Source organism: Citricoccus parietis (assembly GCF_042433045.1).
In the GTDB taxonomy this organism is placed as follows: Bacteria; Actinomycetota; Actinomycetes; order Actinomycetales; family Micrococcaceae; genus Citricoccus; species Citricoccus parietis.
In genome coordinates this window covers 1-115,343 of record NZ_JBHLWH010000013.1, presented here as the reverse complement: position 1 = coordinate 115,343, position 115,343 = coordinate 1, and the positions used below count along the sequence as shown (strand labels likewise).

Annotated in this window: 86 protein-coding genes, 5 tRNA genes and 1 pseudogene; 42 read left to right on the top strand and 50 right to left on the bottom strand. The window is 68.0% G+C overall.

What is annotated here, in order from left to right:
* Nucleotides 1-54: 54 nt before the first annotated feature.
* Both ACFFIO_RS04525 and ACFFIO_RS04520 read left to right on the top strand, forming a co-directional pair.
* Nucleotides 55-1,206, top strand: coding sequence for an FUSC family protein (locus tag ACFFIO_RS04525; protein ID WP_378040390.1), 1,152 nt, complete (start codon nt 55-57; stop codon nt 1,204-1,206).
* Nucleotides 1,207-1,309: 103 nt separating this feature from the next.
* On the top strand, nt 1,310-1,756 hold the full coding sequence (locus ACFFIO_RS04520) for a LapA family protein (RefSeq protein ID WP_378040389.1): 447 nt from the start codon (nt 1,310-1,312) through the stop codon (nt 1,754-1,756).
* Nucleotides 1,757-1,783: 27 nt separating this feature from the next.
* Here the strand turns inward: ACFFIO_RS04520 and ACFFIO_RS04515 are convergent, their stop codons facing one another.
* A complete protein-coding gene (locus ACFFIO_RS04515; RefSeq protein WP_378040388.1) occupies nt 1,784-2,698 on the bottom strand; it encodes a DUF6707 family protein in 915 nt (304 codons plus the stop codon).
* Between the two features lie 3 nt (nt 2,699-2,701).
* Nucleotides 2,702-3,241 carry an NUDIX hydrolase family protein gene (locus tag ACFFIO_RS04510; protein ID WP_188805465.1) on the bottom strand — a complete coding sequence of 180 codons (540 nt, stop codon included), beginning with the start codon at nt 3,239-3,241 and terminating at the stop codon, nt 2,702-2,704.
* Between the two features lie 103 nt (nt 3,242-3,344).
* On the opposite strand from ACFFIO_RS04510, the gene ACFFIO_RS04505 reads away from it, so the two are divergent.
* From ACFFIO_RS04505 to ACFFIO_RS04485, 5 genes are read left to right on the top strand one after another with little or no spacing between them, the layout of a single operon-like run.
* A complete protein-coding gene (locus ACFFIO_RS04505) occupies nt 3,345-3,806 on the top strand; it encodes a DUF6507 family protein (RefSeq protein WP_378040387.1) in 462 nt (153 codons plus the stop codon).
* Nucleotides 3,806-4,933, top strand: coding sequence for a glycine zipper domain-containing protein (locus ACFFIO_RS04500; RefSeq protein WP_378040386.1), 1,128 nt, complete (start codon nt 3,806-3,808; stop codon nt 4,931-4,933). Before ACFFIO_RS04505 ends, ACFFIO_RS04500 begins: the two co-directional genes overlap by 1 nt.
* A gap of 56 nt (nt 4,934-4,989) precedes the next feature.
* Nucleotides 4,990-5,421, top strand: coding sequence for a hypothetical protein (locus ACFFIO_RS04495; protein WP_378040385.1), 432 nt, complete (start codon nt 4,990-4,992; stop codon nt 5,419-5,421).
* On the top strand, nt 5,405-6,826 hold the full coding sequence (locus ACFFIO_RS04490; RefSeq protein WP_378040384.1) for a DcrB/PsbP domain-containing protein: 1,422 nt from the start codon (nt 5,405-5,407) through the stop codon (nt 6,824-6,826). Before ACFFIO_RS04495 ends, ACFFIO_RS04490 begins: the two co-directional genes overlap by 17 nt.
* Nucleotides 6,827-6,850: 24 nt before the next feature.
* Complete coding sequence (locus tag ACFFIO_RS04485) at nt 6,851-7,282, top strand: hypothetical protein (RefSeq protein WP_378040383.1); 432 nt, start codon at nt 6,851-6,853, stop codon at nt 7,280-7,282.
* 4 nt (nt 7,283-7,286) lie between these two features.
* Here ACFFIO_RS04485 and ACFFIO_RS04480 read toward each other — a convergent pair whose 3' ends face one another.
* Together ACFFIO_RS04480 and ACFFIO_RS04475 are read right to left on the bottom strand one after the other, a co-directional pair.
* On the bottom strand, nt 7,287-8,057 hold the full coding sequence (locus ACFFIO_RS04480; RefSeq protein WP_378040382.1) for a glutamine amidotransferase: 771 nt from the start codon (nt 8,055-8,057) through the stop codon (nt 7,287-7,289).
* A 9-nt stretch (nt 8,058-8,066) separates the two neighbouring features.
* Nucleotides 8,067-9,269: an NADH:flavin oxidoreductase/NADH oxidase gene (locus ACFFIO_RS04475; protein ID WP_378040380.1), complete on the bottom strand. Its 1,203-nt coding sequence runs from the start codon at nt 9,267-9,269 to the stop codon at nt 8,067-8,069.
* Nucleotides 9,270-9,317: 48 nt separating this feature from the next.
* Between ACFFIO_RS04475 and ACFFIO_RS04470 the strand changes: the two genes are divergently transcribed.
* Nucleotides 9,318-9,626: a hypothetical protein gene (locus ACFFIO_RS04470; RefSeq protein WP_378040379.1), complete on the top strand. Its 309-nt coding sequence runs from the start codon at nt 9,318-9,320 to the stop codon at nt 9,624-9,626.
* Here ACFFIO_RS04470 and ACFFIO_RS04465 read toward each other — a convergent pair.
* Genes ACFFIO_RS04465 through ACFFIO_RS04430 form a run of 8 tightly spaced genes read right to left on the bottom strand, consistent with a single transcriptional unit; the run spans nt 9,623 to nt 21,748 of the window.
* Nucleotides 9,623-11,431, bottom strand: a complete 1,809-nt coding sequence (locus ACFFIO_RS04465; protein WP_378040378.1) for a TspO-related membrane protein — start codon at nt 11,429-11,431, stop codon at nt 9,623-9,625. The genes ACFFIO_RS04470 and ACFFIO_RS04465 overlap by 4 nt on opposite strands.
* Nucleotides 11,428-12,039, bottom strand: coding sequence for a DedA family protein (locus ACFFIO_RS04460; protein WP_378040503.1), 612 nt, complete (start codon nt 12,037-12,039; stop codon nt 11,428-11,430). The genes ACFFIO_RS04465 and ACFFIO_RS04460 overlap by 4 nt, the downstream gene beginning before the upstream one ends.
* Nucleotides 12,040-12,044: 5 nt before the next feature.
* The gene (locus ACFFIO_RS04455; protein WP_378040377.1) at nt 12,045-13,064 is read right to left on the bottom strand and encodes a pseudouridine synthase; all 1,020 of its coding nucleotides are present in this window, start codon (nt 13,062-13,064) and stop codon (nt 12,045-12,047) included.
* A 55-nt stretch (nt 13,065-13,119) separates the two neighbouring features.
* On the bottom strand, nt 13,120-14,310 hold the full coding sequence (locus ACFFIO_RS04450; RefSeq protein ID WP_378040376.1) for a glucose-1-phosphate adenylyltransferase family protein: 1,191 nt from the start codon (nt 14,308-14,310) through the stop codon (nt 13,120-13,122).
* Nucleotides 14,311-14,352: 42 nt separating this feature from the next.
* Nucleotides 14,353-15,267 (bottom strand): DNA-formamidopyrimidine glycosylase family protein, encoded by a 915-nt coding sequence (locus ACFFIO_RS04445; RefSeq protein WP_378040375.1) that lies wholly within the window; start codon nt 15,265-15,267, stop codon nt 14,353-14,355.
* A gap of 3 nt (nt 15,268-15,270) precedes the next feature.
* Nucleotides 15,271-20,265 carry an ATP-dependent helicase gene (locus ACFFIO_RS04440; RefSeq protein ID WP_378040374.1) on the bottom strand — a complete coding sequence of 1,665 codons (4,995 nt, stop codon included), beginning with the start codon at nt 20,263-20,265 and terminating at the stop codon, nt 15,271-15,273.
* Nucleotides 20,266-20,318: 53 nt separating this feature from the next.
* Complete coding sequence (locus ACFFIO_RS04435) at nt 20,319-20,777, bottom strand: 23S rRNA (pseudouridine(1915)-N(3))-methyltransferase RlmH (RefSeq protein ID WP_378040373.1); 459 nt, start codon at nt 20,775-20,777, stop codon at nt 20,319-20,321.
* A complete protein-coding gene (locus tag ACFFIO_RS04430; RefSeq protein ID WP_378040372.1) occupies nt 20,774-21,748 on the bottom strand; it encodes a LysR family transcriptional regulator in 975 nt (324 codons plus the stop codon). The genes ACFFIO_RS04435 and ACFFIO_RS04430 overlap by 4 nt, the downstream gene beginning before the upstream one ends.
* A gap of 122 nt (nt 21,749-21,870) precedes the next feature.
* Between ACFFIO_RS04430 and ACFFIO_RS04425 the strand changes: the two genes are divergently transcribed.
* Nucleotides 21,871-23,232 (top strand): aminomethyl transferase family protein, encoded by a 1,362-nt coding sequence (locus ACFFIO_RS04425; RefSeq protein ID WP_378040371.1) that lies wholly within the window; start codon nt 21,871-21,873, stop codon nt 23,230-23,232.
* Here the strand turns inward: ACFFIO_RS04425 and sufU are convergent.
* From sufU to tadA, 5 genes are all read right to left on the bottom strand, one after another.
* Nucleotides 23,229-23,687, bottom strand: coding sequence for a Fe-S cluster assembly sulfur transfer protein SufU (gene sufU / locus ACFFIO_RS04420; RefSeq protein ID WP_378040370.1), 459 nt, complete (start codon nt 23,685-23,687; stop codon nt 23,229-23,231). The genes ACFFIO_RS04425 and sufU overlap by 4 nt on opposite strands.
* Nucleotides 23,684-24,985 carry an aminotransferase class V-fold PLP-dependent enzyme gene (locus ACFFIO_RS04415; protein ID WP_378040369.1) on the bottom strand — a complete coding sequence of 434 codons (1,302 nt, stop codon included), beginning with the start codon at nt 24,983-24,985 and terminating at the stop codon, nt 23,684-23,686. The genes sufU and ACFFIO_RS04415 overlap by 4 nt, the downstream gene beginning before the upstream one ends.
* A gap of 149 nt (nt 24,986-25,134) precedes the next feature.
* Nucleotides 25,135-25,224 (bottom strand) — tRNA-Ser (locus ACFFIO_RS04410).
* A gap of 65 nt (nt 25,225-25,289) precedes the next feature.
* Nucleotides 25,290-26,711: an FAD-binding oxidoreductase gene (locus ACFFIO_RS04405; RefSeq protein WP_378040368.1), complete on the bottom strand. Its 1,422-nt coding sequence runs from the start codon at nt 26,709-26,711 to the stop codon at nt 25,290-25,292.
* Nucleotides 26,712-26,784: 73 nt separating this feature from the next.
* Nucleotides 26,785-27,264 carry a tRNA adenosine(34) deaminase TadA gene (gene tadA / locus ACFFIO_RS04400; protein WP_378040367.1) on the bottom strand — a complete coding sequence of 160 codons (480 nt, stop codon included), beginning with the start codon at nt 27,262-27,264 and terminating at the stop codon, nt 26,785-26,787.
* Between the two features lie 92 nt (nt 27,265-27,356).
* Between tadA and upp the strand changes: the two genes are divergently transcribed.
* The 3 genes from upp (at nt 27,357) to ACFFIO_RS04385 (ending at nt 29,785) form a co-directional block, all read left to right on the top strand.
* On the top strand, nt 27,357-27,992 hold the full coding sequence (upp, locus tag ACFFIO_RS04395) for a uracil phosphoribosyltransferase (protein WP_378040366.1): 636 nt from the start codon (nt 27,357-27,359) through the stop codon (nt 27,990-27,992).
* Nucleotides 27,993-28,366: 374 nt separating this feature from the next.
* Entirely contained in the window at nt 28,367-29,203 is an 837-nt protein-coding gene (locus ACFFIO_RS04390) for a winged helix-turn-helix domain-containing protein (protein WP_378040365.1), read from the top strand.
* Nucleotides 29,204-29,230: 27 nt separating this feature from the next.
* On the top strand, nt 29,231-29,785 hold the full coding sequence (locus tag ACFFIO_RS04385) for a SixA phosphatase family protein (protein WP_378040364.1): 555 nt from the start codon (nt 29,231-29,233) through the stop codon (nt 29,783-29,785).
* A gap of 79 nt (nt 29,786-29,864) precedes the next feature.
* On the opposite strand, the gene ACFFIO_RS04380 is transcribed toward ACFFIO_RS04385, so the two are convergent.
* Nucleotides 29,865-29,941, bottom strand: a tRNA-Arg gene (locus ACFFIO_RS04380).
* Nucleotides 29,942-30,216: 275 nt separating this feature from the next.
* Here ACFFIO_RS04380 and ACFFIO_RS04375 point away from each other — a divergent pair.
* The 3 genes from ACFFIO_RS04375 to ACFFIO_RS04365 all read left to right on the top strand — a co-directional run bounded on the left by ACFFIO_RS04375 (nt 30,217) and on the right by ACFFIO_RS04365 (nt 35,784).
* Nucleotides 30,217-32,058 (top strand): phosphoenolpyruvate carboxykinase (GTP), encoded by a 1,842-nt coding sequence (locus ACFFIO_RS04375; RefSeq protein WP_378040363.1) that lies wholly within the window; start codon nt 30,217-30,219, stop codon nt 32,056-32,058.
* A 177-nt stretch (nt 32,059-32,235) separates the two neighbouring features.
* Nucleotides 32,236-34,443: a RecQ family ATP-dependent DNA helicase gene (locus tag ACFFIO_RS04370; RefSeq protein ID WP_378040362.1), complete on the top strand. Its 2,208-nt coding sequence runs from the start codon at nt 32,236-32,238 to the stop codon at nt 34,441-34,443.
* Nucleotides 34,444-34,473: 30 nt separating this feature from the next.
* Entirely contained in the window at nt 34,474-35,784 is a 1,311-nt protein-coding gene (locus tag ACFFIO_RS04365; RefSeq protein ID WP_378040361.1) for a hemolysin family protein, read from the top strand.
* Between the two features lie 33 nt (nt 35,785-35,817).
* Here the strand turns inward: ACFFIO_RS04365 and ACFFIO_RS04360 are convergent, their stop codons facing one another.
* Nucleotides 35,818-37,332: a phosphohexomutase domain-containing protein gene (locus tag ACFFIO_RS04360; protein WP_378040360.1), complete on the bottom strand. Its 1,515-nt coding sequence runs from the start codon at nt 37,330-37,332 to the stop codon at nt 35,818-35,820.
* 73 nt (nt 37,333-37,405) lie between these two features.
* On the opposite strand from ACFFIO_RS04360, the gene ACFFIO_RS04355 reads away from it, so the two are divergent.
* The 4 genes from ACFFIO_RS04355 (at nt 37,406) to ACFFIO_RS04340 (ending at nt 42,464) form a co-directional block, all read left to right on the top strand.
* Complete coding sequence (locus ACFFIO_RS04355; RefSeq protein ID WP_378040359.1) at nt 37,406-38,605, top strand: MFS transporter; 1,200 nt, start codon at nt 37,406-37,408, stop codon at nt 38,603-38,605.
* A 108-nt stretch (nt 38,606-38,713) separates the two neighbouring features.
* Nucleotides 38,714-39,880 (top strand): P-loop NTPase family protein, encoded by a 1,167-nt coding sequence (locus ACFFIO_RS04350; RefSeq protein WP_378040358.1) that lies wholly within the window; start codon nt 38,714-38,716, stop codon nt 39,878-39,880.
* A gap of 158 nt (nt 39,881-40,038) precedes the next feature.
* Nucleotides 40,039-41,733, top strand: coding sequence for an ABC transporter transmembrane domain-containing protein (locus ACFFIO_RS04345; RefSeq protein ID WP_378040357.1), 1,695 nt, complete (start codon nt 40,039-40,041; stop codon nt 41,731-41,733).
* A gap of 23 nt (nt 41,734-41,756) precedes the next feature.
* Nucleotides 41,757-42,464 carry a hypothetical protein gene (locus ACFFIO_RS04340; RefSeq protein WP_378040356.1) on the top strand — a complete coding sequence of 236 codons (708 nt, stop codon included), beginning with the start codon at nt 41,757-41,759 and terminating at the stop codon, nt 42,462-42,464.
* A 101-nt stretch (nt 42,465-42,565) separates the two neighbouring features.
* Here ACFFIO_RS04340 and ACFFIO_RS04335 read toward each other — a convergent pair whose 3' ends face one another.
* The 3 genes from ACFFIO_RS04335 to ACFFIO_RS04325 form a co-directional block, all read right to left on the bottom strand.
* Nucleotides 42,566-43,432, bottom strand: coding sequence for a DUF2382 domain-containing protein (locus ACFFIO_RS04335; protein ID WP_378040355.1), 867 nt, complete (start codon nt 43,430-43,432; stop codon nt 42,566-42,568).
* Nucleotides 43,433-43,636: 204 nt separating this feature from the next.
* Nucleotides 43,637-43,725: transfer RNA gene (locus ACFFIO_RS04330), tRNA-Ser, on the bottom strand.
* Between the two features lie 58 nt (nt 43,726-43,783).
* Entirely contained in the window at nt 43,784-46,090 is a 2,307-nt protein-coding gene (locus tag ACFFIO_RS04325) for a prolyl oligopeptidase family serine peptidase (RefSeq protein ID WP_378040354.1), read from the bottom strand.
* A gap of 79 nt (nt 46,091-46,169) precedes the next feature.
* On the opposite strand from ACFFIO_RS04325, the gene ACFFIO_RS04320 reads away from it, so the two are divergent.
* The gene (locus ACFFIO_RS04320; RefSeq protein ID WP_378040353.1) at nt 46,170-48,161 is read left to right on the top strand and encodes an FAD/NAD(P)-binding protein; all 1,992 of its coding nucleotides are present in this window, start codon (nt 46,170-46,172) and stop codon (nt 48,159-48,161) included.
* Nucleotides 48,162-48,229: 68 nt separating this feature from the next.
* On the opposite strand, the gene ACFFIO_RS04315 is transcribed toward ACFFIO_RS04320, so the two are convergent.
* From ACFFIO_RS04315 to ACFFIO_RS04260, 12 genes are all read right to left on the bottom strand, one after another.
* A complete protein-coding gene (locus tag ACFFIO_RS04315) occupies nt 48,230-50,896 on the bottom strand; it encodes an ExeM/NucH family extracellular endonuclease (protein ID WP_378040352.1) in 2,667 nt (888 codons plus the stop codon).
* A gap of 122 nt (nt 50,897-51,018) precedes the next feature.
* Nucleotides 51,019-53,427 carry a 5'-nucleotidase C-terminal domain-containing protein gene (locus ACFFIO_RS04310; protein ID WP_378040351.1) on the bottom strand — a complete coding sequence of 803 codons (2,409 nt, stop codon included), beginning with the start codon at nt 53,425-53,427 and terminating at the stop codon, nt 51,019-51,021.
* Nucleotides 53,428-54,251: 824 nt separating this feature from the next.
* Nucleotides 54,252-55,274, bottom strand: coding sequence for a ParA family protein (locus ACFFIO_RS04305; RefSeq protein ID WP_378040350.1), 1,023 nt, complete (start codon nt 55,272-55,274; stop codon nt 54,252-54,254).
* A 208-nt stretch (nt 55,275-55,482) separates the two neighbouring features.
* The gene (locus tag ACFFIO_RS04300; protein ID WP_378040349.1) at nt 55,483-57,258 is read right to left on the bottom strand and encodes a DUF262 domain-containing protein; all 1,776 of its coding nucleotides are present in this window, start codon (nt 57,256-57,258) and stop codon (nt 55,483-55,485) included.
* A 205-nt stretch (nt 57,259-57,463) separates the two neighbouring features.
* The gene (brxL, locus tag ACFFIO_RS04295) at nt 57,464-59,578 is read right to left on the bottom strand and encodes a BREX system Lon protease-like protein BrxL (protein WP_378040348.1); all 2,115 of its coding nucleotides are present in this window, start codon (nt 59,576-59,578) and stop codon (nt 57,464-57,466) included.
* A gap of 14 nt (nt 59,579-59,592) precedes the next feature.
* Entirely contained in the window at nt 59,593-62,088 is a 2,496-nt protein-coding gene (gene pglZ / locus ACFFIO_RS04290; RefSeq protein WP_378040347.1) for a BREX-1 system phosphatase PglZ type A, read from the bottom strand.
* Between the two features lie 84 nt (nt 62,089-62,172).
* Nucleotides 62,173-65,703 (bottom strand): BREX-1 system adenine-specific DNA-methyltransferase PglX, encoded by a 3,531-nt coding sequence (gene pglX, locus ACFFIO_RS04285; RefSeq protein ID WP_378040346.1) that lies wholly within the window; start codon nt 65,701-65,703, stop codon nt 62,173-62,175.
* Nucleotides 65,704-65,715: 12 nt separating this feature from the next.
* Entirely contained in the window at nt 65,716-69,231 is a 3,516-nt protein-coding gene (gene brxC / locus ACFFIO_RS04280) for a BREX system P-loop protein BrxC (protein WP_378040502.1), read from the bottom strand.
* Between the two features lie 5 nt (nt 69,232-69,236).
* Nucleotides 69,237-69,836 (bottom strand): DUF1788 domain-containing protein, encoded by a 600-nt coding sequence (locus ACFFIO_RS04275; protein WP_378040345.1) that lies wholly within the window; start codon nt 69,834-69,836, stop codon nt 69,237-69,239.
* Nucleotides 69,833-70,453, bottom strand: a complete 621-nt coding sequence (locus ACFFIO_RS04270) for a DUF1819 family protein (protein WP_378040344.1) — start codon at nt 70,451-70,453, stop codon at nt 69,833-69,835. Before ACFFIO_RS04270 ends, ACFFIO_RS04275 begins: the two co-directional genes overlap by 4 nt.
* Nucleotides 70,454-70,542: 89 nt before the next feature.
* On the bottom strand, nt 70,543-70,743 hold the full coding sequence (locus tag ACFFIO_RS04265; protein WP_378040343.1) for a helix-turn-helix domain-containing protein: 201 nt from the start codon (nt 70,741-70,743) through the stop codon (nt 70,543-70,545).
* A gap of 811 nt (nt 70,744-71,554) precedes the next feature.
* Nucleotides 71,555-72,574: a hypothetical protein gene (locus ACFFIO_RS04260; RefSeq protein ID WP_378040342.1), complete on the bottom strand. Its 1,020-nt coding sequence runs from the start codon at nt 72,572-72,574 to the stop codon at nt 71,555-71,557.
* A gap of 1,127 nt (nt 72,575-73,701) precedes the next feature.
* Between ACFFIO_RS04260 and ACFFIO_RS04255 the strand changes: the two genes are divergently transcribed.
* Nucleotides 73,702-76,155 carry an NACHT domain-containing protein gene (locus ACFFIO_RS04255; protein ID WP_378040341.1) on the top strand — a complete coding sequence of 818 codons (2,454 nt, stop codon included), beginning with the start codon at nt 73,702-73,704 and terminating at the stop codon, nt 76,153-76,155.
* Nucleotides 76,156-76,340: 185 nt separating this feature from the next.
* Here ACFFIO_RS04255 and ACFFIO_RS04250 read toward each other — a convergent pair whose 3' ends face one another.
* The 7 genes from ACFFIO_RS04250 to ACFFIO_RS04220 form a co-directional block, all read right to left on the bottom strand.
* Nucleotides 76,341-76,847: a hypothetical protein gene (locus ACFFIO_RS04250; RefSeq protein WP_378040340.1), complete on the bottom strand. Its 507-nt coding sequence runs from the start codon at nt 76,845-76,847 to the stop codon at nt 76,341-76,343.
* A 283-nt stretch (nt 76,848-77,130) separates the two neighbouring features.
* Nucleotides 77,131-77,271 carry a hypothetical protein gene (locus tag ACFFIO_RS04245; protein WP_378040339.1) on the bottom strand — a complete coding sequence of 47 codons (141 nt, stop codon included), beginning with the start codon at nt 77,269-77,271 and terminating at the stop codon, nt 77,131-77,133.
* Nucleotides 77,272-77,351: 80 nt separating this feature from the next.
* Complete coding sequence (locus tag ACFFIO_RS04240; protein WP_378040338.1) at nt 77,352-78,176, bottom strand: sigma factor; 825 nt, start codon at nt 78,174-78,176, stop codon at nt 77,352-77,354.
* Nucleotides 78,173-78,484: a hypothetical protein gene (locus tag ACFFIO_RS04235; protein ID WP_378040337.1), complete on the bottom strand. Its 312-nt coding sequence runs from the start codon at nt 78,482-78,484 to the stop codon at nt 78,173-78,175. The genes ACFFIO_RS04240 and ACFFIO_RS04235 overlap by 4 nt, the downstream gene beginning before the upstream one ends.
* Complete coding sequence (locus ACFFIO_RS04230) at nt 78,481-79,251, bottom strand: hypothetical protein (protein WP_378040336.1); 771 nt, start codon at nt 79,249-79,251, stop codon at nt 78,481-78,483. The genes ACFFIO_RS04235 and ACFFIO_RS04230 overlap by 4 nt, the downstream gene beginning before the upstream one ends.
* A gap of 43 nt (nt 79,252-79,294) precedes the next feature.
* Nucleotides 79,295-79,546: a ParB N-terminal domain-containing protein gene (locus tag ACFFIO_RS04225; protein ID WP_378040335.1), complete on the bottom strand. Its 252-nt coding sequence runs from the start codon at nt 79,544-79,546 to the stop codon at nt 79,295-79,297.
* Nucleotides 79,547-79,674: 128 nt separating this feature from the next.
* Nucleotides 79,675-79,881: a helix-turn-helix transcriptional regulator gene (locus ACFFIO_RS04220; protein WP_378040334.1), complete on the bottom strand. Its 207-nt coding sequence runs from the start codon at nt 79,879-79,881 to the stop codon at nt 79,675-79,677.
* Between the two features lie 128 nt (nt 79,882-80,009).
* Here ACFFIO_RS04220 and ACFFIO_RS04215 point away from each other — a divergent pair, with 128 nt between their 5' ends.
* The 3 genes and pseudogenes from ACFFIO_RS04215 (at nt 80,010) to ACFFIO_RS04205 (ending at nt 81,973) form a co-directional block, all read left to right on the top strand.
* Nucleotides 80,010-80,666, top strand: a complete 657-nt coding sequence (locus ACFFIO_RS04215) for a helix-turn-helix domain-containing protein (RefSeq protein WP_378040333.1) — start codon at nt 80,010-80,012, stop codon at nt 80,664-80,666.
* Nucleotides 80,663-80,857 (top strand): annotated as a pseudogene (locus ACFFIO_RS04210) (Arm DNA-binding domain-containing protein); the annotation flags it as partial. The gene ACFFIO_RS04215 and the pseudogene ACFFIO_RS04210, both read left to right, overlap by 4 nt.
* Before the next feature lie 15 nt (nt 80,858-80,872).
* On the top strand, nt 80,873-81,973 hold the full coding sequence (locus tag ACFFIO_RS04205; protein WP_378040501.1) for a tyrosine-type recombinase/integrase: 1,101 nt from the start codon (nt 80,873-80,875) through the stop codon (nt 81,971-81,973).
* A gap of 59 nt (nt 81,974-82,032) precedes the next feature.
* On the opposite strand, the gene ACFFIO_RS04200 is transcribed toward ACFFIO_RS04205, so the two are convergent.
* Nucleotides 82,033-82,120 (bottom strand) — tRNA-Ser (locus tag ACFFIO_RS04200).
* Nucleotides 82,121-82,302: 182 nt separating this feature from the next.
* Here ACFFIO_RS04200 and ACFFIO_RS04195 point away from each other — a divergent pair.
* From ACFFIO_RS04195 to ACFFIO_RS04185, 3 genes are read left to right on the top strand one after another with little or no spacing between them, the layout of a single operon-like run.
* A complete protein-coding gene (locus tag ACFFIO_RS04195; protein WP_378040332.1) occupies nt 82,303-84,123 on the top strand; it encodes an HNH endonuclease in 1,821 nt (606 codons plus the stop codon).
* Complete coding sequence (locus tag ACFFIO_RS04190; RefSeq protein WP_378040500.1) at nt 84,111-85,100, top strand: NAD(P)H-quinone oxidoreductase; 990 nt, start codon at nt 84,111-84,113, stop codon at nt 85,098-85,100. Before ACFFIO_RS04195 ends, ACFFIO_RS04190 begins: the two co-directional genes overlap by 13 nt.
* Nucleotides 85,100-85,558, top strand: a complete 459-nt coding sequence (locus ACFFIO_RS04185; protein ID WP_378040331.1) for a hypothetical protein — start codon at nt 85,100-85,102, stop codon at nt 85,556-85,558. The genes ACFFIO_RS04190 and ACFFIO_RS04185 overlap by 1 nt, the downstream gene beginning before the upstream one ends.
* Nucleotides 85,559-85,642: 84 nt before the next feature.
* Here ACFFIO_RS04185 and ACFFIO_RS04180 read toward each other — a convergent pair.
* Nucleotides 85,643-85,716: transfer RNA gene (locus tag ACFFIO_RS04180), tRNA-Thr, on the bottom strand.
* Between the two features lie 210 nt (nt 85,717-85,926).
* Here ACFFIO_RS04180 and ACFFIO_RS04175 point away from each other — a divergent pair.
* The gene (locus ACFFIO_RS04175) at nt 85,927-86,655 is read left to right on the top strand and encodes an HAD family hydrolase (RefSeq protein ID WP_378040330.1); all 729 of its coding nucleotides are present in this window, start codon (nt 85,927-85,929) and stop codon (nt 86,653-86,655) included.
* Nucleotides 86,656-86,679: 24 nt separating this feature from the next.
* Here ACFFIO_RS04175 and ACFFIO_RS04170 read toward each other — a convergent pair whose 3' ends face one another.
* Genes ACFFIO_RS04170 through tmk form a run of 3 tightly spaced genes read right to left on the bottom strand, consistent with a single transcriptional unit; the run spans nt 86,680 to nt 90,185 of the window.
* On the bottom strand, nt 86,680-88,245 hold the full coding sequence (locus ACFFIO_RS04170; RefSeq protein ID WP_378040329.1) for an alpha/beta hydrolase: 1,566 nt from the start codon (nt 88,243-88,245) through the stop codon (nt 86,680-86,682).
* Between the two features lie 42 nt (nt 88,246-88,287).
* Nucleotides 88,288-89,484: a DNA polymerase III subunit delta' gene (locus ACFFIO_RS04165; RefSeq protein ID WP_378040328.1), complete on the bottom strand. Its 1,197-nt coding sequence runs from the start codon at nt 89,482-89,484 to the stop codon at nt 88,288-88,290.
* Nucleotides 89,481-90,185, bottom strand: coding sequence for a dTMP kinase (gene tmk, locus ACFFIO_RS04160; RefSeq protein WP_378040327.1), 705 nt, complete (start codon nt 90,183-90,185; stop codon nt 89,481-89,483). Before tmk ends, ACFFIO_RS04165 begins: the two co-directional genes overlap by 4 nt.
* Before the next feature lie 80 nt (nt 90,186-90,265).
* Here tmk and ACFFIO_RS04155 point away from each other — a divergent pair, with 80 nt between their 5' ends.
* Genes ACFFIO_RS04155 through ACFFIO_RS04145 form a run of 3 tightly spaced genes read left to right on the top strand, consistent with a single transcriptional unit; the run spans nt 90,266 to nt 92,614 of the window.
* Nucleotides 90,266-91,444 (top strand): trans-sulfuration enzyme family protein, encoded by a 1,179-nt coding sequence (locus ACFFIO_RS04155; RefSeq protein ID WP_378040326.1) that lies wholly within the window; start codon nt 90,266-90,268, stop codon nt 91,442-91,444.
* A gap of 4 nt (nt 91,445-91,448) precedes the next feature.
* A complete protein-coding gene (locus ACFFIO_RS04150) occupies nt 91,449-91,790 on the top strand; it encodes a DUF2516 family protein (RefSeq protein WP_159548956.1) in 342 nt (113 codons plus the stop codon).
* A 53-nt stretch (nt 91,791-91,843) separates the two neighbouring features.
* On the top strand, nt 91,844-92,614 hold the full coding sequence (locus ACFFIO_RS04145; protein WP_378040325.1) for a phosphoglyceromutase: 771 nt from the start codon (nt 91,844-91,846) through the stop codon (nt 92,612-92,614).
* 97 nt (nt 92,615-92,711) lie between these two features.
* Here the strand turns inward: ACFFIO_RS04145 and phoU are convergent, their stop codons facing one another.
* Entirely contained in the window at nt 92,712-93,371 is a 660-nt protein-coding gene (gene phoU, locus ACFFIO_RS04140; RefSeq protein WP_378040324.1) for a phosphate signaling complex protein PhoU, read from the bottom strand.
* A gap of 350 nt (nt 93,372-93,721) precedes the next feature.
* Between phoU and ACFFIO_RS04135 the strand changes: the two genes are divergently transcribed.
* Nucleotides 93,722-94,858, top strand: coding sequence for a sensor histidine kinase (locus tag ACFFIO_RS04135; RefSeq protein ID WP_378040499.1), 1,137 nt, complete (start codon nt 93,722-93,724; stop codon nt 94,856-94,858).
* Nucleotides 94,855-95,535 (top strand): winged helix-turn-helix domain-containing protein, encoded by a 681-nt coding sequence (locus tag ACFFIO_RS04130; RefSeq protein ID WP_378040323.1) that lies wholly within the window; start codon nt 94,855-94,857, stop codon nt 95,533-95,535. Before ACFFIO_RS04135 ends, ACFFIO_RS04130 begins: the two co-directional genes overlap by 4 nt.
* 83 nt (nt 95,536-95,618) lie before the next feature.
* On the opposite strand, the gene ACFFIO_RS04125 is transcribed toward ACFFIO_RS04130, so the two are convergent.
* Nucleotides 95,619-96,161 (bottom strand): hypothetical protein, encoded by a 543-nt coding sequence (locus tag ACFFIO_RS04125; protein ID WP_378040322.1) that lies wholly within the window; start codon nt 96,159-96,161, stop codon nt 95,619-95,621.
* 250 nt (nt 96,162-96,411) lie between these two features.
* Between ACFFIO_RS04125 and ACFFIO_RS04120 the strand changes: the two genes are divergently transcribed.
* From ACFFIO_RS04120 to glgX, 6 genes are all read left to right on the top strand, one after another.
* Nucleotides 96,412-96,894 carry a CarD family transcriptional regulator gene (locus ACFFIO_RS04120; RefSeq protein ID WP_378040321.1) on the top strand — a complete coding sequence of 161 codons (483 nt, stop codon included), beginning with the start codon at nt 96,412-96,414 and terminating at the stop codon, nt 96,892-96,894.
* Nucleotides 96,894-97,712: an IspD/TarI family cytidylyltransferase gene (locus tag ACFFIO_RS04115; protein WP_378040320.1), complete on the top strand. Its 819-nt coding sequence runs from the start codon at nt 96,894-96,896 to the stop codon at nt 97,710-97,712. The genes ACFFIO_RS04120 and ACFFIO_RS04115 overlap by 1 nt, the downstream gene beginning before the upstream one ends.
* Nucleotides 97,712-98,215, top strand: coding sequence for a 2-C-methyl-D-erythritol 2,4-cyclodiphosphate synthase (gene ispF, locus ACFFIO_RS04110; RefSeq protein ID WP_378040319.1), 504 nt, complete (start codon nt 97,712-97,714; stop codon nt 98,213-98,215). Before ACFFIO_RS04115 ends, ispF begins: the two co-directional genes overlap by 1 nt.
* 11 nt (nt 98,216-98,226) lie before the next feature.
* Entirely contained in the window at nt 98,227-99,741 is a 1,515-nt protein-coding gene (gene cysS, locus ACFFIO_RS04105) for a cysteine--tRNA ligase (protein ID WP_378040318.1), read from the top strand.
* 77 nt (nt 99,742-99,818) lie between these two features.
* Nucleotides 99,819-100,847 (top strand): 23S rRNA (guanosine(2251)-2'-O)-methyltransferase RlmB, encoded by a 1,029-nt coding sequence (gene rlmB / locus ACFFIO_RS04100; protein WP_378040317.1) that lies wholly within the window; start codon nt 99,819-99,821, stop codon nt 100,845-100,847.
* Entirely contained in the window at nt 100,847-102,988 is a 2,142-nt protein-coding gene (gene glgX, locus ACFFIO_RS04095; protein WP_378040316.1) for a glycogen debranching protein GlgX, read from the top strand. The genes rlmB and glgX overlap by 1 nt, the downstream gene beginning before the upstream one ends.
* Before the next feature lie 1,245 nt (nt 102,989-104,233).
* Here glgX and glgP read toward each other — a convergent pair.
* Entirely contained in the window at nt 104,234-106,888 is a 2,655-nt protein-coding gene (gene glgP, locus ACFFIO_RS04090; protein WP_378040315.1) for an alpha-glucan family phosphorylase, read from the bottom strand.
* Nucleotides 106,889-107,116: 228 nt separating this feature from the next.
* Here glgP and ACFFIO_RS04085 point away from each other — a divergent pair, with 228 nt between their 5' ends.
* The 3 genes from ACFFIO_RS04085 to glgB are packed head-to-tail and all read left to right on the top strand — an operon-like array spanning nt 107,117 to nt 114,785.
* A complete protein-coding gene (locus ACFFIO_RS04085) occupies nt 107,117-109,219 on the top strand; it encodes an alpha-1,4-glucan--maltose-1-phosphate maltosyltransferase (RefSeq protein ID WP_378040498.1) in 2,103 nt (700 codons plus the stop codon).
* Nucleotides 109,219-111,039, top strand: a complete 1,821-nt coding sequence (gene treS / locus ACFFIO_RS04080; protein WP_378040314.1) for a maltose alpha-D-glucosyltransferase — start codon at nt 109,219-109,221, stop codon at nt 111,037-111,039. The genes ACFFIO_RS04085 and treS overlap by 1 nt, the downstream gene beginning before the upstream one ends.
* Nucleotides 111,036-114,785 carry a 1,4-alpha-glucan branching protein GlgB gene (gene glgB / locus ACFFIO_RS04075; protein WP_378040313.1) on the top strand — a complete coding sequence of 1,250 codons (3,750 nt, stop codon included), beginning with the start codon at nt 111,036-111,038 and terminating at the stop codon, nt 114,783-114,785. Before treS ends, glgB begins: the two co-directional genes overlap by 4 nt.
* A gap of 278 nt (nt 114,786-115,063) precedes the next feature.
* On the opposite strand, the gene ACFFIO_RS04070 is transcribed toward glgB, so the two are convergent.
* Nucleotides 115,064-115,343 (bottom strand): hypothetical protein (locus tag ACFFIO_RS04070; RefSeq protein WP_378040312.1); only part of this gene is annotated, 280 nt, incomplete at its 5' end.

Here is a 115,343-nt window from a genome sequence, read left to right as displayed (position 1 = left end):
CAATGGTATGTATCAGGGGGAGCGAAGCAGGACCACAGGAGAATGAGGCGGACGGTGGCGGACAGCACGGAGGAGGCCGGGGACCGGACGAGGTCTCGGCTCGCGGACATCAACCCGATCCCCTCGTTGTTCACCATGGCACCGGCCGACCGGGACCACGAGGTGGCGGTCCGCTGCGGGGTCACGGTGCTGGTCCCGCTGCTGACACTGCTGCTGATCGACCGGATCGATCTGGCTGTCTTCGCCTCCTTCGGCGCCTTCACCGGGATCTACGGGCGGAACCTGGCGCACGGCGCCCGGTTGCAGATGCAGGCCCGGGCCGGCGCCCTCATGGCCGTGGTGCTGCTGCTGGCCACCCTGGCCGGGCGCAACGGCCTGTCCGGGTCCGAGCAGCCCTGGGCTCTGGTGGGGCTGACCACCCTCGTCGCCGGAGCCTGTGCCGTGACGGCCGCCTACTGGAACCTGCGCCCATCCGGGTCCCTGTTCCACATCTTCGCCTTCGCGGCGGTGTCCTCCGTGCCGTTCCAGCCGCCCCTGGGCGAGGCGATGCTGACGGCGGTGCTGACCATCTCGTTCGCGCTGCTGGTCGGGATCTCCTCCCGGGTACTGCCCCGGAACCGGCACCGCATCGAACGGCCCGCCGGGCAGCCGATCACCGGTCGGCACCGGCTGGTCTGGTCCGAGGCGGCCTGGTACGTGGTGGCCGCCGGGGTGGCCGGTTCGCTGGCGACGGCGCTGGGGCCGGTGCTGGGCATCGATCACAACTACTGGGCCATGGTCGCCGCCGTGGTCCCGCTCGTCGGCCACTCCACGCGCTACCGCGTGAACCGCGGCCTGCAGCGCATCCTCGGCACGTTCCTGGGTCTGGTGGTCCTCGCCGGGGTGCTGTGGATCCACCCGCCGCTGTGGGCCATCGTGTTGATCATCGCCCTGCTGCAGTGCACCGCCGAGCTCTACATCGCCCGCCAGTACGTCCTGGCGCAGATCGCCGTCACCCCACTGGCCCTGCTCTCCACCGTCCTGGCCATGAGCGCCTCCACCGCCGCCGTGGACACCACCGGGCTGATCTACGACCGCTTCGTCGAGACCGTGATCGGCGCCCTCGTGGGCATGGCCTGCGTCGCCACTCCGTGGGCCTGGCGTAAATGGGTGCTGCGCCTGGAGAACCCCTCGAGGGTCACTCCCGCCAGCGGCGGCGCGGGTTGAGCGAACGGGACAACGGCAGTAGCTTGACCTGTACCAACCGGTAACGAGAGCGAGACCTGACATGGAACGCAGAAACGACAACCCTCAGGACGGGCAGCCTCCCGTGACCGGACCCGGCGCCGTGGAACCGGCGCACCGGGGAGAGACCGGGCTGGAGTACGAGGTCGAGGCCGATCCCGTCGGGTCACCGGGGACGAACCGTGAGCTGGGCACCATCCCAGAGGGCACCTCCCGTTCCCATGTGGAGACGGACCCCTCCCTGGACCAGCCGGCCCGCACGGGCCTCAGCGGCGGGACGTGGATAGCGCTGATTCTCGGTGCCGTGGTGCTCGTGATGCTGTTGATCTTCATCCTGCAGAACAACGTGGAGGCGCAGTTCGCCTACTTCGGCTGGAGCTTCAGCCTGCCGCTGGGAATCGCCATGCTGTTCGCGGCCATCGCCGGCGTCCTCGTGATGGGACTCTTCGGCTCCGTGCGGCTCATCAAGCTCGGCCACCGGGTGCGCAAGCTGGAGAAGGAGCGCAAGGCCATCAAGAACCAGCTCGGCTAGGGCTGTCCCGCGTGTTCCTCCGGCGGCTCAATCCTCGGAGGCCACCGTCTCCGCCAGGGCGCGCAACGCCGCGACCTCACGGCGCACCCGCCGGTCCAGCTCCTCTTGCGTGAAGGTCTCCGAGCCACCGCGGGCCCGCAGGTACATCAGCGTGGCCAAGCGGGACTCGCGCCACCCGCGTTCGCCGATCGGATCACCGTTGGCCTCGGCGCGCAGCACCTCCCGGTCGTACAGGTTCGGCTCGTTCATCTGCCGCTGGCGGATCTCGGCGGCCCGCTGGGCACGGATCGGATCCTCTTCGTCCTGGTCCGGCTCGGCCAGGCGTGCACCGGCCGCCCGGCCCTCCGCCTCCTCACCGCGGTGGAAGTGGATGTTGGCGGCCAGGGCCAGGGAGGACTCGATGGACTTCCACCGCCCCATCGCCCCGTCATAGGGCAACTGGGTCAGGAGGGTCGTCAGCCGCAGGGCGCCGTCGGAGTCGTCCAGGTCGATGAACAGGTGCCGCGCCAGCGTGTCGATGTCCTCGAGCTGAGCGCCCGAGCGCAGGTTGATGCCCCGGGACAGCTTCGAGGCCACGGCCAGCACGTGCTGGTTGTCCGGGTGCAGCTGGGCGACCTCCACGACCGTGGCCTCCGGGCTGCCCTCCTCCACGGGGGAGAGGTCCGTGCTGACGTCGAGGGCCGGTGCAGGCCGGTGCGTGCGCACGCGGATCGTGGAGCCGTAGGCGATCCGCACCTCGCGGCCGTCGGACAGCGTGGCGACCACGAGAGCCGGGGTGCCGAAATCGTCACGGGTCGTGCGGATCTGGGCCACGGGGGTCGACGGCTCACCCTGCCGGGTCAGGAACCGGTCGCCCGGCCCGACCTGCTGGGCCTTGACGGAGCGCAGGTAGTCTCCTGCGGCGTCGTGCGTTCCGGTGTTCTGGGGGTTCGGGGCGGTCATGGCTCAGCGCCCCCAGCCCACGTGGGCGAGCGCCTGGCGCACCAGGTTCCCGCGGCCACCGATGAACTCGGACTGGACCGCCTCGCTGACCGCTTCCTCCGGCGTCAGCCAGGACAGCTCGAGAGCGTCGCCGCGGGGCTGGCACTCACCCGTCACGGGGACCAGGTAGGCCAGGGCCACCGCGTGCTGGCGGTCGTCCGTCAGCCCGGTCTCCGAGGGGCTCGGGAAGTATTCGGCCACCGTGAACGGGGTGATGGACGGCGGCAGCTGCGGCAGGGCGAGCGGGCCAAGGTCCTTCTCCAGGTGGCGCATGAGGGCGGCGCGCACGGTCTCCCGGTACTGCACCCGGCCGGAGACCAGGGTGCGGCGCAGGTGGCCGTCACCGTCGGCCCGGTACAGCAGCCCGATCTCAGACACGTATCCGAGGGGGTCCAGGCGGACCGGCAGGGCCTCCACGTAGACCATGGGCAGGCGGCGGCGGGCCTCGTACAGTTCTTCTTCCGACAGCCACCCGGGATTCGGGTCGGGGGTGCGAACGCTCATGCCCTCAGTTCTACCCGAGTCCGGTGCACCGGTCACGCCGACGGACCGTGGACCGCCCGACACAGGGGAACGATCGTCTCGTCGGGCATGGGGAGTTCTCCCCATGCCCGCAGGTGGCGGCGAGGGATGGGAAGCCCATAGTGTTCCTACTGACCCAGGTGAGATCGTCTCCCGGGGCCTGGAGCGGGGGCTGCGCCCCGGACATCGGAACAGTGAGGACAACGTGGCGATACCGGATTGGACGGTGTACGAGGGGACAGCGCAGACCGTGGTGGACAACACGCTGGAGCAGGCCAATGAGTTCGACAGCCTGGAGACCACCGCGGGCAACGCCTTCGAGGCGGCGATCGGCACCTGCAAGTCGGCCCTGATCACCGGAGCGCTGCAGTCCACTCATGACGAGTACATCGGCAAGCTCATCACGCTGGCCAAGTGGCGCGGCCTGAATGTCGGCAACGAGGGCCAGAAGATCATCAACGCCTGGGTGAACGGCTCGGAGACCATGGCCGTGGACGCCCGACACGCGATGGATGACGTCGTGACCAGTGACGAGGAGGCCAACTGATGGCGGTTGACCTCTCCGGGCTGCCGGAACTCCCGGACACCTCCGCGCTGCGTTCCGATGCCACTCAGATCAAGACGGTCGGCAATGACGTGGACCAGAACTGCATCGACACCCGCAATGCCTGGACCCCGATCGACGCTGCCATCATCAGCCCCACGGGTCAGGAACAGTTGGTCAATGCCCTTGAGGTGATGCTGGGCTACGGCGATGGGGCCAGCCTGTCCACGCAGGCCATCGAGCAGGCGCTCTCGGATTACTGCGACGGGATCGACGCACTCAAGTCGCGCTACGATGCGGCGGTCGGCCAGGCTCAGATGTGTTGGGCTGAATCCACCCCGGAGGACCCCAATTACCGGGACAACAAGGAACAGGCCGCACAGACCGAGGTCAACGCCGTGGCGGACTTGCTGCTGGAGCTGGAGCAGACCTGCGCCGATTCCATCAAGTCGGCCAATCCCGCGGCACCCGGGCCAGGGGGTGCAGGGCACCCCTCGACAGGCGCCGTCAGCAGTGCCACACAGGAGCTGCTGGACCGGCTGAGGGTGGACCAGTACTCCTTCGAGATCCTCGAGAGCGTCACCATCGAGACCAGGGTCTCGGCCTTCCATCTGGAGATCCAGATGGCCGACGGCTCGAGGTTCTCCTACTCGGAGCTGTCCATCGAACAGAGCGTCACGGAGCATCGGACGAGGGTGGATGTGACAACGGTGGACTTGGCGAGCAACAGGACGCCAGTGGGCGAACCGCCACGCTGGGCCAAGATCGGGGGCAACTTCCTGAGTTCGTTGGACATCGGACTCTCCGTCTGGGGCAACGGGACGGAGGAGTGGAATCAGGACCTCTTGGAGAACCCCGACATGAGCACGGGGGAGCAGTGGGGCAGTGCCGCCCAGTCCGCAGCGCTGGGAGCCGGCGGCGGATTCCTCGGCGGCCTGGGTGGGGCGGCGGGCGGTGCCGCGATCGGCACCTTGATCTTCCCGGGCGTGGGCACCGTCATCGGTGGCGTCGTCGGCGGCATTGTCGGTGGGATCGGCGGCGAATGGCTAGGCAACTCGGTCGACAATCTGCTCGACGGCGAGGGAATCGGAGAATCCATCGGCAACGCGTGGAATAGTCTGTGGGGTTGAGCCGAACGGCTTGGGCCGTTGCACACCGTTGAGACGAGGCTCCCGCTATCGAATCCATGCTCGTCCTGTTACTGACCGTGATCCTCGGGGCCGGTGCCTTCCTGTGGTGGATCGCCATTGTTGCCTACCGCGGCCAGTACCTCCAGTGGCTCTTTTTCGTCCCGGTGGGAACGCCTTTCGGATTCCACTGGGCTTTGGCCCCCATGGCCATCGCCGGGACGGGGGTGTTGCTCACCGGCGCCTACGTCACGTACGTCGTGACCCTGCCCAATCCAGAAGCCAGATCTGGCGCACTAGACATCACATTCTTGGCGATGCTGGTACTCATGTTCCTCTCCGCCATCATGCTCAGCCACCGGTTGCCCCGCGCGTGGAAACCGGCCTGGTACCGCGAGTGGGACGATCGGGGGAGGCCCGAGGCCGAGATCCGCGAGATCATCGCGGCACGGAAGAACCCGAAAGGACATCGCCATGACGGAGGAGCCTGACATGGGCCAGAACAATGATTCGGACCACCCCGCCGGGGAGCAATGGACGGATCACCGATCCGGCGGTCTGTCCCTGCGGCTCCCCGCGCAGTGGGCCGCTCCGGAGGGAGCCGCTACCGCTGCCGGGAGCCTCGGCATCTGGGCTGCAACTCCCGCGGGGCCGGGCCAGGGGGACGGCTTCACCGTCAATGCTGTCCTGACCTCGAACCACTTCACCGGGACGGTGACCCAGCTGTCCACCGTGCTGATGGCCGCGGTCACGGTCACGCAGGCGATGCCGCGGTTCCTAGCCGTAGACGAGTTGGATCCCATCCGCCATGGCGGACTCACCGGCCGCAGGCTGGAGTACACCTATGCAGCGGATCGTCATCTGGTGCACGTTATGCAGTACGCCTTCCTGTTCTCCGGGGCGGCCGTGGTGCTGACCCTGTCCTGCGCCGAGGCTGAGATCGCCGAGTGGGACGCCCGCTTCCGGCGCATCGCCGAAAGCGTCGCAGTGGACCCGGCGGGTCTGAGCGAGTGGTCGGGTCCGGAGTTCGCCTTCACGCCGGACCGGGAGCCGGCATTGGAGGAGTTCGCCTCGGTGCGCGGGCAGCGACCCCTGGAACGGCTGGGCCAATTGGCCAAACGCCAGCCCTACCGCAGCGCCGCTCCGTGGCTGGGGGCCGAGGAGGTCAGGTTGCTCGAGCGGCTGTCCGCCACCACGACCATGGCTCCGGATTCCGGCGGCGTCCGGATCACGGGTGGCCTCGGCCGGCTGGAGATCGGGGCCGCGGGACCGGAGCTGAGCCGACTGGTCCAGAACGGGCTGGCGGAGGCCGGAGGACGGCTGACTGAGCAGGGGGCCGTGTTCACCGCCGCCTGGCGGGACACGGCCGCGTCGTTCCGGATCACCGCCCAGACCGAAGCGCGGAATTCGATGTACCAGATGTGGTTCGGGCAACGTGGCGAGGCCCTCGTGCTGGCCGGACCCTCCTTGACCACTGACGTCGACGACGACGCTCCCGCTGGCGCACTGCGTCCGGAATTACTGGACCAGGCCGAGGCGGCCCATGATGTGGCGGCCTGGCTGGGTCTGTCCCCGGCCTGGAACCTGGACGTCGGGACCGCGCCGCTGGACCGGGGCGCCGTGCTGGCCCGTATCGACGCGCGGACAGCGCCTCCGGAGGCCGCCAGTCCGGAACTCGTCCGGGTCTGGGATGAGCCCTGGCTGGTCTGGACCGTGCAGCCTGCCGATGACCGCGCGCCGGTCACCTACCTGCGATCGGGGATCCACGGCCAGTACCGCATGGTCTCGACCGGGGAGGGCATCATCCTGGAGGCCACCCCCACCCGTAACGTGTACCGTGACCTCTTGGTCCGGCTGGAGCCCGAGGGGCTGGAACGGTCCGCCGTTCAGAGGTGATCGTAGAAGAGCGAGGGAGCAGTCGTGTCTGATCTGATGATCGGTGTCGTGGTAGGCGCCGTGGTGGCCCTGGTCGGTGCGGGCTTCCTGCTGACGGCGTGGCTGTCCTACAGCGGACGGTTCCGGAGCTGGGTGCTGGTGCGGCCACCGCTGACCCTGACGGGACGGTACTGGGGCCTGCTGCCCATGGCTCTGGCCGGGATCGCCGTGCTGTTCGTGGCTGTCTTCGGTGGCCTCATCCTCGCGGTCGGTGGCACCGGCTCGGCCCCAGGTGGTTGGTCGCTCACCCTGACTGTGGGCCTGGTCGCCAGCCTGGTGGGCGCCGTGTGGACCAGCCATCGACTGCCCCGCGCCCTGAAGCCAGCGTGGTACCGGGACTGGGAAGACGGGGGGATCACCGAGCAGGAGGTCACCGCCTGGCTGCAGGAGCGGAAGTCCGGCCGCACCTCTCGCTAGCCGGTCAGCGCGCGTACCGACAACGGAAGTTCGCCAGGACCTTCTGCGGCTCGGTCACCGTGGCCGCCCGCACGCGGGTGAAGAGCTCCTCCGTCTCGGCCGGCTCGTAGTAGCCGTGACCCGCGTAGGTCTCCAGGCGGAACAGCAGTCCGGGCAGGTCCAGTTCGGGGTGGAACTGGGTGGCGTACTGGTGCCGTCCGATCCGGAACATCTGCACCGGGCAGGACTCGCCGGTCACCAGCACCTCGGCGTGGGGCGGCAGGAGGCGGACGGCCTCCTTGTGACCCACAAAGGCGGTGAACTCCGCGGCCACGCCGGCCAGCAACGGATCCTGCCGCCCGGCCTCGGTCACACGCACGACGGCGGCCCCGGCCGGTTCCCCATAGGTCCCGTCCACAGTGGCCCCCTGGTGCAGGCCGAGGGTACCGACGCCGTAGCAGGCGCCGAGGAACGGGACGTCCCGGTCCAGCACCACATCCAGCATCCGCCGCAGCTCGGCCTCGACGGCGACCTGCAGGTCGGACTTCAACTCCTCCGGGTCGGAGGAATTGAACGGGCCGCCGCCGACCACCACCCCGGAATGGCGGACCAGGAGGGCCTCCCAATCGAGGTCCGCGGTGCCGCCCGACGACGGCCGGGCGGCCGCGACGAGACGGTCCAGCCGTAGCGGGGTCAGCTCGCCGTCGGCGAAGCCACCGAGCGCGGTGGTGGAGCGGACCTCGTCCGCCGCGACGGCATCGTCCGCGCGGGTCTGGATCAGCAGGAAGGGCAGCACCCGGTCAGATCAGCCCGCCACGCCTGCGGCCGCCGATTCCCGCTGGCGCACCGGCGTGGACAGCCGGCCCCAGGAACCGCGGTGATAGGCCGGGGCCAGCAACTGCCGCCACCGCTCGTCGCCGAGCGACTGGGCGGCCTCCACGGGCCAGTTGGGATGGACCAGGGCGGCCCGGCCGATGTCGACGGCATCCGCCCTGCCCTCGGCGAGCACGGACTCGGCGAGCTCGGGATCGGTGATCGCCCCGACGGCCGAGACGAACAGGCGGCGGGAGGCGCCGTCGTCGGACACCTGCATGCCCTGCCCCGCGCCCAGGGTGAGGTCCGCGGTGCCCGCGAGGACGGCGTCGGCCAGGGGAACCTGGTAGGCGGGCCCGGTCGGCCCCTGGAAGGTGTCCCCGATGCCGCCGGAGGAGACATCCACCCAGTCCAGGCCCAGGCCTGTGAGCTCGCGGACGAGGCGGACGGTGTCCTGCTCGCCCCAGCTGTCCTCGAGCCAGTCGGAACCGGAGAGCCGGATGCCGAGGATCTTCTCCGCCGGCCACACCTCGCGGACCGCCTCCACGATCCGGCGGACCAGGCGGGTGCGGTTCTCGAAGGAGCCGCCCCATTCATCGGTCCGGCGGTTGGTGACGGGGGACAGGAACTGGTGGATGAGGTAGCCGTGGGCGCCATGGACGAGCACGGCCTCGAACCCCGCCTCGTCCGCGCGGCGGGCGGACGCGGCGAAGGCCTCGATGACCTGCTCGATCTCGGCACCGCTCAGCTCCCGGGTGGGGCCGACGGTGGAGACGGCCGGGACGCCGGAGGGGGAGACGGTCTCCCAGCCACCCTCGTCCAGCGGGATGCCCTCATCCGGGTAGCCCGGGTGGGCCGGCCAGGTGGAGGCCTTGGAGCCGGCATGGGCCAGCTGGATGGCCGGGACGGCGCCCTGGGAGCGGATGAAGTCGACGATCGGGGCCCAGGCATCCCGCTGGGCGTCGTTCCACAGCCCGGTGTCCTGGTCCGAGATGCGTCCCTCGGGGAGCACCGAGGAGGCCTCGGCCACCACCATCCCGAAACCGCCGGAGGCGCGGGCACCCAGGTGCGCCAGGTGCCAGGGCCCGGGGACGCCGTCCTTGGCGGTGACGTTGTACTGGCACATGGGCGGCAGGATCAGCCGGTTGCGCAGGGTGAGGCCGGACACGGTCACGGGATCGAAGAGAAGACTCATGTCAGGCACAACCACGGGGTGGTCCGGGAGTATTCCTAGACTGACCCCATGCCGTCCTTCCGCGCCCGACTCCAGATCGGTGACCTGTTGCCCGGCCATGCCCCCGAAGAGGTGATGGACCGGGCCGAGACAGCCCTGGCCGCCACCCACAACGTGGAGGCCAAGGACCTGGAGGTCGTGGCACGCGTGCCACGCATCGTCCTACGGTTCACGGTCCCCGACTCCACCTGGGACTCGGAGAACCGCGCCGCCCTCGCCGCGGCAGGCCGAATGCGCGAGGGTGTCCGGGACGTGGCCACGACCGGTCGGCTGGACGTGCTCCGCCGGGACCGCGGCCGGTGGGCGCCGGTCGGCTAGAACTCGTCGACCTCGTGGCCCAGGGCGGCCCGGTGCTCGGCGTGGTTGATCCGGTAGCGGCGGTTCTCGGTGGCCAACAGCACCATGAAGAGCCCCATGGCGGCCACGATCGCGACCCAGACGGAGGTCATGGACCCCACGAGCCGGGGCACCAGGATGGCGGCCAGGCCCCAGGAGAGGCCGAGGGCGATGCTGATGCGCCCACGCTCGGTCATGGACATCATGGCGGTGCCCCAGACCACGACCACCAGGGTGAGCACCGCCCAGACCGGGCCGGGGATCCAGAGCAGGTTGACCCCGAGGGACTGCAGCCAGACGGATGCGTTCGTGGCGGCGAAGATCAGCGCCCATCCCGTGAACAGTCCGATCATGCCGTCCGTGATGGCACGCTCCGCGCGGTTCCGCGCGGTGTAGAGGTTCAGCTGGTGGATGCTGTCCACCAGGAGATAGCCCAGGGCCAGCCAGACGACCAACTCGACGCCGGGCATGACCCCGGTCCGGGCGAGGACGAACCACGCCACCGTGGCCACCAGGGCCGTTGCCACGCGCCAGCCGGTGGCGCGTTGCCGGTCCGCGGAGGCCTGGCTCGGCAACCACTGATGCACCGTGTAGATGCCCAGGGCCACCCACAGCACCGGCCAGATGAGCTGGTGCCAGAAGGCCATGGACAGCATGGAGAAGCCGCCGGCGAACCGTCCCTGATGCAGCTCGTGCAGCCAGGGTCCGGTGGCGTCCGCGCCCAGGAATCCGAGGCCGTAGACGCCGCCGAGCACGAACACCAGGTAGGCCACGGTCACGGTGACCCGGCGGAGCAGGTCCAGCGCGGTCGGCGCCGGGTCCGGTTCCCGGGAGGGCAGGTTGTAGGGCGGGATGTAGCCGCGCGGTGCGGGCGCCGGCACCGTTCCCGTGGCGGCGACCGCCGGTCGGGTGCGGCGGACCGTGGAGGCCTCGATGGCCTGGGCCTTCTCCACGATCCGGTCACGGTGACGCCATTCCGGCAAGGAGGCCCGGGCCCGTTCCAGCAGTTGGGCGTCGGTCAGGTTCTCGCCGCGCTCCTCGAGCATGGCGCGTCGGTCCGCAGGGGGCACCCAGTCGGTCCCATCGGACTCGCGGGCCGCGACCTGCAGGGCCCACGTCTCGCGTTCGCGCTGGCGGGCCAGCCACTCCTCGTGTTCCTGGCGTTCCATCTCCAGGCGCAGAGCCTCTTCCTCGGCGCGCTGGAGTTCCAGCAGCCGTTCCTGCTCGAGGAGTGCCTCCTGCTCGGCCTGGCGTTTGGCCTCGAGTTCGGCCTCCTCGGCGGCCAGCCGTTCGGCTTCGAGCCGGTCTGCCTCGGCCTGCTCGGCGGCACGCCGGCGCTCGATCTCCGCCTGCCGTTCGGCCTCGGCGCGTTCGGCGGCGGCTTTCCGCTCGGCCTCGGCCTTCTCCTCGGCGCGGCGCTCGCGTTCCGCCTCGCGGTGTGCCTTCTGCCGTTCGTAGGCAGCCTTCATGGTGCTCGGCGACTCGTAGATGGACTGGGAGACCTTGTCCCAGTCGGGCTCGCCGAGGGAATCGAGCCAGTCGTTGAAGGACTCGAGGGGACCCTGGGTCTCCTGGGGGTTGGCGTGCCGCAAGCGCGGCTGGTCCGCGGCGGGCTTCCGAGAGGATTCCGAGGTGGGTTCTGCGGCACTCTCGGCACTTTGGGCGCTGTCAGCGGCGCGATCGGGGCGTGATCCGTCACCCGCCCCGGTGGATGCCGGACCGGACGACTTCTCCGCCGCGGCCTTCATCCGTTCCAGCGCAGCAGAGGACGACGACTCAGCGTTCACCCATCACCTCTCCCCGAGCGCCGCCGGATGGCGACGATCCCCGCAATGATCAACCCTGCAAGGGTACCCAATCCCATGCCCACCACGGCGCTGGCCCAGAACGGCAGGCCTGTCGCGCTGCCGGTGAACCAGCCGAGTCCCACCATGTAGACGGACCACACGGCAGAACCGATGCCTGACAGGGCCAGGAACGGGCCCCAGGGGATGCCGGCGATCCCGGCGGCGGCCATGGACGCCGTCCGGCCGCCCGACACGAAGCGCAACACGAACAGGGAGGCATACCCCGGCGCCGGGCCGGCCTTGTCCAGCAGCCTCAGGATCCCCCGGTGGATGCGCTGGCCCCACGAGGCGCGGTCGAGCAGTCCGGTCAACTGGAACCGGAACAGGGCATACAGTCCGATGTCCCCGGCCCAGCACCCCAGCCACGCCGCCAGCAAGGAGGGCAGCAGCGCCACGCTCCCCAGCTGGGACATGGCTCCCGAGCCGATGACGAACAGCTCGCTCGGCACGGGCGGCACCGGCGCATCGACGGCCACCAGGACCGCGGTCAGCAGGTGGAACCACCCGCCCAGCGACTCGACCCAGGCGGTGTCCAGACCCGGCTGCATGTCAGTCACGCCCCCGGCCCCGGGCGTTCGGCCAGCGCCAGCCGGGAGCTGAACTGCCGTGGGGCTCCGGTCAGCGGGTCCGTGAACCCGATCGTCTGGGCCAGCAGCTGCAACGGCCGGTCGTAGTCGTCAGGGGCGGCGTCCAGCAGGACCGGATAGAACGGGTCGTTGAGGATGCCCAGCCCGAGGGCGGCCAGGTGCACGCGCAGCTGATGGGTGCGGCCGGTGCGCGGGTGCAGCCGGAGATGGGCGACGCCGGCGCCCGCCCGGGTGCCCGCGGAGACGCCCGTTCCGATCAGCTCGATCCGGGTCTGGGCATTGGCCCCCACGGTCGGCCGGTTCGTCCTCCGGCCCGGTCGGGTGGCCTGGGCCAGGCAGCGGCCCGACTCCCGGGGGCCGTAGTCCAGCGTGCGGGCGGTGAGCACCCCCTTCACCTTGTCCATCCGGTTGCGGTAGGTCAGCGGGAACCGGCCTGCCGCGCCGCCGTCGGGAAGCGCCGAGACGGCCTCGTAGACCTTCCAGATCTGGCGCCGTTCGAAGAGCACCTGGTAGGCGCCCCGCGTGTCCGGGTTGGTGGAGAACATCACCACGCCGGCGGTCGCCCGGTCGAGGCGGTGCATGGGCACGAGGTGGTCCAGCCCGAGCTGGTTGCGTAGCCGCACCAGCGCCGATTCCTGCACGAAGCGTCCACCCGGCGTGGTGGGCAGGAAATGCGGCTTGTCCGCCACCAGCAGGTGCTCGTCCTGATGGAGCACCGTGATGGGGAAGGGGATGGGCACCTCCTGCGGAACGCTGCGGTAGTACCAGACGAAGTCGTGGGCACTCAGGGGGGTGTGCTCGGTGACCGTGGTGCCGTCGGCGGCGCGGACCTCGCCGGTGCGGAAACGTTCGAGGATCCCCACCGGGTCCACATGGCCCCACCGGTGCAGCACGTAGGCCAGGATGGTGTCCCAACCGCTGTCCGGGACGGTGAGGCGGGTGGCGTTCACGCCGTCACGGACGGGCAGGGGCGGTTGCTGGGACACGGCCCCAGTCTTCCAGACCGCGGAGCCGCGGACGGACGGCGGCACAGGCGGGAGGTCAGGTCCCGGTGGTCTCGTCCGCGCTGGCGGGCCCGCGGTCGGCCGGCACGAGGACGGTGATGTTGCCGGGCCCGGGGTTCGTCCGGCCGGAGCGCCCGGTGGGGATCTCCGCGCCGACGTCCGCGATGACCGACTCCAGTTCGGCCCCTGCGGGGACCACGCAGTCGCCGAGCAGGACCGACCGGGACACCCGGGCGCCGGCTTCCACCACCACGCCGGGGCCGACGATGCTGTGCTCGACCTCGCCCCTGATCCGGCAGCCGGCCGTCACGAGGGAGGCGGACACCGTGGCCCGGGTGTCGATCCAGGCCGGCGGGGCATGCTTCGGATTCGTGATCAGGGGCCAGCCGGGCCGGTCCAGGTCCAGGCCGGTGCCGTCCAGCAGTTCCATGTGCGCTTTGAAGTAGGCCTCCACGGTGCCGACGTCCCGCCAGTACCCGTCCAGCCGGTAGGCGTGGGTACTCCGGTGATCCACGAAGTGCGGCACGATCGACTCTCCGTAGTCGCCCAGGGAGCCCCCGTCCGCGTCCCCCCGCTCCTCCGTGAGCCGGCGGGTCACCTGCCCGAGTGCGGCGACGTCGTAGATGAAGATCTCCGTGGCCACGAGGCTTCCGTCCGGGTCCTCGGGCTTGTGGTCATAGCGGGTGACCGTGTGGTCCGCGTCCACCTGCACCACCCCGAAGCGGGAGGGGTCCTCGTCCGTCTGCGTGGTCACCACGGTCAGCTCTGAACCCCGGGCGCGGTGCTGCTCCAGGGCGGGCCGCAGGTCGAACTGGTACAGGTGGTCGGCGCTGAGCACCACCACGGTGTCCGCGCCAAAGGCCTCCAGGAGGGGCATCTGCTGGTGCAGGGCGTGCCCGTTGCCGGCGGCGAAGCCCTCCTCGGCGCGCCCCTCGGCCGGGGGCAGCAGACGCAGGCCGTGGCGGGTGCCGTCCAGGTCCCACGGCCGGCCGCCGGCCAGGTGCTGGTTGAGGGTGAAGGGCCGGTACTGCTCCACGATCCACACGTCACGCAGGCCCGAATTGGCCAGGTTGGACAGGACCACGTCGATCAGTCGGTACTGCCCGGCCACCGGGACGGCCGGTTTGGACCGGGCATCGGTCAGCGGGGACAGCCGGCTGCCCTGGCCTCCGGCCAGGACGAGGGCCACGGTGGAATGGGCACGGTCCTGTGGGAATGGATCGGCCATCTCAGCCTCCTCGGGGTCGGACGTGACGCGGCGCCGGGACGGTCACCGCTGGCACTGCCTGCACCAGTACAGGGTACGTTCCACGGTCCCGTCTCCGAGAGCCTCGACCGTGACCGGACCGCCGCAGCGCAGGCAGCCCTCGCGTTGGCGGCCGTAGACCCAGTACGGCGGCGTGTTCCGCCGTTCCGGCCGGGCCGCGGCGAGCGTGACGCGCACACCGTAGGGGGCGCCGTCGTCGGGCACCACGCCCGTGGTGGTGCGCCGGGGTGTCGGTCGGCCGGGCATGGCCGGCACCGTGTTGGCGCGCATCAGGTCCCGGGCCAGGTCCACCAGGCCCGGCAGGTCGGGGGCGGAGGAGACCGGCCGGTGCGGGTCCAGCCCGGCCAGCAGGAGGGCCTCGCAGCGGTAGATGTTGCCGATGCCGGAGAGCAGCCGTTGGTCCAGCAGGGCCAGTCCGATGGGCCGGTCCGGGTCCGCGAGCAGCCGCCGGACCGCTTCCGCCCTCAGCTCACCGGCGCGGTCCGGGGCTTCCCACTCCGGGTCCAGCAGGTCGGGACCGAGGAAGCCCAGCCGGTCCGGGACCTCAGCGGTGGGCAGGACCTCGAGCAGTCCCAGCTGGAACCCGACCACCTGGTGACGGGCCGTCTCCAGCACGCACCTGGCCTGCCAGCCGGGATGGCGCCAGCGCGGCGTGACCGGGGATCCGGCGCCGTCCACCCGGGTGTACGTCTCCCAGCGGCCCTCCATCTTGAGGTGGGAGAGCACGGTCAGTCCCTCGGCGGCATCGACCTCGAGCAGGAGGTACTTGGCCCGGGGCCGGACTGAAAGCACCGTCGTCCCCGCAAGGTCCAGGGTGGCCAACCGGGGGACTCGGAAGTCGGTGCGGACCAGTTCCTGGCCTTCCAGCACCGGCCGCAGGCGGTCGGCCAGCCGGACGAGGGAGTCACCTTCGGGCATGGCTCACGACCTGAACCTCAGCCCGGACGGGGACGAGTAGAACCCTGCCTCGGCCAGTGCCGTGGCCAAAGGGGTGCCGTTGAGCGGCAGGCCGTTGACCTTCTCCAGGGACATCTTCTCCACCCGCGCGGTCCGCAGGGCCCACGCCAACGCCGTGGCCATCGCGCCGAGCGCCGGGGGCTCGTCCGAGAACAGCAGCAGGGTGCGCCCGCCCCGTTCGACGTACAGGACCAGTTCGCCGGCCACGAGGACGACGACGGCGCCCGCCTTCCGCCCGGGCCGTTGCCCGGTCGGCCGCACGCCGTCCGGGCCGGCGGGAAGTTCCGGCCAGGGCAGGGCAGCGCCGTAGGGGTTGGCGGGGTCGGTGGCCGCCAGCGCGATGGCCTGCGGGGCGGGCGCGGCGCGGTCATCCTGCCAGGGCGACGGTGCCCCGGCGTGCTGGGGCTGGGGGGCCGGCACGTCCTGCTGGGCGAATCCGCGCAGCCGGTCCACGGTGGCCCCCGTGGAGAACTGGGCGGCGCCGAGGTGCTCCACGTAGTAGCCGCGGCGGACCTGCCCTGCCTCCTCCATGCGGGTCAACAGCCGGTACTGAAGGGCGAAGCCGCCGGGAACCTCCTCCGCCACCACGGAGCCGCGGGTGATGACGCCGTAGCGGTCCAGCAGGTATTCGGCGGTGGCGTGGGCACGGAGGGTCGGATCGGCCGAGGGCTCGGGCAGCAGGGACCAGCGGCCGGCGGCCCGGGCCACGTCCATCGGCCCGAGGTCCGCGGGCAGACCGCCGGCCGGACGCAACAGGGCATCCGTCCGTCCCGCATCGGCGCCAAGACTGCCGGAGGCCTCCTCGAGCCGCTTCAGCCGGGACAGTCTCGCGCCGCGGCCGGGACGCGCCGGCCTCGCCCGCGGCGACCGCGACTTGGACTTGTGCGCGGTGCGGCCCTGGCCCAGCAGTCCGCGGATCGGGGCGAAGGTGTCGTTGCCCACGAGCCCGGCCCAGACCAGGTCCCACAGGGCGCGGAGGAGGTCCCCGGAGGAGACCCGCTGCGCCGGCTCGTCGCGCGTGACCTCCGCGGCAGCGAGGACGGTGCGCGCCCGCTCGGCGAGCTGGCCGAAGAACCAGGCACCGCCGCCGTCGAGCACGTCCAGCAGGGCCCGGTGCACGGGACCGAGCTCGACGCTCTCGTTCCGGGCCAGGGACAGGTCCGCGGACTCGGCGCTGTGGAAGGCGACCCAGCCGTCATTGCCGCTGGCGGCGGCCGTGCCGGACCAGAGGAACTCGCCACTGGCCAGCAGCTCGTCCAGAAGGGCAGGCGTGTAGTCGCGGACACGGGAGGGCAGGACGTGGCTCTCCCACCCGCTGGCGGGCACCGGGACGCCGGAGAGCTGGTCGAGCACGGTGGCCACCCCGTCGATCCCGGACAGCGTAGCCGGTGATCCGCCGCCGGGAGCCGGGGACAGGTGCTGCCAATCGGCGAGGAACCGGGCATAGGCGGACTGTTCGACGGGCTCGACCTCCGCCCGCAGTACCGCCAGGGAACGCCGCCGGATGCGCCGCAGCACCTCGACCTCGCACCACTCGGTCTCGTGCGGGCCGGAGGGCCGGGAGCCGTCTCCGTCAGCACCGTGGCCGGCCGTGGGGCGGAACTGTCCCTCGGTCACGCGGTGCTCGGCGGCGAGCCGCTGCAGGACCTGGAGCACGACGGCGGCGCCCAGTCCCAGCGCCACCCCGGCCTCGGCGGCGGTGAAGGGCCCGTGGGTGCGCGCATAGCGGGAGACGAGGTCGCCGAGCGGATCCTCGACGGGTTCGATGAAGGCCAGCGGGAGGCCCATGGGCAGGGCCACACCGAGGGCATCGCGCAACCGGGCCGCATCCTCCACGGCGGCATACCGGGTCTCGCCGTTGATCCGGACCCGCAGGGCCCGGTTCGCGGTGACGAGCTGGTCCAGCAGGCTGGTCTCGTCCTCGTCCGTCTCGACTGCGGGACGTAATCGGGCTGCGGCACCCTCGGCGGTCAGGGGGCCGAGCAGGCGGAGGAGGTCCGCGAGCCCCTCGGCGCCCTTGACGCGGCGGTCCGGGGAGAGCCGTTGCAGGTCGGCCTCCACCGTGGCCATGACGTCCGGATCCAGGAGGTCACGCAACTCGGCGCGCCCCAGCAGTTCGTTGAGCAGGCCGGGGTCCAGGGACAGGGCGGCGGCCCGGCGTTCGGCCAGCGGGGAGTCGCCCTCGTAGATGAACTGGGCCACGTAGCCGAACAACAGCGACTGGGCGAAGGGCGAGGGGGTCTGGGTGGTGGTCTCCACCAGCCGCAGCGACTTCGCCTCGATCCGGGTGGCGAGGTCCTTGAGGGCCGGGAGGTCGTAGACGTCCTGCAGGCATTCGCGGACGGTCTCGAGGATGATCGGGAACTGCGGGTACTTCCGCGCCACCTCGAGCAGTTGCGCTGAGCGCTGGCGCTGCTGCCACAGGGGGGTGCGCTTGCCGGGATCCCGGCGGGGGAGCAGCAGCGCCCGGGCGGCGTTCTCCCGGAACCGGGCGGCGAACAGCGCCGAACCGCCCACCTCGGCGGTGACCAGTTCCTCGAGTTCCTCCGCCGAGAAGAGGAACAGGTCCGCCCCGGGCGGCTCGTCCTCCATCATCGGCACCCTCAGCACGATGCCGTCGTCGGCGGCCATCGCCGAACCGTCCATGCCGTACCGCGCATGCAGCCGGGCCCCGACGGCCAGCGCCCACGGCGCGTGCACCGGCAGCCCGAAGGGGGAGTGAAGCACCACGCGCCAGTCCCCGAGCTCGTCATGGAACCGCTCCACCACGAGGGTCTTCTCCGTGGGCAGCTGCCCGGTGGCCTCGCGCTGCTCGGTCAGGTACGCGCTCAGGTTGTCCTGGGCCCACTCGTCCAGTCCGGCCGCCGCCAGGCGCTCGGCCATCGGGTTCCCGACGCCGGCCTGGTCCCCGCCCAGCCCGGCCGACACCTCGCGGCGGAAGGCCCCGACCGCCTCGCCGAGTTCGACGGGACGGCCCTCGGCATCGCCCCGCCAGAACGGGAGGCGCCCCGGCTGCCCGAAGGCGGGGATCACGAGGACCCGGTCGTGGGTGATGTCCTGGATCTGCCAGCTCGTGGCGCCGAGGACGATCACGTCTCCCACGCGGGACTCGTAGACCATCTCCTCGTCGAGTTCGCCCACGCGCCGCCCGCCCGTGCGCGCGGTGCCTGACGTAACCTTCGCGTCACCGGTCTTCTCGTTCTCGGTGCCGGCGAGGAAGACGCCGAAGAGGCCGCGGTCCGGGATGGTCCCGCCGGAGGTGACCGCAAGCCACTGCGAGCCGTTGCGTCCCGCCAGGGTGCCGGCCTCCCGGTCCCAGACCACGCGCGGGCGCAGCTCGGCGAATTCGTCCGAGGGGTAGCGGCCGGAGAGAAGGTCGAGTACCGACTCGTAGGCGGAATGCGGCAGGGTCGCGAAGGGCGCGGAACGGCGGAGGAGGTCGAACCAGGTCTCGACGTCGAGCTCGTCCAGGGCGCAGGCGGCCACGGTCTGCTGAGCCAGGATGTCCAGCGGGTTGGCCGGGATGGACATCGACTCGATCCTGCCGGAGAGCATGCGCTCGACCACCACGGTGGTGTCCACCAGGTCCCCGCGGTGCTTGGGGAAGAACCAGCCGGTGGAGGTCTCACCGACCTGGTGGCCGGCCCGGCCCACGCGCTGCAGGCCGGAGGCCACCGAGGGCGGTGACTCGACCTGGATGACGAGGTCCACCGCGCCCATGTCGATGCCGAGCTCCAGCGAACTGGTCGCGACCACGCAGCGCAATTGGCCGGACTTGAGCGCGTCCTCGATGAGGGCGCGTTGTTCCTTGGAGACCGAACCGTGGTGCGCGCGGGCGAACTCGGTGCCGGTTCCCTGCGAGGCATGGCCGGCGGACTGGCCCGCGCCGCCCATCAGCTGGGCAGGAGGACCGGACCGGCCGGCGTCGGGCACCTCCTGGGGCAAGTCTGGGGGTGGGTCCGCGACCTGGCGTTCCTCCCAGATCTCGTTGAGACGGCCGGTGAGCCGCTCGGCGAGCCGGCGGGAGTTGGCGAAGACGATGGTGGAGCGGTTCGTCTCGACCAGGTCGACGATCCGCTCCTCCACGTGGGGCCAGATCGAGGCGTTCGTCTGCAGCCCGGAACCGGGCCCCACGTCGTGGGCGGAGGAGGCCGAGGGCAGCTCGGTCATGTCCGGAACCGGGACGGTGACGTGCACGTTCCAGGACTTGGTGGAGGCCGGGGCCACGATCCGGACCGGTTGGATGCCGCCGAGGAAGCGGGCGACCTCCTCCTTCGGCTCCACCGTGGCCGAGAGCCCGATGCGTTGGGCCGGCTTCGCCAGGAGCGTGTCGAGCCGTTCGAGGGAGACCGCGAGGTGGGCGCCGCGTTTGGTCCCGGCCACGGCATGGACCTCGTCCACGATGACCGTCTCCACTCCGGCCAGCGTGGACCGGGCCTGTGAGGTCAGCATGAGGTAGAGGGATTCCGGGGTGGTGATGAGGATGTCCGGGGGATGGCTGGCCAGCTGCCGGCGCTCGCGGGCAGGGGTATCCCCGGACCGCACGCCCACGCGGACGTCCGGGGCGGCCTCGCCGAGGCGCTTGGCCGTCTGGGTGATGCCGATGAGAGGCGCCCGCAGGTTGCGCTCGACGTCCACGCCCAGGGCCTTGAGCGGGGAGATGTAGAGGACGCGGGTCTGGTTCTTGGCCTTCTTCTCGCTGTGCTGGACGCTCGTGGCCGAGGGAGCGCGCAGGAACCCGTCGAGGGCCCAGAGGAAGGCCGAGAGCGTCTTGCCCGAGCCGGTGGGCGCGACGACCAGCGCATGCCGGCCGGAGGAGATGGCGTCCCAGGCGCCGAGCTGCGCGGTGGTCGGCGCGGCGAAGGCCCCCTCGAACCACTCGCGGGTGGCAGGGGTGAAGCGGGCAAGCACCTCGTCCGCAGCAGGTTCTGCGCCGACGGGTCGGGAGTCTCGGGCCATCGCGGCCATGCTACGCCGGGACCCGGACGTCCTAGTGAGAAGCCGGCGGTGGTCTACACGTGGTGGTATGGCCGGCCGCCGGCGATCTCCTGGGCGCGGTAGAGCTGTTCGGCCACGACCAGGCGGACGAGCTGGTGGGGGAAGACGAGCTGGGACAGTGACCAGACCGTGTTGGCGCGTGAATGCACGGAGCCGTCCACACCGTAGGCGCCGCCGATGACGAGGATGACGGTCTGTCCGGCGTCGAACCGGCCCTGGAGGTGGCGGGACAGGCCGGGGGAGTCGAAGTTGGTGCCTCGTTCGTCGAGCAGCACCAGGTGATCGCGCTCGCCGACCTTGGCCAGGATGCGGGTCGACTCCTCCTCGCGGGCCGCGTCACCCTCGCGGGAGGAGTGGGGAAGCAGCTGCCAGGTGACATCGAAGGGTTTCTTGAGTCGTTTGACGTAGCGGTCGATGCCCTCGGACACCCAGGATTCGTGTTTCTTGCCGATGGCCAGGACCTTCACGCTCATGGGACCATCCTGTCAGGACCCGGTCCGAGGGGATTCCGTGCACCGATGGAGGAGAACTCGCCGGGGTCTCCGCGCAGGGCCCGCAGCACGGTGCCGTGGAACCAGTCGAGGGCCGCGGTGTGCTGGCTGGTGGTCCGCTTCAGCAGCGAGATCTCGACTCCCGGCAGCTCGAAGGGCAGGTCTCGCAGGACCAGGGGCCAGGTCTCCGCCCAACCGCGGGCGATCGATGCCGGGACGGTGGCGATCAGCGGGTTCGGCGCGGACAGCAACGGTGGCAGCGAGGCGAAATGACGCAGGGAGACCGCCGGATGGATCGGTGCGCCCAGCCGTCGGAGCGCCGCGTCCAGGGCCGGCCGGCCGGAATCCCCGGCCACCACGGCATGATCGGCGCGGAGGTAGTCGTCCATGGTCAGGGCCGGAGTCTTCCCGTCGGTGCCGTCTGCCGTCAGCGGATGGCGCTGGCCCATGAGCACGGCGTAGCGCTCTGATTTCAGCACCTGATGTTCGAAGGCCCCGGAGATCGGCAGGGACGTGACGGCCAGGTCCACCGTGCCCCGGGCCAGCCAGTCGGGAAGCAGATCCAGGTCCAGCGGGACCACATCGATGCCGATGCCCGGAGCAGCGGAACGGACGGCGGCGAACAGCGCCGGGAAATAGCCGATCTCGCCCAACTCGGACATGGCCACGGTGAAGCGGCGGTCCGAGGTCGCCGGGTCGAAGGAGTGGACCGCGTCCAGGGCCCGGTCGATGGTCATCAGGGCGTCACGGAACGAGGGGTAGATCGACTGGGCCGCCGCGGTGGGCTCCATGGTCCGGCCCACCCGGTGGAACAGCGGATCATCCCACTGGCGTCGCATGCGCGTCAGGGCCTGGCTCACGGCGGGCTGGGTGACGTAGAGCCGGGCTGCGGCCGAGGTGAGGCTCCGCGATTCGTACACGGCCACGAAGGTCCGCAGGAGGTTCAGGTCCATGGCTCGGCGACTCAATCTGCGAGATCTATGGATAAGCAATTCTTATGCTCACCGCACAGAACTATACGTAGGCTGACGGTGACATCGCCACCCGAGTACCGACGTCCACCGAGGAGTCCCTCATGTCCCAGCATCCCGAATCCCTGGCTGCGGCCATCGCCCGCGCCGGCTCGCCCGTCGAGTACCTGCGCCATGCCCCGTCGAAGCCCACCGTCTTCCCCGTGCAACCGGAGTTCACGAACTGGCGCTCGGAGCAGCAGTCCTGGCGCACCTCGGTGGCGCTGCTGGACCAGTCTCACCACATGACCGACCTGTTCATCACCGGCCCGGATGCACTGAGGCTGCTCTCCGACGTGGGTGTCAACAGCTTCGCGAAGTTCGCCCCGGACAAGGCCAAGCAGTTCATCGCCGTCAACCATGAGGGCTACCTGATCGGCGACGCCATCCTGTTCTACCTGGAGGAGGAGTCCTTCGACCTGGTCGGCTGGCACATGGTCTTGGACTGGGTGCAGTACCACGGGGAGACCGGGGACTATGACGTCACCTTCGAGCGTGATGCCAGCTCCGCCGTGCGCCAGGGCGATCCGAAGCAGTACCGCTTCGAGGTCCAGGGCCCCCGAGCCCTCGAACTCATGGAGAAGGCCACGGGTGCCGCGGTCCCGGAGACCAGGTTCTTCGGCATGGCCACCTTCGAGATCGACGGCGTCCAGGTCCGCTCGTTGCGTCATGGCATGGCGGGACAGCCGGGCTTCGAGCTCTTCGGTCCGTGGGCCGACGGTGAGCGGGTCCGGGCCGCCTTGCTGGCCGCCGGGGAAGGGCTGGACCTGGTGCAGGTCGGCTCGAAGGCCTACTCCTCCTCCAACCTGGAGTCCGCCTGGGTGCCCTCCCCGTTCCCGGCGATCTTCAGCGGCGAGGGCACTGAGGCCTACCGCGAGTGGTTGCCGGCCAGCCGGGCCGGTTCCCTGGCGGGCAGCTTAGACTCCGCGTCGGTGGAGGACTACTACCTGACGCCGTACGACCTCGGTTATGGACGGAGCGTGTCCTTCGACCACGAGTTCATCGGCCGGGCCGCCCTGGAGCGCCACGCGGCCGAGCCGAAGCGCCAGAAGGTCACCCTGGTCTGGAGGCCGGAGGATGTCGCCGCCGCCATCCAGACGCAGTTCGAGCCGGGGGTTCCGGCGAAGTACATCGACCTGCCCAAGGCGCGTTACGGCCAATACCAGGTGGACCGGGTCCTGGTGGACGGCCGGGACGTCGGGATCTCGCACGACGCCGGCTACCTCACCAACGAGCACGCGTTCGTCTCGCTGGCGAGCCTCGACGACGACGTGGCGACTCCCGGCACCGAGGTCACCGTGGTGTGGGGCGAGACGACGCCCTCGGCCAAGCCCTCGGTGGAGAACCACCGCCAGGTGCGGATCCGGGCCACCGTGGAGCCGGCCCCGTACTCCGCCTTCGCCCGGGAGAACTACCGCAAGAACTAGCGGACTTCGGCCTCCACGAGGGCGTGCTCGGCGGCGACCCAGCCGAGCATCGCGCACTTCACCCGGGCCACGTAGCGGGACACCCCGCCGAGGGCCACGGCGTCGCCGAGCAGTTCCTCGTCCGGGGCGATCTTGCCGCGGGACTGCATGGCAGTGCGGAAGGCATCGATGCGGGTGCGCAGGTCCTCCACCGTCAGTCCTTCGGCGAGCTCGGTCAGCAGCGAGGCCGAGGCCTGCGAGATCGCGCAGCCGTGGCCCTCCCAGCGGATCCGCTCGACCACGCGGTCGGCACCCTCGCCGCTCAGGTGCACCTCGAGGGTGATCTCATCGCCGCAGGTCGGATTGAGCTGGTGCGACTGCCCGGCCGCACCGCCCAGCAGGCCGACGCCGTAGGGGTTCTTCGAGTAGTCGAGGATGACCTGCTGGTACAGGTTCTGCAGTTCGGACGAGCTCACGCCTTCACTCCAAAGAAGTTCGCGGTGGCGGCCACCCCCTCCAGGAAGCGGTCCACCTCCTCGGTGGTGTTGTAGAGGTAGGTGCTGGCACGGGTGGAGGCCGTGACCCCGAGGCGCCGGTGCAGGGGTTGGGCGCAATGGTGGCCCACGCGGATGGCGATGCCCTGATCGTCCAGGAACTGGCCGACGTCGTGGGCGTGCACCCCGGCGAGGTCGAAGCTGGCCGCGCCCACGCGCGGTCCGGGAGCGGATCCGCCCAGCACCGTCACGCCGGGGATCTCGGCGAGCCCGGCCAGCAGGCGGGCGCCGAGCTCGTCCTCGTGGGCGGCGATGCGGTCCATGCCGATGCCCTTCAGGTACTCCACGGCGGCGGCCAGGGCGACGGCCTGCGAGACCTTCTGGGTGCCGGCCTCGAAGCGCTGCGGGGGCGGCAGGTACTCGGCGGCCTCCATGGTGACCGTGGTGATCATGGAGCCGCCCGTGAGGAACGGGGGCATGGCCGCCAGCAGCTCTCGGCGCCCGTAGAGCGCGCCGATGCCCGTGGGGGCCAGCATCTTGTGGCCGGAGAACGCGGCGAAGTCCACGTCGAGTGCCTTCAGGTCCACGGGCAGGTGCGGGACGGACTGGCAGGCGTCCAGCACCACGAACGCTCCGACGGCTCGGGCCCGGGCCACGAGCTCCTCGACCGGATTGATGAGCCCCAGGACGTTGGAGACGTGGGTGAAGGCCAGCAGTCGGGTGCGTGGGGTGATGACCTCGTCCGCGGCCTCCATCCTCAGGGCACCGTCGTCGCCCACGGGGATGTAGCGCAGCGTGGCGCCGGTGCGGAAGGCGAGCTCCTGCCAGGGGATGAGGTTGGCGTGGTGCTCCATCTCCGTCACCACGATCTCGTCCCCGGCGCCCAGCCGGAAGCCTTCGGCAGCAGCGCCACCGCGGCCCGCGCTGGCGTTGGAGAACGCATAGGCCACCAGGTTCAGCGCCTCGGTGGCGTTGGAGGTCCAGACGATCTCGTCCTCCTCGGCGCCCACGAAGTCCGCCACGGTGGCCCGGGCGTCCTCGAAGAGCACGGTCGCCTCGGCCGCCAGCGTATGGGCGCCGCGGTGAACTGCGGCGTTGAGGTTCTCGTAGTAGTGCCGCTCGGCATCCAGCACGGCTCGCGGCTTCTGTGACGTGGCGCCTGAGTCCAGGTAGGCCAGCGGATGGCCGTTCACGTCGGTGGCCAGCAGCGGGAAGTCCTCACGCCAGAGATTGATCTCGGCCGCCGTGGGGGCATGGGTCGTCTCGGAGGTTCCGGTCATCTGCGCTGCCTTTCGACGGGGTGGTCTGCCGTGTGCACCACTGGCATAGCACCGGGGGGCCTTGATTTGTTCCTCGTGTTCCGCCTCGGGCCGATATGCGAGAAGGCCTCCACCTCCCGGGGATCCCGGGCCGTGGAGGCCATCTCAACTGGCGGTGACGGTGGGATTTGAACCCACGGTAGGGGTGAACCTACACAACATTTCGAGTGTTGCACCTTCGGCCGCTCGGACACGTCACCAGACCGCACCACTGTACCGGAGGGGGCAACCGCACCCCAAACCAGCCCCGCGCCGGTCCTGAGAATCAGGACTCCGGCGCCATCGGGGGGATGTTGTGGTTGAGCCGGAAAACGTTGTCCGGGTCGAACCGGTGCTTCACCGCCGCCAGCCGGCGCAGCGTCGACTCCCCGTAGACCTGCATCGCCGCAGACCATGGATCCGCGGCGCGGGCTCCGGCCGCCTCACGGCCCATGAAATTCACGTACTGCGCACCGGTGGAATGAGGTTCCATGTCCCGGGCCAGCCCGCGGACGAAGGCGATGTTCCTTTCGTCTTCCTCCGGATCCCCCCAGAATCCGTAGACATTGAGCCAGAAGCTAGATGCGCGGTCCGGGAAGGCCGTGGCGTCGGCCCGCACCCGGGCGAAGGCCCCACCCATGTGGTGGACGTCGAAGGCGGTGCCCTGCCAGGTCTGTTCGGCGGCCCGGGTGCACAGGATGCCGATGACGTCGTCATCGAGATGGGCGAAGCCGGTGTTCTTCCAATAGGCGCGCACGCCCCGAGGGAAGAGCCCGTCCATCGCGGACTGCCAGGCGGTCCACTCGGTGGGCCCCACCTCCCGGTCATCGGGCGGCGCCTGGTCGGTGAGGGTCGCGAGGCAGGCCTCCCCGGCAGCCTGGTCGGTGCCGGCCCAGGCAAATCCCACCACGAGCAGTGGTTCGGTGCCCATGGCCCACCCAGGCGGGGGAGTGAGGGCGGTGACAATGCTGGTCATCTCGTCGGGGAGATCCTCCGTCCAGGCGGCGAGGGCGTGCAGCGCCCGCTCCCAGTGCGGCCGGGTGTAGACCAGGTTGCCGCAGAACACCCTGGCCGGCAGTGGGTGCGCGGCGAAGGTGAAGGAGGTGACCACCCCGAAATTGCCGCCGCCACCCTTCAGGGCCCAGAGCAGGTCCGGGTTCTCCTGGGACGTGGCCCGGACCGTGGTGCCGGAGGCGGTGACCACCTCGGCCGCGAGCAGGCTGTCCACGGTCAGTCCGTGGGCCCGGGTGAGCCAGCCGAAGCCGCCGCCCAGGGTCAGCCCCGCCATGCCAGTGGCCGATACCACCCCGACGGGCACCGCGAGGCCGTGGAGTGCGGTGGCCGCGTCCACCTCGGCCAGGGTGGCGCCGGGGGCCACAGTCACGGTGGCGGACGCCGCGTCCACCTGCACAGACCGAAGGGAGCCGAGGTCCAACACGATCCCGCCGTCAACGGTGCCGTTGCCGGCCACCCCGTGCCCCCCGCCGCGCACGGCCAAGGGCACCCCTTCCTGCACGGCGCAGGCCACCACCGGGGTCACATCGCCCAGATCGCGTGCCCGCACCACGGCGAGGGGACTGCGGTCGATCATCGCGTTCCACACCGACCGGCCCGCGTCATAGCCGGCACTGCCCGGGCCAGTGACCTCACCGGAAACGGTGGCGGCAAGGCGCTGCAGGAGGTCCTGGGATCGGGAAACTCCAGTCACGGGAGTGCCTTCGGCTCGCGGCCGGGCCGAATGTCCGGCGCTGGGACGATTGTCCTCCCGCCCCGGAGCGCGGTCAACGGCGCCGGTGCTCCCGGAAGAACTCCGTCAGCAGCCCCGCGCACTCGTCCCCGCGGACGCCGGAATGCACCTCGACCCAGTGGTTCAGCCTCGGTTCGCGCACCACGTCGAACACGGACCCGCACGCGCCCGCCTTGGGGTCCCAGGCGCCGAACACCAGGCGCGGGATGCGCGCCAGCACCAGGGCCCCGGCGCACATGGCGCACGGTTCCAACGTGACCACCAGCGTGCAGTCGGCCAATCTCCAGCCGTCCCCATCGCCTGCTTCACGACGCGCGGACGCGGCCTCACGCAGCGCGAGCACCTCGGCGTGGGCGGTGGGATCCCCGGTCGCCTCGCGCTCGTTGCGTCCGATGCCCAAAATGGTCCCGTCCGGGCCCACGACGACGGCGCCGATCGGCACGTCGGAGGTCTCCAGTGCGGCACGGGCCTGGTCCAGGGCAGCACCCATCCACTCGTGGTGCGAGGTCTTCATGGGCCGACCCTAGCCTTCCCGTGGTCGTCCCGTGCCGGATCGGCGGCCCGGCGGCCGGTAGCGGAACCCGTGCGCCCGGTAGGGTTGTGCCCATGCGCGTACAGCTCGTGGAACATCCGCTCGTCAGCCACAAATTGACCGTTCTCCGCAAGAAGGAGACACCGTCGATGATCTTCCGGCAACTCACCGAGGAGCTCGTCATGCTGTTGGCCTATGAGGCCACCCGGGACGTGAGGGTCGAGCCCGTGGAGATCGAGACGCCGGTGGCGAGGATGACCGGCGTCGCGCTGGCCAAGCCGACCCCGTTGGTGGTGCCCATCCTGAGGGCCGGGCTGGGCATGCTCGAGGGCATGGTGCGGATGGCGCCCTCGGCCGAGGTCGGGTTCCTGGGCATGGCCCGGAACGAGGAGACCCTGGACATCGTCACCTACGCGGAACGGCTGCCGGCGGACCTGACGAACCGCCACGTCTTCCTGCTGGACCCCATGCTGGCCACCGGGGGCACCCTGGTGGAGGCGGTGCGGTTCATGTACGCCCGCAATGCGCAGCGGGTGACCTGCATCTGCCTGCTGGGCGCTCCGGAGGGGATCTCCCGGTTGGAGCGCGAGCTGGCGGACGTGGAGGTGGACATCTACCTGGCCGCGATCGACGAGCGGCTGGACGAGCAGTCCTACATCGTCCCCGGACTGGGCGATGCCGGAGACCGCCTCTACGGCCTGGCGGAGTAGCTCGAGGCGGTCACCGGCGCAGTAACAAAACTACGAACCCGGAAGATTCGCAGTAAGTTGCCCCGAAAGTGCCGGAATGGGTGTTTCACAACCGGGAATTGGTGTGAGCTTGCTCACGAATCGACGCATTTGTCTCACATAGTGAGACGCCCGTCCCATTGTTACTTGCAAGGAACGAATGTGACGACCGAGTGTTGTCACATGAACTTCCGCGACTCGGCGGTCCCCTCGGGGGCGACGATTGTTCGGCGATGGTGCCGGCGGTCTGGCCGGGCCGGCTCCTGTCCGGAGTGTCTGCAGCGGGGAACGGCCGTGATCCGGCCTGACTCGCAGCCCTCACGCCGAACAGGACACTGACGCAAGGATTCATCGACATGACAACCAGTCCCCAGGGATACGTCCACATCTCGGTCCGCAACGCCCAGCGTCGTGCGGCACGGGTCCGCAGCTACCGTGAGCACGGCGGCACCTATGGGACGCCGGCCAGCCGGCAGCTCCACTCGGTCGAGAATGTCGTGGAGCCCGCCGGGGAGGCCGAGCAGCAGGCACCCCAGACGGCGCCGATGCCGGTCCTGGCCCCCAATGGCATCCCGGGTCCTCAGGCTGTGGCCACTGAGACCGAGGCCCGTGGCTTCGTCATCTACGTGGGTATGGACGAATCGGCCGCCTCGGCCGCCGGGACCTCGCTGACCCGGCTGGCCAACGAGTTGCGCCACTATGTCGAATCCCTGGTGCCGGGCTCCCAGTCCGCCGCGGCCGTGGCGATCGCCCCGGCAGGCGCTCCCGGCTCCGACCTCGAGGTCGTCCGCCAGGTCCTCGGGGATCCGACCATTCAGCAGGGCACCCGCCCGGACCTGCTCCAGGCCCCGGCCCCGGTCTCGACCCGCCAGCCGGGCGTCCTGATCGATCTCGCCCGCCGCGAGGTACAGCTGGACGGTGAGGGCCTGAACCTCACCTACAAGGAGTTCGAGCTGCTCAACTACCTCGTGGAGAACGGTGGCCGCACCGTCGGCCGGGACGAGTTGCTCGAGTCCCTGTGGAGGAACTCGGACGAGGTGCCGAACGAGCGCACCATCGACGTCCATATCCGCCGGCTGCGCTCCAAGCTGGGCCGGCTCTCCGGCACGGTCCGGACCGTGCGCGGGCAGGGCTACCGCTTCTACGAGCACCCCGAAGTGGTCGTCTGGGCGGCCCCCGAATACAGCATCTGAGCCGTGGCGGGCACGTAGGCTGGCCGTATGCCAGCCGACGCCGCGACACCCGACCGCATCGACACCTCCGGTGACAAGACACTGATCCTCCTGCGCCATGCCAAGTCGGACTGGCCGGACGGCGTGAACGATCACGACCGCCCCCTGGGCGGCCGCGGCAATCGCGAGGCGCCCGCCGCCGGTCGATGGCTGGTGGAGCAGGGGCTGTACCCGGACATGATCCTGTGCTCCGATGCCGTGCGCACCCGCCAGACCTGCACCTGGGTCTGCAGCGAGCTGGGGGAGAAGGCGCCGACCCCCTACCTGGACTCCCGTCTCTACGAGGCGGACGCTACCCGTGCCCTGGCCGTGATCAATGAGACCGAGGAGCGGGTGCGGACCCTGATGGTCGTCGGGCACATGCCGTGGGTGCAGGACCTGGGCATGCGGATCGCCTCCGTGGACTCGGACGAGGAGGCCGTGGTCTCCATGGCGGAGCGCTATCCCACGTTGGGCCTGCAGGTCTTCAAGGTCCCGGGGGAGTGGGCGTCACTGGACGGGCGCGACGCGCGGATGACCCACTTCGTGGTGCCCCGTCCCTGATCTGGGGCCGGGCCGCACAACAAAAAACCCGGATCCGCAGTGGATCCGGGTTGAGCTGGTCTGACAGGTCCAGCGGATGTGGTGCGCCCTAAGGGATTCGAACCCCTGACCTTCTGTTCCGTAGACAGACGCTCTATCCAGCTGAGCTAAGGGCGCATCGACCGCGATCGGCCTTGAAAGACTATACCGGCCCGGTGGCCGTTCACCAAATCCTGGTTTCCGGCCGGGGCCGGGCGCGCGGGCCGCGTGCGCCGCCGTCGTCCGCCGGGCCGGGTGCGTGGATGTCAGGTGGCGTCACCGAAACGTCTGCGAAATCTCCGTGGGTAGAATGACTGGTGGAGACGGTGTACGCACAATGGAGTGCCGGCCGCTGACGGCCGCATTCCCTTGTGCCCAACCGGAATGCACCCGCAACCCAATGGAGGACCCCCATGGCCAAAAACTCCTCACTCGCGTTCGCAGATCGCGCTGTGGCGGAAGCGCCGACCAGTTACGGCAAGCTTCTCGACTGGGTGAAGGAGGTTGCCGAGCTCACGGAGCCCGACTCCGTGTATTGGGTGGACGGCTCCCAGGAGGAGTACGACCGCCTGGCCGGCGAACTGGTCGAGGCGGGCACCTTCGTCAAGCTCTCCGAGGACAAGTTCCCGAACTCCTACGCCGCCTTCTCCGACCCCGCCGATGTGGCGCGCGTCGAGGACCGGACGTTCATCTGCTCCGAGAAGGAGGAGGACGCCGGCTTCACCAACAACTGGAAAGACCCGGCCGAGATGAAGGGCATCCTCAAGGACACCTTCGCCGGATCCATGCACGGCCGCACGATGTACGTGATCCCCTTCGTGATGGGCCACCTCGAGGCCGATGACCCGAAGTTCGGCGTCGAGATCACGGACTCCGCCTACGTGGTGAACTCCATGCGCATCATGGCCCGCATCGGGACGGACGTGCTGAAGAAGATGGAGGAGACCGAGGCGTTCTTCGTCCCGGCCCTGCACTCCGTCGGCGCCCCGCTCGAAGAGGGCGATGCCGATGTGGCGTGGCCCTGCAACGAGACCAAGTGGATCGTGCACTTCCCCGAGGAGCGCTCCATCTGGTCCTACGGCTCCGGCTACGGCGGCAACGCCCTGCTGGGCAAGAAGTGCTACGCGCTGCGCATCGCCTCGGTGATGGCCCGGGACGAGGGCTGGCTGGCCGAGCACATGCTGATCCTCAAGCTGACCAACCCGGAGGGCAAGTCCTACACGATCTCCGGCGCCTTCCCCTCGGCCTGCGGCAAGACGAACCTCGCGCTGATCGACCCGACCATCGAGGGCTGGAAGGCGGAGACCCTGGGTGATGACATCACCTGGATCCGCCCCGGCAAGGACGGCGAGTTCCGGGTGGTCAACCCGGAGGCCGGCTACTTCGGCGTGGCCCCCGGCACCGGGTGGTCCACCAACCCGAACGCCATGAAGGCGATATCAAAGGGCAACTCGATCTTCACCAACGTGGCCCTCACCGATGACGGCGGCGTGTGGTGGGAGGGCATGACGGACGAGGTCCCGGCTCATCTGACCGACTGGCGCGGCAACGACTGGACTCCCGAGTCCGGCACGCCGGCCGCCCATCCGAACTCACGGTTCTGCACCCCGATCGACCAGACGGAGATGCTGGCGGACGAGTACCACGAGCCCAACGGGGTCAAGCTGGACGCCATCCTCTTCGGGGGCCGCCGCAAGACGACCATCCCGCTGGTGACCGAGTCCTTCGACTGGGAGGACGGCATCTTCAAGGGCGCCACCCTCTCCTCCGAGACCACCGCCGCCGCCGTGGGGGCCGTGGGCGTGGTCCGCCGCGACCCGATGGCCATGCTGCCCTTCATCGGCTACGACGCCGGCGACTACCTGGAGCACTGGGTCAAGGTCTCCGGTGAGGTGGACCAGTCCAAGCTGCCGCGGATCTACCTCGTCAACTGGTTCCGCCGCAACCGGGACGGCGGCTTCGCCTGGCCCGGCTTCGGGGAGAACTCCCGCGTGCTGAAGTGGGTCGTGGGACGCCTCGAGGGCACGGCGGACGCCACCGAGACCCCGATCGGCTACGTCCCCACCCCAGACGCTCTGGACCTCACGGGCCTGGACCTGTCCACCGCCGACCTCGAGGACGCCCTCCGGGTGGACACCGGGGAATGGCAGGACGAGGTCGCCTCCATCGAGGAATGGTTCTCCCGCTTCGGTGCCTCCCTGCCGGCCTCGATCGCCGGCCAGCTGGACGGCCTGAAGCAGCGCGTCAACGGCTGATCACGCTGACTCCGTTGGCTACGCCGCCGCCCGGTACCGATTCGGTGCCGGGCGGTGGCGTTTAACCGAGCCGGGCCACGCCGGTCGCCTCCTCCACAGGTCACGACGGCGGCGCCCTCCTCCACCGTTCGGCGCACCGGGCGCTGGGGTGTCCTTCCCGGCTGGAATACTGGCGGCATGGCGCACAACGACAACGACGGTGACTTCCCTGGCGAGACCTCGACGGCGCGGGAGGCTCTGCGGGCTGAGGCCCGTGAGGTCCTGTGCCGGCTGGTCGGACGCGAGGACGCGGACTTCCACCCCGGTCAGTTCGAGGCGATCGAGGCCCTGGTGGCGGATCGGCGCCGGGCCCTGGTGGTCCAGCGCACCGGCTGGGGCAAGTCCGCGGTGTACTTCGTGGCCTCCCTGCTGCTGCGTGCACGGGGTGCGGGCCCGACCCTGATCGTCTCCCCGCTGCTGGCGCTGATGCGGGACCAGGTCTCGGCTGCGGCCCGGGCCGGGGTGCGCGCCGAGGCCATCAACTCCGCGAACGCCACCGAATGGGACCAGATCCGGGAGCGGCTCGCGGCAGACACGGTGGACGTGCTGCTGGTGTCCCCCGAGCGGCTCAACAACCCGCAGTTCCGGGACGTGCAATTGCCGGACCTCATCCGCCGGACCGGGATGCTGGTGGTGGATGAGGCGCACTGCATCTCGGACTGGGGCCATGACTTCCGTCCCGACTACCGGCGGATCCGGGACCTCATCGCCCAGCTGCCCGGTGCCGGAGACCGCCGCGTCCCGGTGCTGGCCACCACGGCCACGGCCAATGAGCGCGTGGTCCAGGACGTCGCCGAGCAATTGGGCGTGGCCGGCGCAGACGGTTCAGGGGAGGTCTTCGTCCTGCGCGGCCCGCTGGCCCGTTCCTCCCTGCGGCTCGGGGTGTTGCGCATGCCGAGTCCGGCCAGCCGGCTCGCCTGGCTGCTGACCCACCTGGCCTCGCTGCCCGGGTCGGGGATCGTCTACTCGCTCACCGTCTCGGCCGCCGAGGACACCGCGCGTGCCCTGCGGGACGCCGGCCATGAGGTGGTGTCGTACACCGGGCGAACCGACCCGGAACAGCGGGCCGAACTGGAGCAGGCCCTGAAGGACAACCGGGTCAAGGCCCTGGTCGCCACCTCGGCCCTGGGCATGGGCTTCGACAAGCCCGACCTGGGCTTCGTGGTCCACCTCGGCGCACCCAGCTCCCCGGTGGCCTACTACCAGCAGGTCGGCCGCGCCGGCCGTGCCACGGAACACGCCGACGTGCTGCTCCTGCCCGGCACCGAGGACCGCGAGATCTGGCGCTACTTCGCCACCACGTCCATGCCGGACGAGCACCGGGCCCGGGCCGTACTGGGAGAGCTGGAGGCCGCGGGGAAACCGCTGTCCGTCCCCGCCCTGGAGACCCGGGTGGACCTGAAGCGCACGCCCCTGGAGCTGCTGCTCAAGGTCCTGGCCGTGGACGGGGCCGTCGAACGCACCCAGGGCGGCTGGCAGCGGACCGCGCAGCCGTGGACGTATGACGGTGAACGCTACGGCCGGGTGGCCCAGGCCCGGCTGGCCGAGGAGAAGCTCATGCTGGACTACGAGAACACGTCCGGATGCCGCATGGAGTTCCTCTCGCACGTCCTGGATGACCCTGAGGCGGCGCCCTGCGGCCGGTGTGACAACTGCGCCGGCCCGTGGTTCCCCACGGGCATCGACGAGACGGCCAAGGGCAGTGCCTCGAAGGCGCTGGGCCGGGTGGGGGTGGCCATCGAGCCGCGCCGGAGCTGGCCCAGCGGCATGGACCGGCTGGGGGTGCCGCTGAAGGGCCGCATCCCGGAGGAGTCCCAGGCGGCCGAGGGGCGGGCCGTGGCCCGGCTGACTGATCTGGGCTGGGGCGGACGGCTGCGCACCCTGTTCACGGTCACGGAGGGGGGTGTCCAGGATGCCCCCGTGGAGCAGGACCTGCTGCAGGGAGCCGTCCAGGTCCTGGCGTCCTGGGAGTGGGCGGAACGGCCCATCGCGGTGGTCTCGGTGCCGTCCCGCTCCCGTCCTCAGCTGGTGGGGTCCTTCGCCGAGGGCATCGCCCGGATCGGCCGCCTGCCGTACCTGGGATCCCTCGACCTCGTGGACGGAGGGCCCCGCGGGGAGTCCGGGGGCAACAGCGCCTTCCGGCTGGCCTCGGTCTGGGGGATGTTCTCCGTCCCCGAGGAGCTGGCCTCCCAGTTGGCCTCGGCCAGGGAGGCCGGACGGCACGGCCCGGTGCTCCTGATCGACGATCGCACGGACAGCCGCTGGACGCTGACCGAGGCCGGCCGCGTGCTGCGTGGCGCCGGAGCCAGTGGGGTGCTGCCCTTCGTCCTGGCTCTGAACGGGTAGACCATCCAGCGGGGGCGATAACGTGGAGTCATGGATTTAGACACCCTGCTGAACCTCGTTCTGGTGCTGGCCTTCGTACTGATCGGCGGCGTTTTCGCCGGTACGGAGATGGCCATCGTCAACCTGCGGCAATCCCAGGTCCAGGCGATCGAGGACAGCGGACCGCGCGGAGCCAAGACAGCGGCCCTGGTCCGGGACCCCAACCTGTTCCTGTCCGCCGTGCAGATCGGCGTGACCGTGGCCGGCTTCTTCTCCTCGGCCTACGGCGCCTCGACGATCGCGCCGGATATCGCGCCGGTCCTGGCCGGCTGGGGGCTGGGGGAGCAGACCGCCAGCACGGCGGCACTCATTGGCATGACGCTGGTCATCGCCTACCTCTCCCTCGTCTTCGGCGAGCTGGTCCCGAAACGTCTGGCCATGCAGAACGCCGTCCGGTTCACGAAGGTCCTCGCCCCGCCGTTGGGCGCCTTCGCCATCTTGATGCGACCGGTCATCTGGTTGCTCTCATTCTCGACCAACCTGGTGGTTCGCCTGCTTGGTGGCGATCCGAAGGCCCATCAGGAGGCCGTCTCCGCGGAGGAGATCCGATCGATGGTGAGCACGTCGGAGGCGCTCGAGGACACGGACCGGCACGTGCTGCAGTCCGTGTTCGACGCCGCTGACCGCACGGTGGTGGAGGTGATGCGGCCTCGGCCCGAGGTGAACTTCCTGGCCGGGGACATCAGTGTGGCCGAGGCCATGCGGCAGCTGGCGGACCTGCCCAACTCGCGCTATCCCATCACCGGGGAGGACTCGGATGACGTCTTGGGCTTCATCCACATCCGCGACCTGTTGCGGGTGCCGGACCCGTCGACCACGTTGGCCGGGATCGTCCGCGAGATCACCGTGCTGCCCGGCACGGTGGACGTGTTGCATGCCCTGAGCTGCATGCGGTCCAGCGGCAACCAGATCGCCCTGGTCATCGACGAATACGGGGGCACCGACGGGATCGTCACGCTGGAGGACCTGCTGGAGGAACTCGTCGGGGACATCTACGACGAGTTCGATGACAGCCTGGCGGCGGAGGACACCGCCCTGGAGCGGGGCGAGGATGCCGAGGTGGACGGCGGGCTCATCCTGCAGGAACTGGCCCAGCAGACCGGCGTCGACCTGCCGGACGACGGCTCCTACGAGACCGTCGGCGGCTTCGTCATGGCCCGGCTGGGGCGCGTCCCCGAGGCGGGGGACCGGGTGGAGGCCGAGGGAGCCGGCCTGGAGGTCCTGGACATGGACGGCCACCGGGTCGGACGCGTCCGGATCACCCGCACCTCGGACCCCGAACGCGTTGAGGGCAGAGAGTAGTCCTGGTCTCCGCCCACACAGCGGATCAGGCGTTCAGGCGTTCTGGCGGACGAGGTTGAGGACGGTGTCGCGGATGCGGGCCATGGTGCCGGCGTCGTGGGCTTCGCCGTTGTAGCGCAGGAACGGCTCGGTGTTGGACGGGCGCAGGTTGAACCACCAGCTGCCGTCGACCGCGGTCACGGTGGTGCCGTCCATGCGGTCCACGAGCACCCCGGTCCCGGCCAGGCCCTCGGCATCGACGGCCGCGGACACCGAGTCCTCGCCGGCTGCGGTGGCGTCGGCGGCCAGTGACGGGGCGAAGGCCTGGAGCACGCGCCTCACGGCACCGGCCTTGTCCTCGACCTCGGAGTTGATCTCACCGGAGGCGGTGTACGGGTCGTACTCCGCGGCCAGCTCGGACAGCGGCAACTCCTGGGTGCCGAGGGCGGCCAGCACGTGCATGGCCGCGAGCATCCCGGTGTCCGCATTGTAGAAGTCACGGAAGTAGTAGTGCGCGGAGTGCTCCCCGCCGAACACGGCCCCCTCGGCGGCCATGACGGCCTTGATGAAGGAATGACCCACCCGGGTCTTCACGGCGCGGCCCCCCTGGGCCGCGACCAGTTCGGGCACGGCATGGGAGGTGATGAGGTTGTGGATGATCACCGGCTCGGGCTCCGGGGCCTGCACGGCCCCGTTGACGGTGTCCCCGGCCTGGGCCCGGGCGATCTCGCGGCGGGCCACCAATCCGGTCACGGCGGAGGGCGAGACGGGGGCGCCCTTCTCGTCGATCACGAAGCAGCGGTCGGCGTCGCCGTCGAAGGCCAGGCCGAGGTCCGCGCCGTGGGCCAGGACCGCCCGCTGCAGATCACGCAGGTTCTCCGGCTCCAGCGGGTTCGCCGGATGGTTCGGGAAGGTGCCGTCCAGCTCGAAGTACAGCGGCTCGATCTGCAGCGGCAGGCCCTCCAGCACGGTGTCGCCGAGGACGGCGGGGGTGGTCTTGCCGGCCATCCCGTTGCCGGCGTCCACCACGACCTTCAAATCCCGGATCCCGGACAGGTCCACGAGGGAGCGCAGGTAGGAGGCATAACCGGTGAGCATGTCCTGCTCCGTCACGGCACCGACGGCCTCCACCGCCGGGATCTCGCCGGCATCGAGGTAGCGCTGGGCCACATCACGGATCTCGTACAAACCGGTGTCCGAGGACACCGGGACCGCGCCGGCCTTGGCCATCTTCATGCCGTTGTAGGCGGCAGGATTGTGCGAGGCGGTGAAGACCACCCCGGCGGCCTGCTCCACACCACAGGCGTAGTACAGCATGTCCGTGGAGATCAGCCCCAGCATCACCACGTCCGCCCCGCGGGAGGTGGCTCCGTCCGCGAAGGCCCGGGCGAACTCGGGCGAGGACGGTCGCATGTCCCCGCCGACCAGCACCCGGGAGCCAGCCAGGCCCAGCACGTCCACGAAGGCCGCGCCCACGGCCCGGACGGATCCCTCAGTGATCGATTCCCCGACGATGCCGCGCACGTCATAGGCCTTGAAGGACTGGCTCAGATCCACAGAAGTCGTCATGGGAGTCAATCCTAGGCCAGCTCGCGCGGCCGGCACGGTCAAGGGGCCTGGTCACGGGGCTAGAGTCGGGCCCGTGGAGACAGGCACGCCAGGACCGTGGTCCGGACATATCCCCGGGACCCCCGGCTACCGCCGCCTGCTGCTGGGACTGTTCCTGGCCGGCGTCGCGACCTTTGCCCAGCTGTACTCCCCGCAGGGCCTGCTCCCGCTGATCAGCCGGGACCTCGGCATCACCGCCTCCGATGCCGCCCTCATGGTCTCTCTGGCCACGCTGGGACTGGCCATCGGCGTGATCCCGTGGTCCTACGCCGGTGACCGTTTCGGCCGGAAACGGGTCATGGGGTGGGCCATCATGGCGGCCTGTGCCTTCTCGCTGGCCGCCGTCGCGGTGCCGGACCTGGAGGCCATCCTGGCCTTCCGCCTCCTCGAGGGGTTCGCCCTCGGGGGTGTCCCGGCACTGGCCCTGGCCTACCTGAACGAGGAGGTCAGCGCCGCCTCCTCGGCGCTGGCGGCCGGGACGTACATCTCCGGGACGAGCCTCGGCGGGCTGGCCGGGCGCCTCCTGGCCGCGCCCATCGGAGAGCTGACGGACTGGCGGCTCGGCATGCTGGCCGTTACCGTGCTGTCCGTGGCCTGCGCCATCGCCTTCCTGCTCCTGGCCCCGTCCGCCCGGGGCTTCACGCCGCACCGCACCACCTTCCGGCAGGCGGTCCGGGCTCTGGCGGGCAACCTGCGGTCCCCGGCCCTGCTGATCATCTACGCCCAGGGACTCCTGCTGATGGGCGGATTCGTGGCGATGTACAACTACCTCGGATTCCACCTGGCCGGTGACCCGTTCAACCTGCCCATCGGGGTGGTGTCCCTGGTCTTCGTGGCCTACCTGGCCGGGACCTGGACCTCGCCGCTGGCGGGTCGACTGGCCGGGCGTCACGGGCGCCGGCCCGTGCTGCTGGTGTCCACGGCGGCCATGATCGTCGGGGTGCTGCTCACCCTGGTCCCCTCCCTGTGGGTGGTGCTGCCGGCCACGATCGTCTTCACCGGCGGTTTCTTCGCCGCTCACGCGGTGGCATCCGGCTGGGCGGGGGCGGCCGCGGTGGCCGGCCGGGCGCAGTCGGCCTCGCTCTACAACTTCGGCTACTACGCGGGCTCCAGCCTGTTCGGCTGGCTCGGCGGGGTGTTCCTGGCGGGGGCCGGCTGGCCCGGGACCGTGCTCATGACGGCGGCCCTCGCGGTGGTGGCGGCCATCCTGGGCTGGTTCATGCGCAGCAGATGAGAAGGCTCTCATTCCGGACTCATGGACCCCTCATGGGGTGTTGGTTCCATGGTTCCTGAGGCCGGCGGAACACCCCGGACGGTCACCGAAGCACAGGAGAGGCCCGCCATGACCATCGAGATCACGAACCGGACCAGCGCCATGTCGATCATCGACACCGCCGACGCCACCTACCAGCGCGCCGAGCTGCCCACCCGCATCCAGGCCACCTACACCACTCGGTTCGTGGGTGAGGCCCTGGACGCCGACCGCTCCGCATTCCACCTGGCCACCGGCCCCACCGTCACCCCGCAGGCCGGCGACGTGGTCGTGGCCCGCGTCAGCGAGATCCTCAACCACAAGCGCGTCGAGACCCCCGAGTCCCGCAAGGCCATCCTGTTCCCCGGCGCGATCGTCATGCTGGCCTACGGCCACCGCTACGCCGCGGACCAGTTCCTGGCCCACGTGCCGGACTCCCTGGAACCCTGCCACCTGGTCGCCGCCGGCGGCGTGGCCGGCACGGTCACCGTGCAGCATGCCGACATGGACGATCCGACGAGGATCGAGCCACTGGGCCTGCTCGCGGACGCGTCCGGGGTCGTCAACCTCTCCCGCTTCGCCCCGTACTCGCTGAACCCGGTTCCGGCACTCGGGGATCCCGCCGAGGAACTGGGCGCCGCGCTGCCGGGCCGCCCGACTGTGGTCGCGGTGCTCGGCACCTCGATGAACTCCGGAAAGTCCACCGCCATGGCCACCCTCGTCAACGGACTGACCAACGCCGGCCTGAAGGTCTCCGCCGGCAAGTCCACCGGCACCGGTGCCGGCAACGACCCGATGATCTACGTGGACGGGGGCGCCGCCAAGGTCCTGGACTTCACCGACTTCGGGTATCCCACCACCTTCAAGCTCGACTTCGAGCAGGTCCGCTCGCTGACGGTGAATCTGGTGGATGCCCTCGCGGAGACCGATACCGACGTGGTGATCGTCGAGATCGCGGACGGCGTGTACCAGGGCGAGACCGCCCGGTTGCTGCGCGATCCGCTCTTCCAGTCCGTGGTGGACCGCGTGGTCTTCGCCGCCGGCGACGCGCTCGGTGCCGTGGGCGGCGTCCGTGAACTGCAGGAGGCGGGCCTGGACGTGGCCGCGGTCTCGGGCGTCCTGACCTCATCGCCGCTGGCCACCGCCGAGGCCAACGAGGTCCTGGCCTGCCTCGGGGTGCCCGTGATCGACACCTACGAACTCACGAGGGCAAGCGTCTCGACCGCCTTGCTGCCGCAGGACTGGAGGACATCCTGAACCCGGATCGCCCCCAGCGCCGGTTCCGGCTGTCGGCCGACGCCACTGCCGAGGCCCTTGCCGACGGCCCCCTTGAGGATCCCACCGGCAGTGCTGTCGGTACCGCCACGGACCAGGAGGACGAGGGCACGACCGAGGCCACCGGCCGGGGGGAGCGGATGCCGACCGTCTGGGCGGGGCGACGGCGCTATCTCCTGGTGATCCTGTTCCTGCTCGGCATCTTCCAGGCGATCATGGCCCTGGTCATGTCCTTCACGGTGGACTCCCTGCTGGGGATGCCCGCCCAGGTCAATGCCGCACTCAATGCCGGGACGGCCCCGGACGGATCCGCCCTGGACCCGGCCGCCGTGGCGGAGGCAGGCACCTACATTCCGTGGCTGCAGCTGTCCCTCCTGGCTATCACCGTGGTGTCCATCTTCGGCGCCCGCTGGGGAGAGCGCGTGGTGGGGGAGGACCTCGGCCAGGACTACGTCTACGAACTGCGCCGCAAGCTGATCGGCACCACGCTGGCCGGCTCCGGCAACCCGTCCCTGGGCGTGACCATCACCCGTGCCTCCAATGATCTGACCTCCGTGCGCAACTGGGTCTCGCAGGGCATGGTGCCACTGTTGACCTCGCTGCCGCTGATCGTGGTGGTGCTCGCCGTGCTGGCCATCTCCGACTGGCAGGTCGGCTTAGCCGTCGGCATTCCCATCGTGCTGCTCGGGCTGGCGGTGCCGCCCCTGGCCAAGGCGACCTTCACCCGCGCGAGGTACCTGCGCCGGCGTCGTGGCCGGATGTCCGCCCGCATCGCGGACACCGTCCGCGCCGGGGAGTCCATCCAGGCCGCCGGCGGCATCAACCGCGAACTCAACGCCCTGGACCGGGACTCGGGCAAGGTGGTCAACGCCGCCGTGTCCCGGGCCCGGATCACGGGGCTGGTCCGTGCCTCCGCCATCACGGCGGCCTCGCTGGCCACCGCCGCCGTGGTGGTGCTCGGCACCCTCGGCATGATCGACACGGCCGGGGTGGCCTCCGCCATGACCCTGGTGGGCGTGATGTCCACCCCGCTGGGGGACCTGGGCCGCGTGGTCGAATACCGGCAGAACTACAAGGCCGCCCGCCGCATCCAGGCGCCGTTGCTGGCCCAGGCCGAGGTGCTCCGGAAGGCCGAGAAGGACCGTGAGGAGAACTGGAAGGATGTGGCGCGGGAGCGCTCGGACACCGGCCGCAACGGGCTGCGAATCCGCCGCATGGTGGTCCAGGGCCAGCGCGTCCCCCTGCTCCAGGCTGGCGCCGGCGAGGTCATCCAGATCAAGTCGCACGACCCGGGGCGGATCCAGCCGTTCCTGGCGAACCTCCTGGCCGGCCAGAACACGGCCGCGGAGCCGGGCGGTGAGGTCCCCGGCCTCGAGATGGTCGTGGACGGCTACGACTACACCCGGGCGCCGGGTCGCCAGCGGCGCAAGCTGCTCGGCCACGCCTCCGTGCGCGTGCCGCTCGAGCGGGGCACCGTGTCCCGGGCCATCACCTACCGCAATCCCCAGGCCACGGACGAGCAGACCCGGGAGGCCTTCGCCCGGGTGGGACTGGACCGCGTCCTGGAGGCGTTCCCCCGCGGCGAGGACACGCGGCTCAAGAACGGGGGCCAGCCGCTGACGGGCTCGCAGGTGGCCCGGCTCAAGCTGGGCCGCGCCCTGCTGGACAACCCGCCGCTGCTGGTCCTGGACGGCATCGATGCAGACCTGGACGGCGAAGGCCTGCGCCTGTTGCGGACCGAGCTGGAGGCCTATCCGGGCGTGGTCCTGTTCGTCTCGCAGAACCCCGGACGGATGGCCCCGGGTCACCGGGTCTGGACCGTCGACGCACCCTGAGGGTCTCGCCCTAGACTGGGATCATGGAATACCTCGTTCCGGTGTTGATCCTGGTGGTCGTGGCCGTCGTCGTCGGTGGCGGCGCCTGGGTGCTGTCGCGCCGTGCCGCCTCCGGGTCCACCTCTGCCGGTACCTCCTCCGAGAAATCAGGTCACCGCCCGCGGCGGGGGTCCCTGGCCGGCCGCATCAGCTCCGAGAACGCCAAGGTCGCCTCGAACCGGATGGACCAGGCCGCGCACCGCGAGGTCTATCGGCTGATCGCCGCCGGCCGCACCGCCGAGGCCGTCACCGCCTACCGCCGCTCCACCGGACTCGGCACCTTCGAAGCCATGATGGACATCCAAGCCCTCGCCACCTACCCGCAGATGTGGACCAAGCCGTCGGCCGAGGGCACGACGCCGGCCGCCTCGCCCGCCGCTGCGGACTCCGGCACCCGGGTGCCCCCGGCGGACATCGCTGACGCCACCGATCTCGTGGTCCCGGAGGACTGGCTGGAGGAGAGCCTGCCGGCCGACCGGCCGTTCGAACTCGAGGTGGTGCGGGATGAGACCACCGTCCGCGTGTCCTCGGACGACCTGCCGCCCCACCTGCGGGACCAGCTGACCGCCCTGGTCCGTGACGGCCGGGTGGAGGACGCCGCCCTGGAGCTCTCCGCACACACGGTGCTCACCGCCGAGGAGGCCCTGCAGTTCCTGCACATCCTCCAGCGTGAGCAGGGCCAGGACGACTGACTCCACCCGCCACAGCGTTAATCACTCAACAACGCCAGCGGCGCCTGACCCGTGATGGGTCAGGCGCCGCTGGCATATGAGGGTGACGTGTGGGGGCGGGGTCAGCCGCGGCGGCCATCCCGGCCGGCGGTGGTGTCGTCACCGTCCACCTCGACGCCTTCGCGCTGCACGGTCCCGCTGACCCGCTCGGTGTCCCGGACGGTGTTCTTGTCCACGGTCACCTTCTCGGCGGTCGCGGTCTTGTCCACCACGGGGACCTGCTCATGGGTGGTCACCACCACGTCCTCGTCCCCGTTGTCACGCAGGGCCTCGGGGGAGGACGGATCGACCGGCTCGCGCTCGACGACGACTTCTTCCCGGCTCACCGGCACCTCCACTGTCTCCGTGTCCGCGTAGGTGTGCTTGCGCAACCGGACGTGGCCGGATTCGCGGCGCTCCGTGCCAACGTTCAGGTGCTCGTCGCGGGCGACCACGGTTTCACGGTCATGTCCGGCCACACCCGGTACCTGGCCGTCAGTATTGACATCGCGGTTCAAGTCGGCGGCCGTGCGGTCCGCCTCGCCACGCTGGGTGCCGAGGCCCCCCACGCCGGTGGCAGCGGTGCCGCTGGCAGCAGCCAGGCCCGCATCCCGGTTCCGGTCGACGCCGGCGCCCTGGTAATCCATGGAGTAGTACTCGTAGAGGCGCCGCTCCTCCTCAGGAGTGAGCGAGCCGTCGGCGTCGATGTTCGGCGCGTCCTTGACGAACGCCTTGTCGAAGGGGACCTGGAGTCCGTCCTGCGTCCGGGTGGCCTCGGAGACAGGGATGAACGTCTCCTTCATCCCGAACAACCCGGTCTTCACCGTCACGAACGTGGGCTGGTTGTTCTGATCGTCGAGGTAGACCTGGCCGATCGTTCCGATCTTGTCGCCGTCATTGCCGAAAACGGTCGCGTCCTGGAGTTGGTCGACAGATGTGAAGTCCTGCATGTTGTGCGCTCCTTCGTCATTGGGTGACCGGCGAGCGATTGGCCCAGCCGGCATCACGTTTTCGACCCTAGACCCTAAGGTATCTGAACGACAGCCGAGAAGTCCGCCTTCAGCGCATTCAGAGCGGACCATCAGGCGGCGCCCACAAAAAAAGTCCTGAGCCGCGACACCGTTAGTAAACGATGTCGCGACTCAGGACAACTGCGGAGACGGGGGGATTTGAACCCCCGGTCCGACTTTCGCCGGACCCTTCATTAGCAGTGAAGTCCATTCGGCCGCTCTGGCACGTCTCCACTGTCGCCATCGGTGAGATGGTAACCCTGACATGGTAGCCGCCGAGGGGCCCGGAGTTCAAAGCGAGTCGTCCGCGACGCTCCTCCACAGGAACTCCAGGGACCGCGCGTGCAGGGCCGCGGCCTGTCGGTTGTCCGAGGCACCCGCGTGGCCGCCCTCGAGATCCTCGTGAAACCACACGTTCGGCACGCCCAGCCGCATCATCCGGGCCGCCATCTTGCGCGCCTGGACCGGGCCGACCCGGTCGTCCGAGGTGGCCGTCCACACGAGGAGATCCGGGTAGCCCGTGCCCGGGCCCTCGGTGTCGCGTCCGGCCTCGGCGCCGGGAACCGGCTGCTCGAGCAGCAGGTGGTAGGGCGAGAAGGTGCGGATGTACTCCCACTGCTCGGGATCCTCCGGGTCACCGTACTCGGCGATCCAGCTGTGGCCGGCGGACAGCACCGTGTACCGGCGCATGTCCAGCAGGGGCACCCCGCAGCTCAGGGCACCGAACAGCTCGGGGTAGGTGGTGGCCATGTTGCCCATGAGCAGGCCCCCGTTGGAGCGGCCGGTGGCAGCCAGGTGTGGCCGGTCCGTCACGCCGCGCCGGATGAGGTCGCGGGCCACGGCGGCGAAGTCCTCATAGGCACGGTGCCGGTTCTCCTGCAGGGCCGCCCGGTGCCAGTCGGGTCCGTACTCGCCGCCACCGCGGATATTGGCGATCACGTGGATGCCCCGGCGGCCGGCGGCGTTCCGGCGGCTCAGCCAGCCGCGGCCGTACACGCCGGAATAACCGGGCAGCTTGGAGGCGAGGAACCCGCCGTAGCCGTCCATCACCACGGGGTTGGCCCCGTCGGCCTCGAGGTCCTCGGGGCCGATCTGGAAGTACGGGACCCGGGTGCCGTCGTCGGACACGGCGAAGTGCTGGCGCACGGCCAGCCCGGTGGCGTCGAAGTGCTCCGGCCCGGTGCGCACGGTCACCAGATCGGGGACGACGCCGTCCAGCCGGCTGCTCTCCTCCAGTTCCGCCGGGAGCGTGGCCCGCAACAGGGTGGGCGGGGTGAGTGCGCCGGTGGCGGTGATCCACAGGTCGTTCCCGCAGTCCGGATCCTCGTCATCCACCGCGCTGACCCCCAGGGTCAGGAAGGGGTCTGCGGGATTCGGGTGCGCCAGCCGGATCTGGCGGATGGCCCCCAGCGCCGGCGGTCGCCCGGCGGTGGTCTGCGGGGTCCCGCGGGGATCGTGGGCCGCCAGCGCGGTCTGGGGCAGGGCGTACAGGGTGGAGGCGACGTCCTGCAGCACGGTCAGCACCAGGTGGGACGCGGTCCACGTCCATGCGGACAGGGTGCGGTCCGGGGCGGGCAGGAACGCGGCCCGTGGCTCCTCGGAGCCGTCCAGGAAGCCGTCCACCGTGCAGACGAGCAGGGAGCCGGCCGGGTGTACGGCGGTCGGCAGCTCCCACTCGGACTTCAGGAACACCGTCAGCCACTGCCGGTGCACGTCCACCTCGGCATCCAGGGGCACCTCCAGCAACCGCCAGCCGGGGCGCTCGCCGGGACTGTCTACCGACTCGGGCTCTCGCAGCCACGTGGTGGAGCGGTAGAAGTCCACGGCATCGGTCGCGACCGTCCGCTCCCAGCCCGGTGTGGAGTCGTGCCCGCCGAACGCGGCCACGTGCGCGGCATCGACCTCGAACACGGTGGGTGCCTCGGTCAGCGTCTGGCCGCGCTGCAGGACCCGCAGGGTCCGGGCGTAGGAGGACCGGGTGGCGTCGCCGGCGTCGGGATCCGGGTCCGTCACCGTGCCGACCAGCAGCCGGTCACGGTCGATCCACGAGGCCTGGGTCTTGGCCACCGGCAGGTCGAAGCCCTTGGGCGCCGGCATGAAGGCCCGGGTGGTGAGGTCGAACTCGCGCACGGCCACGGCGTCACCGCCGTCAGGGGAGAGCCGCAGCAGGGCACGGTCCCAGTCGGGGCGCAGCAGCCGGGCGCCGGCGAACACCCAATCGGTGCCCTCCTGGGCGGCCAGGGCATCCACGTCCAGGAGGACCTCCCACTGGGGGCCCCCGGCCAGGTACGGCTCCCAGCGGGCCCGCCGCCACAGCCCGCGCGGGTGCTCGCCGTCCCGCCAGAAGTTGTAGTACCAGTCGCCGCGCTTGGTGACGTGGGGGATCCGGTCCGGGGAGTCGAGGATGGCGGTGAGGTCCCGCTGTAACGCATCGAAACCATCTGAGGCCAGCAGGGCCTCCGTGCGGGCATCCTGCTCCCGGACCCAGTCCAGGGGGCGATCGCCGTGGATGTCCTCGAGCCAGAGGAACTCGTCTTCGGCCTCCGTGGCGAGGCCGGTGGACGTGACGGTGGGGACGGAGTGTGGGTTCTGCTGCATGCCACCATCGAAGCACACGTCCCCGCACCGGCCGTAGGCTGATGACCACGAACACGCCACACCGCGAGAGGACCCCGCCATGACCCCAGCCGTCCCAGGAGACCGGTTCACGATCGCCGTGGTGGGAGCCGGGCCGCGGGGGACCTCGTTCCTGGAGCGGTTGCTGGCGGTGGTGGAAGAGGCTGGAGGGTCGGCGCCGGTGCCGCCGGTGGACATCGTGGTGCTGGACCCGGAGGAACCGGGGCCGGGCCACGTGTGGCGGACCGGGCAGTCAGAGCTGTTCCTGATGAACACCCCGTCCTTCTTCCCGACCGTGGCGGCCGCCGGCACCCCCGGCCTGCGGCCCTCGTCGGCGGCCTTGACCTTCGACCAGTGGCGGATGGCCCACCCGGACCGGGCCCGGGTCCTGGACCGCACCGACTACCCGCCGCGGGCGGTCTACGGCCGCTATCTCGCCGAGACGTACCGCGAGGTGACGGACGCACTGGCCGCATCGGCCGCCGTCGGGACCCTGGAATGGTGCCAGGCCGAGGTGGTGCACCTGGAGCCGGCGCGGACGGTGACCCCGGTGCACGGGGCCCACGGCGCCGCGCCCCGGAAGGCGATCCTCACCCTGGGTGACGGGAGCACGCTGGCGGCGGACGCCGTCGTGCTGGCCGTGGGGCACGTCCCCGCCCGCCTGACGAGCGAGCAGCACCGCCTGGCCGCCGCGGCGGCCGAGCTGGGACTGGAATACCGCGGGCCGTCCATCCCCTGTGACCTCGATTGGGACGCGGTGCCCGCCGGGGCCGACGTGCTGGTGCGGGGGATGGGGTTGAACTTCTTCGACGCGCTCGCCCAACTGACCCTGGGCCGGGGCGGCCGCTTCGTGGACACCGGCCAGGGCCCGGGCCGGGCGCTGCGCTACGAACCCTCCGGCGCCGAGCCCGTGCTGCACCCGGCCTCACGGCGGGGCGTCTGCTACCTGCCGAAGGCCGAGCTGGATTCGTTCGTACCCCATGCGGTGGCCCTGAAGTACCTGGTGCCGGAGGTGGTGCAGGCGCTGCAGGCCGAGCACGGTCCGCTCGACTTCATGATGCACCTGTGGCCGCTGATCCACCGTGACGTGGTGCGCGCGTACTACAACGCCCTGGTGCACAACCGGCCGGAGATCCTCGGTGGCTCGGGCCCGGCCACCGAGTTCCTGGCCGCCCTCGTCGGGCTCCTGGAGTCTGCCGGGCGCGGCGAACCGGTCACGGCGCACCAGGCACAGGAGCTGCTCCACGTGTATGCCCCGGGCATGCCGTTCCTGGACATCCGGACCCTGGCCCGCCCGTTCGAGGGCCGGGTGTACGACTCGGGCGAGGATTACCAGCGGGAGGTCGCTGGTTTCCTGGAGGGGATCAGCGCCGAGGCCGCGGCCGGCGAGGACTCCCCGCTCATGGTGGCCATCGGGACCCTGCATGCCGCGCGGCTGCTGGTGAAGCAGCTGGTGGCGGAGCAGCGGCTCACCGATGCCTCCCGGCGGCGGGATGTCTCCGGCTGGTTCGAGACGCTCGTGGAGGGGCTGGCGTCCGGCCCGCCGCTGACGCGCGTGGAACAACTGCTCGCCGTGGCCCGAGCGGGCCTGGTCCGGTTCGTGGGCCCGGATCCGCAGTTCGAGCCCGACGCCGGCCGGTCCCGGTTCACGGTGTCCTCCCCGCAGGTGGGTGGTGCGGACGAGGCCCAGGACGTGCACCGGGGGACCTGGATGATGGAGGCCATGATGCCACCGAACCGGGTGCTGCTCTCCGCCTCAGGCCTGGTGTCCTCGCTCCTGGCCGACGGCACCGCCGTGCCGTACACCGTGGAGGATGAGGAAGGTGACCCGGTGCCGGGCCGCGGCTTCGACGTGACCGGGCGTCCCCACCGGTTGAAGGGGGCCGGGGGAGCGGTCCAGGAGGGGGTGTTCGTCCTGGGGCTCCAGCTGGCCTCCGTCCAGTGGGGCACGGCGATCGCCGCAGAGGCCGGCCGCGATCCGGACGGACGGGCCCGCACCTTGGGCGATGCCGATGCCGCGGCCCGGGCAGTCTGGGCCCTCCACCGCCCGTGAACACCGACTGACCCCGCCGCCCGCCCCGCGTCATCTGAGCACTGGTTCAGCAGGGGCGGGAGTCAAACTCACTTCCAGGGGTTGCCCGTGCCCTGACCGGGGTGGTTCCTGCCGTGGACCGGGTGTTCACCCTTCTTCGGGCCCTGTCCGGAGTTGTTGCCCGGGCCCTTGTTCGGGTTGCCGTCCTCGACGGGCTCCTCGGCGTCACCGAGCTGTACGCCCACGAGAATCGGGTTGTGGTCCGAGGACCGCCACTGATCGGCGGTGAAGAGCTGCTCCGGGGTGTAGTTGTACCGGGAGTACTCCAGGGCCACGGACTCGTTGGCGTTGATCATCCAGATGTCGGTGCCGGTCACGGTCTCGTCGGCGGTGCCGGAGGCGAAGATCCCGTCCAGGGAGCCGACGCCGGCGTCGAACGTGTACGAGTACTCGCCTTCGGACTTGGCGCCCTGGCTGACGTAGCCGGCGGCCTCGAGGACCTTGATCGGGTCCTCCTTCTCGTAGGCATTGAAGTCCCCCATGAGGAACACGCGGTCCGTGCCCTCGGACTCCTTCAATCCCTCGGCGAAGTCCACGAGGGACTCGGCCTGGGCCACGCGGTCCTCGTTGGAGTTGCCCTGCCCGTCACCGCTGTCCTCATTGCCGGCGCCGGAACTGGAGCCCTTGGACTTGAAGTGGTTGGTGATGGCCACGAACTCGGTGCCCTCGATGCCGCCGTCCTCGCCGAGGGCGCGGAAGGTCTGGGCCAGCGGCTCGCGGGCGTTGGAGAAGGCGGGGTCCCCCGTGAGGATCGTGGACTCGCCCACGGTCTCCACCGCGGCCGGCTGGTAGATGAAGGCGTTGCGGATGACATCCTCATCACCGGGGATCTCCGCGGGCGACTCGGCATAGGCCCACTTCTCGGTGCCGACGGCCTGGTTCAGGGCCGTGACCAGGGTGGAGAGGGACTCGTCGCGGTCCTTGCCGAACTCGGCGCTGTTCTCGATCTCCTCGAGGGCCACCACGGAGGCATCAAGCCCATTGATGGCGGCGACGATCTTCTCCTGCTGGCGCAGGAAGTTCTCCTCGTTGTAGGCGCCGCGCGGGGTGCAGTAGTCGGTGGCGATCGGGTTGCCCTCGTGGTCCTCGTAGGCGTCGCAGTTCTCGAACTCATCGCCCAGGGTGGTGAAGTAGTTCAGCACGTTGAAGGAGGCCAGCTGCACGTTGCCGCCCACGTCCTGCGGGGCGGCCTCCGGCGTGCGAGTGTCCTCGAAGGTCGCGGGCTGGACCTCGTCGGCGTTCTCGTGGGTGAGGTGCTGGGTCGGCTGGAAGTTCCAGGCGTCGTAGCGGTAGTCGAGGATGACCGGGTCGGTGAAGGTCACGGCGGAGCCCACGCGCACCGGATCGTCGACGTTCAGGTAGGGCAGCTTGTTCTGGTTGCCCGGGGAGCGCATGAAGTTCGTGGAGGCGCCGTCGTCCAGGACGATCAACTGCTCCGCGTTCTCGGCCATCACGGCCTGCGCCGCAGCGCCCGGCTCGGCCACCGAGGTCGGGTTCGGCAGCGGGGCGGTGCCCGGGGCCAGGCCCAGGGAACCGTAGGAGTTCACGTCGTAGTTGTCCGTGATCGTCCACTCCAGCCCGGAGGGATCGAGCAGCATGCCCTCGTGGGCCTCCTTGGTCTCCTCATCCGCTGGGAACTCCAGGACGGTGGGCTTGACCGCCTCTGCGGCCTCCTCGACCTGCTCCACACCGCCAGCGCGAACCGTGAGCTGGGTGCCGCCGTAGTACTCGGACACCTCGCCGACGACCTGCACGTGATCGCCCAGGGTGACCTCACCCACGGTGTCCGCGGAGTAGATGAAGATGGCGTCGGAGCCACCCGGGGTGGCGTCGTCGCCTCCGGAACCGGAGGTCTGGAGGTAGTAGCCGTTGAAGCCGCCGGTCGAGTAGACGGCGGTGACCACGCCCAGGGTCATGACGTTCTCGCCGATCATTTCGGAGGCAGCGCCGGTGCCCTGGATCTCGGCGATCGGGGTCATCTCCGTGGGGACCTCGGGCTCGGGTTCTGGCTCACCGGTGCCGCCCCCTGCGGTCTCGCCCGCGGCGTTGGTGGGGGTGACCGTGCCGGTAGCCGTGAAGTCGGCGGAGTTGTCGTCCGTGTCCACACCGTCCGTGCGGGTCATGGACTTCGGGTCGTTGTTCGCCGAGGGGCCAGTGGCGGCGGCGGTCTCGAAGGTGTTCGAGGTGCCGTAACCCAACAGGTCGACGACGCCGGCCGCCTCGGTCTCAGCGGTCACGGAACCGACCGGCAGGGAGACCCGTTCGGTCTGGTTGGCCAGCACGAGGGTCCCGTTGGTGCCGGCGAAGGCCACGCTGGTGTCGATGCCGGCATCGGCGACTGGCAGGGCTTCACCGTTCGGCTCGTTACCATTGGCGTTGCCCTGGACCAGGTAGTAGCCGCCGGCCTTGATGGTGCCTGAGAGCTCGATGACCCCGGTCGGTTCGCCGGTGCCGCCCGAGGATCGGTATTGGATGGACCAGCCTTCCAGGGAGACGTCGGCATCGCTCGGGTTGTAGAGCTCCACGAACTTGTGGGTGAAGACGGCGTTGGCCGAACCACCGTTGGTGTAGGCCTCGTTGATGATGACCGCGTCGTCGGAAGGGGCCGCCGTGGCAGCCTGTGCCGGGACCACGAGGGTGGAAGACAGCAGCGCCATCGAGGCGCCGACTGCGGTCAGGCGTGAAGAGAACGTCATGGTGATGTCTTTCGGTGGGAGTGACGTTGGGATGATGCCCGGCACACGGTGACCCCACCCCGTCATTACTGCGGGGGAGGGGTCACTGTGCGTGGAGAGGTTGAGGGGTGAGGAGGCCTCGGTCAGCCGTTGTCGGTCAGGTCGTGCTGGTACATGGCCTTGGCGACCTCGCCGCGGCTGATCGGGTCGTACGGGCGGTACTCGCCGCCCCGGTAGCCGTTGACCAGTACCTCGGCGGCGGCCCAGGAGATCGCCTCGTAGTACGAGCCGGTCGCCGGCACGTCTGGGAACACCGAGACCTCGGGGGCGGTGAAGCCCTCAGGATCCACAGCGCGGAAGAGGAAGGTCACGAACTCCGCTCGGGTCACGTCCTGGCCGGGCTGGAAGGTGCCGTCGGTGTAGCCGGTGGTCACCCCGGCGGCCTGCATCCACCGCACCGGTGCGTAGTACACCGAACCGGGCTGATTGTCCGAGAAGTCCTCCGGGACATCGGTGCCGATCGTGAGGGCCGAACGGACCTCGGTGGTGGACTCGTACGCGTCGTCGTAGGCCACGGTCATGACCAGTTCGCCCACGCCGGTGACCTCGGGTGCCTGCAGGGTGGACAGGTCTGCGGACTCGCCGTCTGCCGCCACCTCCACGGTGCCGACCTCCACGGCCTCGCCCTCGGCCGGCTGGAAGACCACGGAGACCGCGGTGGCATCACCTGCGCCGTCGGAATCCTTCTCCAGGTTGCCGAGCGTCAGGGTCAGGTTCTCGCCGGGCTGGGCGGTGCCGGTGGCGCCGGTGACCTCCACGGACTTCTTGGCGAAGTCCGGGCGGATGTCGCCGGAGGCAGCGGTCTCCGCCACCACGTACTCCTGGAAGGCCTGGTTGTCCATGATGCCCAGGTCGACCTTGTTCTCCTGGCCGATGGCGAAGCCCTCGTAGCCGTCCGGGGCAGAGTTCTCAGTGCCCACCCAGGAGTCATCGGCGAGGAAGGACAGGGTGCCGATGGTGTACATCTCGTCCATGGCCACGGGCTCGCCGGAGATCCAGATGCCGGTGACCTTGTCGTCCTGTGGCCGTGACTCGTCATAGGTCCAGGTCAGCTCCTCGGACCAGCCCAGGTGCAGGGTCTTGTTGCCGTCCTGCCAGTTCTCCTCGAGCACCTGCTTGAGGGACGAGCCGGGGATGTCGAAGTAGGTCAGAGTGTTGCCGAACGGGGCGAAGTCCAAGATCTCGCCGAGGCTCACCTTGCCGATCATGTCGGCCGCCTTGTTCGGGAAGTCGCCGCCGCCGGTCAGCTGGTCGAACAGCAACTCGGCGCGCAGGCCGCCGGAGTTGGTGACCCCCAGGTCCACCTCGGGGTTGCTCAGGGAGATGCGGTCCTTGAGTGCGTTGGCGGCCCAGTTACCGAGGGTGGTCTCCTGACGGCGGGTGCCACCGGCGCGCCAGTCACCGGACTCCTCGATGCGGATCTGGTAGTCGGTGGTGATGGAAGAGTCCATCTCGCCGATCACGGTGTTCTTTAGTTCATCGAACTCGGCGACGGCGGCCTTCTCGGTCTCGTAGATGGCCTGGACCGTCTCCGTGGAATCCGCCACGAGGGCGTCCATGGCCGCCGGGTCGAACGCGGCATCGTCGTCTTCGCCGGTCATCGGAGTGGGTGTTCGATCAATCAGGTTGGAGGAGTAATCCAGGACCTCCTTGGTCTCCGAGTCGACGGTCAGCTCGACGGCGGCCAGGAGGTTGCCGGACTGCCCGGCCTGCACCACCGGACGCTCGGTCTCTCCGGCCGTGGTCTCGTAGTTGTAGGTCTGATGGGTGTGGCCGTTGAAGATCACGTCCACGGACTCATCGGTGCCATTGACGATGGAGTCGAACACGGAGGAGTTTTCCACCTCGGCGGCCAGCTCGCCGTTGCCGGGGGCACCATCGTGGTACGAGGCCACGATCACGTCAGCGGTGCCGGCGGCCTCGATCTCCTGGGCCACGCCGTTGACGGCGTCGACCAGGTCGATGACCTCGTTGCCCTGCAGGCCCGATCCGGTGGTGGTCGCGTAGAGGTTGTTCGGGACGGCACCGATCACGGCGACGTCGACCCCGTCGACCTCGAAGATCTCGTGGTCGGTGATGACCGGCTCCTGGGTTTCCGGGTCCACGAAGTTCGCCGCGAGGAAGTCGAAGTCGGCGATATCGGCTACGCGGCCGGTGAGATCGTCCAGGCCCTTGTCGAACTCGTGGTTCCCGGCGGCGGACACGGCGAGGCCCAGCTGGTTCATAATCTCGAGGGTCGGCTCGTCGGCCTGGACATTCGACACGGAGGCGGAGGCACCGATCAGGTCGCCGGCGGAGGTCAGCAGGGTGGAGCCCTCGCCGTTGGCCGTCTCGAACGCAGTGCGGTAGCCCTCCACCGTATGGGCGAAGAGAGTGCCGGCGTACTCCTCGGAAAGCGCGCCGTGGAAGTCGTTGAAGCTGAGGATGGAGATCTTCTCGGTGCCCTCGGCCGCCGGCTCGGTGGCGGCCTTCACGGCCTCATCGGTGGACACAGAAGCGTCGGCCGCTGTGGAGGCCGGCGCGGGTGGGGCGGTAGTGGCAGACGCAGGCACTGCGACGGCGGGAGCGGCAATGAGCCCCGCGGTCAGAACACCTGCCAGCAAGGACTTCCTTGGCTGCAGCGACATGTGATTCCCTCTTTGGTTCCCCTGGACCGTTCGGACCCGCCGGTGAAGGGGATGTACCGGCGCTGGTCGACATCCACTGAAGTGGTAACCCTGACATCTGATCACCGCCGGGTGAAATTCCGGTAACGGTGGAGGGAACGGTACGGGGCAGGGCTCGTGAAGACCAGATCCACAAGACCACGATGCCGTGGCAACCGGTGCGGCTGCCACGGCATCGTGGTTGGTGCAGAGCGGATGGTAAGAGATTCGAACTCTTGGTACGGGGTTACCGCACACTGGTTTTCAAGTTTCGGCGACCCCGGAATGGCGGGTTCCGGTCAGTCTCGGTGGGTCCCAACTTCCCCGGAATCACGCGCATTTCCATCTGTCTCGTGCCAGCTCGTGCTGCGACGTTACTGTGCCTGTGGCCACAGAATGGCCACAGTCAGGACCGAAATTTTCTGAGATCGCTTAGCGTGGCGGCGCGTTGGTTTGGTCAACTCCGGCGGCGCAACCCTTCGCAACTCGGAACCCGACTCGTGGCACCTTGGATGTAGCACAACTCGTTTTTCTACGGGTTCTCGGCCGCCGTTGTGTCGAGCGTGGCTTTTTATAACCCAGGGCTGCCGGCTGCGGAAGCAGGCTGACGGCCACGGAGGTACGGCGAACTTACGCGACGGTGCCTACCTACAGGCGGCGGTGGAGTTGTCTCAGAGTGCGTCGACGAGCTCCTGGATTGAGTCAACGCAATTCTGCAAGTATTCGTTCTTGACCTGAACGCGCTTACCCATGACATCCATGCGGCCTGGTTTCTGCGCGTAGAACGGGCATCCCCTTGCGAAGGAGACGACGCCGGCAGTTTGAAAATCGCGGATCTCGACCATGACGTCCTTCGTCCTGTTCGCCGAGAACATATCGGGTTGTTGTGCGATCAACGTCTCGACGTCGAGGTCGATGGATCGAAGCACTGCGCTGTAGGCCGATGCCGCCACCACGTACTGCGTCAAACGATTCTTGGCGATGGCATGCACCTTGGGGAGTTCCCTACCCTCCTTCCGGAGCTTCGTTGCAAACGCATATTGCGTGTAGATATCGGAGGGCAACTTCAATCCGTACACCAGAGAGAACGCATTCTGGATTGCGCGGCGCGATGAGTCATCGGCCATCACAGGAAGCACCAACCTATCGGCACTCGCCAACGCAATCTGCGTGTACATCGAGAACGATGGATTCGCGTCGATGAAGATTGTGTCGTATCGGCCACCCAGAGTGTCGACCAGGTCGTTAATCCAATCGATCACCCGAACCCAGGTAGGTGTGTTGGGGATTTGGTTGTTAGCCAACGTCGACACAGCATTGCTCTGAAGCTCCAGGATGGGATCGCCCGCGATCAGATCAACGTTGTCGGGGATCGTTGCATTGTGGTCTGCCGGATGTGAGATGTATGCGTCGGGGTTGATGGTCGGAGGCGAGTAGGGGTTCGGAAGACGAACCTCAAAGTAACCTCCAATCGTGCGACGCGTCGGCTCATTCTGATGCGCGAGAAGTACATCACTACCCTTGCCTGCCAGTCCTCCGAAGAGGAGCTCCGACAGGTTTGCCTGCGGGCATACGTCGATTGCCAGGATGCGCTCGTCTGGGTGTTGGTGCGCATAGAACGTGAGGGCTTGGAAACACAAGCTTGTTTTCCCGGTGCCGCCCTTGTTGTTCCAGAATGCATACTTGGTAACCATCTGATACCTCCGTCGCGTATTGAGAGTACGTGTCTAGCGTACCAGGAGTACGGCCATAGGGGCGGATAATGCCACAGCGGCTCATTTGCATCGATACAGGCCCCTTTATGCCCTCTGCCTTGTCGTCGGAATTCACTTGATTCGACTGGGCGATCACACGGGTTTCCTGGTGCAGATCGAGGAGGACCACCCCGTAAAGGTCGATGCACTACTCCTCGTCCGTCGCCGCTGGCCGAGGAGTGGCTCCGAGCGCCGTGATGAGACGAGCTCGGATGCGCTGTTTGCGTTGCTCGAAGAACGTGGTGAAGCCGGCCAGATCAAGTGGCAAGTTGTCGAGGTCGTTTTCGGCGATGTAGGTCGCGCGCTTCTCTCCGCTGGGAAAGGCGGTGTCGACCCAGTCCGCTGGTAGCGTGTCTTGCTTCTCGATGTTTGCGGTGCCCGCGAGAAGCTGAAGGTTGGGCAGGAGGTTGACCGCTCCCTGGTAGTCCTCGATTTTCTCCGCCGGAATCCCGACTTCGCGGAGCTTCTTTTTGGTGAACCGCGATTTGGGGAAGATGTGGTCTTCGTGAAATTTCTTGCCCAGATCGAGGCCGGGATACAGCACTGAGAGGACTGAGAAGGTGCGCTGACCGGCGTACTTGAGGTTGAGGAGTTCGTCGATCTCAGCTTTGTCGAAGGTGAGGCTCTTCCCGACGACGGTCATTGCTGTCTCGACGGCTGCGACCGGGAACTCGGCGGTTGTGTTCGCACGAAGGACATCACGAATACGGAGGAGGAGGGTATCGAGTCCCGAGCCCCAAATGCCGCGCTTGATGAGAGAACGGGTTATCCACCGTTGGAGGGTGAGCCGGTCGGCAGCGTTGGCCGTCGAGTCGAGATAGGAGTCACCCGCGTCGCGCAGGTGCAGATAGTAAGCGATCGGGATGATGACGCTGTGAGCGGTGAGATTTCGCTCGTTGTACCCGAACTGCTGAAGTAGGGTCGCTGCCCGCAGCAGAGCTCCCTTGATTTGAGGCCAGGACTCTTCGACCTTCGCCATGTTCGCTTGAGTGAAGTTGGTGACTTTGAATCTCAGGTCGACGTCGGCGATGGTCAGCGCCGTCTTCAGCACGATGTCTTTGGAGAAGGAGAACTGTCGTCCGGCGTTGCTGTTGATCTCGTTGACCAGTGAGCGGACCTCCTCACGCGCGTCGAGCTCCTTCCACTGGTTCGTGGCCATCGACAGCAGTAGATCGGAATACGACAGTGTCGCGCCGCCGCTGTTGACGCGGACGAAGATTTCAAGCACCTTGTCGGCATCTTGATCAGTGACGAGGAAGTAGTTCATTGGCTTGAAGTCGCGTACGGCTCGGTACAGATCGTAGAGGCGACGCGAGGCCGTCCGGTAGTCGGATATCCCCCTGTCGGCCACCTCGTCCATGATGGCGGGGCCAGAATCATCGAGGCCTAGCACGGCACCAACCCGGAACCACTTGTCCTCGGCGCCGTCGTCCGCGGCGGCCTCCTTGTCGGTGAGGAAGCACAGGTCGTACTTGAGCCCGAGTTCCTCGTCATCTGGGGCATCAACGAGGTTCAGGTAGAGCCGCTTGACGGGGAAGGCGTCGGCGCTGTTCCACCAGGCGTACTTCTTCTTCTCGGCGAAGCTGCCATACAGGGCAATGTTCAGTGAGGTAAGGCGCTGCTGCCCGTCCAGGACGGCTGTGGTACCGCTTCCTGCCGGGACTGTTGCCTTATCGGCGTAGGGGTTGTCGCGCTCGTGGTAGTTCGTGAGGAACTCGTAGAACGTGTATGACTGCGCGGTTTCAGGCTTCACGTCCCACAGCAGGAATGACCCGACCGGGTAGCCGCGCATGAGGCTGTCCATGAGCTTGGTGATCTGATCGGCGTCCCACACGAACTCCCGCTGGATCGCGGGCATCAGATACTCGCGCTTGTGGATCGCGGTGAGCATTTCCTCGATGCTGCGCGGGGTCTGGAACGACATGTGGGTACCTCTCTTGATGATGCGCGTTGTGTTCGTCCGGACAGCCTGTCAGACGGTCGGTCATCGAGGGCGACGACGGTGTCGTCGAGGCTGAAGTAAAGCAGCCCCTTGTGGGTCTAGATGCCGGTGTACGGCAGGGAGGAGTCTTCGTAGCCGCGGAGGCTTTCGAGCTCGAGTTGACGAGCCTTTATATACGCGTCCCCGCTTAAGGCTCACGGATGTAGGTGATGCCGAAGGCGAGGACCTGGCGGAACTCTTGGCGGCGGGATCCGAGGTCGAACTGGCTGCCGGATCCCTTTTGGAAGATGTCGAGACCTCGCCCCAGGAGGAGCTTCCAGCCTTGGTCGGTGCGAATCGACCGGTCGTGGATGCTCTCGTCCCAGGTGACGGTGAACTGGATACCAACGCTGGCGGCGCTGTCTTGGATGTCCTTAAGCATGAGAAGGTGCTGCTGGGCGTATTCGCTGTGGTCTTCCTTGGTCACGAGCGTTACCACGATCTCGTCAGCGGGGTCTTTGCTGGTGGCCAGAAGTGCAAGCAGGTCGACGAGGTTGCGACCCTGGTGCGGTAGGCGAATGTAGGGGTCGACGATGGTGATTTCGGTCGCGCCGCGCAGGTACGGCAGTAGCAGCGTCTCGTAGGACAGTCCGCGCTGGTTCTCTTGGAACTCACGGTGGCCCTCGAACAGCTGAGGTGCTATCTCGATCGCCGGAAGGGCTGGGACGGCTGCCTCCTCGCCCGCGGGTCCGGACGGGTAGGACGGATCGGCGCCACTCTCGGTCTCGGTACGTTGTGTCTGGTAGTAGTCGGGATACTCGTCCTCTTCCAGCGTGGTGACGCCGTGCCACGTGCCTGTCTTGTCGGTGTAGCCGAAGTTGACGGTGGCCATGGTGGTGTCGATCCGCAGGATTTGGTCCTTGACGCGCTTGCGCCCCTCGATGGCGAAGCGGAGTAGCTCCTCGATCTCTTCTGGGGTCGCCTCGCCGTTGGGGTAGATGAGCTTCATCAGGCCGGAGAAGGTCTTGTGGATGCCGTCGCGGTCACGCGTCGAAATGTCTGGTCCGAGGGTGAAGTGCTGTTGGTAGCGGTCGGAGTAGTCGGTGTTGCGCATCGACCGCAGCACCTCAGCGATGTAATCGACGACGAAGCCGTAGCCGGAGGAGAACATCTCGCTGCGAATGGTGTCGACTTCCCAACCAGGGATGTAGAAGTGGAGCCGGTCGAGGTAGGCGGAGTCGTGGTACGCCTCGGGCAGCTCGTCGAACAGGTCGGAGTGCTTGAGCATGTAGGGCACGTTGTGGGAGGTGTTTCCGACGAAGACCATCGATGCCTCGGCCCCGAGCGTCTCGATGCCACGGGAGAATGACTTGTTCGCCATGTAGTTCTTCATGATGTCGACCAGCGCGTTGTCGGTGCGTTTCTTCTTGCCTGCGAACTCGTCGAACGCGACGACATCCCAGTAACCGACCAGGCCGATTCGGCCGTTGGCGTTGTTGACGAAGAGTTTCGGGACGGTGACCTCTCCTCCGGAGATCAGCATGCCGTGGGGTGAGAACTCGGAGTAGATGTGGGACTTGCCGGTGCCCTTCGGCCCCAGCTCGACGAGGTTGTAGTTGCGCTCGACGAACGGGATAAGCCGCACGAGCTGCAGCAGCTTCGCTCGCCGCCCGAACATTTCGGGGTTGAACCCGATGGACTGGATCAACAGGTCGATCCATTCCTCGGTGTTGAAGCCTTGCCGCGAGGCGAGGTAACCCTCATAGTCAAAGCTCGACATCTGGATCGGCTTCAGGCTCCCAAGCATCCATGGCACGACTCTCGTGTCGTCGCTGTGGGAGTATTCGATGTCGCAGATGCACCACACACCACCGACGAGCAGCTTCGGGTTGGCCTTCACGGTTGCCGGTTCGACGATCACGCCATTGAGGCCGAGGTTGGCGAACGACGCCTGGTACACATCCTGCTTGTCGTTCAGCGTCACAGCGACCTTGTCGATGATTCGGTGACGGCCCTTCTCACGGATGGTGGACTTCACCAGTTCCGACTCGTTGCGGTGCACGTAGTGGTCGGCGAGAATCTTCCGCACCGAGTCGATGCCGGCCTGGATCGTCGCTTCGTCATCGGACGCGGCGTACTGGCCGAGGAGGTACTCCAGCACGTAGGAGGGGACAATCGCGTTGCCCTTGACGGCCTTCACGAGGTCCTTGCGGACGACGGACCCGCCGAACAGCAGATTGATCTTGTAGTCGAGATCGTTCTGCTGGGGCGCGCTCGGCTCCGTACTCGTGTTCCGTGCGCTCGGATTCTCGGTGTCGGTCATGGCTGCTGCTTCCCCTAGAAATCGAAGTCCGACGTGAACGAACGCTTGAGCAGGTACTGAGCCCGCTGGTAGACGCGCCACTGCGTGGTGTTGGGTATCTGCTCTTCGAGACAGAACTCCACGGTGCGGTTGTTGAACTCGTTGGCGTCCTGGCTGAGCAGCATCCGTGCGCTCTGGTAGCGGTCGCGCTTGTCGTCGGATGGCTGGTCGAAAATCAGCTCGGCCTGGTTCGAGATCAGTGTCTCGCCGACATAGAGGCCTGCCCGGAGTGTGCGCGGCTGCACCTTCTCGCTGACGGGCTCGGACTGGAAGAGCTTCACGACAACCTGACCGGTGGTGATCTTGTCGGTCTCGGGCAGCACTTCCACATTGACCGGGCGGGTATCGCTCTTGCGCTTCTTGTTGACAGTCAGCACTGGCACGACGACCTCTTGGAGCGAGGCGCCGCCGTGGACGAACCGCGACCCCGCTCCGGGAAGCTTGAGCCGGTGGATCGACTTGGGAATCTGCACTTCAAGGCCGTTGCTGAGCCCGAGTTGTTCGGGCTCGAACTTCCGGAACGCCGGATCGTCTTTGAGCCCCCGGCCCAGCACGTATCGGCGGTTCGTCACCACGAGATCGTCGCCCTGCGGCTTGGTCGAAAGGTATGACGCATCGGCGAGAGCGGTGTCTTGGTAGAGGAAGCCGTGGTCGGCGGTTACAAGGATGTTCGTGGCGTTAGCGTTCGTCAGGCGCTTGATGAGGTCGACAAGATCGCGCAGCGCGTCGTTGGCGGCCTCGAATACCTGCCGCTCGGTGCGGGCTTTGTCACCGGTCGCGTCGATCCGGTCGTGGTACACGTACAGCACCTGGTGCGCGCCGTACAGCTCCCGCAGTTCGCCGCGCGGCATCGAGAGGATTTCCTCGGCCTGGATCGCGTACCCATCCACCGAAGCAAGCACCTTGTTACGATTCCCGGTCCCGTCGGAACGCTGACCATCGACGAGCACCGGGTCGCCATCGTGGGAGTGGCCCAGCGTCTTGTGCGGAAGGAGAGCGGCCATGCCGAGTTGGGTATAGCTCGGGAGGACGCCGAGCATCGCGTCGAGCGTTGCGTCGAACCGGTCTTCTTGACGGATACGCGACCGCAACTCGTCGGCGATCTCGTAGCGCAGAGCATCGGAGATGATGACGACGGCCTTCCGGTTGCCCTTCCGGATAATCGGCTCGACGTGATCGGCGAAAAACCTTGTCTGCGGACGCAGCATTACCGACCGCCATTCATCCACCGCGTCGACCTGCAGCTGCCAGGCGTTACCGAGTTCGTAGAGAAACCGGTTCGCGTAGTGCTTCTCCACCTCGACCCGGAGCGCTTCGAGCGGGCCGGCGTACTCGGTCCTGCGGGCGGCGAAGTGGAACTGCCGGTAGAGCTGGTCGATACGGAACCAGTTCCGGCGGTACCGGTCGAGGCCCTCATCGAACGACGTGATCTCGAACTTTTCGGTTGCGAGGTCGCACAAAAGGTCGGAGGCAGCGCCGAGTGCCGCGTACAGTTCCCGATAGCCGTCGACCCAGATGCTGGTCTGGCGAGCACGGATGGTCTCGGACACCTCGCGCGCGCTCATCGTCCGCTCAACGACGGCGTCAGCAAGAGCGCTGATGACCTTACGTTCTACATCCTCGAACAGGTCGTTGCCCATGAGTTCAGGGAGCTCGGCGTCCTCGATGCTGCTGGCGTAGCCCAGGCTCTCCGACGACCGCCGTGCCAGCGTGGCGAGGGCGTCGGAGCCACGTCGATCATTGCGCAGGCTCGCGAAGTCGAGCTGAATGTTGCGCAGGGCGCCAGGCGTTATTGACGCGAAACCGTCGATCGCCTGGCGGAACATCCACAGTACAAAGTCATCGACGCTGGGTTCGCTGGCTTCGTAACCGTAAATCTTGGCGACGCCGGCCCAATGGAATCCATCGAGCCCTTGTTCGGCCAGTGCCTCGTACTTGTCGTCGTCGCCGCGCGCGTTCTCGATCAACAGGGCGCGCGTGAGTTCAAGCATGCTGTGCTCGCGCTGACCAAGCAGCACCGCACACATCTTCGCGCGAAACCTGTCCGCGTCATCGTCGGGCGTGAGCAGTGTCTTGAGGCTCTGAACCCGCTTCGCGACGCGGAAGAACTTCTCATGGTCGCGCACGACGTTGTCGATCCCGCTGCCAGTGAGGCCGAGCCTCTGGCGCACGAGCGCGGTCCGGTCGGCGGTGAAGACCCCATACACCAGCTCAAGGTCGAGCAGCCAGTTCCCTGTGCCAGGGGGCACCGCGCCTCCGCGGTAGATGAGGAACCTGCCAGTCGGCTCTTCGTGGAGCACCCGGTTCTTCACCGCGTACTCGTTATTCTCGACCCGCAGCGTGGTGACGCCCGCGAGGTCAAGGGCGTCGAGCTCCGCAGCGTACTCGCGGTCACTGTCATGCCAGAAGACGAGACGCTGCGACTCGAACCGCTGTTCCAGGTGCGGGATAACTGCGCCGAGTGAACTCATTCGGCTTCCTCCTGCTCTGAAGAGGCCTTGATCTCTCGCCGCGCGGGCAACTCACGCTTGGAGGCGCCACTACTCCGAGCAATCTCACCCATCGCTGGCCTCCAACCCCGTAATCTTCTTGAGGGCCGGGTAGAACTTCGGGTAGTTGACCTTCACACCATCATCGAGGTCGATCGCGACCTGCTGGGACGCCAGCGGGTAGAGCACATCGTGCTCATACTCTTTCAGCTCCAGCAGCACCTTGCGGAGCCGGTCGGCCTCCTTCAGCGCCGCAGCCTTCTCACGAGGCGTGCCGCTCCCGGCCGCGAGACGCTCCTGATGCTGAAGATTCGCCTCTAGCTTCGACTCGAACTCGCGCAGGTACTCGTTCAGCACCATCGAGACCGTAGAAGGGGTGTAACGGTGCATGTAAATCAGCGCGTTGAACGATCCCTTCGGGCTAGAGAACAGCCAATAAATCGGACGCTTCTTGTACCGCTGCACGTGATCGTCGTAGAACCTCGACCTCCCGGCACGGGTGATGAAATAGTCCCGCAGCGACTTGACCTCAAGCGACGCCTCAACGAAGCGAAGGTTCTCCTCAAAGTGATGCTCGCCGAACGCAGCCCGCAGGAACTGACGGAACCTGGACACGATGTCGTCCTCGAACCAGTCACCGTAAACGATCGGGATGACGTTGTCCGCATCTGGGCTGAACGTCGGCGACGACACTTTCGACAGGTAGTCCTTCAGCGTCTCCCCCTGGTCGGCGAGAATTAGGCCCGGCTCGTCGAGACTGTAGCGCCCGAACATGCAACTGATCGCGTAGGAGATGACATCGACAACAAGATCGTGCTCGGCCTTCCTTTCGGGGTCATCGGACAACCCGTGCTGGTATTCCGCGTTTCCGAGAAGGGTGACTTTCGAACGTTCAACCGCCGGATACTGAACGTTCACCTCGCCCAGAGCTGCCCCAACCTCGTCTTGAACGCGCTGCTCGATTTGGAGCAGTGAAGAGGTACGCTTCTCGCCGATCAAACGGCGCTGTTTCACCCACGACGACAACGTGCCATCGGCTGAAGCAATCATGAGAGTCTCAAAGTCGGGCGCTGTCTCCTGGGTCAGCCAGTCCTCCTTCGCAATCCCGATGGCCTCGTTGGTCAAGTGTTCGATTTCGTCGGGGTCCACCTTCGGAAGTGGAAGACGAGCGAAGTCACCAGCCTTAAAATGATGGGTCGGATTGAGAAGGTCCGCGAAATCCGAGCCATACTTCGTGTTCACCAGAGCCATTGCGGCAAACATCGCCTGGCGGTCAGAGCGTGGATATGCGCACAGCCCTGTAGCGTCAAACAGAAACCCGGGTGGGTAGTAGCGAAGCGCGAGACCACGACTTGTAATAGACGACCAGGAGATTGACTCCTTGAAGATGAACTCCAGATTGAAGTTGTGCGCCCATATCCGACTTCCATCGGGATGGCGTGTGGTCTGAAGTTCGTGCCCATCGTCGTACCAATCCACCACAAACTCGTCATGACCGTACCATCGGCGAGGGCCACCACCCTTGTTGTACGGAAACCATCGCTTCCCGCTCGATTTCGCAGTCTCGCGGTTTTCTGCCGACCTATTCGTCGCAGCCGCAGAGACTTCCCACCAGAAGCGTAGGTATCTCGTGTTGTTTCCCGTTGCCATGCCTTCCCGGGGGTTCAGCACATCTCCAAGATAGGGTCCGGATGCGAGGGCAGCTAACCCGGTATCCGACATCCAATAGCAGACAGGAGCACCTGGGATTTCTAGGAAGTCGCCGAGGTTACGACGGAAGACTCCACGAGACAGCCGGATCGCATCGCGCAGTGCTACCTCCTTTGCGGCCTCGTTTTCACCGTCCACCAGGCGCGCGAACCAGCACTCGCGCCCAAAGTCATGAAGCTTAAGGACGAAGGCCGCCGTCGAAGCAACTTCCCCACCTAGGCTGTCAAACGCTCCTGGGCCGAACTGAAGAACCTGTTCAAGCTGGTGTGCTGCCAGGAGCTCACGGCGTAGCGTGGCGAATGCGGGCCGGAACAGCCAGTTCTGCTTGGCAATCATTGCGACTGTGCCGCGTCGCACCGCCAAGGTCAACGCTCTTTGAATGAATGTCGCGAAGAGATCGGCTTTAGCCTCCGGCATTTGCTGCTGGATGAATGCCTCCAGCGCACCCGACATGTTCGATGACCCCATGTACGGAGGGTTTGCAACCACGACGTGGTAGCGCTGACTCAAGTACTCCGCCTGCGAGAGTACGCGACCGGCCCGGCTCAGTGTGGCGCCTCGGAGTAGGTCGCCGTGATCAGCCAGAGTCTCGAAGTGACGGCTCAGCTGGGTTCTGAGGGAGGAATCGGGTTGCACGAGAGAACCGAGGGTATCTGCTTCCGCAAACTGGCTCCAGAACGCCTCCTCCGCATTCTTATCCCCATCCTTGGTGACGAGGAAATCCAGTTCTTCGGTGCTGAACGTGACGGCGTTTATGACACAAACGTTTGGCTCGACCTGCTTGCTGAAGAACGTGCGCTGCTTCGCACGAGCCTTCATCGTGAGCGCGAACGCCGCCAGTGCTCCAGCGCGTGGGTCGATCTCGGTGCCGTAGAGGTTGTTCGTGAGGATGAGTTCGGGAATCTCGGAGGGGGCGTAGCCCTCTTCCTCGTAGATGGCGTAGAGCAGGTCAAAGGCGTAGGTAAGCATGTGCCCGGAGCCGCAAGCGGGGTCGATGACTTTCAGTTCCTTGGGGCTGCTGATCTTGAGGTAGTCGGTCTCCTCCTTGACCGGGGCGATGTAGTAGTCCATCTGATCGGCGAGGCCGGATGACGGGTGGTTGAGTAACCATAGGCGTCCGATGGAGTTTTCGACGAGGTAGCGGACGATCCAGTGCGGGGTGAAGAGCTGGGTCGCCGCGGGTATCTCACTAGCGCCTGCCTTCTTCCCCTTCTTGAACCCGGCGAAGACTTCATTCTTACGTTCCGAGATGTAGAACTGGTAAAGCCAGCCGATCACTTCAACATCGCGGCAGACTTCGGCCGTGAGAACGGTAGCTGCGCGGGTGAGGATCGAGTCTGCGGCGAGGAGGTTCGGGGGGATCAGGAGTTCGGTGTAGTCGCCTTCGCGTTCGAACATGAACGGCATGGAACGGTTCCAGTAGCGGCAGTACTCGGCGAGCAGCAGGGTGTATGCCTCTCCTTGGGCATCGCCGCTGGCTCTGGTGCCGTCGAGGAGCGCAGTGATCGTGTCGAGGGTGCGCTTATTGGCCGCGACGACGGCGTCAATGCTGCCACGCTTGGCGTCGGCGAGCACCTCTGGTTGTCCGAACTGCTGACCGTGAGCGGGTGAAACGACGCCGACGCCGGTGTAGCCGTTGGCATCCATGAAACGAAGGGCGATGATGCGGTTGAACCAGGTGTATGCGACCTTCTCGGCTACCGCGTCCTTGCCATTAGCGCCGCCACCTGTTGTTGCGATGTCGCGTTCGAGCGTGGTGACGGCACGTTGGTTCTCGACCCGTTCCGGTGATGCGGGAGCGAGCACGGCGGTCAGGCGGGCACTGACCTGGGTGATGAGTTCACGCCTGGCCCAGGTGGCGAAGCTCTTCAGCGCTGCGGTTTCCATGCGTGTTGTCTCCTACAGTGCGATGCGCTTGTCGTCGTTGATGGCGTGGACCAAAGCCATGCGCAACGCGTCTAGGTAGCGATCGACATCATGTTCGGTCTCCAGGACACCGTGGATGCCGGTGGCGCTGATGCTTTTGACCGAAACGGTTTGCTTCTTGGGCGGGGCGTGGACCGGTTCATCGTCGTCTGCACCGCTGCGTGGCGACGCAGCGAGTTGGTCGAGGATGACCGGGTAGGTGCGTTCTTCGAAGGTGCTAGCGATCTCGCGGACGACTGCGATCTGACCGTCGCTGCGGATTCGGTCGAGGATTGCGCCAACCTTCTGGATCGCGCTGTGCTGTGCGTCGTCGGTGGCTTCCAGGTAGATCGTGCTGGTCTGGAGGGGTCCCCAGCGGGAGTCGATCTCCAGCAGTGCTTCATCACGGTTCGCCATGAGCGCCTCGTCAAGGCGGGCCAGAAGCTCAAGGGTGGCGGCCTTGAGCCTGGTCATCCGATTCCCGCGGAAGGCCTGTGGGTCGGCGAGGAGCTGTTCCACTTCCTGGCTGGTACCGGAGGGAAGGTAGTTCAGATTGCTGGCGTTCTTGGCCAGCAGTTCGGTTGCCTCGTCGAATATCCTCCGCTGAGCGCCACCAAGGAATGCCTGGATCGGGTCGATGACGTCGGTCTTCGCGTCGAGCAAATCGTCGGCGCCGGCGAAGTCGGACAGGTACCAGTCTTCCGGCTTGCCAACGATGGACTCCAGTAAAGAGATCGGGGCGTCGAGCTGAGCGACGAACGGGTACTTCGAGCCGCTGACTTGGGCCTTGAGCTCGTCGAGCTTGGCGCGGAGCCGTTCGCTGGCGTGCCGGGCCAGTTCGAGCGGGTCTTTCGGCGCGGTGGGCTCGTCGAAGAAGTCGGTGCAGAAGGTGCGTAACGCCGCGACCTTGCGCTGGTCGAAGGTCTTCTGCGGAGCGACGACGGCGTGAGAGTGCTTCTGAGTGTTCCGTAGTACAGCAGCGACCTCGCTCCGCTTGAGGATGTTCGAGTCGACCGTGAGAGTGATCTTCGAGGTGCCGACAAGCCAGGCGATGATGACTTCAATGGAAGCGAGGTCCCAGCCGTACGGCTTCGCCTGAAAGTGATCAACGATCTTCTTGGACGTGACCTGCTCACCGAGTCGGTCACGCTGCAGCAAATAGGAAAACACCTCGTCGGCCGGTGCGGCGAGCGCGCGGACCGAGGAGTCCTCGATCATCGCGGACTGGTCGGGGTTCGCGTACGCAGCGACCTGCTGCTCGGAGTAGGTGCGCCCGCCGAGAAGGTTGAGACCGGTGTAGGTCTGTGCGATGAGGTTTTGGAAACCCTCGGTGATCCGTGTGATGGCGTCTTGTGATCCTGCCGTGATGTCTGCGGCGTTGATTACGAGGTCGGCCCGCCCGACGGCGCGGCGGATGCGTTCGACCAGCTCCTTCTCCCGCTCGGCATTCTGCGTGGCCTTGGCCCGCAGAATCTGCTCCTCAATCGGGGACAGCGAGCTGGTCTGCTTTCGTTTGGTGTACTTCTCGGTCTTGATCAGCTGCCGCAAGTCGGCCAGCATTCGCTCGTCGGGGGCGAGAATCACGCGCAGTTCGTCTTTGCCCGCTGAGTGCATCCGAATCTCTTCAGGACCGTAGGGGTACTCGGGGGTGATTAAGTGCAGAGAGAGTTCGCGCTGCTGGCCGAATGCCTGGTCGTCGAGCTTATATCCGAATGCGAAGTCCTGCCCGTTCTTGGCGTAGCGGAGCTTGGCGGTCTTGACGACATCACCAGACAGAATCTTGTTGAGCCGCGTCGAAACCTCGGAGGAGTCGATCTCGACGTTCTTGATCTCTTCTTCGATCACCTGCTCCTCGTTGGTCAGGTACTCGTAGACGTTGCCGTTGCGCTGCACGTAGATCTGCGTCTCCAACAGCATCAAGGCTTCCTGAACCTGTTTGGACAACGCCGGCAGGTCCATTCCGAACCGGTCGTACACCAGCACGGTCAGATTGCGCGGGGTGGCCTGGAAACTCTCCACGTACTTCACCAGGAACAGTGCCTTGAGTAGCCGCACCGCGAGCATGGTGACCGGCGAACTGCTATCGGGGAGGTCTCGTTCGGCCCGGTCGATGGAACGCTGCGCTGCGGACTTCAACGAGGCGCGGATGCCGGCGAACATGCTGTCGAACGTGGCTAGTGTGCCGATCTCGACGTCGCCGATGTCTTTGGCGACCTGCTGGACGACGCCGAGCATGGAGCGTTCGCCGACAGAGCTGTTACGACCCTCGAACACGTTGTGGTCGGAGATGCCCTCGATCGCTGCCTGGAACAGTGGGAACTGATAGCTCACGAACGGATAGGTGCCGACGAAGTGGACCTCGTCGGTGAAGTTACGGTACGTCTTGGCGCCATCGACGAAGTCGAACAACGTCTTGAAGTTCGCCGACTCCTGCGCGTAGACGGCTTCGAGCACCTGGGTGCCCTTATCGTTTTTCTCCAGCAGGCGCTTGCGGATGACCTCTTCCACGTCCGCAGAGGTCAGCTTGACGCGCGTCGCGAACCGAGCCTGAATCTTAGAGAAGTCGTTGCCCTGTTGCTTGGTGCGGTCTCCGACGACCTTGTCCATATCCTCCTGCGAGGTCACGAACACCCAGGCCCGCCCGCCGCACTTCGTGTTCAGCGACTCGGCAATCGTCTGAAGGTTCAGCATCAGATGCGTGTTCGAGCCGATGAACTGCCCGACCTCATCGACGAAGAAGTTCAGCCGATAGCCCGCGGGCTGCTTGTCCAGCCAGGCGCGAACCTCATCGGCGAAGTCCTCAATCGACACCGAATAGGTGTCCTGATAGGTCTTCAGGATGTCGGGCGCGGTTGATGCGTCCAGCCCGGTGATCTGGGCGTATGCCTCGTTGACCTGGCGACGCACCGTCGGGAGTCCGAAGCTCGGCCGGCGCTCCACCCAGTCGCGGCCGGACACCGTTCGGAAGGCATCCTTGAATGCGTTTAGCTGACGTTCGTCGTCGAGCTGGCGCTCGAATCGGGCGATGTGACCTTGGTCGCCGTAGTAGCCGCGGGACTCATCGAAGACCTTCACGAACACGCGCAGCAGGGCGTCAGTCTGATCCTTGCTGATCAGGGTGGCCTTTTGGTCGATGTTGAACAGCAGGCTCTTCGCCCGGATGCGTTCGGCCTTGTCCAGCAGTGGCGGCAAGAAGGCATCCGTCGCCTTGGCGCGGAAGCTCTCCGAGACACGCTCTCGGGGGAAGTCGTCGCCCTCTACGTCACCGAGAAGGTGCGCGAGCATCTTCAACAGGTGCGACTTGCCGGAGCCGAAGAAGCCTGAAATCCACACGCCGTTCGCGTTGGTGTATTTCGTGTATGCCTCAAGCAGCAACTCCAGGCCCTTTGCGGCCTCGTTGGTCAAGACGTATTCGTCGACCTCGGTGCCCAAGTGCGCAACGTCGTCGGCCTTGATGACGCCCTCGATGGGCCGCTGGACGTCCTTGGCGAAAATCTCGGTGAGGTGCATAACGGTCACGGTTCCTGTTCCAGAATGTTCTTGGCGCGGTAATACTGGTCGTCCTTCAACTTGCTGAACAGCACCAGCGACGAGCCGAGGGTGTCGGACTGCTCGTAGCGGCCGGGGAAGAACATGAGCATCGGTCTGCCCACGATGACGCTCTGCAAGTTATTGAGCACGTTGTGGGAACGGATGTAGGGGAAGACTTCGCCGATCCCAGTTAGGAACACAATGTCGAACCCGCCGTCCGCGAGCCGCTCCCGGATCGCGGGCGCGAGCTGTTTCTGCGGGTTGAGCATGGACTGCAACATCTCGGTGAACTCGCCCTTGTCCAGCTCGGGCTCGACTTCAAGTACTTCGTCCCAGTCACCGCGCTCCTTGAGTACCTCGACCGACAGGTCGTAGAGGTTGATCTCGCGGACCTCGACGCCCTGGCTCGCCAGCCGGTTCTTGACTCGCTTATTCGCCTTCGCCACGTCAAGGGCGTGTTCGGGCTCGTAGGGGTAGATGAAGAACGGGACCTCGTTCGACAGACCCTCCATCTTCAGGAAGCGCTCACCACTGAGCACTGCGAACAGGTGCGCCTCCTGGCGAGTGAGTTCATGCGGCGTCACAGCGTGTCCTCCTTGCTGTCGCGAGTCGGGAGGAACCGCACATCGCTCGGTACCTGCGCGTCCAGCGCGTCTCGGACGCGTTCGGACAGGAGTGCGTGGACGATCTCGTCGCCGACGAGCAGACCAGCCTCGGCGAGCATCTGGAAGACTGTCGAGCGGAGCTTGCGCAACGTCGAGTCCTTCACCTCAGCGAGTTCCGGGTGCCACAGTGCTTTCCCTCGAACGAAACTCTCGAAGTCTTCGTAGCCCAACGCGGGGGTGAGCAGGAGGAATCGCTCGCGCACGACCTCCTCAGCGAAGTCGCCTATGAACGCGTAGCGGCGGCACGCCGCAATCCACATCAGGTGACCGCGCTCGCTAGGGCTGGCATCTCCTAGTAACGCCAGCTCGGCATCTGTGAGCACCGCCAACCGTTGAGCGACCTCGCGCGCCAGCCGGAACCCCGATGATGCGGTTCTCGCCTGGAGCAGATTATCCGCGCCGAGTTGGTCACGAACAGCCCTCCAGTCACGGATGTCCAGGTAGAGCGGCGCAGCGATCACGGCCTCCCGGGTCAAGAGGGCACCGCTGGTGAACGACAGCGCGTAGCGGCCGTGCATCTGCGACGTGACTCTCATCCGGTGCATCCTTCCGGTTTCTGGGCAGTGGATCAGGATATGGGGCGCCACCGACAAGGCTTCGGCGGCGGCTCAGTGCGGCGAGATACTCACCCTGGCGGGAAGGGCTCGGACGGGGCCGCAGCGCCACCTCGTCGCACCCAATCGTCGATCTCGCCGGTCTGGAACTTCCAGAGGCGCCCGACCTTGTGCGCGGGCATGCCTTTCTCGGCGATCCAGGTGTAGACGGTGTCCTTGGTGACCCCGAGGTGGACGGCGATGTCATCTGCGGAAAGCCACGGCTCAGCCACGTTGGTCCTCCCTCGCTCTACGGCCCAGGCAGGCCAACACCCTCGATAGTATCGGGAGTTGTGCCGCTTGAGTTGGGTTTGTTCGGGCGTGGCCGAACGAAACGGGTGCTGCGGGCGGATGCCGCTGGAGAATCGGCAAGGCCTCCCAGTGAGACAGAATCGTGAGTCGACGTACCTGCCCCTCTGCCCAAGAGGCGTGCGACGCCCCCGCCTCCAGCTTCTCGCCTCCGGGAACACAGACGTCATGTCATCGCCCTCGCTGTCTGACATGCCGCTCCTAGTCTGCGCACAGTCGCGGAACGCAATATCAGTCATCACACCTCTGGCACCAAGGTGCACTCCGTCTCGTTTTGTCCGCGACGGTGTAACGGATGCCCGTTATGAATGGACCAATGCCCAAGGTCCGTAGAGCCGTCCATCCGGGCGTACTAGGTAGATCGCACAGGTAAGCTGCGTACCGGCGACGTCGTCAGACAGAGCAGGAGCAGGAGCGGGAGCAGCTGATCAGCGCCCGAGAGGTGGAGCGGCAGCTGCGACCGACCTGTCCAGGGTGTGCCGTATGGCGCCCGTTGCGGGACGAACCACCAGACGGGGGCTACGGGATGCTGACCGAGGCGTGCCGCCGTTGATCCACGTCAACTGAATGGGTGCCCGGTGGAAGTTCCTGTAGCGAGACACCGTCGACTCAACGGTGTGCGAGTGCCCACGCGCGAAGATCTGAACACGTTACTGAGAATCCGTGAGTGCCTCTGAGTTACTGCACCGTTGCTGCACCGCTGGCTTCGTGGCGCTGGCCAGATCTATTGGGATGTCAGCGATCGAGCTGCTGCTGGATAGCGGCCTGGATGGCCGGCAGGGCCAGGGTTTCGAAGCCAGCGGTGCGGACCCCGATGCGGTGGACGTAGCGGTCGTCGTCCTGAGCGCGGCCGTCGCAGTGTCTATTGATTTCCTTGACGTCGAGCAAGCCGAACCACTCGAGGGCCTTGCGCGCGGTTGAGTAAGGGTCGCGGTGGATCCCGTAGTGCCGCAACCGCACCGCGCCAGGGAAAGCTAAGAGGCCCTCGTCGTTCCAGGCGCCGGCCCCGCAGGCCGCCATCAGTAGGACAGCAATCTCAGAATCTTCGAGGACATGCAACCAACCGTTGAGGATGAAACCGGGGGGCATCGTGAAGGCGGCGGCGGATGTCTTTGGGGTCGCGTACTCCACACGCTCGCCGTCGGCCTCGACGCCCGCCTCGTTGAGCGGGACGAAATTCTCGAAGCGGTTACGCTCTCCCGGTTTGCCCGGCACGTCGACGAGTCCGGCAGCCTCCAATCGTTCTAGGGCCTTTCTGACGGTGCGTGCGCGCTTGTCGCGGGCGTTGTGGTAGATCCCGCCAACGTTGCTGTCGGTGGGTAGCGCGGCCACGAGGTCGGCCCAGCCTGTGTGCTGGCTGTCGCCGGCGACGGGGATCTCGAGGTCTGCGAGTTGAGCGCGCGTGCCCGGCTTGCGATGCAACTGCAGTAGAGCGAGGACGGTCAGTTCCAGGCGAAGGGCTGAGCCTAGGCCGGACGAAATCCGTGTTGCGGGCGGCCGGAGTTCGCGCGGCGGAGCCTTGCGGTCCGAGCCGTCCCCATCGATGGGCGCGCCCAGATAGACAAACGGTCGGCGGAGGCGCAGACCAGCAGTCCGCAGTTTGCCCACCGACCTCTCGTAGCCCAGGAGCTTCTCGTTGAGGGCTTGCAGGTGGGCTGGGAGGCCGGGGACCTGCAAGCGAAGGAGGCGGCGCTGAAGTTGCTCCCGCTCCTTGGTGGAGGGGGCGCGCGTCCAGTCGATCAGGATCTCTACCAATGCTTCTGACTCCGTTACGTCGATACAACCGGAACATCTTAACCAGCCAGAACTCACATCACCTGATTCAGGCTGAGATAGTTCACGACTGGCTGGTTAAAGCGCACCACCAGTGTACTGGATCGATGGACGCCGGTGTGGTTTTACTGGAGTCACACAGCGCCGATGGGGCGCTCGACCACCCAGAAGGGAGGACACATGGGCACGCAGCACGAGCCACTCAAGCGGGCGTTAACGGAGCAACGGCGGTCTGGACGCCTGGCTTGGCTTCGCATCGCACTTCAGGTCGTCCAGACCGCCGCCATCCTGTTTCGTACGTGGCACGACCTTTGACGCTGTGACGGTTGTCGGCCCCAGCTGGTTTGCGGCTGGCTGGGGCCCCGACCTCACACGAAACTTCTTCGAGAGTAATACGGCCCTTCGTGACTGTCGCACGATCAGGCTCAGTTTGGGTGTGCTTGCCGGGCGTTGTTGGAGGGGTGCTCACCCAACGGACAAACAAATGGAGGCCGCGCCCGTTCCTCGGCCGTTGAAGGCGTTCCCTGGCGACGGTCCTTCCGCGGGTCGGCATCTCTCCAGCGTCCGGCATGACACCGCAGGTCGTCACCATTCGTCGTTCTCCTGGCGGACAACATTGGAGTCGTTCAGGCGTTCGGAGACGGGCACGTCTGACATCCGGGACGTCGCCTTCTGAAACCCCATCTGATCTGTGCGACGGCTGAATCGTTGTCTCCGCTCAGGACCGGGCAAACTCACTCGAAAACTCTGAGAGCATCAAGCAGGGTGTTGACCTCGATGATAAAGGAGACTCAATGAGTGGATTGGCGAGCTCTGCTCTGTTTGCCGGCGGCGGCCGTCTTCTCGGAGGTCTGGCAGCGCCCGCGGCGCGGGCATTGGCACGCAAGGCAGGGTTTCGATGGTTCGTGTGGCGTCGGGTTCGAAAGAGGCTCGACTTCACGTGCAAAGGGCGAACCTATCGAAAGTGGCTTAGGACCCTAACCGTCGAGGAGCTTTCCACCCCGGTCGAGGATATCCAAGGGACACTGACGAGGCGGCTTGACGACCTCTTGTCCGCTGGATCGAGCGACTGGGCGACCGCCGCTGACCACCTTTCCCGCGCACTACGAATGGTCGAGCTGACCTATCCGGCAATCGCGGCGTCACTCGGCGACGCCGAACGAACCGAGCTAAGCGAGAAGTGGGCTCAGCAACGAAACGTCACCGTGCGGGAGGCGCTCCTCCAGCACGCTGGTCCAGGCGCGGCTTTGAGCTCGAACGACCTCGCGCGGGTGCTGCAGCACCGCTCTGAGGCACGTCGGACGGTGCGCCTGCAATCGTTTGAGGTCGACGAGACCGCCCTGGATCTGCACTTCGGCCGAATCGAGGTCCCGGAGGTCATACCCGGCGACGTTGTCGTGATGCTCGGGGACTTCGGGTCGGGCAAGTCCGAGACCGCGGAGACCTGGCACCGCACCGGAATCAAAGATCTGATGACAGACGGGAACGCTCCTTTCCCGGTGTGGCTGAGTGCGCGGGACGTGCTCGGACAAACACTCGAGGAAGCCGTCGATAGACAGCTCGGGTCCGCCTGGCGCCGTGGGCGAGGCGCATCGATCGTGGTTGACGGCTTGGACGAAACCGACCCTGCAACAGCGCAGAATCTGTTGGAATCCGCTCGCATCCTGACAAGAACGGCTTCGAACATTCGGGTCCTGCTAACCGCACGTCCGGGCATTCTGTCGCCAACCGACAAGGAAACGGTGCGGGCAAAGCTCTTTGACGAGAACGCGGCACTCGAGTTGGTGGAGCTCACCGCGGGCAAGGCGCACAGCACTTGGCGCTGGACAAAGGACATGCGGGCCACCGTGACGCGACCGTTCTTCGCTCTGGCGGCGGGGATCATGCTTGGCAACAATGAAGCGCCTAGTGGAGAAGCCGATTTGATTCGAGGATTGGTCGAGAATGCGCTTGCGAAGGGCAGGGAGCGGCCAGCCGTGACCTCTGAGCAGACGAGGTCTGTACTTCAAGACCTTGCCGTTGGGATCACGAGGACGTCCAAGGATGGGCTGTCCTACAGCGACCGTCTGATTGCCCACTCAAGTCGATTAGTCTCCGACGGACCGGGCGATTCCGTCGTGTTTTCCCTGCCGATCTTCCAGCACTGGTTCGCGGCGCAGGCAATTGTCACCGGTGACGTGCCGGTGGCGGAGGTCGTGACCGACGCCCTGAGCTTCAACCGGTGGCGGTGGGCCGCTGCCGTAGCAGCGTTGAGCGCACGAACCCCAGAGGCGGTGGATGATCTATTGGGGAAGTGGGTGGCCGGGAATCCGGGAGCTGCTGCTTGGATCATCGATCGGGCGTTCAGTGGACACCGAGACTGGCGCACCGAAGCGGATGAGAACCTCGACCCCACGACGAGCGGGACACGCCTCCTGCGGGCGCTGCGCACCTGGGCCAATGCCCTAGGCCCCCTGGCGGATGGAGTTCTTCCATCTCAGATCGTCCGCGGTCCGGTCGGCCTGGGCGTCCGTGTATCCGGCCACCGCATCATCGTCGCCTTGTCGACGTCCAGACCAGCATCAGACCGAGTGACCGCTCTCCCGCCGGAACTTCATCCATTTTCGTCGTCGCCCGTTGCGGATTGGCAATTCTGGCTCGAGGCCGTTGCGCCTCAGGGTGATGCCTGGCCGTGGACCAAAGTGCAGAAAATGATCGCTGAAGCGACGCTCAAGAAGCTATCAACAGACCCCCACTTGGGGGCACCGGACGGGATCTGGGAGCAGGAACGTCGCTTTGACCTGGCGCGGCGTCTCCTGGGGCATGGGTCCCTGTTGCACGGGCCGTTACCCGCCAATGAGGTTAGGAAGCAGGCGGCGGAGAAATTCGACGCTGTCGATCAAGATCGGAGCGCCTATATCAAGATGGGGGGCCGAGCATTCTATTCCGGCGCGGAGTTGGATGATTTGGTCTCGTGGGTGGACGCGACGCGCTCTCTTGACGTGGTCTCTCATTTGCCCGAGAGGGACCTGCCGTACCCGAAAGGGGGCTGGGTCTGGGATTTCTACTCGCCACAGCGTTTGATGGAGTTCGAAGTCGAGGTGTATGCACGCGCTTGCCAAGCCTATGACGAGGCGCTGGCACATTCTTTCGCTCGGCTGGGGTGGTCGATGCCCCGTTCATCCATGGCCCCGTTTGGAGTACTTCTGGAAGTGGAGTTCGACGGCGCTGAACGGATTGGCGGAATTCCCGGACTACGCGTTATCCGGGCACCGATGGCGTTGATGCAGGAACTCGCACCCTCTGGGGACGAATCGATATGGTCGGCGTCCGGCCGCGCAGTGATCAACCAAATCAGTCGAGATGCGACAGAGGAAGGGGAGTACTTCTCGACCACTTTGGAAACCATTCGTTCCTGGCTCGCCGCGCAGAACCGCGAACCGGCCAGTGGTATTGGATGGACTACCACTGGAGCCGACGATATGTCCGAGACGCGGCCTGTGGCGAACGTGGCAGCAGGCTGGCTCTGGGACGACCTAAAGGACATCGGGCTCGGAAAAGGCACGTTCCCGCAAGTCCGGTAGACAGGCACTGTTTCGCCGGACGGCGACGGTGGTCGACTTCATTGCCTACCGGTGCCTGACCAGGATCGCCTAACGGGAGGTTTGGTCAATGCCCGGACATGCCGGTTTACCGAAGGGCCGTTTCCCTCTTGTGGTGTTGTTCCCGCCGCAAGAGGGGGCGCTTTCGCCACCGTGCGGCAGTGACTCTAGTGCCTCGGGAGCATGTCCTTGATGGTCAGCTTGGGTCGCCCATTGGACCCGTCCCCGTACCCCTCCACGTACCCGGCCATCTGTGCTCGGGCGGTGATGTAGTCCACGTCTTCCCGTCGGGCCATCTGCTTCCCAGCGTCCATGTGTCCTTTCTCGTATCCGTAGCGGTAGGCGTGCCGGACTCCCGACGTCTCCAGTTCGATCCGTAGCTTCTCAGCTTGCTCTTCCGAGGCCGCGAGGGAGGACACCAGCAGACCATTGGACCGCAGCATCCCCTCCCACATGGTGGCGTACTGTTCTGCTTCCCTGGCCGCGTCTGCCGCCCTTGTCTCGGCGCCCTGCAGTTGGACCTCCAGTAGTCGCCGGTCGTCCTTCAGGGACCGCACTTGTGCCCGTAGCTGGTCTACTTCGGACTCGTCCGAGACCGGCTGGCGCCGGGCCCGGTAGGCGGCCTGGCGGTGTGCGTCCGAGCAGTACCGCCGGCCCATGGACGGGTCCGACAATGGTTCATCACACCACCCGCAGCGGACGGCGAGAGGACGACGAGGAGAGGATCTGCGGGCCTTGATCATGAGGTCCTTTCATAACGGGCACCCGTTACACCGTCGCGGACAAAATGTCCCCGAGTGCACCTTGGTGCCAGACGTGTGATGAATAATCTTGGTGTTTGTGGTGCCTGCTAAAAGTAGGGCCGGAGGTCCGGCTTCTAGGGGCAGGGTCTGGGGCTGTTTCCTGGGAGTCTCCCGGCGCCTTCTGAGGCCAGACGCTTGGAGCCCTGTGGGCCGTCTACAGGGTGATGAGGAGCAGCAGCAGGAGCCAGCCGAGCAGCGCGACGACGGCCAACGCGGACAGCATGACGCGCCCCCGGGGAGTAGACGCCCACCCGGGCACCCGGTCTGCGATGGCGTCAGGCAGGGCGGCGTCCACGGACCGACGGATCCACACTCGGCGCGCCCTGCGGACACGACGGCCAGACACCCGGAGAGAACGACGGAACCGGGAGAGCATCACAGGCCTCCGGGGAACAGCTGATCATGGTCCACGGCGGGCCGGCCCCTGCGTTCGAAGGTCCACGCCGCGGCCCGGGCCAAGTCGCGTACCCGTGCCCAGTACTGGCGGGCGGTGTTGAACGACGCCCCGGTGGTCTTGGCCAGCGCGTGCGCATCCACTGCGGTGACGCCCCCAGCCGCCAAGGCTGTGCCCAGGTAGACCGAAGCGTGCCGGCCGATCGCGCTGGGCACCCTGGCCACCGTGGCGACAATGGACGGGGTCCGGTCGGTGGAGTCCAGAGCTGCGCGGACGACCTGGGCCAAGGCGATGACTTCACGCGAGGATGCCCGGAGGGCATTGGCTGAAATGCCGAGGTCTGTGCTGGCCGCTGCGGTGTCTCCGTCGTAGATCAGGTGCAGGCGCAGGAAGTTGTCCACCCGGCCCTCGTCCATGCCGAGTGCGTTCTGGACGAGGTGTAGGTCTTCGAGCACGTGCCGGAGTTCGTCGGCGTCGTCCACGCGGCCGGTGTCGTCGTCCACGCTGCCGCCGAAGTGTGAGTCTCCGCGGGCGGCGGTGATGGCTTCGAGGCTGTCTGCTTTGCTTCCGTTGCATTGGGCGCCGTTGCGGGCGGTTCGCTGGTAGTAGTCATGGGCTCGGCGTCGGGCGACCACGCGGCATAGCGTTGGCCAGTCGCCGCGGGCCGGGTCGAACCTCACGCCCTGGAGGGATAGCCAGGTCTCTTGGAGTAGGTCGTCGATGTCTTGGATGGGTCCGCCGTATTGGCGGACCATGGCCGCGACGACGGGCCGGAGGTTGTCGAGGTCTACGCGCAACGTGTTCATCGGGTGGTCTCCTTCCGGGTGGCCCGGATGTTGGACTGCTCGGCGAGGTGCTGGGCGAGTCGGGCGATGCTGAAGTGTTGGTGGGCGGCCTGGTCGAGGTCACGTAGGGCCAGGCTGGGAGTCCAGCAGCCCAGACCGGTCATGCCGTGCTCGGCGAGGGTTTGGACCTGGGTGTCCGCGGCGGTGATGCCGGCGGCGTTCAGGGTGTGCAGCAGGTCGCGGGTGCGGTGCTCCAGCGACTGGGCCGGTAGGGGAGTGACGGTGGCCAGCAGCGGGGGCTGGACGGCGGGCGGCTTCCGGGGGCTCATGCCGCGGCCTCTTTCGGTTGCCAGCCGGCGAGGGTGGCCGCGGTGATGACCTGGCGGCGAACGGAGCAGTCCGGGCCGAGCTTGGCCGCTGCGCGTTCCATCAGGGCCAGGTGCTGCATCGGCCGGGCTTGGAGGAAGGCGCTGGCGGCGGCGTAGGTTTCCGTGTCGATCCCGTCCACCGACTGTGCGCCGGAGTTTTCCACAGGCGCTGGTGAGTGTGGCTGGGACCCAACCGATTCATCCTCGCTGTATTCCTGTAGTGGTTCCTCAGTCCTCCTAGGGGGCAATGAATCATTGGGGCTCAACCCAATGGATCGTTGCGGCTGATGGGGCAATGGATCATTGGGGCTGAGGGGCAACGAATCGTTGGGGCTGGACTGCGATTGCGGGTCCTGCCTGTGGACAACCGACCATGTGGTGACCGGCCGGCCGGTGGTGCCGCGCGTCACCGTGGGGACCGCCGTTGTCTTTGGATCGAGGGCCAGGGCGTACTCGGCCCGACTGCCCTGACGCGCGGCGCCGTTGGGGACAACGGCGCCAGCGCGCTTGAGCTTGGCCATCACCTGGCGGAAGGACTCAGAGGCGCTGTCGGGGTTGGCCTCGGGGTCGAGGCCGAGGTGCGCGGCGCCGGCCTGCCAGCCGCCGAAGTAGACCGGTGGTGTGTCGGTGTCCAGGGCGACCAGTGCCATGAAGGTCAGCAGGCGGTGGTCACGGTGGCCCAGGTGCTTCCAGTAATTGGAGACCATCATCGCGTTGGACGCGCCCATCAGCGGTGCTCCCGGGCTCCGCCGTTCCAGGGTGGGGGCGCGGTCACGTCGTCAGCCCCAGGATGCCCAGAGCCACGACGACGGCGTCGAGGTCGTCACGCAGCTCACGGGCAGCGGCAAGGCGGTGACCGCCGGTGGTGTCCTCGGGGACCACCACCTCAACGCCTCCGTCTGGCGTCCAGATCGAGTACACGTTCCCGGATCGGGGACCGTAGGCAATACGACCGTCCGAGTCCAGGTTGAAGCCAGCTGGCGGGTCGACATGCCGGAAATTGGGCGCGATAGAATAGGTCATGGTTCCTGACTCCTGATTGGTGGCTGGTTCCGAAGGGCGTTCGCGGGTCTCCCCAGACAGGTGCGAACGCCCTTCCTGCGTCTTGCGGCCTCAACTCGCGGCGCCTCGTGCGCCGGGAGTCTTCCGCCTCAAGCATTCTTGGGCTCTCCATCGAGGTAGGAGTCCAATTCGGCGCGGCTGACAAGCTTCTTCCTGCCCAGCTGCAGCACACGTACGGGGAACTCCCCACGTGCGGCCAGCTCGTAGGCGGTGCTCTTCCCGATGCCCAGCACGCGGCCGGCATACGGGAGGCTGACGGTTCGCTGTTCGGGCATTGCGGTGCTCTCGGTTGTCATCTCGTCTCCAGGTGTTCTGAATTGGTTCATTGCGTCCGGACTGGATGTAACTTAACCTAACATGACTTAGGTACATCTGGAAGCCTTCTTAGTAACCATTTCGTTTCATGCCGCTGTAGGCTGTCTGCATGTATCGACCCACTGACGAAGGGATTGGCAGTGCCATCCTCGCTGGCCGACAAATGGCGGGCATTCTCCAAGAAGAGCTCTCGGAGCGCCTTGCCGAGATGGGATTGAACTGGTCTCGCGTCACCATTTCTAAGGTCGAACGGGGGGAGAGGTCCGTTAGGGCCACCGAGCTGCCGGCGGTGGCGGCAGCCCTAAACATGACCGTTGACGACCTGTTCGTCCCGCGGGGGTCTGGGATTCAGCTCAGGCTCTCTGAGGCCCTTATTCAGATGCTGAAACTGAACGATGAGTACAAGACGGCCTCGACGGAGTATTCCCAGGCATTCGACCGGTACCGCGAGTGCGGCGACCGACTGCGCGAGGCTAGGACCTCCTATGAAGCACTGAGTGTCTTGCACGATTTCTCCAATGGCGCCCTGGAGACCGAAGCGGTCTCGTGGAGCGCTGAGGCACTGCTTGACTACTGGGAGCACGAAATCAGGCCACCGTTGGACCCTGGCGATCTCTTCGCGGCGCTGCCTGAATCGGTGTCTCATTCCCTTGAAGAGGGCGGATTGGGCGAGCTAGCGAGCGCGTTTCCGTCCGTACGATTCGGTGAGGGCGATCCGGAGAGCGAACCGTTGATCGTTGAACGTCGTGGCGAGCCCCAGTCATGAAGGGGCATGTGTGGAAGCGGTGCCCGTGCCGGCCGGAGGAGTTACCTCGAGGGAGGGACGGGCGGCCACTGGCGTGCAAGCGGCGTCACGGCACCTGGTCGTACAGATTGGATGCCGGCCCGGATCCGGTGACGGGGAAGCGGCGACGGCCGTCCAAGGGTGGCTATGCCACCCGTGGGGAAGCCGAAGCGGCGCTGTCGGACGCCATGACCGCGGTGGGCGCCGGCACGTGGACGGATGATCAGCGCCAGACCGTCGGCCAGTTCTTGGACAGGTGGCTGGCGCGGAAGGCCGCGGGGCTGAAGCCGACGACGGTGGACACGTACCGATCTCACATAGAACTGCATATCAGGCCGGAGCTGGGGCAACTGAAGCTGCGGGACCTGCGGCCGGAGCACATCTACGCCATGCTGCAGAAGGTGGCGGAGGGCCGTAGCGCGGCGATGGTCCACCGGGTGCGGTCCACGCTGCGGACGGCGCTGGCGGCCGCCGTGAAGGAACGGCTGCTGTCGTGGAATCCGGCTAGGGACCTGGACATGCCCAGGGAGACGCGGAAGCGGGTCGAGCCGTGGACGCCGGAGGAGACCGGGGCGTACCTGGACGCCGTGGCGGGGGACCGGGTGGGCGGCCTGTTCCACCTGGTGGCCTACCTCGGCCTGCGGCGCGGCGAGGCGTTGGGGCTGCGCTGGGATGACGTGGACCTGGGGAAGGGGCGGATCCTCATCCGTCAGCAGGTGGTGCAGCTGAACCTCCAGAAGCTCGAGGTGAAATGCCCCTTCTGCGGGGATCCGCACCCTGGAATGAGGGTCACGGACCCGAAGACCGAGGAGAGCGCGTCCGTGGTGCACCTGGACGCCGGCACCGTGGCCGTCCTGCTGTCCCAGCAGCTGGCCCAGGGTGAGGAACGCGAGGCCTGGGGCAAGGCGTACCGGGACCACGGGTTCGTGTTCGCCAGGGAGGACGGGACGCCGATCCGGCCTAGCTGGCTCACAGCGCGGTTCCTGGAGCTGCAGGATGGCGTGACCGTCCCGGAGGACCCGCTGAAGCCCGAAGGCGCTCAGAAGCCATTGCGGCGCGCCCGGCTGCATGATCTACGGCACGGCACTGCATCCCTGATGATCGCGGCCGGCGTGGACGTCGCCGTGGTGTCCAAAGTACTGAGGCACAGCACGATCAAGCTCACCGTGGACACGTATGGGCACCTGCTGCCGGGCGTCGGGGAGGCGGCCGCGGAGCAGCGCGCCGGCATGATCCCCCGGGCGGCGTCCAGGACCAATGGCCACAGTCCGGCCACAAATCGGACCTAGACGGCCCCCGGAAAAGCGGAAGCGGCCCCACCTAGTGGGGCCGCTTCCCTTTATTTAGGCGGATGGTAAGAGATTCGAACTCTTGGTACGGGGTTACCGCACACTGGTTTTCAAGACCAGCTCCTTCGGCCGCTCGGACAACCATCCCAGGGGGACCATTCTAAAGGCCCCGATCAGCCTACCGGTCTTACGGCAGTTCATGTCTGGGACTGTTCCGCTCCCGCAACTGTGCAGCCTCAGTCCTGCACAGGTGGGCCTTCTCCCAACTTCATCCACAACCCGGGCCGCCGCTGCATATCGTGTCCGACCACCCTCGTAGAGTAGTACACATGTTCGAAGCTCAGTCGAGTCAACGAAGCGAAGGTGACGTGTGCCGGTCCGGCGGCGGCTCCACCGGTAGCGCTGCAATCGCCCGTGCGCGGGTTCCGGTGGCTGCGGTTCCGGTCAACGCGCTTCACCTCATCGGTCTGCGCCAGGCCTTGGCCTTGATGGTCCCCGCCGCGGCCCTCAACCCTGATGAGCTGGACGCGCGGCAGGCCATTGCATCTCCGGACGGGCCCGAAGCAGAGGCCATTGACCGGATCCAGGCCCTGGAAGCACTGAAATCGGCCTGTGCAGCCGCCCAAGCCCGCGAGACCGCCGCCCTGCACACCCACCGCACCACCACCGAGGCCGCCCAAGGCATCCCCGAGGCTCGTCGGGGTCGAGGCCTGCCCGGCGAGGTCGGCCTGGCCCGCCGCACCGGAGCCCGGGGCTCCAAACAGCTCCGACTCGCCTTGAACTTGACTGCGGATTTGCCTCACACCCTGGAGGCACTGACCACTGGACGCATCAGCGAAGAACAAGCCGCCGCGATCGACCGCCAAACCCACTGGCTCACCTCATCGCAACGCCAGGCCGCCGATTCTGCCTTGGCCGGGCGGATCGGATTCCTCGGCCATCGCGAACTCGTCCAGGAGGCACAAGCTGCCGCCCAAGGGCAAGACCCCGCCGCCGCGCTCCAACGCCAAGAAGAAGCCTGCCGCGACCGGCATCTGAGCTTGGAGCCCGCCCAGACCAACCCCGGTATGGCCTACCTCACCGCCTTGCTGCCGATCGCTCAGGGCGCGGCCTGCTACCAGAACCTCACCACGGCCGCTGCCAGCACCATCGCCGAAGGCGACGCCGCCGAGAGGACCCCACAGCAGGTCCTCACCGACCTCTTCGTCCAGCGCCTCACCGGCCAGACCACCGCCGACGCCGTCCCCGTCGAGATCCAACTGATCATGACCGACACCACCCTCCTCGACACCGCCAACGACTCATCCAGCCCTGCCGGACCAGCCGGGCCCACTACCGGAACTGCTGGTCAGTCCGCTTCTGGATCCGGGCGGGAGGCGAACCTCCCGGCGTGGTTGCCCGGTCACGGTCCGATCCCGGCGCCGGTGGCACGCCGGATGATCGCGGACACCGAGGCCGAGGTCTTCATCCGCCGGCTCTACACCGCACCTGGCACCGGTCAACTCGTCGCGATGGACTCCCACCGCCGCGCCTTCTCCGGCCTGCTGCGGCACATGGTGCTCCTGCGCGACGGGATCTGCCGTACCCCGTACTGCGACGCCCCGATCCGGCACATCGACCACGCCACACCCCACCGCGAAGGCGGGCCCACCTCCTGGGACAACGCCTCCGGACTCTGCGTGCGCTGCAACCACACCAAAGAGAACCCCGGCTGGACCCACCACGCGACCGCCGGCGAACTCCGCGTCACCACCCCCACCGGCCACGAGTACACCAATCACACCCGGCCCCTCACCCCACCAGCAGAGCCAGAATGCCCGTCGACAGCACCACCGCTGAAAGAACCGCCGTCGAAGGAACCTGGACAGTCACGGGTGATCGCCTGCTCCACGAACACCACAGTGACCGCCACCCTGCCGGACAACCTCCCCCATGACATGCCAGACGGCTCGTCGCTGCGCTCAAGAGTCAGTACACGGAGGGAGAGATCGGCGCTGAGGTCACCGTTGCGCTGGGGGATGGTTCACGCGACCCTGCAACTAGGCCACACGAGTAGCCTAGAAGCAACGCTGAGAAAGTCGTTGGCCAGCCACCAGAGAAGGGGAGGACCATGTCCCAGGAGCTCCATCACCACACCATGCGGGCCGTGACGTACACCGGCGCCGGCGGTCGCGAGGTCCTCTCAGTGGAGGACCTGGCCCTTCCCGTGCCGGGGCCCGGTGAGGTCCTCATCAAGGTCACTGCTGCCGGCATCAACCGCGCGGACCTGCTGCAGCGGGCGGGCAACTATCCGGTCCCAGAGGGAGCCTCGGAGGTGCCCGGGCTGGAGGTCTCCGGAACGATCGAGGAGACCGGGGCCGGCGTCGGGAATTGGGATTTCGGCACGCCGGTCTGTGCCCTGCTGGCGGGTGGCGGCTATGCGGAGTACGTGTCGGTCCCCGCCGGACAGGTGGTTCCCGTACCCGACGGCGTCTCCCTCACCGATGCGGCCGGCCTCCCGGAGGTCGCGGCCACCTGTTGGTCCAACCTGGTCCAGAAGGCCGGCGTGGGCCGGGGCGACTGGGTGCTCGTGCACGGTGGTACGGGCGGGATCGGCTCTTTCGCTCTGCAACTGTTGAAGGCACTGGGCGCGCGTCCCGTGGCGACCGCCGGTAGCGCGGAAAAGGTGCAGCGGAGTCTCGAGCTGGGTGCTGAGGCGGCCATCAACCACCGCGAGGAGGACTTCGTGGTCCGGATGAAGGAGATCACCGGCGGCCATGGCGCGGATGTGATCCTGGACGTGATGGGTGCGAAGTACCTGGAGAAGAATGTGGCTGCTTTGGCGCAAGGCGGGCGGCTGGTGGTGATCGGCCTGCAGGGCGGTGCCTCCGGAACCCTGCCGATCGGCAAGGTCATGGGCAAGAACGCCGTGGTGACCGGGACGATGCTGCGTCCACGGCCCGCGGAGGAGAAGGCCGGGATCATGCGGGAGGTGGCAGAGCACGTCTGGCCGCTGGTGACCTCAGGAGCCATCCGCACCACCACGGACGCGGTGATCGCTCTGGACGACGTGGCGGCGGCCCAGGACCGCTTTGAAGAGGCCGACCGGACGGGCAAGATCCTGCTGGTGACCGGGGAGAGGCCTTGATGGCCGGACCGTTCGCGCGGCGCCGGCAGGCCAAGAAGGATGAGACAGAGCTCGGCACCGAACTCTGGCGCCGGAGCCATGACTGGTTCATCCGCTCGCTGGACCGGTACTGGCAGGTCGTCCAGGAGGCCCGCGCCGAGGGCAGGATCCCCGAGGACGAGTTGAACGGGCTGGTCAACGCCGGCAACGTGCTGGCCGAGTTGGCGCCCCGGGTGCGCCACCTGTGCATGGAGGCCCACCGCCACCACCCCGGGACCGGTCTGCAGGTCCCCGCCTCAGGCAGCGACGTGCACCGCATCCTCTCCCGGGCAGCGAACGACCTGGCCACCACCGCCCAGGCCGCGGCGTTGTTCCGGCTGGGGCAGGCCTCCCTGCACTCGGTGGGACGCCGGGCCGAGAAGGTCGTGGCCGCCGTGCAGGAGGCGGAAGAGGCTGCCGGGTTCCGCCCCGGAGCCTAAGACCCGCTCAAGGGCCCGCTGGGACTGGAAACGACAACGCGCCGTTGCGGGAGAAGATCCCCTCAACGGCGCGTTTCCTGTCTGAGCCCCCTGCCGGATTCGAACCGGCGACCTGCTCTTTACGAGGGAGCTGCTCTGGCCAGCTGAGCTAAGGAGGCGAACGCTGACACCCGGGGGTGCCACGGCTATCGATGATAGCGGGCCGGTGCCCCGCCCGGCAAAAGCAGAGTGAGCACACGGCGTTCACAACCCACAGATGACGTTCACTTCACGTCCAACCACAGGACAGATCGCTGCGGTGGAGTGGCCTGAACATGATGACAGGCCCGGCACCCGCCGGGCCGTCTGTCTACGGGAGGACAGTTGTGATGATGCCTGCCACCACCCAACCCCACCGGGACTTCCGTTCACGACGTCCGCTGAAGCTGGCCGTGCTGGACATGTCCGGCACCACCGTGGACGAGGGAGGCCTCCAGGACGAGGCCTTCAACACCGCGATCCTGCAGGAGGGCATCGAACCAGGCGGCTCCCGATCGGACGCGATGGTGGGGTACTTCCGTGAGGCTCGCGGCACGTCGCGGCATGAGATCTTCCGCTCGATCTTCGCCGAGGACCTGGTGGCGGCCCGCCGTGCCAATGCGTGCTTCGAGGCCACCTATGACCGGCTTCTGGCCGAACGTGGCGTCCGCCCGGTCGACGGTGCCGCGGAGGCCGTGGCCGCGCTCCGGGAGGCGGGCCTGAAGATCGTGCTGACCACCGGCTTCGCCCGGCACACCCAGAACATGATCCTGGAGTCACTGGACTGGATGGGCGTCTCCGATCTCAGCCTGTGCCCCTCGGACGCCGGCCGCGGCGTGCCCTACCCGGACATGATCCTCACGGCATTGCTGGCCCTGGACCTCGAGGACGTCCGCTCCGTCATGACGGTCGGGGACACGGCCGGGGACATCCGGGCCGGCCAGCGGGCCGGTGCCGGATTGACCGTGGGGGTGCTCACCGGCTATCACGACGAGGCCGTGCTCAGCGGTGCCGGTGCGGCCGCCGTCGTGCCCTCCATCCGGGACGTCCCGGCCCTGGTGACCGGCGTGGGCTGCTGACCCGCTGACCCGCGGGAAGACTCCTCAGTCGCAGGTCAACCCGTCCTCGGGCACCTCACCGTCGATCAGGTACCCGTCCACGGCGGTCCCGATGCACTCCCCGGCCCGGCCATAGGCGGTGTGGCCCTGGCCGTTCCAGGAGACGAGCACCCCGGATTCGAGCTGGTCGGCCAGTGCCGGGGCCCACTCGTACGGGGTGGCGGGGTCGCCCTGGGTGCCGAGGACCACGATCGGCGCTGCCCCGGGGGCGCTGGCTGGGGCGGGCTCGTCCACCGGCTTCTCGGGCCACTCGGCACAGTTCGCCCCGCCGTAGGCCAGGAACCGGCCGATGGTTGGGGAGGCCTCATCCAGCTGCTCCGCCTGGCTCCGGAGCGTCTCGGTGTCGGACGGCGCGGAGGAGTCGAGGCAGTTGATGGCCGTGAAGGCGTCGTTGATGTTGGAGCCGTACTCGCCGTCCTCGTCCCGTCCGGCGTTCAGGTCCGCGAGGTAGAGCATCAGGTCCGGGTTGCCGTTCATGGCATCGGCGACGGCCTGGGTGAGCATCGGCCAGTTCTCGTCGGCGTACAGCGGGGTGATCAGCCCCGCGACGAAGGTGGCGGCCGGGACCTGCCGCCCGTCGGAGGACGTCAGCGGGGACTGCTCCACCTGTGCCAGCAGCTCGCGGAGCTGCTGCACGCCGTCCTCCGCAGTGCCGGACAGCGGGCACTCCGGGCCGGCGAGGCAGGACTCGGCCCACGCCGTGATGGCCTTCTCAAACGCCTCGGCCTGGCCCAGGGTGACCTCGAACTCGTCGAGGGAGGGATCCATGGCCCCGTCCAGCACCATCCGGCCCACGTTGGCCGGGAACTGCTCGGCGTAGGAGGCACCCAGGGCGGTGCCGTAGGAGAAGCCGAGGTAATTCAGCTGCTGATCGCCCAGCACGGCCCGCATCAGGTCCATGTCCCGGGCCGCGGAGTCGGTGTCCACGTGGCCGAGGACCTCACCGGTGTTCTCATCGCAGGCCTGCGCATACTCTCGGGCGGAATCCCGGACCTCGTCCAGGCCCTCGTCCGTGGAGGGATCGATGTGCTCCTCGCGGGCCGCGTCCATCTCCTCGTCGGACAGGCACTCCACCGGCGCCGAGCGGGACACACCCCGCGGATCGAAACCGACCACGGCGTAGTGGTCCTGGACGGCTCCGGAGGCCACGAAGTCCAGGGAGTCCACCACCATGTCCACCCCGGACGCCCCCGGGCCACCGGGATTCAACAGCAGGTGCGGGGCGCCATCCTCGGCGCCGCCGGTCCGGACCAGGGCCAGCTCGATCCGCTCACCCTCCGGATCCGCATAGTCCAGCGGGGCCTCGACGGTGGCGCACTCGAAGTCGCCGGCATCCTGCTCGCAGGACTGCCAGGCGGGCTCCTGGGCGTAGAGGTCCTCGAGCCCCTCCGGAACGGCGGCGGTGCCCGACGTCGGCTCCGCGGCTTCAGAGTTCGGCCCACCTGGCCCACCGTCCGGCCCGCCATCCGCGGTGCAACCGGTGAGCACCAGGGCGGTTGCGAAGACGGCGGCGATGGCACCGGAGGCGGTCGGGAAGGGGTGCAGGCGCACGCGGGGTCCTTTCGGGACGATGGTCAGGCGGTGGTCAGTGGGTCAGGCCTGCTCGCCCGGACGTCGGTCCAGGATGCGGTCCGGCAGGAAACTCATCGTCATGGCTTCGAGCGCCAGCAGCGGGGGCACGTTGCCGGCCAGGCGCCGGCGGGCGGTGGCCACGGCGTCGATCCGGGCCACAGTCCGCTCGGCGGTGGCACCGTGGGCGTAGGAACCGAGTTCGTCCCGGAGGTGCTCGTTGACCAGTTCGGCCCCGGTGCCCAGCTGCAGGGCCAGCACGTCCCTGAACAGCCCCGTCATGTCGATCATCGCGCGGTCGAGGGTGTCATGCACGGAGCGCTTGTTGCGTGCCGTCTGGCTGTCCTCAAGGCGCTTGACATGGTGGCGCAGCTTGGGTGGGACCTTCTCGTCCTCACCGAGGCCCAGCGCGCGCAGCAGACCGGCCTTCTCCTCGGCGTTGCGGACCTCGGCCGAGGACTTCGCCTCCTCCTGGGTGACCTCCACCAGCTCCTTGGCCAGGGCCACCGCATCCGAGGTCGCCTGGATCCGCAGTGGCAGGTGGACCACGGCCTCACGGCGCTGCCGGGCCCCCTCGTCCCGGGCCAGCCGCCGGGCCATGCCCACGTGGGACTGGGACGCGCGGGCCGCGAACAGTGCCAGTGCCGGGTCCAGGCTGTCGCGGTCCACCAGCAGGTCCGCGACCGACTGCACCGAGGGGATGCGTAACCCCACGGGGCGGCAACGGGAGCGGATGGTCACGAGCACGTCCGCGGGGGAGGGGGCGCACAGCATCCAGATGGTCCGGGCCGGCGGCTCCTCGATCGCCTTGAGCAGGACGTTGGTGGCGCGCTCCGTCATGCGGTCCGCGTCCTCGATGATGAAGATCCGCCACCGCCCGGAGGAGGGGCGGTCCTGGGCGAGGGAGATCAGCTCGCGGATCTCGTCGATCTTGTAGGTGACGTTCTCGGTGGCCATGACCTTGACGTCCGCGTGGGTCCCCGCGTGCACGGTCAGGCACGCGTGGCAGCGCCCGCAGCCGCGCTGGGCAGGGTCCTCCCTCTCACACTGCAGTGCCTGGGCGAACGCCCGCGCGGCATTGGACCGTCCGGAGCCGGGCGGACCGGTGAACAGCCAGGCATGCGTGGGGGAGTCCATGGTCGCGGCCCGGGACAATTGCGCGACGGCGGCCTCCTGGCCCGCGAGCTCGGCCCACGCGGGTGCCACGGGTGCGGCGCTCATCGGCCGGTCCCGCGGCCGAGCAGCCCGGCGACCCGGCCCCAGACCTCGGCGGCGATCTCGGCGGCGGGCCGGCCGGCGTCGAGCACCAGGTAGCGTTCCGGGGCCTGGGCGGCACGGTCCGTGAAGGCGGTGCGGATGCGCTGGTGGAAGGGTTCGGGCTCGGACTCCATGCGGTCCGGGCCGGTGCCGCCGGCAGCCTGTTCACGGTCGGCGCGGCGGGTGGCGGCGGTGCCGGTGTCCACGTCCAGCAGGACGGTCAGGTCCGGGTGCAGCCCGCCGGTGGCCCACTCGTTGATCCCGGCCACGGTGTCCGTGCCGAGGTCGCGGCCGGCGCCCTGGTAGGCCACGGAGGAGTCCACGAAGCGGTCGGTCACCACGGTGCGCCCGGTGGCCAGGGCCGGGTCGATCAGCTGGCGGACGTGGGCCGATCGGGCGGCGGCGAAGATCAGGGCCTCGGTCACCGGGTCGATGGGGGCGTGGGCCGGGTCCAGCACGAGGGAGCGCAGCTGTTCGCCGACGTCGGTCCCGCCCGGCTCGCGCGTCAGCAGCACCTCGTGGCCCTCGGACGTCAGCCGTTCGGCGAGCAGCCGCGCCTGAGTGGACTTGCCGGAGCCGTCCCCGCCCTCGAAGGCGATGAAGAGACCCTGCGGACCGGTCGGCGAAAGGACGGGTCCGGGGGAGGTGGAGGGCTGCTCGATCACCGGTCCAGCCTAACGGCCCCTACCGTCACAACGGGCAACGATCCACAGCCCCGGGCCCCCGCCGGACGTACGATTTCAGGATGCATCCCGAAACCCTGTTGGTCAGTGCCTCCCGTCCCGCCCGGGAGGTGGATGCCCCGGTCAACGATCCGGTGCATTTCACCTCCACGTTCGTCGGCTGGGAGCCGGACGCGGCGGGGCCCCGTCGGCTCTACGGGCGCATGTCCAATCCCACGTGGGACGGCCCGGAGCAGCTGCTGGCAGCCCTGGAAGGTGTGGAGGACCCGGCCGGTCGGCCCGCCCTGCTGTTCTCCTCCGGCATGGCCGCCATCTCGGCCGCCCTGCACCTGGCCCCGAACGGCGGCCGCATCGTGGCGCCGCAGCACGCCTACCAGGGCGGGCTGTCCCTGCTGGACTCGCTGCGGCAGACCGGACGGCTGGCCGTGGATCGGGTGGACGTCACGGACGCCGAGGCGGTCCTCCGGGCCGTGCGCGGCACGGGTGCCGCGGACGGTCCCGCCAGCATCCTCTGGCTCGAATCGCCCACCAACCCCATGTTGGAGGTGGCGGATCTCGCCACCCTCACCGAGGCCGCCCACGCGGCCGGCGCCCTCGTGGTGGTGGACAACACCTTCGCCACGCCGTTGGTGCAGCGGCCGCTCGAGCTGGGCGCCGACGTCGTGGTCCATTCGGTGACCAAGTACCTGGCGGGGCACTCGGACGTGGTGCTGGGTGCCGCCGTGACGGACGACGCCGGCCTGCACCGCCAGCTGCACGCCCACCGCACGCTGCACGGGGCGATCGCCGGTCCCATGGAGGCGTTCCTGGCGCTGCGAGGCATGCGCACCCTGGCCCTGCGCCTCGAGCGCTCGCAGGCCAATGCGGCCGAGCTGGCCCGCCGCCTCGACGCGGCCCGGCGCGAGGGCACCCTGCCGGTGGCCGCCGTGACGTACCCGGGTCTGCCGGACCACCCGCAGCACGCCCTGGCCGCCGCCCAGATGCAGGGAGGTTTCGGCTCCGTGCTGACGGTCGTGATGGAGGGTGCGGCGGCCGCTGACGCCGTGGTCCAGAACCTGCGCCACTGGGTTCCCGCCACCTCCCTGGGCGGCGTGGAGTCGCTGGTCGAGCGCCGCCGGCGTTTCGACGGTGAACCGGCCACCGTCCCGGCCGGCCTACTGCGGCTGAGCGTGGGCATCGAACACGTGGACGACTTGTGGGAGGACCTGCAGGCCGGGATGGGGGCCGCGGCGGTAGGCTGAGCGCATGTACCCGTGGATTCTGGTCACGACCGTTGAGAACTGGCTCTACATCGCCTTGTCCCTGGTGGCCGTCGTGCTGGCCGTCTGGGCCTTCGGCGACTGCCTGACCCGGGGCAAGGACCAGTTCGAACGGGCCGGGCAGAAGACCAAGACCTTCTGGCTGCTCCTCACCGGGGTGGCGGCGTTCGTGGGCCTGGTGTCCATGGCCGGGGCCATCGGCAGTCTGGGCGCCGGGTTCAGCCTGTTCCAGATCGCTGCCCTGTGCGTGGCCGCCGTGTACCTGGCCGGGCCGCGCGGTGAGCTGAAGCTCTTCGGCAGCGGCGGCTCGCGCCCCTACGGGTACTGATCGGGTCTCGTCGCACGGCGAGCCTCTCGGTCGCGTCCCATTAGGATGTGGCCATGGCTGAGACACCCTACAAGCTCGTCCTGCTGCGGCACGGCCAGAGCGACTGGAATGAGAAGAACCTGTTCACCGGTTGGGTGGATGTGCCGCTGACCGCCAAGGGCCGCGAGGAGGCCGCCCGGGGCGGTGAACTGCTCGCCGCCGAGGGCCTGCTGCCGGACGTCCTGCACACCTCCGTGCTGAAGCGGGCCATCACCACCGCCAACCTGGCCCTCGAATCGGCCGATCGGCAGTGGATCCCGGTCAAGCGCGACTGGCGCCTGAACGAGCGCCACTACGGCGCCCTGCAGGGCAAGGACAAGGCCCAGATCCGGGACGAGTTCGGCGAGGAACAGTTCATGGTCTGGCGCCGCTCCTATGACACCCCGCCGCCCGCGCTGGACGACTCCTCCGAGTTCTCGCAGGCCGATGATCCCCGCTATGCAGGCCTCGGAGAGGGCATGCCGCGCACCGAATGCCTCCAGGACGTCGTCACGCGACTGCTGCCGTACTGGGAGACCGAGATCGTGCCGGATCTGAAGGCTGGCAAGACCGTGCTGGTGGCCGCCCACGGCAACTCCCTGCGCGCCCTGGTCAAGCACCTGGACGGCATCTCGGATGAGGACATCGCCGGGGTGAACATCCCCACCGGCATCCCGCTGTACTACGAGCTGGATGAGCACCTCAAGCCGGTGACCGCGAACGGCCGCTACCTGGATCCGGAGGCAGCGGCCGCGGGCGCCGCCGCGGTGGCCGCCCAGGGCAGCGCTCAGGGCCCGGCTCAGTAGTCCCCTAGCCCGCGAACTGACGAACAACGACGTCGGCCGGTCACCTTCCGCTGGAAGGTGACCGGTCGACGTCGTACAGCTGGGGTTGACCCCGCGGTCAGTCGATGGCGATGACCGGCTCCCACTCGCCGGTGGCGAGGTAGGTGACCTTGCGCGCCACGGACACGCCGTGGTCGGCGAAGCGCTCGAGGAAGCGGGAGGCCAGGGTGACGTCCGCGGTGGTGGCGGCGGAGGCATCCCATGACGGGTTGGCGACCGAGGTGAAGTTCTTGGCGTGCAGCTCGTTGATGGTGGCGTTGAGCTTCACGATCGTGGAGGCGTGTGTGAGGTCGTGGGTGGCCAGCAGCTGCTCCACCTCGGCGGAGACCTCCACGGCGTACTCCGCCATCTGGCGGAAGTCCTCACGGACGGAGGCGGGGACCACCAGGTCCGGGAACCGGCGGCGTGCCAGCTGGGCGATGTGGCGGGCCAGATCGCCCATGCGCTCCAGTGAGGAGCTCATGCGCAGGGCGGCGACGACGGTGCGCAGGTCAGCGGCCACGGGCCCCTGCAGGGCTAGTAGCTCAATGGCCTTCTCGTCGAGGGCGGTCTGCAGGTAGTCGATGCGGGCGTCATTGGTGATGACCGTCTCGGCCAGCTCCACGTCGGCCTCCTCGAAGGAGACGCGGGCCTTGTCCATGGCCTCACGCACCAGACCGGCGATCTCGGTGAGCTGGTCGCCCAACGACTTCAGATCGGCGTGGAACAGTTCTCGCATGGATGAGTCCTCAATCCGGCTGGTCGGTGATGGGGCCGCTGTGTGCAGGCGGCCACGGGCCGTTCCTGCTCTTCAGGCACGGATCCGCGATCATCTTGGCGGACCAAGGTGAACACGATCTGAACCGCGGGAACGTTCCCGTGCATATTATGCCCTGAGGCGCACCCTCCGGGCCCGAACCCCGCTCAACGCCGGGGATTCGGCGGTGGAGGTGGCGGTGGTCTCACGGGGCGGGCCCCCGACACCTGACGACGCCGTGCGCCGCGATGGGTAGTCTGGTCTGCGTGACGGATCCCGTAGTCGTAGGCGTGGTGTGCGGCCTCATCGGCTTGATCCTCGGGGTGCTCGCCATGCTGGCGTTCCGGGCCTCCGAGCGCAGCCGTGCGGTCCACCTCACCGTGGGCGAGCCGTCCATTCCGGACGGTGCCGCCGAAGTGCTCTCCGTGATCGGCCGCGCCTATGTGTTGGTGGACGCTGTCAACGGCGTGGTCCGGGCCAACCCCTCCGCCTATGCCTTCGGCCTGGTCCGTGGTCACCACCTCGTCCATGAGGACCTGCTGGACCTGACGGACCGCGTGCGCTCGGACGGGATCATCGTGGACCGCAAGTACGAGCTGCCCCGCGGCCCCCTGGGCCAGAGCACCCTGGTGGTCCAGTTGAGGGTGGCCCCGCTGGCTGATGAGTACATCCTGCTGCTGGCGGACGACCGCACGGAGATCACCCGGACGGAGGCCATGCGGCACGACTTCGTGGCGAACGTCTCCCACGAGCTGAAGACCCCGGTCGGCGCGATCTCGCTGCTGGCCGAGGCGCTGGACGACGCCGCTGACGACGAGGACGCCGTCCGCCGTTTCGCGGGCCGCATGAGCATCGAGTCCGCCCGGCTGGCCGCGCTGGTGCAGGACATCATCGAGCTCTCCCGGCTCCAGGGCAAGGACACGGTCCGGGCCGGCCAGCCGGTGGACCTGAACAAGATCGTCAACGAGGCCGTGGACCGTTCCCGCATGCAGGCAGAGGCCCGGGAGATCGACATCCGGGTGGCAGGTGAGGTCTCCGCGACCGTGTTCGGCGACCATGACCAGCTGATGACGGCGCTGCGCAACCTGATCGACAACGCGGTGCGCTATTCGCCGGACGGCACCACCGTGGGCGTGGGCCTGAGGTCGGTGCGCGGCCTGGCCCAGGTGTCCGTCACGGACCAGGGGGTGGGCATCCCCGAGGAGGAGCAGGACCGGATCTTCGAGCGGTTCTACCGGATCGACGCCGCCCGCTCCCGCCAGACCGGCGGCACCGGTCTGGGCCTCTCGATCGTCAAACACGTCATCTCGAACCACGGCGGGGAAGTGACGGTCTGGTCCCAGCTGGGACGAGGCTCGACCTTCACGGTCCGGTTGCCGGAGATGGAGCCCGATGCCGGGCAGCACGAACAACCAGTGAACCATCGGGGCATTGCCGCCCCGGCAGGCGGGGAAGGAGCCCAATCATGAGCCGCATTCTGATCGTGGAGGACGAGGAGTCGTTCAGCGACCCGTTGTCCTACCTGCTGGGCAAGGAGGGGTTCGAGGTCGAGGTCGTGGCCGACGGCAACGATGCCGTCGTGGAGTTCGACCGGGCGGGTGCCGACCTGGTGCTGCTCGACCTGCAGCTGCCGGGTCAGTCCGGCACGGAGGTCTGCCGGCAGCTCCGGCAGCGCTCCAGCGTGCCCGTCATCATGCTCACGGCCAAGGACGCGGAGATCGACAAGGTGGTGGGCCTGGAGCTGGGGGCGGACGACTACGTCACCAAGCCCTACTCCTCCCGGGAACTCGTGGCCCGCATCCGCGCCGTGCTGCGGCGTCAGGGGGAACCGGAGGAGCTGATCAGCTCCACGGTGCAGGCCGGGCCGGTGCGGATGGACATCGAACGCCATGTGGTCTCGGTGGGCGGCGAGCAGGTGTCCCTGCCGCTCAAGGAGTTCGAGCTGCTGGAGATGCTGTTGCGCAACTCCGGCCGGGTGCTGACCCGCGGCCAGCTCATCGACCGCGTCTGGGGCTCGGACTATGTGGGGGACACCAAGACCCTCGACGTCCACGTCAAGCGCCTGCGTGGCAAGATCGAACCGGACCCGTCCAACCCGCGCTACCTCGTGACCGTCCGCGGCCTCGGTTACAAGTTCGAGCCGTAGGCCGGTCCATCACAGGACGTGCGAAGGGCCGGCACCGAAGTGGGTGCCGGCCCTTCGCCGTGATGCTGTGGTGAGGATGGGCCTCAGTGGTGGCCGCCCTCTTCGGCAGCCGGAGTCTCGTACAGGTGGGCGTCCACGGACGGATCGGCCCCGCCCGGAACGAAGGGGCGGTACTCCTCCAGGGTGCCGTTCAGGATGGTGATGCCGACGGTCTCGGAGACACCGTCGACCTCGACGGTGGCGTCCACCATGGTGCCGGGGCGGCCACCGGAGCTCGGAATGATCTGCTCATTGGCCGGATCCTCGAGTTCCAGGGTGTCGTCGCCCGGCACCGAGAAGCGCGTCTGGGTGCCGGCCACGGTGATGGTGACCTCGAGCGGCTCGCCGGAGGCCGAGCCCAGGGTGCCGATGTAGCGCGCCTCGGAGTCCGGCTCGCTGGTGATCAGGGCGATGTTGCGCAGCTCGGCGTCGCCCACATTGGCCACGATTCCGTCGGACGGTGCGTACTGCAGTGTGGTGGCCTGCATGTTGACGGCACTGCAGCCGGTGGCGCCCAGCAGGGCGACGGCGGCCAGGCCGGCCACGGCGGCGTTGCGGGTGGTGGCCTTGGAAGCGGCGAACTTCACGGTGGGTTCTCCTCGGTGCGAACGTCAGGCGCTGTGCATCACCGGGTCTGCGGACACGGGTGAACACACGGCGCGGTGCTGACTCGAGACTACCGTATGCACCCGTTCGAAGGCCGTCTGCGACGCCGTGCTGGGGAGCAGGATGAAGGGGAGGCGCATTATGTCGTTTTCGGCGCCGGGTTCAAGTAACGACACAGGTCACGAGAATGTGACGTGGTAAACTCTTGCGGAGGGAAAGGGGACCATTCATATGGTTTTTGAGGTCGGAGAAACAGTCGTCTACCCCCACCACGGTGCGGCGAAGATCGAAGAGATCAAGATGCGCACGGTCAAGGGCGAAGAGAAGATGTACCTCAAGCTCAAAGTGGCCCAGGGCGACTTGACGATCGAAGTGCCGGCGGAGAACGTCGACCTGGTCGGCGTGCGGGACGTCGTGGACCAGGAGGGCCTGGAACACGTGTTCGGTGTCCTGCAGGCGGAGTTCACGGAAGAGCCCACCAACTGGTCGCGTCGTTACAAGGCGAACCTGGAGAAGCTCGCCTCGGGTGACGTCATCAAGGTGGCCGAGGTGGTCCGTGACCTGTGGCGCCGGGACCAGGACCGCGGCCTGTCCGCCGGGGAGAAGCGCATGCTCGCCAAGGCCCGCCAGGTGCTCGTGTCCGAGCTGGCCTTGGCCAAGAAGACCTCGGAGGATGACGCCGCCCTGCTGCTGGACGAGACCCTCGCCGCCTGATGCGAACCACGGTCCTCATCGTGGCCGCAGGCTCGGGATCACGGCTCCAGGCCGGCGTCCCCAAGGCCATGGTCACGCTCGGTGATGGGCACACCATGCTCGAGCACTGCCTCGACTCCGTGGTGGCCGCCCGGGATGCGGGCGCCATCGAACTCAACGCCATCGCCGTCGTCGTCCCCGGGGACCCGGACCACGCGGCGTCCCTGGAGGCGGTCTGCCATGACTTCGCGGCCCGGACCGCCGTCACGGTGCAGACGGTCCCGGGGGGCGCGGAACGGGCGGACTCCGTGCGAGCCGGGCTGGCCGCCGTACGGACGCTGGCTGGCTCAGCCGGCTCAGCTGGGTCAGCCGGTGGTCCTTTCGGGCGGCACGCGCTCCTGGTCCACGATGCGGCCCGGCCCTTCGTTCCGCCGGCGGTCTTCGACGCCGTGGCGACAGCTCTCGAATCCGGGACGGCCGCCGTCGTCCCCGCCGTCGAGGTGGTGGACACGATCAAGACCGTGACCGGCGCGGCGCCGGAAGAGGTGACCGGCACCCTCCAGCGGACGCAGTTGAGGGCTGTCCAGACACCCCAGGGCTTCGACCTGACGTCCCTCGAGGCCGCCCACCGCCTGGCGGAGGAGGGTGCTGCCGGTGCTGCGGCCCTGACGGACGACGCGATGGCGATGGAGGCGGCGGGCCACCGTGTCGGCGTGGTGGCCGGTGATCCGCTGGGCTTCAAGATCACCACCCAGCTGGACCTGATGCTGGCCAACGCCCTGCTGGCCTCGGGCAGCGCTGCCCCCTCGACCCCCTCGACGAACCTGGAGCACCACTGATGACAGCACCGGCCGCACCGCAGCTGCCGCGCACCGGCATCGGCACGGACGTCCATGCCTTTGCCGCCGACGGCGAGGACCGGGCCTGCTGGGTGGCCGGCCTGGAATGGCCGGGCGAGACCGGACTGTCCGGCCACTCGGACGGGGACGTGGTGGCTCACGCCGCGTGCGATGCACTGTTCTCCGCCGCCGGGATCGGTGACCTGGGGCAGCACTTCGGCACCTCACGCCCCGAATGGTCCGGGGCCGCCGGCACCGCCCTGCTGGCCGAGGCTGCCCGACTGGTCCAGCAGGCCGGCTTCGGGATCGGCAACGTCGCCGTGCAGCTGATCGGCAACCGCCCCAAGGTCGGCCGGCGCCGGGCGGAGGCCGAACGAGTGCTGTCCGCGGCGGCCGGCGCCCCCGTCTCGGTGTCCGGGACCACCACCGATGCGTTGGGGTTCACCGGGCGTGGCGAGGGGCTGGCCGCCGTCGCCACCGCCCTCGTCTACCCGCTGGACTAGTATTCACTTCCGTGGCACAGCGCTTTTATGACACCAAGACCGCAACGGTGCGGGACTTCGTCCCCCTGACCGAGGGCGAGGTGTCCCTCTACTACTGCGGCGCCACGGTGCAGGGCATGCCGCACGTGGGGCATGTGCGCTCGGCCATCGTGTTCGACATCCTGGTCCGCTGGCTCGAGTACACCGGCCTGCAGGTCACCAGCGTCCGCAACGTCACGGACATCGATGACAAGATCCTGGAGAAGTCCGCCGCGTCCTACGGCGAGGACTTCGAGGAGGACGAGAACTACCCGGCCGATGAGCCGTGGTTCGCCCTCGCCTACCGGTTCGAGCACGAGTTCGCCCGCGCCTACGCCGCCCTCGGGGTGCGCCGGCCCACCTACGAACCCCGTGCCACCGGCCACATCCCGGAGATGGTGGCGCTCATCCGGCGCCTCATCGACGCCGGCCACGCGTACCCCGCCACGGACGGTTCCGGGGACGTCTACTTCGAGGTGAACTCCTGGCCCGCGTACGGCGAGCTCACCCGCCAGCGGGTCGAGGACCTGCAGGACGCGCCCGACGCCGACCCGCGCGGCAAGCGCGACCCCCGCGACTTCGCGCTGTGGAAGGGCGCCAAGGAGACCGATCCGGCCACCGCCGCCTGGGAGTCGCCCTGGGGCAGCGGCCGGCCCGGCTGGCACCTCGAGTGCTCCGCGATGTCCACCAAGTACCTCGGCAGCCACTTCGACATCCATGGCGGCGGGCTCGACCTGCGTTTCCCGCACCACGAGAACGAACTGGCACAGTCCGCTGCAGCCGGGGACGGCTTCGCGAACTTCTGGCTGCACAACGGGATGGTGACCTACGCGGGCGAGAAGATGTCCAAGTCCGTGGGCAACACCATCTCCCCGGAACAGATGCTGGAGCAGGCCCGGCCGAAGGCGGTGCGCTACTTCCTCGGTCAGGCGCACTACCGCTCCCAGCTCGACTACCGCCCCACCTCGCTGCAGGAGGCCGAGGCTGCGATCGAGCGGATCGAGGCGTTCCTGGACCGGGGGGCGGATGTGGTGGCCGACCTGCAGCTGAAGCGCGAGGAGGCGGCCGCCGTCGCCGGCACCCTCACCGGCGAGGAGGCCCCCGAGGCCGTCTACGTGGCCCAGTTCAGCAGTGTCCCCACGGCCTTCCGTGCCGCGATGGAGGACGACCTCAACGTCCCGCAGGCCCTGGCGGTGCTGCACGACGCGGTCCGGGCCGGCAACAGCGCCCTGGCCGCCGGGGATGAGGACGCCGTGGAGCAGCACTATTCCGACGTGCAGTCGATGGTGGAGGTGCTCGGCCTGGACGACGTCCCCGAGCCCGAGTCCGCGCAGGACCCGGCGGCCCACCATGCCCTCGACACCCTGATCCGGGCCCAGCTGGACGCACGGGCCGCCGCCCGCGAGGCGAAGGACTGGACCACTGCGGACGGGATCCGGGACACCCTGGCCGCGGCCGGCGTCGTGGTGGAGGATTCCGCCGACGGCGCCCGCTGGTCCCTGCAGTAGGAGGCGGGCGGCCACGGTGGGGGCCGGGCCGTAGACTGGGGGTCAGTCTCGACCGTCGCCAGAAAGGCACCATCCACATGGCCGCAGCACCACGCTCCGGATCGTCCCGCGGGAACAGCGGAAAGAAGGGGCCCCTCAAGGGCACGGGTGGACTCGGCCGGAAGGCGCTGGAGGGCAAGGGTCCCACGCCCAAGGCCGAGGACCGCGTCTACCACAAGGCCCACCGCACCAAGCAGCTCTCGGAGCGCTCCAGCGCCAAGAACGCGGGCCGGTCGGGCGGCCGCAACACCCGCTCGCGGCACGCGGACGAGACCGTGGCCGGCCGCAACTCGGTGGTCGAGGCCCTGCGCGCCGCCATCCCCGCCAAGGCCCTGCATGTGGCCACGCGGATCGAGATGGACGAGCGGGTCCGCGAGGCCCTGAAGCTGGCCGCCGAGCGGGGCGTGCCGGTGATGGAGAACTCCAAGCCCGAGCTGGACCGCATGACGGACGACGCCGTCCACCAGGGCCTGGTGCTGCAGGTCCCGCCCTATGAGTATGCCGACGCCCTGACGCTGGCCCGCCAGACCATGGAGAAGTGGGAGAAGGGCTACCTCACGGCCCCGCCGCTGTTCATCGCGCTGGACAGCATCACCGACCCCCGCAACCTCGGGGCCATCATCCGTTCGGCCTCCGCCTTCTCGGCGCACGGCGTGGTGGTGCCGGCGCGCCGCTCCGCCGGGGTGACCGCCACCGCCTGGAAGACCTCGGCCGGTGCCGCCGTGCGGGTCCCCGTGGCCCAGGCCGGCAACCTGAACACGATCCTGCAGGACTTCAAGAAGCTCGGGATCTTCGTCCTGGGGCTCGACGGCGGCGGGGACCAGTCCCTGCCCGGGTTGCCGTTGGCCACGGATCCGGTGTGCCTGGTGGTCGGCTCGGAGGGCAAGGGGCTGTCCCGGCTGGTCCGCGAGAACTGCGACCAGATCATCTCCATCCCGATCGCCTCGGACATGGAATCGCTGAACGCCTCGATGGCGGTGGGCATCTCGCTGTACGAGATCGCCGTCCAGCGCGGCGGTCGCCGGCCGGGGGAGACCGTGGAAGGCGGGCCGGGAGGCCAGTCCTGATGACGGTGGCGTCCCAGCCGGTGCGCCGGCACCGTTCCCAGCCCTTCCCCCTGGGCCTTGCGGACCGGGTCCCCGGCGTCGCCGAGGTGGACGGCGCGGTGAACCTGGCGGTCTACGCCCCCGGGATCACCGCCCTGGACGTGGTGTACACGGACCCCGCGTTCCCGGTGGACGCCGTGCCGACGGCCGCGGACCTGCACCGGGTGGCGCTGGACGACGTCACGGACCACGTGCATCACGGCACTGTCCCGGGACTAGGCTATGGCAGTCTCTACGCGCTGGTGGCCCATGACCGGCGGATCGCCGGGGTGTCCCGGAGCGGCCGCAGGGCCTCCGGCACACCGAAGCCCCTGCCCCAGTTGCTGATCGATCCCTACGGCGATGCCGTGGTGGAGCGCAACGGGCTGTACTGGTCCACCCGGGTGCGCCGGGACTTCGACTGGAACGGGGCCGGCCGGCCGCACACCCCGCTGCGGGACACCATCGTCTACGAGGCCCACGTCATCGGACAGACCAAGCTGCACCCGGGCATCCCCGCCGAGCTGCGGGGGACGTACGCCGGGCTGGCACACCCCGTGATGGTCGAGTACCTGCGTCACCTGGGCATCACGGCCGTGGAGCTGCTGCCGGTGCACCACCACCGGGACGAGGATCACCTGCAGCAGGCCGGGCTGGAGAACTACTGGGGGTACAACACCGTCAGTTTCTTCGCGCCGCATCCCGGCTACGCCACCGCCGCCGCACGGGCCGGCGGGCCCCAGGCCGTCCAGGACGAGTTCAAGGGCATGGTCAAGCTGCTGCACGAGGCCGGGATCGAGGTCCTGCTGGACGTGGTCTACAACCACACCGCGGAGGAGGGCCCGGGTGGACCGACCTTCTGCTGGCGCGGCCTGGGGGACGAGCACTACTACCGGCATGACGCCTCCGGCCGGTACCTGGACACCACGGGCTGCGGCAACACGCTGAACTTCAACGATCCGCAGGTGGTGCGGATGACCCTGGACTCGTTGCGCCGCTGGGTGACGGACTTCCAGATCGACGGCTTCCGCTTCGACCTGGCCGTCACCCTGTGCCGGGACGGCGGCCACCACTTCACCCACCGCCACCCCTTCCTCGTGGCCGCCCAGGCGGATCCCATCCTGGCGGGGACCAAGCTCATCTCCGAGCCGTGGGACGTGGGTAGCGGCGGCTGGCAGACCGGTCACTTCCCCCTGGGCTGGTCGGACTGGAACGACCGCTTCCGGGACGTGGTCCGGGACTTCTGGGTGGCGGACCGCGGGGCCTTGGAGCACGGCGGCCACGGCGGGTCCACCGCGCGGCTGGCCGACTGCCTGTCCGGGTCCGCCGGGTTGTTCGAGTCCTCCGGGCGCTCCGCCCTGGCCTCCGTCAACCTCGTGACCGCCCATGACGGCTTCACCCTGCAGGACCTCGTGTCCTACGACGAGAAGCACAATGAGGCCAACGGAGAGGACAACCGGGACGGCACCTCCCACAACCGGTCCTACAACCACGGGGCCGAGGGATCCACGGAGGAGCAGGACATCCTCGAGGCCCGCGCCACCACGGCCCGCAACGTGATGGCCACCCTGCTGCTGTCCCTGGGCGTGCCCATGATCACCGCCGGTGATGAGATCGGGCGCAGCCAGGGCGGCAACAACAACGCCTACTGCCAGAACAACGGCATCTCGTGGACGGACTGGGAGCTCGATGAGCGGCAGGAGCGCATGCTCGCCACCACGCGCCGCCTGATCGCGGTCCGCAAGGAGTTCCTGGCCGGTCAGCCGTACTCCTACCCGGCCCGGGAACTCGGCTACCTCAAGTGGTTCAACGAGGAGGGGCAGCCGATGACCGAGGCGGCCTGGACGGACTCCGGGCAACGGCTGCTGCAGTTGCTGATCGGCGTCCCCGGCGGCCGCAGCACCGGGCTGATCGTGTTCAACGGCGGGCTGGAGACGGTGCCCTTCCGGCTGCCGGTGCCGGAGGAACTGCGTGGCATCACCGGCGAGCACGGGGCGGACCTGCAGGCCTTCACGCTGCAGCTCTCAACGGCCCACCACGGCGACCTCCGCCGCGGCGCCCTCTTCGCCCCGGGGGACCGGGACATGATCGAGGCCACCTCGATCACCCTCTACTCCGTCTGACCCCGCCCCTCACCTTGCAACTGGAGGTCGAATTCGCACCATTTCCAGGGCCGAACGGCCGGAAAGGGGTGCGAATTCGACCGCGGGATTCTCTGTTGGAGTGATAGCAGCGACGCACCGGATTCCTCCACAGCGGATCGGTCACGGTCTGCCATCCCCAGCGGCGACGTCGGCGCGCACCATGGGCGGCCCCGTCCCGTCAGTCTGGGGGCCATGGACACCCCTGACATCATCACCCTCGCCGAGGCCCGCACGCTGGGAACGAACCGGAGAGCATTGCAGAACTCCCGAGCCGAGCATCACCTCCATGGTCTTTACAGTCCGTTGCGTCGGGAACGAGATGGCGAGACGCTTCATCGATCATTGCTCAGGGCGGCCTCATCGGCGGCCACGGATGTGGCCTCCCATGAATCCGCCGCCCGACTGTGGGGGTTCCCGGGCTCGGTGGTTCCGAGCGAGATACAGCTGCTGTCCATCTCCGGAGATCGACGGCGGCGGGTCCAGGGGATGGCCGGGCGACGCGGACTGGTGCTTCCGGACGAAACGACAGTTCTCGGCGGGATCCCCGTCACCACCCCCGCTCGAACCTGGCTGGACCTGGCCCGCACCTCTGGTGTCCTGCGGCTAATCCTCTGGGCCGACTGGCTGTTCAACCCAGTCTGGGGTGGAGACTGGGAGCGAGAGCCCCTGGCCACGCCGACTGAACTTCGGGCCCTCGTCGAACGCCACCGGGGCAAACCCGGGATTCGCAAGGCGCGCGCAGCGGCGGACCGAGCCAGAGTCGGATCGGATTCGCCGAAAGAAACTGAGCTACGTCTGGCCCTGGTTGATGCAGGACTGCCGGAACCTGCGGTGAACCAGTGGATCATCGACCCCAGGACGGGAAGCCGAGTCCACCAAGGCGATCTGACCTACGACGAGTTCCGGATCGATCTGGAGTATGAAGGCGAACACCACTCCAGACCTGGACAGGTACAACGGGACATCGCTCGCGCTGAACGACTCCGGGCGGCGGATTGGCTGGAACTGCGTTTTAGCTCGATGCATTCTCGGCACGGTTGGCTCCCGGCCGTCCACAAGACCCGGGAGGCCCTCTTGTCCCGTGGGTGGGTGCCCAGGGGAGACTAGGTCGCCCGTGAGGCTTCCACGTCCCCTTCTGATCCAGAACTGGAGGTCGAATTCGCACGGCGTTCAGGGGGGCTGGCCCAGAAAACGGTGCGATTTCGACCTCCAGTTGATAGGGGATCAGCCGGCGTTGACCACCAGCGCCATCTCGGCCGTCGAGGCCAGCAGCTCGTGCTGCGGCAGGACCCGGACCGAGTAGCCGAAGGCGCCGGAGCGGTCGATCACCAGGGAGCCGGTGAACTGCCAGCGGCCGTCTCCCAGGTCCTGGGCCGGGGTCAGCTCCAGGGTGCCCGTGTCCGCGAGAGTGTCCTCCTCGAGCACGCCGGACGGCTTGGTGGTGACCCGGCCGTACACGGCCTCGACCCGCACGTCCTCGGGGGACAGCTGCCCCAGGCTGATGTAGGCGGAGACCTGCATCTCGTCGCCGACCTGGGGATTCTCGGAGACGCCGAGCGAATCCACGTGTTCCACGGCCACCGCGGCGAAGCCGGCCCGGACCCTGGTCTTCCAGGCGGCGAGCTCGCGGGCCCTGGCGTAGTCGTCGGCGTCCACGACGCGGCCCGCCCGCCCGGCCGGGAGGTAGAGCTCGTTGACGTAGTCCTGCACCATCCGGTCGGCCGAGGTCGCCGGGCCGAGGGTGGCCATGGTGTGCTTGATCATGGCCAGCCACTGGTGTGGGAGGCCGTCCGTGGAGGCGTCCGACGGTCCGGCGGCCCCGGCCTGGTCCGAGGACTCGGCCCCGTAGAAGCGCGGCACCAGCTCGTTCTCCAGCAGACCGTAGAGTGCGGCCGCCTCCACGTCGTCCCGCTCCTCGGTGGAGGCCGCGGACGAGGCGCTCGGGATGGCCCAGCCGTTCTCGCCGTCGTACATCTCATCCCACCAGCCGTCCAGCACGGACAGGTTCAGCCCGCCGTTCATGGCGACCTTCATACCGGAGGTGCCGCAGGCCTCCAGCGGGCGCAGGGGGTTGTTCAGCCAGACGTCGCAACCGGGCATCAGGGTGGAGGCCATCTGGATGTCGTAGTTGGGCAGGAACACGATCCGGTGGCGCACCTCCGGGTCGTCCGTGAACCGCACCATCTGCTGGATCATCAGCTTGCCCTGCTCATCGGCGGGGTGGGACTTGCCGGCCACCACCAGCTGGATGGGGTGTTCCGGATCCGTCAGGAGCCGCTTCAGCCGCTCGGGGTCGCGCAGCATCAAGGTCAGCCGCTTGTAGGTGGGCACCCGCCGGGCGAATCCGATGGTCATGACGTTCTCGTCCAGCACGGAATCGGTCCAGGCGAGCTCGGCCTCGGAGGCCCCGCGCTTGCGCCAGGAGGACCGCAGCCGTGACCGCACGTCCGCGATCAGGGCACGCCGCAGGGTCCGGCGCAGCTCCCACAACTCCGCGTCGGGGACGTCGAAGACGCGCTGCCAGTCGTGACCGGCCACGGCGGACGTCCCGAACAGCTCGATCGCCCGGGCTGACACCGTGTCCGAGACCCAGGTGGGGGCGTGCACGCCGTTCGTGATGGACCCGATCGGCACCTCATCGGCGTCGAAGCCCGGCCACAGGCCCTTGAACATCTCCCGGGACACCTCCCCGTGCAGCTGGGCCACGCCGTTGGCGCGCTGGCCGAGGCGCAGGCCCATCACGGCCATGTTGTGCACGCCCGGGGTGCCGCCCTCGTAGTCCTCGGAACCCAAGGCCAGCACGTGCTCGAGCGGCACGCTCGGGGCCAGCCCGGCCCGGAAGAACTGCTCCACCAGGGCGCGGTCGAAACGGTCGATCCCGGCGGGCACGGGTGTATGCGTGGTGAACACGGTGGAGGCCCGCACCGAGGTCAGCGCCGTCTCCCAGTCCAGCCCGGCGGACATGAGCTCCTCGATCCGCTCGATGCCCTGGAACCCGGCATGGCCCTCGTTCGTGTGGTAGACGGACGGCACATCCGTACCGGTGAGCCGCGCGTACAGGCGCAGCGCCTTGACCCCGCCCATGCCGAGCAGCAGTTCCTGCTGCAGCCGCTGGTCCCCACCGCCGCCGTAGAGGCGGTCGGTGATGGAGCGTGCGGTGTCGTCGTTCGCCGGGACATTGGAGTCCAGCAACAGCAAGGGCACGCGCCCGACGTCGGCGCGCCACACCTGGGCGTGCAGCGTCCGGCCCGAGGGCAGCGGCAGACGGACGAGTGCGGCGGCCCCGTCCTCCTCCTTGAGGAGTGTCAGCGGCAGGTTGTCCGGGTCCAGGACCGGGTAGGTCTCCATCTGCCAGGCGTCCCGGGACAGGGACTGCTTGAAGTAGCCCGACTGGTACAGCAGGCCCACGCCGATGATCGGCACCCCGAGGTCTGAGGCGGACTTCAGGTGGTCACCGGCCAGGATGCCCAGGCCACCGGAGTACTGGGGGAGCACGGCGGTGATGCCGAACTCGGGGGAGAAGTAGGCGATGGGCCGCGGAGTATGGATGTCCCCGCCCGGGCCGCCCGACGCACCGACGAAGTCCTGCTGGAACCACCGGTCCTCGGTGAGGTAGCGGTCCAGGTCGGCGGTGGCGTCCTGGACGCGGGCCACGATCTGCGCATCGGCGGCGAGCTCGGTCAGCCGGCGCCGGTCGAAGGACCCCAGCAGGGCCACGGGGTCCTGGTTCGACTCGGACCAGGCCTGCGGGTCCAGGTCCCGGAACAGCTCCTTGGTCTGGGGGTGCCAGGACCAACGCAGGTTGGTCGCCAGACGGCTCAGTCCCGCGATCGACTCGGGCAGGTGGGTACGGACGGTAAACCGACGGATAGCCTTCACCCGGCCCATTATCCACGGGGCCCCGCCCCGCCGTGGGACTGCCGGGTGAACCGCGGCCGACGCGCGGTTGGCCGCCGGTTGAATCCTCGGGGCCCAGGACCCTTCCAGCAGGGGATCACACGTCTCGTGCCGCGATTTCGTCCCGATCAGTGGCCACAGGGGGATCGCCCCGGTAACGTCGGGACCGTGGGAGCTGCCAAGAATTCCAGTAATTCTGTCCGAATGCCGATGTTCCGCACCGAGGTCAAGGTGGGACGCATTCCGGTCACCGGTGTCCAGCCGGTGGTCAACTGCGGCGCCGTCCCGGCCAAGGCGCTGATCGGTGAGGACATCCCCGTCCGCGCCACCGTGTTCCGCGAGGGGCATGACCGGCTCGGGGCCACCGCCGTCCTCTACGGCCCGGACGGTGCCGAAGTCCAGCGGACGCGCATGACCGAGGGCGCCCCCGGGCTGGACGAGTTCCTCGCCACGCTGCGGCCGGCCGTCGTCGGGCCCCACACCTTCACCATCGAGGGCTGGTCTGATCCCTACGCGACCTGGCACCATGCCGCCACCGTCAAGATCGAGGCCGGGGTGGACGTCGAGCTGATGCTGGCCGAGGGCGGCGCCCTGTTCCGGCAGGCCGCCGCGGATCCCGACCGTTCCGAGGCGGACCGGGCGGTCCTGGCACGGGCCGTGCGGGGACTCGAGGACACCACGCGGGACACGCAGGAGCGTCTGGTGGCGGCGGAGGACCCGGACCTGGCCGACGTGCTCGCCGCCCGTCCGATCCGCGAGTTCGTCTCCCCGTCGCCCGCCTACCCGCTGGACGTGCAGCGCGCGATGGCCGGCCGCGGTGCCTGGTACGAGTTCTTCCCCCGTTCCGAGGGGGCCGTCTACGATCCGGAGTCGGGGACCTGGGCCTCCGGAACCTTCACGACGGCGGCCGGACGGCTCCCAGCGGTCGCGGAGATGGGCTTCGACGTCATCTACCTTCCGCCGGTCCACCCGATCGGCCGGGCCCACCGCAAGGGTCCGAACAACGCGCTGGAGGCAGGACCCCACGACCCGGGTTCACCGTGGGCCATCGGGTCGCCGGAGGGTGGTCATGACGCGATCCACCCCGATCTCGGCACGGCCGAGGAGTTCGCCGGGTTCGTCGAGCGGGCCGCCGGGCTCGGGCTGGAGGTCGCCCTCGACCTGGCCCTGCAGTGCTCCCCTGACCACCCCTGGGTCGCCGAGCACCCCGAATGGTTCACCACCCGTGTGGACGGCACCATCGCCTACGCGGAGAATCCACCGAAGAAGTACCAGGACATCTACCCGCTGAACTTCGACAACGATCCCCGCGGGCTGCGGCGGGCCGTCCTGAGGGTCGTGGAGCTGTGGATCGCCCGCGGGGTGAAGATCTTCCGGGTGGACAACCCGCACACCAAGCCCCTGTGGTTCTGGGAGTGGCTGATCGCCAAGGTGCACCGCAGCCACCCGGACGTCGTGTTCCTGGCGGAGGCCTTCACACGGCCGGCCATGATGCACGCCCTGGGCCGGGCCGGGTTCCAACAGTCCTACTCGTACTTCACGTGGCGGAGCACGCGGGACGAGATCGCCGAGTACCTGCACGAGGTCACGGCCGAGACTCCGGCGTTCTACCGTCCGAATTTCTTCGTCAACACCCCGGACATCCTCACGGAGTTCCTGCAGTTCGGCGGGCCCGCAGCCTTCAAGATCCGTGCCGTGCTGGCGGCCCTGTCCAATCCGATGTGGGGCATGTACGCGGGTTTCGAGCTGTTCGAGCACGTGGCCCGTCCGGGCGCCGAGGAGTACATCGACAACGAGAAGTACGAGTACCGGCCCCGTGACTTCGCCGGTGCCGAGGCCCGGGGTGCCTCGCTCGCCCCCTACATCACCCGGCTGAACCGGATCCGCCGGGCCCACCCGGCGTTCCAGGACCTGCAGAACCTCGTCCTGCACCCGGCGGACAATGACGGGATCCTGACCTTCTCCAAGTCCCGCCGCCACCTGCCGGACGGCCAGTACCGGGCCCCGGCCGGCATCGCGCTTCCGGTGTTTCCCGGCGTGCCGGATGCCGCCGCGCTGACGGAGTCGCTGCCCGGCCGGGCGGACACGGTCATTGTGGTGCTCAACTGCGATCCGCTTGCGGCGCGCGAGGCCACCGTCTCGCTCAACCTGGCGGCCCTGGACCTGGACCCGGCGGACCTGGATTCCGAGGGCCGGTTCGAGGTCGAGGACCTGATCACCGGTGCCCGCTGGCGGTGGGGCGCGGACAACTACGTGCGGCTGGACCCGGCCGTTGAACCGGCCCACGTGCTGAAGGTGGTGCGCGGCAGCTGATGGCCAACTCCTTCCAGATGCACACCCACGGGATCTCCCATGACCCGGACTGGTTCCGGACCGCAGTGTTCTACGAGGTGCTCGTGCGGGCCTTCCACGATGACAACGGGGACGGGTCCGGGGACTTCGAGGGCTTGATCAACAAGCTCGACTACCTGCAGTGGCTGGGCATCGACTGCCTGTGGGTACCTCCGTTCTACCGCTCACCGCTGCGGGACGGCGGCTATGACATCGCGGACTACTACGAGGTGCTGGACGAGTTCGGCACCGCCTCGGACTTCAAGAGGCTCGTGGCCGAGGCCCATGCGCGCGGCCTGAGGGTCATCATCGACCTGCCGCTGAACCACACCTCTGACCAGCACGCCTGGTTCCAGGAGTCCCGGTCTGACCCGGACGGCCCGTACGGCGACTTCTACGTGTGGAGTGACACGGACGAGAAATACCAGGACGCCCGCATCATCTTCGTGGACACGGAGGAGTCCAACTGGGCGTTCGATCCGGTCCGCCGCCAGTTCTTCTGGCACCGCTTCTTCTCCCACCAGCCGGACCTGAACTTCGAGAATCCCGCCGTGATCGAGGCGCTGTTCGACGTGGTCCGCTATTGGATGGACATGGGCGTGGACGGCTTCCGTGCTGACGCCATCCCCTATCTCTTCGAGGAGGAGGGCACCGACTGCGAGAACGACCCGCGCACCCACGGCTTCCTGCAGCAGTTGCGGGCCATGGTGGACGCGGAGTATCCGGGCCGGGTGATCATCGCCGAGGCCAACCAGCCGCCGGCGGACGTGGTGGACTACTTCGGTTCGGAGGAGGAGCCGGAATGCCACATGTGCTTCCACTTCCCGATCATGCCGAAGATCTTCTATGCCCTGCGTGACCACAAGGCCACTGCGATCCTCGAGGCGTTGGCCGAGACCCCGCAGATCCCCGCCGGCACCCAGTGGGGCACGTTCCTGCGCAACCATGACGAGCTCACCCTCGAGATGGTCACCCCGGAGGAACGCCAGGCGATGCTCGGGTGGTACGCCCCGGACTCGCGCATGCGTGCCAACGTGGGCATCCGGCGCCGGCTCGCCTCCCTGCTGGACAACAGCCGGTCTGAACTCGAACTGATCCACGCGCTGCTGCTGGCCATGCCGGGCTCACCGTTCCTGTACTACGGGGACGAGCTCGGCATGGGGGACAACATCTGGCTGCCGGACCGGGATGCCTCCCGCACCCCCATGCAGTGGAACCCGGACCGCAACGCCGGGTTCTCCGAGGCCGATCCCGGCAAGTTGTACCTGCCGGTCATCCAGTCGCTCGTCTACCACTACAACCACGTCAACGTGGAGGCGCAGCTGGCCTCCAACGGCTCCCTGCTGCACTGGGTCCGCGAAACCCTCGCCGTCCGCAAGCGGCACCCCGTGTTCGGGCTGGGCGACTTCACGGTGGTGGAGGCCGAGGCCGAACAGGTCCTCGCCTTCGTCCGGGACCTGCCCGCCTCCGAGAAGGAGGACCTGTATCCCGAGACGGTGCTCTGCGTCTTCAACCTCGCCCCGGAACCGGTGGCCACCTGGCTGAACGTACCGGGCTATGAGGGCCGGGGCCTACGCGATGTCTTCGGCGGCCGCCCGTTCCTCGACATCGGCGAGGACGGCCGGCTGCCCGTCACCCTGCCCGGTCATGGCTTCTACTGGTTGCGGCTGCGGACCGGCCCGGAGCCCATGCCGGGGGCGGATGCGGCGGCCCTGGCCGGCCGGCCGAACCCCTACACCACGGCCATCCCGGTCATCACCCCGGACCTGACCGCGACCACGCCAGGGGGGCGGAACCGATGACCGGCGCACCCTACCCGGACGTCCACGACCTCCTCGTCCGGTGGCTCCCGGACCAACGGTGGTTCCCGCTCCGGGGAGACGTCGCGTTGCGCCGGGCCGGCGAACACCGGTTGTCCTCGGCGGCAGACGGCACCGGTGACGTACAGCTTGTGTCATTGATCCTCACGGCCGCTCCCGCGGGAAGCGAGGGAGACGAGGACGCCGTCGCGGTGTCCGTCCCCCTGACGTTGCGTCGGGAGGAAGTCCCGGGCGCCTCAGCCGCGCTGATCGGCCGCGGTGACACGAAGTCCGGCGTCCGATGGGTCTACGACGGCACCCAGGACCCGGCCTTCGTGGCGGCATGGCTGGAGCTGATGCGCCGTGAGGCGCGTACCGAGAGCAGCGGGGCCGGCGGAGCCGCAGGCCATGCCTACGCCGGGTTCCGCGACTGGCCCGCCTTCGACCCCGAGACCCTGCACCTGCGCGTGCTCCAGGGCGAGCAGTCCAACACGTCCGTGGTGGTGGGAGCGGGTCGAGGGCGGCTCATCCTCAAGTTTTTCCGCGTGCTGGCCCCGGGTACCCATCCCGACGTCGAGATCGGCCTGGCGCTCTCCGCCGGCGGTTCCAGCGAGGTCCCCGTGACGTACGGCTCGGCCACGGCGGCGTGGACCCGCCCCGGGGCGGCTACTGGCGCGGAGACGGGTGAGGAGACGGGTGAGCTCTGCGTGCTGCGCGAGTTCATCGAGGACTCCCGAGACGCCTGGCGCGAGGCCACCGATGCGGCCGTCGCCGGTCGCGACTTCACCACCGAGGCCGCCGGGATCGGTGCGGCCACGGGACGGCTGCACCTGGCCCTCGCCGAGGCGTTCGGCACCCGCCCCGTCTCCGACGGCGGCGAGGGGATACCGGCCGTGCTCACGGCGCTCGCGGACCGCCTCGAGTGGGGATGGCGCGAGGCGGCCTCGGCTGTGGGGGAGGAGCACGGGGACGGACTGCGTGCAGTGATCGGCTCCCTGCGGTCCCCGGAGGTCAGAGCCGGGATGCCGCCGTTGCAGCGGATCCATGCCGACTACCACCTCGGACAGGTCCTGGCCTCGCCGGCTACCGCCCCCACTCCCACCGCCACCGCGGAACAGACGGGCTGGCGCTGGACGGTCCTCGACTTCGAAGGCGAACCGCTCCGGGAGGCGACGGAGCGATCCGGTTGGGACCTGCCGCAGCGCGATGTCGTCGGGATGCTGCGGTCCTTCGACTATGCCGGTGCCCTGTCCGGTGCCCCGGCCTGGACGGAACCGGTCCAGCAGGCGTTCCTCAAGGGCTACGGGTCAGCCGTCGGGGCGACGGTGGACACCGGGTCCACCGTCTTCACCGCCCTGATGCTGGACAAGGCGCTGTACGAGACCGCCTACGAGCTGCGCCACCGCCCGGACTGGGTCGAGGTCCCCGCCGAGGCCGTCCGCGGACTCCTGCGCGGCGCCGCCCTGGCGGCTACCGTGGGCCCAGACCGCCAGAGCACCATCCAGGAGGATGCCGTGGAACCGGATCATGCCGCGCAGGACCCCATATTGCCGCTGGACGTGCACGCGGAGGTGCTGGCCGCCGTCGCGCAAGGCCGCTACCACCAGCCGCACGAGGTGCTCGGTGCCCACCTGGGGGACACCGGCACCGTGACGTTCCGGGTGCTACGGCCCCTGGCCGAGGACCTGGCCGTCCTGCTCGACGACGGCACGCGCGTTCCACTGCGCCATGAACACGAGGGCGTGTGGGTCGGGACGGCCCCTGCCACAGACCCGGGTCACGTCCCCGGCTACCGCCTCCTCGTGACCTACCCCGGAGTGGCCGAGGCGGAGCAAGACGATCCCTACCGGTACCTGCCCACCGTGGGGGAGCTGGACCAGCACTTGTTCCGCGAGGGCCGGCACGAGACGCTGTGGACGGTCCTCGGCTCCCGGGTGCGCCACTATTCCTCGCCCCAAGGCGACATCACGGGCACCTCGTTTGCCGTCTGGGCCCCCAACGCCGCTGCCGTGCGGGTCAAGGGTGACTTCAACGGCTGGGACGGTCGACAGCACGCCCTGCGCTCGCTGGGAGACTCGGGCCTCTGGGAGATCTTCGTCCCGGGGATCGGGGCCGGCACCGTCTACAAGTACGCCATCCTCGGCCGGGACGGCCACTGGCGGGACAAGGCCGACCCCCTGGCCCGCTGGACCGAGGTGCCGCCGGCCTCCGGCTCCCGCGTGGAGGACTCCCGGTACGCCTTCGGGGACGCGGCGTGGATGGAGAAGCGGGCGGCGACCAATCCGCACGACGCGGCCATGAGTGTCTATGAGGTGCACGCCGGGTCCTGGCGGCCGGGCCTGAGCTACCGCGAGCTGGCGGACCAGTTGGTCGAGTACGTCTCCTGGCAGGGTTTCACCCACGTGGAGTTCATGCCGGTGGCGGAGCACCCCTTCGGAGGTTCCTGGGGCTACCAGGTCACCGGGTACTACGCCCCCACCTCCCGGTTCGGCTCCCCGGACGATTTCAAGTACCTGGTGGACCGGCTGCACCAGGCTGGCATCGGCGTGCTCCTGGACTGGGTGCCCGCACACTTCCCGAAGGACGACTGGGCCCTGGCGAAGTTCGACGGACAGCCCCTCTACGAGTACGCCGACCCGCGTAAGGGGGAGCACCCGGACTGGGGCACCCTGGTGTTCGACTACGGCCGTACCGAGGTGCGGAACTTCCTGGTGGCCAACGCCCTGTACTGGCTGGAGGAGTTCCACATCGACGGGCTGCGCGTGGACGCCGTCGCCTCGATGCTGTACCTGGACTACTCCCGCGAGGAGGGGGAGTGGGTGCCGAACGTGCACGGTGGCAACCACAATCTCGAGGCCATCAGCTTGCTGCAGGAGACCACGGCCACGGCCTACCGGCGCAACCCCGGAATCGTGATGATCGCCGAGGAGTCCACGGCGTTCTCCGGAGTGACCGCGCCGACCAGCCATGACGGGCTCGGCTTCGGCCTGAAGTGGAACATGGGCTGGATGCACGATTCCCTCGCCTACCTGTCCGAGGACCCGGTCAACCGCAAGTGGCATCACCACGAGATGACGTTCTCGACGGTCTATGCCTGGAGCGAGAACTACGTGCTCCCGCTCTCGCATGACGAGGTGGTCCACGGCAAGGGCTCGTTGCTGCGCAAGATGCCGGGAGACCGGTGGCAGCAGCTGGCCTCCCTGCGGGCGTACTACGCCTACATGTGGGCGCACCCGGGCAAGCAGCTGCTGTTCATGGGGTCCGAGTTCGGCCAGGAGTCCGAGTGGAGGGAATCCCACGGGCTGGACTGGTGGCTGACGGACACCCCCGGTCACAAGGGGCTCATGAAGACCGTGCGTGACCTGAACCTGCTGTACCGCGACGCCCCCGAGCTGTGGAGCCAGGACAACGATCCGGCCGGATTCCAGTGGATCGACCAGAACGACGGCGACCGGAACCTCTTCTCGTTCATCCGCTGGTCCACTCCGGAGACCGGCGCAGGCGAGGCGCGTCCCCTGGTCTGCGTGACGAACCTGTCCGGCAACCCCCATCACGAGGTGCGCCTGGGACTGCCCTTCGCGGGACAGTGGCGGGAGGTCCTGAACACCGATGTGGAGAGCTACGGCGGATCCGGTCTCGGCAACGGCGGACGGATCGAGGCGACGGGAGAGGCGTGGCAGGGACAGCCGGCGTCCGCGGTGATCACCGCCCCGCCGCTCGCCACGGTGTACCTTCGACCGATCCGCTGACGCCTCCGATTCCGCCTCTCAGGGGCGGTGGACGGCCGATTATGCAAAGCGCCAGAACCTGTGTATTGTCTTCTCTTGTGCCAAGGCGCGGAAGACAAGTTCTTCCAGACCGAAACGGCGAAGATCCACGGGAAACCCGGGGTTGGAAGCCACACCATGGCACCGGGAAAGCCGCAAGGCAGAACCGCTGGTGACGATCCAGGCTGCTCGGAAGGACTTCGGTCCGGAGGAAAAGCCCGGCGCGGTGGATTTGACACCGAGTCGAGAGCGGGTCTAAGCTAGGAAAGTTGCTCCGGAGCAACGGGCCAGTCGCAGAGCGGCGGTCCTGAGAACCGGAAACAACACAGAGGGACTTCGGTTCCACTCCAGAAAATCGCCGGAAACGCCGATTTGACGGGGAGGAAACAAGGAACTAAGCTTGAAAAGCCGCGGATGAGAAAAGCAAAGATTTCGCCGGTCTTACCGGATTCTTTGTGAGTAGTCATGATGTGCCTGTTGTTTGAGAACTCAATAGTGTGCCAAGTTTGTTGATGCCAATTTTTTGAATTGGTTGATTGG

What these genes read in the sequence shown, in the direction of transcription:
- ACFFIO_RS04515 (WP_378040388.1), bottom strand. Translation starts at nt 2,698, where the DNA reads ATGACCGCCCCGAACCCCCAGAACACCGGAACGCACGACGCCGCAGGA.
- ACFFIO_RS04510 (WP_188805465.1), bottom strand. Translation starts at nt 3,241, where the DNA reads ATGAGCGTTCGCACCCCCGACCCGAATCCCGGGTGGCTGTCGGAAGAA.
- ACFFIO_RS04505 (WP_378040387.1), top strand. Translation starts at nt 3,345, where the DNA reads ATGCCCGCAGGTGGCGGCGAGGGATGGGAAGCCCATAGTGTTCCTACT.
- ACFFIO_RS04500 (WP_378040386.1), top strand. Translation starts at nt 3,806, where the DNA reads ATGGCGGTTGACCTCTCCGGGCTGCCGGAACTCCCGGACACCTCCGCG.
- ACFFIO_RS04495 (WP_378040385.1), top strand. Translation starts at nt 4,990, where the DNA reads ATGCTCGTCCTGTTACTGACCGTGATCCTCGGGGCCGGTGCCTTCCTG.
- ACFFIO_RS04490 (WP_378040384.1), top strand. Translation starts at nt 5,405, where the DNA reads ATGACGGAGGAGCCTGACATGGGCCAGAACAATGATTCGGACCACCCC.
- ACFFIO_RS04475 (WP_378040380.1), bottom strand. Translation starts at nt 9,269, where the DNA reads ATGAGTCTTCTCTTCGATCCCGTGACCGTGTCCGGCCTCACCCTGCGC.
- ACFFIO_RS04470 (WP_378040379.1), top strand. Translation starts at nt 9,318, where the DNA reads ATGCCGTCCTTCCGCGCCCGACTCCAGATCGGTGACCTGTTGCCCGGC.
- ACFFIO_RS04460 (WP_378040503.1), bottom strand. Translation starts at nt 12,039, where the DNA reads ATGCAGCCGGGTCTGGACACCGCCTGGGTCGAGTCGCTGGGCGGGTGG.
- ACFFIO_RS04450 (WP_378040376.1), bottom strand. Translation starts at nt 14,310, where the DNA reads ATGGCCGATCCATTCCCACAGGACCGTGCCCATTCCACCGTGGCCCTC.
- ACFFIO_RS04445 (WP_378040375.1), bottom strand. Translation starts at nt 15,267, where the DNA reads ATGCCCGAAGGTGACTCCCTCGTCCGGCTGGCCGACCGCCTGCGGCCG.
- ACFFIO_RS04440 (WP_378040374.1), bottom strand. Translation starts at nt 20,265, where the DNA reads ATGGCCCGAGACTCCCGACCCGTCGGCGCAGAACCTGCTGCGGACGAG.
- ACFFIO_RS04435 (WP_378040373.1), bottom strand. Translation starts at nt 20,777, where the DNA reads ATGAGCGTGAAGGTCCTGGCCATCGGCAAGAAACACGAATCCTGGGTG.
- ACFFIO_RS04430 (WP_378040372.1), bottom strand. Translation starts at nt 21,748, where the DNA reads ATGGACCTGAACCTCCTGCGGACCTTCGTGGCCGTGTACGAATCGCGG.
- ACFFIO_RS04425 (WP_378040371.1), top strand. Translation starts at nt 21,871, where the DNA reads ATGTCCCAGCATCCCGAATCCCTGGCTGCGGCCATCGCCCGCGCCGGC.
- ACFFIO_RS04415 (WP_378040369.1), bottom strand. Translation starts at nt 24,985, where the DNA reads ATGACCGGAACCTCCGAGACGACCCATGCCCCCACGGCGGCCGAGATC.
- tadA (WP_378040367.1), bottom strand. Translation starts at nt 27,264, where the DNA reads ATGAAGACCTCGCACCACGAGTGGATGGGTGCTGCCCTGGACCAGGCC.
- upp (WP_378040366.1), top strand. Translation starts at nt 27,357, where the DNA reads ATGCGCGTACAGCTCGTGGAACATCCGCTCGTCAGCCACAAATTGACC.
- ACFFIO_RS04390 (WP_378040365.1), top strand. Translation starts at nt 28,367, where the DNA reads ATGACAACCAGTCCCCAGGGATACGTCCACATCTCGGTCCGCAACGCC.
- ACFFIO_RS04385 (WP_378040364.1), top strand. Translation starts at nt 29,231, where the DNA reads ATGCCAGCCGACGCCGCGACACCCGACCGCATCGACACCTCCGGTGAC.
- ACFFIO_RS04375 (WP_378040363.1), top strand. Translation starts at nt 30,217, where the DNA reads ATGGCCAAAAACTCCTCACTCGCGTTCGCAGATCGCGCTGTGGCGGAA.
- ACFFIO_RS04370 (WP_378040362.1), top strand. Translation starts at nt 32,236, where the DNA reads ATGGCGCACAACGACAACGACGGTGACTTCCCTGGCGAGACCTCGACG.
- ACFFIO_RS04365 (WP_378040361.1), top strand. Translation starts at nt 34,474, where the DNA reads ATGGATTTAGACACCCTGCTGAACCTCGTTCTGGTGCTGGCCTTCGTA.
- ACFFIO_RS04360 (WP_378040360.1), bottom strand. Translation starts at nt 37,332, where the DNA reads ATGACGACTTCTGTGGATCTGAGCCAGTCCTTCAAGGCCTATGACGTG.
- ACFFIO_RS04350 (WP_378040358.1), top strand. Translation starts at nt 38,714, where the DNA reads ATGACCATCGAGATCACGAACCGGACCAGCGCCATGTCGATCATCGAC.
- ACFFIO_RS04345 (WP_378040357.1), top strand. Translation starts at nt 40,039, where the DNA reads ATGCCGACCGTCTGGGCGGGGCGACGGCGCTATCTCCTGGTGATCCTG.
- ACFFIO_RS04340 (WP_378040356.1), top strand. Translation starts at nt 41,757, where the DNA reads ATGGAATACCTCGTTCCGGTGTTGATCCTGGTGGTCGTGGCCGTCGTC.
- ACFFIO_RS04335 (WP_378040355.1), bottom strand. Translation starts at nt 43,432, where the DNA reads ATGCAGGACTTCACATCTGTCGACCAACTCCAGGACGCGACCGTTTTC.
- ACFFIO_RS04325 (WP_378040354.1), bottom strand. Translation starts at nt 46,090, where the DNA reads ATGCAGCAGAACCCACACTCCGTCCCCACCGTCACGTCCACCGGCCTC.
- ACFFIO_RS04320 (WP_378040353.1), top strand. Translation starts at nt 46,170, where the DNA reads ATGACCCCAGCCGTCCCAGGAGACCGGTTCACGATCGCCGTGGTGGGA.
- ACFFIO_RS04315 (WP_378040352.1), bottom strand. Translation starts at nt 50,896, where the DNA reads ATGACGTTCTCTTCACGCCTGACCGCAGTCGGCGCCTCGATGGCGCTG.
- ACFFIO_RS04305 (WP_378040350.1), bottom strand. Translation starts at nt 55,274, where the DNA reads ATGGTTACCAAGTATGCATTCTGGAACAACAAGGGCGGCACCGGGAAA.
- ACFFIO_RS04300 (WP_378040349.1), bottom strand. Translation starts at nt 57,258, where the DNA reads ATGTCGTTCCAGACCCCGCGCAGCATCGAGGAAATGCTCACCGCGATC.
- brxL (WP_378040348.1), bottom strand. Translation starts at nt 59,578, where the DNA reads ATGACCGACACCGAGAATCCGAGCGCACGGAACACGAGTACGGAGCCG.
- pglZ (WP_378040347.1), bottom strand. Translation starts at nt 62,088, where the DNA reads ATGAGTTCACTCGGCGCAGTTATCCCGCACCTGGAACAGCGGTTCGAG.
- pglX (WP_378040346.1), bottom strand. Translation starts at nt 65,703, where the DNA reads ATGGAAACCGCAGCGCTGAAGAGCTTCGCCACCTGGGCCAGGCGTGAA.
- brxC (WP_378040502.1), bottom strand. Translation starts at nt 69,231, where the DNA reads ATGCACCTCACCGAGATTTTCGCCAAGGACGTCCAGCGGCCCATCGAG.
- ACFFIO_RS04270 (WP_378040344.1), bottom strand. Translation starts at nt 70,453, where the DNA reads ATGAGAGTCACGTCGCAGATGCACGGCCGCTACGCGCTGTCGTTCACC.
- ACFFIO_RS04255 (WP_378040341.1), top strand. Translation starts at nt 73,702, where the DNA reads ATGGTCGAGCTGACCTATCCGGCAATCGCGGCGTCACTCGGCGACGCC.
- ACFFIO_RS04240 (WP_378040338.1), bottom strand. Translation starts at nt 78,176, where the DNA reads ATGAACACGTTGCGCGTAGACCTCGACAACCTCCGGCCCGTCGTCGCG.
- ACFFIO_RS04235 (WP_378040337.1), bottom strand. Translation starts at nt 78,484, where the DNA reads ATGAGCCCCCGGAAGCCGCCCGCCGTCCAGCCCCCGCTGCTGGCCACC.
- ACFFIO_RS04230 (WP_378040336.1), bottom strand. Translation starts at nt 79,251, where the DNA reads ATGGGCGCGTCCAACGCGATGATGGTCTCCAATTACTGGAAGCACCTG.
- ACFFIO_RS04225 (WP_378040335.1), bottom strand. Translation starts at nt 79,546, where the DNA reads ATGACCTATTCTATCGCGCCCAATTTCCGGCATGTCGACCCGCCAGCT.
- ACFFIO_RS04220 (WP_378040334.1), bottom strand. Translation starts at nt 79,881, where the DNA reads ATGACAACCGAGAGCACCGCAATGCCCGAACAGCGAACCGTCAGCCTC.
- ACFFIO_RS04215 (WP_378040333.1), top strand. Translation starts at nt 80,010, where the DNA reads ATGTATCGACCCACTGACGAAGGGATTGGCAGTGCCATCCTCGCTGGC.
- ACFFIO_RS04205 (WP_378040501.1), top strand. Translation starts at nt 80,873, where the DNA reads ATGACCGCGGTGGGCGCCGGCACGTGGACGGATGATCAGCGCCAGACC.
- ACFFIO_RS04195 (WP_378040332.1), top strand. Translation starts at nt 82,303, where the DNA reads ATGTTCGAAGCTCAGTCGAGTCAACGAAGCGAAGGTGACGTGTGCCGG.
- ACFFIO_RS04190 (WP_378040500.1), top strand. Translation starts at nt 84,111, where the DNA reads ATGCGGGCCGTGACGTACACCGGCGCCGGCGGTCGCGAGGTCCTCTCA.
- ACFFIO_RS04185 (WP_378040331.1), top strand. Translation starts at nt 85,100, where the DNA reads ATGGCCGGACCGTTCGCGCGGCGCCGGCAGGCCAAGAAGGATGAGACA.
- ACFFIO_RS04175 (WP_378040330.1), top strand. Translation starts at nt 85,927, where the DNA reads ATGATGCCTGCCACCACCCAACCCCACCGGGACTTCCGTTCACGACGT.
- ACFFIO_RS04165 (WP_378040328.1), bottom strand. Translation starts at nt 89,484, where the DNA reads ATGAGCGCCGCACCCGTGGCACCCGCGTGGGCCGAGCTCGCGGGCCAG.
- ACFFIO_RS04155 (WP_378040326.1), top strand. Translation starts at nt 90,266, where the DNA reads ATGCATCCCGAAACCCTGTTGGTCAGTGCCTCCCGTCCCGCCCGGGAG.
- ACFFIO_RS04150 (WP_159548956.1), top strand. Translation starts at nt 91,449, where the DNA reads ATGTACCCGTGGATTCTGGTCACGACCGTTGAGAACTGGCTCTACATC.
- ACFFIO_RS04145 (WP_378040325.1), top strand. Translation starts at nt 91,844, where the DNA reads ATGGCTGAGACACCCTACAAGCTCGTCCTGCTGCGGCACGGCCAGAGC.
- phoU (WP_378040324.1), bottom strand. Translation starts at nt 93,371, where the DNA reads ATGCGAGAACTGTTCCACGCCGATCTGAAGTCGTTGGGCGACCAGCTC.
- ACFFIO_RS04135 (WP_378040499.1), top strand. Translation starts at nt 93,722, where the DNA reads ATGCTGGCGTTCCGGGCCTCCGAGCGCAGCCGTGCGGTCCACCTCACC.
- ACFFIO_RS04130 (WP_378040323.1), top strand. Translation starts at nt 94,855, where the DNA reads ATGAGCCGCATTCTGATCGTGGAGGACGAGGAGTCGTTCAGCGACCCG.
- ACFFIO_RS04120 (WP_378040321.1), top strand. Translation starts at nt 96,412, where the DNA reads ATGGTTTTTGAGGTCGGAGAAACAGTCGTCTACCCCCACCACGGTGCG.
- ACFFIO_RS04115 (WP_378040320.1), top strand. Translation starts at nt 96,894, where the DNA reads ATGCGAACCACGGTCCTCATCGTGGCCGCAGGCTCGGGATCACGGCTC.
- ispF (WP_378040319.1), top strand. Translation starts at nt 97,712, where the DNA reads ATGACAGCACCGGCCGCACCGCAGCTGCCGCGCACCGGCATCGGCACG.
- rlmB (WP_378040317.1), top strand. Translation starts at nt 99,819, where the DNA reads ATGGCCGCAGCACCACGCTCCGGATCGTCCCGCGGGAACAGCGGAAAG.
- glgX (WP_378040316.1), top strand. Translation starts at nt 100,847, where the DNA reads ATGACGGTGGCGTCCCAGCCGGTGCGCCGGCACCGTTCCCAGCCCTTC.
- ACFFIO_RS04085 (WP_378040498.1), top strand. Translation starts at nt 107,117, where the DNA reads ATGTTCCGCACCGAGGTCAAGGTGGGACGCATTCCGGTCACCGGTGTC.
- treS (WP_378040314.1), top strand. Translation starts at nt 109,219, where the DNA reads ATGGCCAACTCCTTCCAGATGCACACCCACGGGATCTCCCATGACCCG.
- glgB (WP_378040313.1), top strand. Translation starts at nt 111,036, where the DNA reads ATGACCGGCGCACCCTACCCGGACGTCCACGACCTCCTCGTCCGGTGG.